The following is a 113,132-nucleotide window of genomic DNA, read 5'->3' on the forward strand; positions in this document are numbered from 1 at the left end:
CTGTTCGTGCCGCAAGCGCAGCTGAAGAAGCTGGTGTTCTCGATCCTCACCGATTCGAAGATGCCGGGCGAAGCGAAGTCAACCGACGGCTCGGCGCTGTTCCAGCTCTACCAGGCCTTCGCGACCCCGGACGAGACCGCGGGTTTCTCGGCAGCATTCGCCGACGGCATCGGCTGGGGCGATGCGAAGCAGCAGCTGTTCGATGTCGTCGAGCGCGAGATCGCGCCGATGCGCGAACGCTACGAAGATCTGATCGCGAAGCCGGGTGACATCGAGGACATCCTGCGTGACGGCGGCCAGCGCCTGCGCGAACGTTACGCGATTCCGTTGCTGCGCGAACTGCGCGACGCGGTCGGCCTGCGCAACCTCGGCAGCGCGGCGTCGATTCCATCCGATGCGCCTGCGTCCGCCAAGGCCGCGCCGCCGGCGTTCAAGCAGTACCGCGAAGCCGACGGGAAGTTCTATTTCAAGCTCGTCGACGGCGAACGCGTGCTGCTGCAGAGCGCGGCCTTCGATGCGCCGCGCGATGCGGGCCAGACGATCGCGCGCCTGCGCCGCGGTGAACTCGCGCTCGTTGACGCGCCGGCCACCCTCGGCGAGGGCGTCGACGCCGCCACCGTGCAGGCCGCCTTCGATGCGCTGGCCGCTGCCGATGCCGAGAAGGCCGCCTCGTGAACCCGACCATTGCGCAGAATCTCGCGCTGCTGCTGTTCCTCCCGTGGTTTCTGATTCTGGGCGTGCTGTTCTGGGTGTATCCGCGCCAGCCGCGCGGCGCGCGCCGGATCGTGTTCGATCTCGTCAGTCTCGCAGCGTCCGTCGTCGCATTCCTGATGTCGATCCACTGGGCGCACGCGGTCGCCGACCGCGGGCACGGCAGCATGTGGGCGCAGATCCTGGCGACGGCCCTGGGCTACGGCGTGTTTCTGGCGGTGCTCGGCACTGCATTCGCAGTGCGTAAGCGCGTATTGCGCCGCCGCGGCTGAGCGGCTCTGACCAAGGCCGTATCGGGCGCGCGCACCGCGCGCCCTAGACTGTCGGTTCTGTCCAACGGGAGACGCGCGATGCACGATCAACACGCGATCACGATCATCGACACCGGCTACGTCCGCCCCGGTCTGTGCGCGGCCTATCTCGTCGAGTCCGGCGGCCGCGCCGCGCTGATCGACTGCGGCACCGCGACCTGCGCGCAGACGGTGCTGGATGCGATCGACGCAGCCGGTGTAGCGCGCGACGCAGTCGACTGGCTGATGGTCACGCATGTGCATCTCGATCACGCCGGTGCAGCGGGCCCGCTAATCCGCGCGTTGCCGAACGCGAAGCTCGTCGTGCACCCGCGCGGCGCGCCGCACATGATCGATCCCACGAAACTCATCGCCGGTGCGAAGGCCGTCTACGGCGAAGCGATGTTCGAGCGCGATCACGCCGGCATGCTGCCGGTCGCCGAAGACCGTGTGGTCATCGCCGACGAAGGCCATGTCGTCGAACTCGCCGAGCGTCCGCTGCTGTGCATCGACACGCCCGGCCACGCGCTGCATCACTACAGCGTCTGGGACGCCGCGACGCGCAGCTGGTTCGCCGGCGATACGTTCGGCCTGTCGTATCGCGAACTCGATACCGCGAACGGCGCCTTCGTCCTACCGACGACCTCGCCGGTGCAGTTCGATCCCGAACAGATGCACACCTCGATCGACAAGCTACTCGCGAAGTCGCCGGTGTCGATCCGCATCGCGCATTACGGCGAAGTCACCGACTGCACGCGGCTTGCGGCCGATCTGCACGCGCAGATCGATGCGATGGTCGCGATCGCGCGCGATGCGCATGGGCATGCCGATCGCCACGAGCGCATCGTCGTCGGCCTGACGCGGCTCTATATCGGTCGCGCGCTCGCGCACGGCATTGAGAACGCGGATGCGCGCGTACAGGAAATCCTCGGCGGCGATATCGTCATCAACGCGCAGGGCCTCGGTGTGTGGTTGGACCGGCAAGCCCGCGCCGGCTGAGAACCTGTCCACGATCTTGCTGCGCTTGCCGGATGACGCGCGTGCGGTGCTCGCAATGCTCATGTACCCGCACGTACACTGCGCTTTCTGCGCTCCGCCACGCGCCATCCGGCTGCGCTCGCGACAGATCGTGAACAGGTTCTGAGACCGGTCGTCAGTCCCAGGTGCTGCGGTGCGGGCCCATCGGCGTGCGTTGCGGGCGCACGACGCAGAAGCGGTGCCCGCTCGGCGCCTGCATGACCCACCAGGTTTTCACCTGTTCGACGCGCACGGCGCCGAGCTGTTCCAGGCGCGCGACTTCGGCGTCGACGTCGTCGGCCTCGATGTCGAGATGGATGCGCGACGCGTGGTCGACCTTCTGCAGCATCAGCACCGGCTCGTCGTCGGCGGTGTCCAGCACCGCGTAGCGGCCGTCATCGTCTTCGGGTGGCAGCGGCTTGACCGGCTTGCGGAGCGCCTGGCGCCAGAATTCGACGTGCGGCGCGAGATCCTCGACTTGGCAGTCGAGTACGAACGTGGACAGGCGGCTGTGGTGCGGCATCTCCGATCCTCCGATGTGGATGCACCGGAGGATCGCGCGCTGATCGCACAGCCGATGTGATCAGGGCAGCAGCGGCTGGCCCAGATCGGCGAACAGCAGGTTCTGCGCCTTGCGCGCATTCGAGCGCGGCACCTTGGCGACCACGCCGGGATGCGTGAGCGCCAGATTGCCCTGCATCACCAGCGCATCGACGTGCACGTAGCTGCGCGTGGTGTAGCGGTCGCCATCGCGGTCCACTTCGAAGCGCATCGGCGCGGTCAGGAAGTTGACGCCCTTCTGGTAGACGCGGCGGCGGCCGTCATCGCTGCGCAGCTTGTAGCCGTTGGCGGACGCCCACGTGTCGATGCGTGCGAGCACATCGCCCTCTGCGTTGAACGTGCGCTCGTCCCAGGGGTTGTTCGCACTCTTCGCCCGGTTCGCGGTGAACACGAGTGCACCGAATCCAACCAGACCACCGACAATCGCCCAGACCATGATCGACATCGCGCCGCCTTTCTTTTTGATGAATGGGCGCGGACTGTAGACCGTGTGACGTGAGGGAGATGCTGGGGCGCACCCCAGCTTGCGCTCGATGCGCGGCATGCGGCAGGCGACGCGCCGGTCGATCAGCCTGCAAGCATTTGGCCACCGTCGACCGCGAGGACCTGCCCGGTGATCCATCGCGCCTGGTCCGAACACAGGAACAGGGCAGCGGCTGCGACATCCCCGGAGGCACCGAAGCCGCCGAACGGAATCGAATCGCGCACGCGGCTGTACAAGGCGGGATCTTCGATGGCGCGTGCAGCCCACAGGCCGCCGGGAAACTCGATCGATCCCGGCGCAAGCGCGTTGACGCGGATGCGCGCCGGTGCGAGTTCCGCGGCCAGCGTCACCGTGTAGTACGTCAGGGCCGCCTTCGCGGTGGAATAGGCGGTTGCGCGTGGCGTGGGTCGCAACGCGTTGATCGAGACGATGTTGAGGATCGCGGGGTGTTGGCTGTCGCGCAGATGCGGCAAGGCGGCGCGATTGCAGCGCACCGCAGCCATCAGGTCGACCTCGAAGCCGGCCCGCCAGGCATCGTCGTCGGTGCCATGGGCGAGTGTGGAGGCGTTGTTGACCACGATGTCGACCCCGCCGAGCGCCAGCGCCGCGGCCTCGACCCAGCCGGCAGGCGCATCCGCTTCGGCAAGATCGCAGCGGTGCGTGTGTACCCGGTTGCCATGGATCCCGAGTCGGGAGGCAGCATGGTCCAGTGCGTCTGCGCCGTGCGCAGATGGACACGGCGGCGCCGGCCTGCGCCAGTGCGTCCGCGATCGCCAGTCCGATGCCGCGGCTGCCGCCCGCGACGAGCGCGCGGCGCCCGTGGAGCGTGCCGGACGGCAGCTGATCCATTACGGCGCGGCGCTGGCGTCGGCGTCGCTGCCGCGCCCCGGCCCGACGTGCGTGCGGACTTCGAACAGTTCGGGGAAGAACGTCAACTCCAGCGCCTGCTTGAGGAAGCCCACGCCGCTCGAGCCGCCGGTGCCGCGCTTGAAGCCGATGATGCGCATCACCGTGCGCATGTGGCGGAAGCGCCACAACTGGAACTGGGATTCCAGATCCACCAGGTCCTCGCACAGCGAGTACTCGCGCCAGTGGCGTTCGGTGTCCTCGTAGATCGATTCGAACACCGGCACCAGCGTGGCATCGAAGGTGTGCGGCTGGCGCCAGTCGCGCTGCAGATGCCGGGGATCGACCGGATGGCCCCAGCGGGCGAGGTAGCACAGGAATTCGTCGTAGAGGCCGGGCGCGTCGAGCACGGTCTGCAGTGCCGCCTGACCGTCGGGTTCGTGGGCGAACACATCGAGCATCGCCGCGTTCTTGTTGCCGAGCAGGAACTCGACGGTGCGGTACTGCAAAGACTGGAAGCCCGACGAAGGACCCAACACGTCGCGGAATTCCATGTACTCGGCCGGCGTCATCGTCTCCAGCACCGACCACTGCTCGGTCAGCTGCCGCAGCACCTGCTTGCAGCGCGCCAGCACCTTGCGGCAGCGCCAGACCTCGTCGCGCTGCAGGTGGCCGATCGCCGCCGACAGCTCGTGGATCAGCAGCTTGAGCCACAGCTCCGAGACCTGGTGCTGTACGACGAACAGCATCTCGTCGTGGTGCGGCGGCTGCGACAGTGGCTGCTGCGCGGCCAGCAGCAGGTCCAGACGCAGATAACCGCCGTAGGTGATGCGGCCGGACAGGTCGCGGTGGATGCCGTCTTCGAGGGGGCGCTGGTTGCGGTCGATCGTCATCGGCGCAGGGTACCGCAGGCCCTCCGCTCCCGGGCGCGCTGACGCTGTACGGCCACAAGTGTCGGCAGGCGTCATGCAATCGCCATCCAACCCCGGCACAATCGGGCGTGGGGCGCTGTCGCCCGGGGACTCTTGGGGATTCACGCATGACTCGAACAACCAGCCGGCTGTTGTCGGCCTTGTTGCTGTGTGGCGGCGCAGGCGCCGCGCATGGCGAGGTCGTCATCAGCCAGGTCTACGGCGGTGGCGGCAACAGCGGTGCGACCTACCGCAGCGACTTCATCGAACTGCACAACAACGGCGACCTGCCGGTCGACGTGAGTGGCTGGACGGTGCAGTACGCATCGACCAGCGGCACGAGCTGGCAGCTCACCGCCCTCGAGGGGAGCATCGCGCCGGGCGCGTACTACCTCGTCAAGCAGGCCGATGGCAGCGGAGGCACCGTGGATCTGCCGGCGCCCGATGCCACCGGCACCATCGCCATGGCCGGCGGCAACGGCAAGGTGGCGCTCGTCGAGAGTGCCGCTGCGCTGAGCGGGTCGTGTCCGGCGGGCGTGCTCGACCTCGTCGGCTACGGCACCGCGAACTGTTTCGAAGGCGCCGCAGCGGCGCCTGCATTGACCAATACGACCGCAGCGATTCGCGCGGGCGAGGGGTGCACCGACAGCAACCACAACGCGGCCGATTTCACCGCGGGTCTGGCGGCGCCACGTAACAGCGCCAGCATTCCGAACATCTGCAGTGGTGGCGGCACGCGCTATCTGAGCATCACCGACACCAGTGGCGCCGAAGGCGACAGCGACACCACGCCGTTCTTCGTGACCGTGTCGCTGAACCAGCCGGCCGGCCCGGAGGGCGTGAGCTTCACCTACACGACCGCCGATGGCACGGCGACCGTCGCCGACAACGACTACATCGCGCGCTCGGGCACGATCAGTTTCGAAGAAGGCCAGCGCGAGCTGAGCCTGAGCGTCGACGTCGTCGGCGACGAGACCGTCGAGCCGGACGAGATCTTCTACATCAACCTCGGCGATGTGTCGGGCGCGGAAGTGGCGAAGGGCCAGGCCGTCGTCACGATCCTCAACGATGATGTGACCACGCTGCCGATCCATGCGATCCAGGGCAGCGGCGCGCGTTCGCCGGTCGAGGGCCAGCCGGTCGCGACCTCGGGCATCGTCACCGGTCGCAAGAACAACGGCTTCTTCATCCAGACGCCGGACGGCGAAGACGACGGCAATCCGGCGACATCGGAAGGTCTGTTCGTGTTCACCAGCAGCGCGCCGTCGGACGATGTCGCGGTCGGCAACAAGGTGCTGGTGCAGGGCACGGTGACCGAATACGTGCCGGCTGCCGATCCGCTGCAGCTGCCGCTGACCCAGATCACCAATGCATCGGTGGTCAAGTTGTCGGAAGGTCACGCGCTCCCCGCCGCGATCGTGCTCACCAACGACATGCCCAATGCCACCGGCGGTCTCGAGCAGCTGGAACATCTGGAAGGCATGCGCGTCACCGCGCCGAGCTTCACCGTCGTCGCGCCGACCACGGGCAACACCAATGAAGCGCAGGCGACCGGCAGCAGCAACGGCCGCTTCGCCGTCGTCGTCACCGGCACGGCGCGTCCGTTCCGCGAGCCGGGCATCCAGATTCCGGATCCCGATCCGCTGGGCAGCGTTGCGCCGAACATTCCGCGCTGGGACTACAACCCGGAACTGATCGCGGTCAACAGCAGCACGATCGGCGCACCGACGGCCGACCTCGCAGCCGGCTGCCGCATCACCGGTGGTTCGCTGACCGGTCCGCTCGACTACACCTTCCGCCGCTACACGATCTATCCGGAAGGCGCGCTCACCAGCGACTGCACGGGCGCCGGCGAGCCGCGTCCGTCGATGCTGCCGGGCCCCGACCACGTGACATTCGCGACCTACAATCTGCAGCGCTTCTTCGACACGGTGAACGACGCCAACAGCGGTCCGACGCTGACGCCGGCCGCGCTGGAGCGTCGCCTGTCGAAGGCCTCGATCGGCATCCGCGCGTATCTGCACACCCCGGACGTCGTCGGTGTCACCGAGGTCGAGAACCTGCCGGTGCTGACCACGCTCGCCAACCGCATCAACGCCGATGCGATTGCCGCAGGCCAGCCGGATCCTGCTTACGTCGCGTATCTGGAAGAAGGCTTCGACGTCGGCGGCATCGACGTCGGCTTCCTGGTCAAGACCGCATCGGTCGGCAGCGTCGCCCGCATCACGGTGAACACGGTGGTGCAGGAAGGTGGCGAAGAGGTGCTGGTCAATCCGAACGGTTCGACCAGCGTGCTCAACGACCGTCCGCCGCTGGTGCTCGACGCCGTGGCGCACTTCAGTGATGGCCGCAGCTATCCGTTCACCGCGATCGCCGTCCACCAGCGTTCGCTGAGCGGCATCGAAGCCGATACCGCCGGAAGCAACGGTTGGCTCACCGGCGGCCAGCGCGTGCGCGACAAGCGCCAGAAGCAGGCCGAGTATTTGGCCACGCTGATCGACGGCATGCAGAAGGACGATGCGACGCGACAGATCGTGGTGCTCGGCGATTTCAACGCGTTCGAGTTCAACGACGGCTACGTCGACGCGATGGGCACGGTCACCGGCCTGCCGTCGCCCGATGGCGAAACCGCGGTCGACAACGACGGCGCGGTGCTGATCGCACCGTCGCTGCTCAACATGACCCTGGAAGCGTCCGCTGAGGAGCGCTACTCGTTCGTGTTCGATTACCAGGCGCAGTCGCTCGACCACGTGCTGGTGAACCAGGCGCTGGTGGATTCGCCGCTGGTCGTGGGTCTCGACGTCAGCCACGCGCGCATCAATGCCGACTTCCCCGAAGTTGCGCGCAACGATGCGAACACGCCGACGCGTCTGTCCGATCACGATCCGACGGTGCTGCTGGTGCGTCTGCAGCCGTCGACGGTGGCCGATCTGGGCATCACGGTGGAAGCGGCGAATGCGGAAGTGTTCGCGGGCGACACGCTCGCGTTCACCGCGACGCTGGTCAACGCAGGTCCCGATGCCGCGCAGTTCCCGGGCTTCGGCGCGGCGCTGGATGCGGAACTCGACGATCTGCAGGTCACGCCGCCTGCCGACTGGAGCTGCGATGCGCCGGCCGTGGCTGATGGCAAGACCACGCTTTCGTGCAGCAGCGAGACGCTGGCGAATACAGCGCAGGCGGTATTCGCACTGTCGGCGGTCGCACCCGAGGCGCTGATCGACGAGACCGTGACGCTGACCGTCGCTGCAACCTCGCAGACGCAGGATCCGAATGCGGCCAATGACAGCGCCGTCGCAGCAGTGTCCATCGTCGAAGACCCGGCAACGGCTGCGCAGCCGCTGGTCAATGGCGTGCAGCTCGGCGGCATCGAAGGTGCAGCGGGCGAATCGCGCCTGTTCCGCATCGACGTGCCGGCCGGTGCGCGCAATCTGCGCATCCTCACGGCCGGCGGCACCGGTGACGTGTCGCTGTATGCGAGTCGCGACGTGCTGCCGACGGTCGGTGCGTGGCAGCTGCGTTCGCAGCGTCCGGGCAACAACGAGACGGTGACGCTCGCAGCGCCGCAGGCGGGCACGTGGTACGTGCGTGTGTTGGGCGAACGCGCCTTCGGTCGCCTGACGGTGCGGGCCAGCTACACGCCCTGATCGCGATTGCAGGTTTGACGAAAACCCCGGCCACGTGCCGGGGTTTTCCGTGCTGGGTCGGCGTGCGGGCACTCGCGGGGCCCCCGGCTGATAGGATGCCGGGTCGCATGCCAGCAGGGGAGCCCACCGCATGAATCAGCCCGTTTCCGAGACACTCGCGCCGCGCGGCGTGGTCGCCCGATTCCTCGACGCGGTCGAACGCGTCGGCAACAAGCTGCCGGATCCGGCGGTGTTGTTCCTGGGCCTGATGCTGCTGGTGTGGGTGATATCCGCGCTGCTGGCCAATGTCAGTTTTGCCGAGATCGATCCGCGCAGCGGCGATCCGCTGCAGATCCGCAACCTGCTCGCAGGCACCAGTTTCACGACCTTCATGGCGGACATGGTCCGCACCTTCGTGACCTTCGCGCCGCTGGGCGTGGTGCTGGTCGCGATGCTCGGCCTGGGCGTCGCCGAGCACACCGGTTTCATCAACGCGGCCTTGCGCGCGGTGCTCTCGGTGACGCCGAAAATGCTGCTGACGCCGATGCTGATCGCGGTCGGCATCTTCAGTCACGTCGCGGTGGACGCGGGCTACGTGCTGGTGATCCCGCTGGGCGCGGTGATCTTCTACGCCGCCGGGCGGCATCCGCTGGCCGGTATTGCGGCCGCATTCGCCGGCGTATCGGGCGGTTTTTCGGCAACCTTCATTCCGTCGAGTCTCGATCCGCTGCTGTCGGGCCTGACCCAGGAAGCGGCGAACCTGATCGACCCGTCGGTGATCATCAATCCGCTCAACAATTACTACTTCACCACCGCATCGACCGGCCTGATCGTGCTGGTCGGCTGGTTCCTGACGGATCGCGTGATCGAGCCGCGCCTGCGCAACACGGTGGTCGACGGCGATGCCAGCGACATGCCGACGATGGACGCGCTGACCGCGCGCGAGCGTCGTGGTCTGTGGATGGCGGTGCTGGCGATGGTGGTGGTAGCGGTCGGCGTTGCGGCCACTGCACTGGGCGCCGGCTCGGCCTGGCGCGCACCCGCGGATGCGGCCACGGGGGCAGGCGAACTGCTGGTGGCGAACGCGCCGCTGATGCAGTCGATCGTGCCGCTGATCTTCATCCTGTTCGTCGTGCCGGGCATCGTCTACGGCTACGCCTCGGGCGCGGTGAAATCGCACCGCGACATCATTGCCGGCATGAGCAAGGCGATGAGCGGCATGGGCTACTACATCGTCATGGCGTTCTTCGCCGCGCAGTTCATCTATGCCTTCGGCCAGAGCAACCTCGGCGCGCTGCTGGCGATCAAGGGCGCGAACGGTCTGCAGGCGCTCGGTCTGCCGACCGGCGTGACACTGGTCGGCATCGTGCTCCTGTCGGGTTTCGTCAATCTGCTGGTCGGCTCGGCATCGGCGAAGTGGGCGCTGATCGGCGCGATCATGGTGCCGATGCTGATGCAGCTGGGCATCTCGCCCGATCTCACTCAGGCTGCGTATCGCGTCGGCGACTCCAGCACCAACATCATCACGCCGCTGCTGCCGTACTTCCCGCTGATCGTGGTGTTCTGCCAGCGCTACGTGAAGTCCAGCGGCATCGGCACCCTGCTGGCGTTGATGCTGCCATTCTCGATCACGCTGCTGATCGTGTGGTCGGCGTTCCTGCTCGGCTTCTGGGCACTGGGCCTGCCGCTGGGCGTCGGCGCGAGCTACACCTACCCGGTCGGCTGAATAGGCGAACGCGTTGTGCGCCGCCGGCGCGACAGCAGGCGGCGGCGTTCCGGGAGTGGCAATGGTCACTTTCCATGTGGTCCGGGCGCCGCTAAGTTAGCGCGTCGCCCGGGCTGTCCCGGGGCATCGATCAACGTCAGGAGTCGCCCTACGTGTCAATGAATCCGTACGCCGCCGAGGAAAAGAAAACCATCCTCGGCCATCCGCGCGGCCTGTTCGTGCTGTTCTTCGCCGAAATGTGGGAGCGGTTCTCCTACTACGGCATGCGCGCGCTGCTGATCTTCTATCTCGTGCAGCACTGGATGTACTCGGATTCCGAGGCCTCGGTGATCTACGGTGCGTACACGGCGCTGGTGTACATCGCGCCGGTCGTGGGTGGCTATCTGGCCGATCGGTATCTGGGGCAGCGCAAAGCGGTGGTGTTCGGCGCCGTGCTGCTGACCTTCGGTCATTTCCTGATGGCGTTCGAAGGTGACGGCGGCCAGAGCGCGGCCGAGATCAACATCTTCTGGCTGGCGCTCGCCTTCATCATCGTCGGCTCGGGCTTCCTGAAGGCCAACATCTCGGTGATGGTCGGTCAGCTGTATCCGCGTACCGACATCCGTCGGGACCCGGCGTACACGATCTTCTACATGGGCATCAACCTCGGCGCGGCGATGGGCGCGTTGATCGCCGGCTATCTGGGCCAGACCTACGGCTGGGCCTACGGCTTCGGTGCGGCGGGTGTCGGCATGTTGCTGGGCCTGATCGTGTTCGTGCTCGGCAAGCCGCTGTTGATGGGTCGTGGCGAATCGAAGATGCCCGAGCGGCTCGCAGCGCCAGTCATGGGCATTCGCTTCGAATGGCTGTTGTATGTCCTCGGCGTGCTTGCGGTTGGCTTGGTCTGGTTCCTGATCCAGTACCAGAAGCTGGTCGGCGGCCTGCTGATGGGCACCGGCGCACTGCTGATGGGCTACGTGCTCTACACGGCCGTCTTCAAGCTGGATCGCGAGGCGCGCAACCGGATCTTCGCGGCTCTGATTCTCATCGTGGGTTCGATTCTGTTCTGGGCGCTGTTCGAACAGGCGGGCGCGTCGTTGAACCTCTACACCGACCGTTCGGTCGACCGTCATCTCTTCGGTTGGCCGGTGCCGGCCGCGATGTTCCAGGCGCTGAACTCGATCTACATCATCCTGCTCGCACCGCTGTTCGCGATGCTGTGGTTGTGGCTGGGACGTCGTGGCTGGGAGCCGTCGACGCCGCTGAAGTTCGCGCTCGCCGTGATCCAGGTGGGCCTGGGCTTCCTGGTGCTGGTCTGGGGCGCGCACAGCGCCGGTCCCGGACAGATGACCCCGGTCCTCTTCATCTTCCTGATCTACTTTATTCACACCACTGGCGAACTGTGCCTGTCTCCCGTCGGTCTGTCGGCGATGAACCGGCTCGCGCCCGCGCACATGGCGAGCTTGCTGATGGGTGCATGGTTCTTCGCATCGGCGACCGGCAACTTCGCTGCGGGCCTGATCTCTGCGGCGACGGGTGGAGAAGGCGCGGGCCCCGAGCGCGTGCTCGAGGTCTACTCGAACGTCGGCTGGCTGGCCGTCGGCGTCGGCGTGGCGATGATCTTCGTCGCACCGCTGATCCGTCGCCTGATGCATCTCGACACGCTCAAGGACGATGAGCCGTCGCTTGCGGGCCAGGACGGGATCGGGGAGCCGATCGCGGGTGGCACCAAGCTCGACCAGGAGCGCCGCCCCTAACAGGACGGCAGTTCCGACACGACAACAGCGCCCTCGGGCGCTGTTGTCGTTTGGGTCGAGCAATGCGCGCAGCGCGCGGACTCAGTCCTTCAGCGGTGCCTCGAGCTTGGCCATCATCGCGGCGAAGGTCGCGCGCTCAGTCTCGTCCAGCGGCGCCAGAACATTGCGCTGGTACTCCAGCGCCAGTGGCACGACGACGTCGTAGACCGCATAACCGGCCTCACTGAGTTCCAGCACCGAGCGGCGACGGTCGCTGTCGTGCATCTCGCGCTCGATCAGCGCGCGCTCAAGCAGACGAGCCACTGCGCGGCTCACCGCCACCTTGTCCATCGCCGTGCGCTCGGCGACGCCGTTCGCCGACAGGCCCGGGTAGCGCCCCAGCACCGCGATCACCCGCCATTCGGTCACGCTGATCCCGAAGCGCTCGCTGTAGATGTCGGCCAATCCGCGACTGATGCGGTTGGTCAGCACGCTCAGCCGGTACGGCAGGAACTGCTCGAGATCGAGGCGGTGATGTCCGTGGCCCTCATGCGCGTCAGCGGGGTCGGACAGGGCAGCAGGAGGGGCCGCGGCTTGGGTCATGGTGCGGTGCGCCTTGCAATTAGGTTGCATACGTAACTATAAGGGAAGGTCTGAAACCGCCCGTTCCCGGCCGGCCCCATCGCGACGGAGTATCCCATGAGCGCTCACGCACACACCGCACCCAATCTCGGCATGGAAGTGACCACGTTCGAGAACCCGATGGGCATCGACGGCTTCGAGTTCGTCGAGTTCGCCGCGCCTGCAGGCCAGGCGGATTTCATGCACACCTATTTCCGCAACATGGGCTTCACCGCGGTGCTCAAGCACAAGACGCGGGCGATCACCGTGTACCGGCAGGGCGGGGTGAACTTCCTGCTCAACGAAGACCCGGATTCCTTCGCCGCAGATTTCGCCAAGGCGCATGGCCCGTCCGCCTGCGGGTTCGCGATCCGCTTCAAGCAGCCGGCCGGCGATGTCTACGGCAAGGTGCTGGGCAATGGCGGCGAGGCGATCGGTGACCGTGAGTCGAGCAAGGCCGTCGACGCGCCTGTGGTCAAGGGCATCGGCGATTGCATGCTGTATCTGGTGGACCGCTACGGCGCGTCGGGTTCGATGTACGACGACTACGTCGCGATCGACGGCGCGGATCAGAACCCGACCGGGTTCGGCCTGACCTTCATCGACCACCTCACGCACAACCTCTACTTCGGCAACATGCAGAAGTGGTCGGATTATTACGAGAAGCTGTTCAACTTCCGCGAGATCCGCTACTTCGACATCAAGGGCACGAAGACCGGGCTGAAGTCGAAGGCGATGACGGCGCCGGACGGCGTCGTGCGCATTCCGCTCAACGAGTCGAACGATCCGAAGTCGCAGATCAACGAGTATCTCGACGCCTACAAGGGCGAGGGCATCCAGCACATCGCCTGCTTCACCGACGACATCTATGCGTCGATCGAGCAGATGCGTGAGAAGGGCATCGACTTCCTCGATACGCCGGAAACCTACTTCGACGTCATCGACCAGCGCATTCCGAACCACGGCGAAGACGTCGCGCGCCTGCAGCGCAACAAGATCCTGATCGACGCCGATCCGGAGACCAAGCAGCGCAAGCTGCTGCAGATCTTCACCAAGAATGCGTTCGGCCCGATCTTCTTCGAGATCATCCAGCGCAAGGGCAACGAGGGCTTCGGCGAAGGCAACTTCCAGGCGTTGTTCGAGAGCATCGAACGCGACCAGATGCAGCGCGGCGTGCTCTGAGTTCGACGACGCGTCAGGTCCCGCGTCGATAGAACGCGGGCGGGCGCAGGCGGTGGGTCTGCAGCCGTCATCTCCGAACGCGGGGATGCACGGCGGAACTTTCATTCGGGTGAAGCCATGAACGCATCGACGGACGACACGGTGACGGCGCTGCCGTTGGGCCATACGCAAGTGCGCGGCCCACGCGATTACATGTCCGGGTTCGGCAACGAATTCGCGACCGAGGCCGAGCCCGGCACGCTGCCGATCGGCAGGAATTCGCCGCAGCGCGTGGCGCATGGCCTGTACGCCGAACAGCTCTCGGGCACCGCGTTCACCGCGCCGCGCGGCGAGAACCGGCGCAGCTGGCTGTACCGCATCCGGCCCGCAGCGATGCACGGCACGTTCTCGCCGTTCCAGCAGCCGCGCTTCCATGACGGATTCGATCGTGGCCCGGTGCCGCCGGACCAGATGCGCTGGAGTCCGTTGCCGATCCCCGAGACGCCGGTCGATTTCGTCGACGGCCTGTTCTCGATGGCCGGCACCGGCGGACCCGGTGCGCACGAAGGTGTGGGCATCCATGTCTACGCCGCGAACGCGTCGATGACCGATCGCTTCTTCTACAGCGCCGACGGCGAATTGCTGATCGTGCCGCAGCAGGGACGTCTGGTGCTGGCGACCGAATTCGGTGTGCTCGAGGTCGAGCCGCAGGAGATCGCGGTGATCCCGCGCGGCGTGCGCTTCCGCGTCGAACTGCCCGATGGTCCGAGCCGCGGTTATGTCTGCGAGAACCAGGGCCACGCGCTGCGCTTGCCCGATCTCGGCCCGATCGGCGCGAACGGCTTGGCCAATCCGCGCGATTTCCTCGCGCCTGTGGCCGCTTACGAGGACATCGAAGGCGACTTCACCCTGATCGCCAAGTTCCAGGGCCATCTGTGGCAGGCGCCGATCGACCATTCGCCGCTCGACGTCGTCGGCTGGCATGGCAATTACGCGCCGTACAAATACGATCTGCGCCGCTTCAACGCGATCGGATCGATCAGCTTCGACCATCCCGATCCGAGCATCTTCACCGTGCTCACCTCGCCCAGCGATACGCCCGGCACGGCGAACATGGATTTCGCGATCTTTCCGCCGCGCTGGCTGGTGGCGCAGGACACGTTCCGTCCGCCGTGGTTCCACCGCAATGTCGCCAGCGAATTCATGGGTCTGGTGCACGGCCAGTACGACGCCAAGGCCGATGGCTTCTCGCCCGGTGCGTGCTCGCTGCACAACTGCATGAGCGGGCACGGTCCGGACGCGGCGACGTTCGGGAAAGCCAGCGCGGCCGATCTGTCGAAGCCCGACGTCATCAGCGGCACGATGGCCTTCATGTTCGAAACGCGCGCAGTGATCCGGCCGACGCGGCAGGCGCTCGACGCCGTGCACCGCCAGGGCGACTACCAGGATTGCTGGGCGGGCTTGCAGCGTAATTTCGCGCCGCCGCGCGGTTGAGCAATGCGCGGTGGCGTCAGGCCACCGCGTCGGCTTCGCCTTTGAGCACCAGCGCGGCCAGTGCCGGCAGGTGCGGTTCCGGCAGCACTTCCGCCACGCGTTCGCGCACGCGCGCCGCGTAACCGGGCCTGGTGAAAGCAGGCAGACCGGTAATCGCATCGAGGATCGCCGCCATCGTCGCGGTTTCGTCGGCGCTGGCGACCAGACGCATACGCAGTTCCAGCGCTGCCGGCGCGCGCTGCAGGTCGAGCATGCCCTGCACGTAGATGCGTGCCGCGCTCAGCGAGCGACGGCGCGTGGTCGCGGGCTGCGTCGATGCGGGCATGCCGACAGCGTCCGCAGGGACGGGTGCAGGCGTCGATGCCACTGCATCGAGTGCGTCCAGATAGCCGAGCGCCTGCAACTGCTGCAGGAGGGCAGGCGTGTCCGCGCCCAGCATGCGTGTGAGTTCGGCAGCGGTGCGATGTCCGTCGCACAGGATCAGTGCACGGCGCTGTCGCAGATCCAGGGAAACGCCGTGGGTAGCCAGCGCGTGGTGCGCGAGTTCGGTCTTGCGGGCGGGCACGGCGGACGACTTCCTGCGGCAGGGGTGCAGCATGGGCCGTCACGATGAAACGCCTATGACACCCGCTTTCACCCCCGGCCCACGTCGTGTTCACGCGGCCGCGCTAGTCTCGCGCCGGTCATCTTCCAAGGAGTTGTCGCATGCATTTCAATCGCGCCCTGCCGGCCATCGCCGTGCTGTCCCTTGCACTCGCCGCGTGCCAACGCGACGCACCGCCCGCCGATCCGGCAGCGCCTGCAGCGTCCGCGCCGGCCACGTCCGCTGCGTCCGCGCCGCAGCCGCAGGCCGGCGATCAGCCCGAGGCACACGTGCCGCCGGCCAATGCCATGGGTACGAACAGGCCCGAGGTCGTCGACGGCGTCGTGACGTTCCAGGGCTTCGGTCCTGCCGCGTTCGGCAGCGATGCCGAACAGGTGCGCATGGCCTGGGGCAATGATCTCGGCGATGCGACACCGTCGGAGCCGGGTGGCTGCTATTTCCTGACGCCGCCGCCGATGGGTACCGCGCCGTTCGACATCGGTTTCATGATCGAAGGCGACCGCTTCTCGCGCATCGATGTCGGCAACGATGGCTACACCGCGCCGGGCGGCGGCAAGGTCGGCATGGAACGCGCGGAGATCGAACGCCTGTATGCGGGACGCGTCGAAGCCTCCCCGCACAAATACGAAGCAGGCGCCCACACGCTGCGCGTGACCGATGCCGAGGGCGGCACGTCCGCGCTGGTGTTCGAGACCGACGCGGCCGGCAAGGTCACCGGCTGGCGGATTGGTGTGCCGCCGCAGGTCGACTACGTCGAACGCTGCGGCTGATGCGAGAGGACCCGGGCCGCATCGCGGCCCGGGTCATTTGCCCTCGGTCGGCGCCGGATCGTCGCGGTCGACCATGCGCTCGTCCGCATCCGGCGTACGCTCGGGATGTGGAGGACGGTCGTCCATCAGCGACAGCGCTGCACGCGACATCAGGTGCGCGCTGATCGGCGCGGTCAGGAACAGGAACACCGTGATCAGCAGTTCGCGCGGGTGGACGCCGCTGCCGTTGACCGCGTGATAGATGATCGACGCGAACAGGATGCAGCCCACGCCGAGCGTGCTGGCCTTGGCCGGCCCGTGCACGCGGCGGAAGAAGTCGGAGAGCTTCACCACGGCGACGCCGCCGAGCAGGGTGAAGAAGCAGCCGACGACCAGCAGGAAGACGATGATCACCTCGAAGACGATGCTCATTCGACGATGTCCCGGCGGATGACGTACTTGCTGAGTACCACGGTGCCGACGAAGCCGAGCATCGCGATGATCAGCGCGGCCTCGAAGTAGACCTCGGTGTCGAGCAGCATGCCGAACAGGATCAGCTGAGCGATGGCGCTGACATACAGCGTATCGAGGGCAAGGATGCGATCGGGCGACGTGGGCCCGCGCAGCAGTCGCCACAGGGCCATCAGCATGGCTAGGCCCACCGCGTGCATGCCGACGATGATGACGATGTCGATCATGGAAATATCTCCCGCAACGGCGCTTCGTAGCGCGTCTTGACCTCGGCGATGAGTGCTGCCGGATCGTCGGTGCTCAGGCAGTGCACCAGCAGGTGCTTGCGGTCCTCCGAGAGTTCGGCGGACACGGTGCCCGGGGTCAGCGTGATCACGCTGGTCAGCGCGGAGATGCCGTGGATGTTGGTCAGGTCCAGCGGGATCCACACGAACTGCGAGTTGAGCCGCGACTCGGGGCCGAGCACCTGCAGGGCCACGGTGATGTTGGCCACCAGGATGTCCCACAGCAGGCGGCCGATCAGGCGGAAGCCACCGCGCAGACGGCCCAGCTGCGCGAACTCGCGCTCCAGGCGCGCGGCGATCAGCGGCATCAGCCAGGCCAGCAGCAGGGCCATGACGACATTGCCGGGCCCGTAGTCTTCGGCCATCAGCAGCCAGAACAGGAAGACCGTCAGGCTTTGCGGGATCGAGGGCAGCAGACGACGTTTCATCGTGAGGGCTCCCGGAGCACGGGCGTTGCGTCGCGCAGGTGCTGGATGTAGTCGCCGGTCTGCAGCAACTGGCTGGCGGCCGCCTCGGTGTAGCGCAGCACCGGGCCGGCGAAGATCGTCAGCACGATGCCGTAACCGAGCAGCAGCACGACCGCGCCCAGTTCGCTGCGACGGATGGGCGGGGTCTCGACGTCCTCGGGCACCGGGTCGACGCGCCAGAACAGGCGGGTGCCGCTGCGCGACAGGCCGATCACCACCATCAGGCTGCTGCCGAGGATGGCCGCCCAGATCCAGCCGATCACCGCCTCGGGCACCGAGTTGAGCAGTTGCAGCTTGCCGATGAAGCCCGACAGCGGCGGCAGGCCGCTGGCCGAGACCGCCGCGATCAGGAACAGCATCGCCGGCACGGTCTTGCCGGGCATCGAGGCAATCGGGATCAGGAAGTCACCGGTGTTGCCGCGATGGCGCTGGATGATGTCGGCCAGCAGGAACAGCGCGGCCGTGACGAAGACGCTGTGCGGCAGGTAGTACAGCCCTGCCGAGATCGCGCCGGCATTGCCCAGCGAGAACGCCACGAACAGCGTGCCCGCCGACAGCAGCACGAGATAGGCCACGCCGATACGCAACCGCGGCGCGCCGACCACGCCCAGCGCGGCAAGCACCATCGTCGCCGCGCCCAGTGGCAACAGCCAGTCCCACGCGTAGTTCGCCAGCGGTCCCGCATCGGCGCCGAACATCAGCGTGTAGATGCGCAGCACGGCGTACAGGCCGACCTTGGTCATGATCGTAAACAGCGCGGCGACCGCGGCCGGCGCGCGCGCATACGCTTCCGGCAGCCACAGATACAGCGGCAGCAGCGCCGCCTTGGCGCAGAACACCAGCAGCAGCAGGCCTGCGCCGGCCTGCAACAGCAGCACATGCTCGGGCGGCGCGGCGGCAATGCGCGTCGCCATCTCGGCCATGTTGAGCGTGCCGAGCATCCCGTACAGCAGGCCCAGCGCCAGCAGGAACACGGTCGAAGCGGCGACGTTGAACACCACGTAATGCATGCCGGCCTTGATGCGCGCGCCGCGTCCGCCACTTAGCAGCAGGCCGTAGGACGCGATCAGCATGACCTCGAAGAACACGAACAGATTGAACAGATCGCCGGTCAGGAATGCACCGTTGAGACCGGCCAGCTGCATCTGGAACAGTGCATGGAAATGCAGCGCGCGCTTGTCCCAGCCAGCGGTGGCGTAGAGCAGGGTGGGGATGGCCAGCAGCGCGGTCGTCAGCACCATCATGGCCGACAGTCGGTCGACCATCAGCGCAATACCCAGGCGCGCCGGCCAATCGCCGAGCAGGTACACCACCAGGCCCTCGCGCTGGACCTGCAGCAGCAGCGCGATGCTGGCCACCAGCAACGCAGCGATGCCGACCCAGGCCCACAGGCGCAGGATCGACGTGCGGTGGCGGCGCTCGAGCAACAGCAGCAGTGCGCCAGTGACCAGCGGAATCAGCACGGGTGCGATCGTCAGATGATTCATCGCGGATCCCCCCGCTGGTCGTCGGGTTCCTGACCATCGACATGGTCGGTATGCAGGTCCGCGTGTTCGCGCATCGCCACCACCACCGCGATCGCCGTCATCGCGAACGCGATGACGATCGCCGTCAGCACCAGCGCCTGCGGCAGCGGATCGCTGTAATTGGCCAGGGTCTGGGTGACGCCGTCGCGCAGCACCGGCGGCTTGCCCACCACCGGCCGGCCAGCCGAGAAGATCAGCAGGTTGGTCGCGTACGAGAGCAGCGTCAGTCCGAGGATCACGTCGAATGTGCGTGCGCGCAGCAGCAGGTAGACGCCCGAAGCGGCGAGCACGCCGATGGCGCTTGCGATTGCGAATTCCATCAGCGCACTCCCTCGTCGACCTTGCGATGGCGGACCGTGCCCATCGTCGACAGCATTAACAACGTGCCGGCGAACACCACCACGTACACACCGGTATCGAAGACCAGCGCACTGGCGAGTGGCAGCAGGCCCACCAGCGGTAGCTCCAGATCGATGTGACCACTGGTCAGGAACGGCACGCCGAACCACCACGAACCGACGCCGCCGAGCACCGCGAGCAGCAGGCCGATCGCGATGCCGCGCAGGTAATCGAAGCCGAACGTCGCCTCGACCGCGCGCGCGCCCTGCAGCACGTACTTCACCAGCACGGGCACGGCGAATACGAGACCGGCGATGAAGCCGCCACCCGGTGCGTTGTGGCCACGCAGGAACAGGTAGATCGACACCGTCAGCACCAGCGGGAACAGCAGCTGGGTGAGATCAGCCGCGATGGGCAGCTGCACCGGCGGACCAGGCATCACTTCATCGGGTTTCAGGCGCGCCCAGCGCAGCAGCGCATGGACCACCAGCGCGGCCACACCGAACACGGTGATCTCGCCAAACGTATCGAACCCGCGGAAGTCGACCAGGATCACGTTGACCACGTTGCGGCCGTAGGCCTCGGGCAGCGAACGCACCAGCAGTTCGCTGGAGATCGTGTCGGCCGGCGTCAGCATCATCGCGTAGGCCAGGCAGGCGAGGCCGCCACCAGCCATGACCGAGATGCCGACATCACGCAGCTTGCGCAGCGGGCGTCGCGAGACTTTCGACTGCTTGGGCAGATAGTTCAGCGCCATCATCATCAGCGCGATCGTCACCATCTCGACCAGCAACTGGGTCAGTGCCAGGTCCGGCGCCGACAGATAGACGAAGACCAGACTGACTGCCAGACCCACGCCACCGATGACGATCAGCGCCGTCAGACGTTTGCCGTGGACGATCACCGTGCCGATGGTGGCCGATACCAGCAGCGCCCACAGGATCCAGCCCACGATGGGCATCAACTGCGGCGGGCCGGCCTGGGTCAGCATCGCGCCGAGGTTGCCCACCAGCGGCCAGCCGGCCACCAGCAGGCCCACCACCAGCAGGCCGAACAGGCTGCGCTGCAGGCTGCCGTTGGCCACGCGCTCGGTAAAGCGGCGGGCCAGCGCGAACAGCGCTTCGATATTGAGGTGGAACACGTTGCGGCCGATCGAACGCGACACCACCGCGTGGAAGTCCAGCAGCCAGCGCAAGCCGAAGTACAGCGCCACGCCGAATACCAGGCTGGCGATGCTCATCATCAGCGGCAGGTTGAAGCCGTGCCACACCGCGAGGCTGAACTCCGGCGCGGCGTCGCCGAGCGTGCCGCGCACCATCGTGTGCAACACCGGGCCGATGGTCAGCGCCGGAATCATGCCGACGATCACGCACAGGATGGCCAGCACGCCGACCGGAATCCGCATCCAGCGCGGCGGCTCGTGCGGCACCACGTCGAGCGCGCGCGGGCCCTTGCCGAAGAACGTGTCGTGCACGAACCGCAGGCTGTAGGCGATGCCGAAGATACCCGCCAGCAACGCCGCGACGCTGATCACCAGACGCATCGTGCCGTGGCCACCGATCTCCAGCGCTTCGGCAAAGAACATTTCCTTCGACAGGAAGCCGTTGAGTAACGGAATGCCGGCCATCGCCAACGACGCGACGATCGCCAGCGCGCTGGTCATCGGCATGTAGCGTCTGAGATTGCCCAGCCGGCGCATGTCGCGCGTGCCGGTCTCGTGGTCGATGATGCCCGCGGCCATGAACAGCGAGGCCTTGAATGTGGCGTGGTTGAGGATGTGGAACAGCGCCGCGACCACGGCCATGTCGGTCGACAGGCCGAACAGCAGCGTGATCAGGCCCAGGTGGGAAATCGTCGAATACGCCAGCAGGCCCTTGAGGTCGTGCTGGAAGATCGCGAACCACGCGCCGATCAGCAGCGTGGTCGCGCCGACGCCGCTGACCACATAGAAGAACAGGTCGGTGCCGGCCAGCGCCGGGTGCAGCCGCGCCAGCAGGAATACGCCGGCCTTCACCATCGTCGCGGAATGCAGATACGCCGAGACAGGTGTCGGCGCGGCCATCGCGTGCGGCAGCCAGAAGTGGAACGGGAACTGCGCGCTCTTGGTGAAGATGCCCAGCAGCACCAGACCCAGCGCCCACGGATACAGATGGCTGCCGCGGATCAGATCGCCCGAGGCCAGCACCACGTCGAGGTCGTAGCTGCCGACAATGCGGCCGATCAGCAACACGCCGCCGAGCAGCGCCAGACCGCCCATGCCGGTGATCGTCAGCGCCATGCGCGCGCCTTGGCGCGCGTCCTGACGGTGCGACCAGAAACCGATCAGCAGGAATGAACTGATCGAGGTCAGTTCCCAGAACACGGCCAGCAACAGCAGGTTGCCGGCAATCACCATGCCCAGCATCGCGCCCATGAAGAGCAGCAGATAGGTGAAGAAGCGGCGCGGACTGTCCTTGGCCGACAAGTAATAGTGGCCGTAGATCACCACCAGTCCGCCGATGCCCAGCACCATCGTCGCGAAGGTCCACGCCAGTCCATCCAGGCGCAGGCTGAAATCCAGCCCGGCTTCCGGGATCCAGGCGTACTGCGTTTTCAGGATCGTGCCGTCGAACACGTCGCCGGCCAACAGGCCCAAGATGCCCAGACCCAGCAACGGTACGAGGCCGGCCAGCCAGGCAGTAGTACGGCGTGACACATTCGCAGACAGCGCTACAACGAGCGCCAGCGCGAAGGGCAGGGCCAAGAGAAGTTCGAGCATCGGGCTCCTTGTGGAGGCAGGTCGGCCAGTCGGCCGGCGGGTCACGCAAGGGCCGAGCAGTCTAACCGATGCCTGTCGACGGCGCGTGCTCGCGGCTCGATATGCTATGTCCCATGACGTCGACTTCTACTCCTACACGCCCGCATGCGCGCCGTGCACTGGTCTTCGGTGCCAGCGGTGCGATCGGCGCCGCGCTGCTGGCGCGGCTGCTCGGGTCCGGCTGGGCAGTCGATGCGTTGTCGCGAACGGCGCGCCCCGAACAGTCCCGGGTGCGTTGGCACGTCGGTGCGTTCGACGCGACGCCCGCCACCCTGCCGGGGCAGGTCGATGCGATCTTCAGCTGCGGTCCGCTGGACCGGTTTTCGCTCTGGTATGCGAATGCGACGATCGATTGCCCGCGCATCGTCGCGTTCGGGTCGACCAGTGATGCGACCAAGCAGGCGGCAGCGGACGCCGGTGAGCGCGAGCTCGCGATGCGTTTGCGCACGTCCGGCGAGCGCGTGTTTGCCGCGGCACAGGCGCGTTGCGCGGCGGCGACGCTGCTGCGGCCCACGCTGGTCTATGGGAGTGGACGTGACCGGAACCTCAGCCTGATCGTCGCGCTGGCGCGGCGTAGCGGCGTGTTCGTGCTGCCGGCCGATGCGCGCGGTCGGCGCCAGCCGGTGCATGTCGAGGATCTCGCGACGGCGGCGCAGGCGGCTGTCGACGCGCCCGCCGCACATGGACGGGCCTTCGCATTACCGGGCGGGGAAACCCTCGACTACCGCACGATGGTCGCGCGCACGCTGGCCTGCCTGCAGCCCGCGCCGCGGCTGCTGGTGCTGCCGGGCGTGTTGTTCGATGCGGCGCTGTGGGTGGCGCATCGGGCCGGTCGCCTGCACGGTCTGCCGCCGGGCGCCGTGGCGCGCATGCGCGAGGATCTGGTGTTCGATGCCGCGCCTGCGCGGACGGCGTTCGGCTATGCGCCGCGGGCGTTCCGACCCGAACCCGCGATGTTCGGCGCCGACTGACGCGCGCTGGCGCGTCCGGATCTGATCACGGCCCCGCCATCGGTTCCTCGACCAGCTTGCGCGACTTCTGCAGCGCACGTAGCGAAACCACCAGCACACCACCGAGCACCATCGCCCCACCGATCCACAACCGCGGCCCTGGCCGGTCGCCCCAGAACGCGACGCCCAGACCGATTGCCATCACCGGTACCAGCAGCAGCCACGGCGTGACCATCGCGACCGGATAGCGCTGCATCAGCACGTAGTACAGGCCGTGGCCGAGCAGCGAGGACACGAACGCCGCGTAGACCGCGCCGCCCCAGCCGGCCCAACCGGCCTGGCCCAGCTGGTCGAAGCCGCCCGGCTCGAACAGCACGCTCAGCAGCAACAGCGGAAGCACGCTGAAGACCGCGGTCCAGCCCTGCATGTTCCACATGTCGACATTGCGCAGGCGCTTCATCAGCACCGTGCCGATCGCGAGCATCGCAGCCGATGCCAGCATCGTCAGCAGCGCGGCCGGATTGGCCAGCACCACCGGATCGAAGCCCAGCACCAGCACGCCGCAGAAGCTCACGCCGATCGCCAGACCCGTGCGCCAGGCGAAGCGCTCGCCCAGCACCGCCCAGGCCAGCAGCGCGGTCATCGGGATGTAGCTTTGCATGACGATCGCCGGCGACGACAGGTCGGTCGACAGTCGCAGCGCCAGGAAGCTCAGGCCGAAATGCAGCACGCCAATGCACAGGCACACCGCGATCAGCCGCGGCCATTGCCCGGGCGCCGGCGGCCGCAGCAGCCACACCAGCGGCAGCGCCAGCATCGCGAAGCGCACCGCTGTGAAGAGAAACGGGGGAATCTCGCGCAGCGCGTTGGCCGAGACGAGGAAGTTCAGCGCCCAGGCGATACAGACCACGAGGACAAGGACAAGATCGCGGGGCGACACGGCGGGCACCGGTGGGTGGGCGCGCAAGCATCGCACGTCCGCCAAGGTCGTCCGGGCGCGACGGTTGGTGCGCGCGCGTCAGTAGCGCCAGCCGAGCCTGCGATACAGCTTCGACAACACCCAGGCCGGGCCGATCAGCAGATACACCAGGTCGGTCAGGAAGCTGGGCTTCTGGCCTTCGATCTTGTGACCGACGAACTGGGCGATCCATGCGATCACGAACACCGCGATCGCCAGGAACAGCAGGTGTTGCGTGCCGAGCCACTGGTGCAGTGCCCAGGTCAACGCGCCCAGCAGCAGGAACACCGCGAGCATGCCGAAGCCGAGCGAACGCGACGCGCGCTGGTAGAAACGCCAGGCGCCGAACATCGCCAGGCCCGCCCAGATGCCGGGCTTGAAGAGCGTGCCGGTGGGGATGCACCACAACAACGCGATCACGCTCCACAGGATCGCCGGGACCGCGAACACGTGGATCCACTGGTTGGTGTCGCTGCGGTGATCGGCCGAGTAGCTGGCGAACCAGCGGTCGATCGCGCGCCGCTGTGTGCCGTCTTGAGCTGCGTCCATGTCCATCCGCCCCTCCCGAGGGTCTATCCGGTCGTGTCGGTGACTAGGGTACGCCTGCGATCGGCTGTCCGAAGCTCAGTGCGTTGCCGCTGGGGTCGACGATCCTGAAATCGCGCATGCCGTAGGGGCGGTCGCCGATCGGAACACGCACCTCCACCCCCGCGCACGTCAATGCGTCATACCACGCGTCGATATCCGACACGCTCAGATAGATCTGTGCGGCGCCCGGTGTGCTGGAGTCGGCGCGCTGGGTGAGCATGATCTCGACACCGTCGCGGCAGACCGAGGCGATGTGCGGGGGTTCGCCCCAGGACCAGGCCAGATCGAAGCCGAGTGTCCGCACGTAGAAATCCAGCGAGGCGGCCAGATCGTCCACCGTGAAAACGGGCGACACCGATTCGATCTGCATGGGCAGTCTGTCCAAGAGAAATGACAGCCTTCGAGCGGACCTGCAATGGAGCCCGCCGGAGCGGGCTCAGTCGACGGAGATGTCCGCCAGCTTCTGCAGCGCCTCGGCATAGCGCGCGCGGGTGCGCTCGATGACTTCGGCCGGCAGCGTCGGGCCGGGCGCGGTCTTGTCCCAGTCCGTGGTTTCCAGATAGTCGCGGACGATCTGCTTGTCGTAGCTCGGCGGGCTGGTGCCCACTTCGTACGCGTCGGCCGGCCAGTAGCGTGACGAATCCGGGGTCAGTACCTCGTCCATGACGTAGAGGCGACCGTCGGCATCGGTGCCGAACTCGAACTTGGTGTCGGCCAGGATGATGCCGCGCTCGGCGGCATAGGCGGCGGCGAACGTGTACAGACGCAGTGTGGCCTCGCGCACCTGCTCGGCGAGATCGGCGCCGATGATGCGGACCATCGTGTCGAAATCGATGTTCTCGTCGTGGTCGCCGACGGCGGCCTTGGTCGACGGGGTGAAGATCGGCTGGGGCAGGCGTTCGGCCTGGCGCAGGCCGTCGGGCAGGGCAATGCCGCTGACGCGACCGGTGCGCTGGTAGTCCTTCCAGCCGCTGCCGATCAGATAGCCGCGTGCGATCGCCTCGACCGGCACCGGCTTGAGCTTTCTGGTCACCACGGCGCGCTTGGCATACAGCGCAGGGTCGACGCCCTCGGGCAGCACGCTGGCGACGTCGATGCCGGTCAGGTGATTGGGCATCAACGCGGCGGTCTGTTCGAACCAGAAATTGCTGATCTGGCAGAGCATCTCGCCCTTGCCGGGAATCGGATCGGGCAGCACCACGTCGAACGCGCTCAGGCGGTCGGTCGCGACGATCAGCAAACGCTCGTCGCCGAGGTCGAATACGTCGCGGACCTTGCCGCGGTGACGCAGGTGGAGGCCGGGGAGGTTCGCTTCGAGCAGGGTCGTCGACACGGTTGACATTCCGGGTGGATCGCAAGCGGCCGGCAAGTGTAGTGCGAACCGCAGCGTGTTGCAGTGAGCCGCGCACGCCCCTACGACAGTCGAAGACAGCGCGGCCGGCTACACTGTCGACCATGCAACGCTGGTACGGAAAACTGCTGGGCTTCATCGCCGGATGGCTGCTGCTGCGCCACCCGGCCGGCGGCGTGATCGGCGCCGTCATCGGCCATGCCTTCGACGCCGGCTGGCTCGCGCCGCGTCGTTACAAGGACCATCAAGTGTTCGGACTCGGGCCGGAAGCGACGCGCGAAGAGATCGATCAGGCCTACCGCAAGCTGATCTCGCAGTACCACCCGGACCGTGTCGCTGGCGCTGCGCCGGAACTGCGCGCCCAGGCCGAGGCGCGCGCCGCCGAGCTCAACGCCGCCTACGACCGTCTGCGTCGCGGCCGCGACGGCCGCAAGACCCGCCGCTGACGCGTTTGCGCGTTCATCGCCGATCGCAGTGTCGCGCGATCGCAGCACACAAAAAAAGAAGCCGGCTTGCGCCGGCTTCTTCGTGTGGCAATCAATCAGGCGCGATGGATCAGAAGCGCCAGCTGACCGTGGCGCGCGCGGCGCCGTAGTCGAAGTCCTTGTCGCTGCGGCGCATATCGGTACCCGCCGGGTTGACGATCAGGAAGGGATTGGTCGCAGGCGCGGTGCCCGGACCCGTGCGCACGCGCTGGTCGTCGGCTTCCAGGCTCGTGAACAGGTATTCCAGACCGACCGAGACGTTCTCGCCGAGCTTGCGCTCATAGCCTACGCCGGCCTGCCAGCCGAAGCCGGAGGTGTCGCCGTTGGTGGTGAACGAGTTGGCGCCATTGCTGGTGGTGAACTCGTTGTCGATCTTGGCGTGCGCCATACCGCCAGTCAGGTAGACCAGGTTCGCCGAGTCGGCGCCGAACGCATAACCCGAACGCAGACGCAGGGCGGCCACGCGATCGACCTTGCGGAACATCGTGTAGTAGGCCGGCGTGGTGCTGAAAGCAGTCACGGCATCACGGACGTCATTCGCGCCGTATTCGCCGACGACGCCGAACACCCAGCTGCCCATCTGCCAGTCGTAACCGCCACGCACGCCATAGTCGGCGCCGCCCTTGTTCTCGGAGCAGCCGGCGGCTGGGGTTGCACCCTGGCCTGCGCCATTGCAGAACCCGGGCGAGAACGCGTCAGCGCCAGCGCCGGTGCGCACGGTGTCGCCGTACACGCGATCGAGATTGGTGTCGAAGACGAAGCGGTCGTCGCTGTTGTCTTCGGGGCTGTCCACGACGCCGCCGTACAGACCGACGTAGCCGCCGGTCCAGGTGTCGTCGGTGGACTGGGCAAATGCGGCGCCGGTGCTGGCGGCGAGCAGCGCGATGCTGGCGGATGCGGCGTGGATCATTTTCATGGGGTAGCTCTCCATTCTTGTTTTTGCCGGCCGAACTCTGTCGACACGGTGCGGGGCACGGTCACCGGGGGAAGTGGCCGCGCGAGAGTGATACGCAGGCGAGCGTGAATCGGGATGCATGCACGCATCAAAAAAATGAATGAATGCGCTCGCTCAATTCAGGCGGCCGCGTGCGCAGGCTGCGCGCTCCGGCAGGTCGATGGGTTCGCCGCCCCTTAGAATGTCGCCCTGCGGCCGTCAGGCCACGCCCACTTCACGACCTGGAATTGCACATGCAGCCCGCCGTCATCGCGCCATCGATCCTGTCCGCGAATTTCGCCCGCCTCGGCGAGGAGGTCGACAACGTGCTCGCCGCCGGCACCGACTGGGTGCACTTCGATGTCATGGACAACCATTACGTACCGAACCTGACGATCGGCCCGATGATCTGCGAGGCGCTGCGCAAGCACGGCGTGACCGCACCGATCGACGTGCACCTGATGGTCGAGCCGGTCGACCGCATCGTGCCCGACTTCGCGAAGGCCGGCGCGTCGCTGATCAGCTTCCATCCCGAAGCCAGCCGCCACGTGCACCGCACGATCCAGCTGATCAAGGCCGAGGGCTGCCAGGCCGGTCTGGTGCTCAATCCGGCGACGCCGATCGAAGTGCTGGACTACGTGCTCGAGGATCTCGACATGGTGCTGCTGATGTCGGTCAATCCCGGCTTCGGCGGCCAGGCGTTCATCCCTTCGACGCTCGACAAGCTGCGCCAGGTGCGCGCGCGCATCGACGCGATCGGCAAGCCGATCCGGCTCGAGATCGATGGCGGCGTCAAGCCCGACAACATCGGCGAGATCGCCGCGGCAGGCGCCGACACCTTCGTCGCCGGCTCGGCGATCTTCGGCAAGCCCGACTACCGCGCCGTGGTCGACGCGATGCGCGCCGAAATCACCCGCGCGACTTCGCTGCGCGCGTGAGCGCGGATATCGTCACCTGCGACCTTTGCGACGCGCACCCGGATGCGGTGCGCGTGCTCGATCTGCCGCTGCGCGATTTCGGTGGATGCATCGGGTTCGCAGGCATCGTCAGCACCGTGCTCGCGCTGGAAGACAACTCGCGCGTGCGTGAGGCGGTGGCGGAGCCCGGCGCGGGCCGCGTGCTGGTGATCAACGGCGGCGGTTCGACGCGCCGTTCGATGTTCGGCGACGTGCTGGCCGAGCAAGCGGTCGCCAACGGCTGGGCCGGTGTGGTGGTGCATGGCGCGATCCGCGACAGCGTCGCGATCGGTCAGCTCGATCTGGGCGTCAAGGCGCTGGGCACGGTGCCGCTGAAGACCGAGAAGCGCGGCCAGGGTGTGCGCGATGTGCCGGTCACGTTTGGCGGCGTGACGATCCGGCCCGGCGCCTGGCTGGCCGCGGATGCGGACGGCGTTTTGGTGGCGGATCAACCGCTGGTCTGAGGCGCAATCTGTGGGCGTGCGCTTCCGCACGATGGATTGGTGGGCAGGAAATCCTGGCCTCGTCCGGCCTCACCCCACCGTCCGCGTTGCGGTCGGCGCTCCCCGCTCCCGCACAGTCGCGGGAGCAGGGCCTGTGGCGCGTCCGCCGCGCGGAAGTGCCTTGCTGCACTGGAGGCTGTCCTGCCTCCGCCCGTCGTCCCTGATATGGCCTCCGATGCTCCCGGCTGACGGTGACCGGCTGATGACACGCGTGAGGGCCGGTTAACGGCGATGCGCCGGGCATCCGCTACGCTCCGCGCCACCGCCATCACCCGCACGACAGCCCGCATGCCCGCACCGCTTTGGCGCCTGATCCTCAATGGCAAATCCGCGGGCGACGAGGCCGTGCGCACCGCGGTCGCCGCACTCCGCGCGCGGGGCGTCCACATCGACGTGCGGGTGACGTGGGAGGCCGGCGATGCCGAGCGCTATGCCGCCGAGGCGCTGGACGAGTCGGTCGATACGATCGTCGCCGCGGGTGGCGATGGCACGCTCAATGCCGTGGTCTCGGTGTTGGCTGCGCAGTCCGCCGATGCGGACGCGTTGCCGTCGCTGGCGCTGCTGCCGCTGGGCACCGCGAACGACTTCGCGACCGCTGCCGAACTTCCAGACCTCCCGGAAGAGGCGCTGACCCTGGCACTCGACCGGCCGGCCGTGCCGATCGACGTGCTGCGCATCGAAACCGACGAAGGCGTGCACTGGTGCGCGAATCTCGGCTCCGGCGGCTTCGGTACGCAGGTCACCGTGGAGACGCATGCCGGGCTGAAGAAAGTACTCGGCGGACTCGCGTACTTCATCACCGGCCTGTCGCGTCTCGGCCGCATCGAGCCGCTGCAGGCGCGGATCACCGGGCCGGATTTCGCTTGGGCTGGCGATTTCATCGCACTGGGCATCGGCAACGGCCGTCAGGCCGGTGGCGGGCAGGCCTTGTGTCCCGATGCCTGCATCGACGATGGCCTGATCGACGTCACCATCGTCCCGGAGCTCGAGGGCGAACTGGTCAATACGCTGCGCACCGCACTGACCGAAGGCAAGGTCGCCGCGCTCGATCAGGTGGCCGTGCGCACGCAGCTGAGAGAACTGGTGGTCGAATCCGACACCCCACTGGTGCTCAACCTCGATGGCGAGCCCGCGAGCGCGCGGCGGTTCGCGATCACCTGCCAGCCCGGACGCCTGCGGTTGCACCTGCCGAAGGACTGCCCGCTGCTTGTGGCGTCGCCGCACCCGACCGTCTGAGGCTGTCGCGCGTTCGTGGCCGAGCCGCTACAGTAGCCGCCATGCACGCGTCTGCCCTCCCGCATTTCCGTTTGCCCGACGCCGGCTGGCGATGGTGGCGTACTGCCTCCATCGCCCCCGTTCGTCCGACTGTCCAGGAAATGCCGCGTGATCACGCACACCGAGTTCCAGCACTACGCCGCTGAAGGCCACACCCACGTTCCGGTGGTCCGCGAGGTCCTGAGCGACCTCGATACACCGCTCTCGGTCTATCTCAAGCTCGCTGACGGCCCGCACACCTATCTGTTCGAATCGGTGGAAGGTGGCGAACGCTTCGGCCGCTATTCGATCATTGGTCTGCCCGCAGAACGCGTGTACGCGTTCCACGGCCACACGCTGACGGTCCGCGAGCACGGCCAGGTCATCGAGACGCGCGAGGTCGAGGATCCGTTCGCCGAAGTCGAGCGTCTGCGCACCGCGCATTCGGTGCCGCAGATCGAAGGCTTGCCGGGTTTCACCGGCGGTCTGGTCGGCTGGTTCGGCTTCGAATGCATCGAGTACATCGAACCGCGTCTGCGCAGCGGTCAGCGTGCAGACGTGCGCGACGAGCTCGGTACGCCCGACATCCTGCTGATGCTGAGCACCGAGGTCGCGGTGTTCGACAACCTCAAAGGCCGCTTGTATCTCGTGGTCCACGCCGACACGCGTGAACCGCAGGCCTGGCTGCGCGCGAACCGCCGTCTCGATGCGCTGACGCATCGCCTGCGTCAGGGCGGCGCCGGGTATCCGGAAACGCTGCAGCCGGCTGCGCTCGACGAATCCGATTTCGTGTCCGGCTTCACCCGCGAGGGCTTCATCGAAGCCGTCGCGAAGACCAAGGAATTCATTGCCGCCGGCGACGCCTTCCAGGTCGTGCTGTCGCAACGCATGTCGGTGCCGTTCCAGGCGCGCCCGGTCGACGTCTATCGCGCGCTGCGCGCGCTGAATCCGTCGCCGTACATGTATTTCCTCGATGTCGGCGGCACCCAGGTCGTGGGTTCGTCGCCGGAAATCCTTGTGCGATTGAAGGACGGCGAAGTCACCGTGCGCCCGATCGCCGGCACGCGTCCGCGCGGCGAGACGCCGGCGCAGGATCAGGCGCTCGAGGCCGAACTGCTGGCCGATCCCAAAGAGCGCGCCGAGCATCTGATGCTGATCGACTTGGGCCGCAACGATGTCGGCCACGTCTCGAGCGCGGGCACGGTCGAGGTCGGCGAGCGCTTCGTCATCGAACGCTACAGCCACGTCATGCACATCGTCAGCGAAGTCACCGGCCGCCTGAAGGACGGATTGAGCTACGCCGACGTGCTGCGCGCGACGTTCCCCGCGGGCACCGTCAGCGGCGCGCCGAAAGTGCGCGCGCTGGAGATCATCCGCAGCCTCGAGCCGGTCAAGCGCAACGTCTATTCGGGCGCGGTCGGCTACATCGGCTGGCACGGCGACGCCGACACCGCGATCGCGATCCGCACTGCGGTGATTCAGGACGGCCGCCTCTACGTGCAGGCCGGTGCCGGCATCGTCTACGACTCGGATCCCGAAATGGAATGGGCCGAAACCATGAACAAGGGCCGCGCATTGTTCCGCGCGGTCGCGCAGGCGGCGAAGGGATTGTGATGCGACGCGCCGATTCTTCTTTCAACGCCCGATCTGCCGGAACCGCCCGATGCTGTTGATGATCGACAACTACGACAGCTTCACCTGGAACCTCGTGCAGTATCTGCAGACGCTGGGTGCCGAGGTGCGGGTGGAGCGCAACGACGCGTTGACCGTCGATGCGATCGCGAAACTCGCGCCCGAGCGCATCGTGATCTCGCCCGGCCCGTGTACGCCGAACGAAGCCGGCGTGTCGCTGGAGCTGATCGAACGCCTCGGAGCGACGACGCCGATCCTCGGCGTGTGTCTCGGTCACCAGGGCATCGGCCAGGCCTACGGCGGCAAGGTCATCCGCGCGCAGCGGATCATGCACGGCAAGACCTCGGCGATCCGCCATGAAGGCCTTGGTGTGTTCGCCGGCCTGCCGGACGGGTACGAGGCCACGCGCTACCACTCGCTGGTCGTCGAGCAGTCGTCGCTGCCGGACTGTCTCGAAGTCACTGCGTGGACCGAGAACGACGACGGCAGTCGCGAGGAAATCATGGGCCTGCGCCATCGCACGCATCCGGTCGAAGGCGTGCAGTTCCATCCCGAGTCGATCCTGACCGAGCATGGACATGCGCTGCTGAAGAATTTTCTCGAGCGCTGAAGCCTTCGACCGTCATCCCGGCGAACGCCGGGATCCAGCGACTTGAAGCCGGCACGGAAGACACTGGATCCCGGCGTTCGCCGGGATGACGCATCATCAAGATTCGCTGTTACGAACCATCGGTCTCCCCATGCCCATCACCCCCCACGAAGCCCTGCAACGCACCATCGAGCACCGCGAGATCTTCCGCGACGAGATGGTTGAACTGATGCGCCAGATCATGCGCGGCGAAGTGTCGCCGCTGATGACCGCGGCGATCCTGTCCGGTCTGCGGGTCAAGAAGGAAACCGTCGACGAGATCGCGGGCGCGGCGCAGGTGATGCGCGAGTTTGCGTTGCCGGTGCCGGTCGCCGATGCGGATCGCGCGCATCTTGTTGACATCGTCGGCACCGGCGGCGACGGCGCTCACACGTTCAACATCTCGACGGCGAGCATGTTCGTCGTCGCCGCGGCCGGCGCGAAGGTGGCCAAGCACGGCAACCGCAGCGTGTCGTCGAAATCAGGCAGCGCGGACGTGCTCGAAGCGCTCGGCGCGCGCATCGATCTGCAGCCGGATGACGTCGCGCGCTGCATCGCGGCGACCGGCATCGGCTTCATGTTCGCGCCAGTGCACCACCCGGCGATGCAGGCGGTCGCGCCGGTACGCCGCGAAATGGGCGTACGCACGATCTTTAATATTCTCGGTCCGCTGACCAATCCGGCCGGTGCGCCGAACATTCTGATGGGCGTCTTCCATCCCGATCTCGTCGGCATCCAGGTGCGCGTACTGCGCGAACTCGGCGCGCAGCGCGCGCTGGTGGTCTGGGGCCGCGACGGCATGGACGAGATCTCGCTGGGTGCCGGCACGCTGGTCGGCGAGTTGCGTGACGGCGAGGTGCGCGAATACGAGATCCACCCGGAGGATTTCGGCATCGCGATGGCCGCCAGCCGCAATCTGCGTGTCGAGAACGCCGACGAGTCGAAGGCGCTGGTGCGCCAGGCGCTCGACGGCACGGCTGGCCTGGCCCAGGACATCGTGTGTCTCAACGCGGGCGCAGCGCTGTACGTGGCCGGGGTGTCGGCGTCGATCGCGGAGGGCGTCGAGCGCGCACGCGCGACCGTGGCATCGGGCGCGGCGCTGCAGCGTCTTGAGGCCTTCGTCGCAGAAACGCAGTCGCCTGGCAGTTGAATCGCCGCGTTGCGGTTCCCTGCGCTACGACTGGGGGTTATGCTGAATAGGCCGCACGGATGCTGCCCCTCCGGTTGAAAAAGCGATCCCTGCATGCGTCATCCCGCATTACCCCGTCCGCCGTATCACGTCGCGATCCTCCGCTACCGCCGCAATGGCGAGGACCCGGCGGGCTACGACGAAGCGTTGCGCGACATTTTTGAAATGGTGCAGCTGCAGCCCGGGTTTCTCGGCATGGAATCGGTCGATGGTGCAGGCGGCGAAGGCGTCACCCTGAGCTACTGGACCGACGAGGCCTCGATTCGCGCCTGGCGTGCGCAGGACGGTCCGGGCGTGAGCCGCGAGAAGGACCGGCGCGGCTGGTACACGCACTACGCCTTGCAGATTGCGCGCGTCGAACGCGCCTACGAGTGGTCGCGCGCCGAGACCGACGGCGCGGACGCGCCGGAGACCGCGTTCTCCATCTGAAGGTCCTGCGCACCGTCGCCTGCGTTATCGTGGGCGGCCTTTCCAGACCGGCGCGCTGCGCTGGCCCATGGTGCAGATCTTGAACGACGTCCTGCAGCGCATCCTGGCGCGCAAACACGAAGAAGTCGCGGCACGTCGTGCCGCGTTGCCGCTGGCCGACATCGCCGCACGCGCCGCCGCTGCGCCGCCGGTGCGCGGCTTCGCGGCCGCGATCGAAGCGAAGATCGCCGCCGGCCAGGCCGCGGTGATCGCCGAAGTCAAGAAGGCCAGCCCCTCCCAAGGTGTGATCCGCGCCGACTTCCAGCCGGCCGAGATCGCGCGCAGCTACGCGGCCGGCGGCGCGGCCTGTCTGTCGGTGCTGACCGACATCGACTTCTTCCAGGGCGCGGACGACTACCTCGTCCAGGCGCGTGCCGCGTGCGCGTTGCCGGTGCTGCGCAAGGACTTCATCGTCGATCCCTGGCAGGTGTACGAGGCGCGTGCGCTCGGCGCGGACTGCGTGTTGTTGATCGTCGCCGCGCTCGACGACCGGCAGCTGGTCGAAATCGCCGAACTGGCGATGTCGATCGATCTCGACGTGCTGGTGGAGGTGCACGACATCGACGAACTCGAGCGCGCGCTGCAGGTGCCGGCGCCGCTGCTGGGGATCAACAACCGCAGCCTGCGCTCGTTCGAAGTCTCACTCGACACGACCTTGTCGTTGCAGAGTGCGGTGCCGCGTGATCGTCGTCTGGTGACCGAGAGCGGTATCCATACCGTCGCCGATGTCGCGCGCATGCGCGAGGCTGGTATCGATGCGTTTCTGGTCGGTGAAGCCTTCATGCGCGAACCCGATCCGGGCACCGCATTGCGCACGCTGTTCGCGATGCCGGGCGCGCCGACGGCCGACAGCCGCCCCGTGGCCGACATCTCGGCGATCGCCATCGCCGCGGCGACCACGCCGGCGCCGGTCGAGGCCGATACCGCAAGCGCCGACACCGGCACGCCGGTCGTCGCCCAGTTGCTCAAGGACACCGCCGCCAACGACACCGTGCGGACCGTGGTCTTCGATTTCGATCACACGCTCTACGACGGTGACTCGGGCACTGATCTGTTCCGCTGGCTGATCACCCGCAGCGTCTGGCGCACTGCGCTGGCGTGTCTGGCTGCGCCGGTGCTGGGGCCGATGATCGCGTGCCTGCCCACGCGCCGTTACGGCATTTCCGGGTTCGTGTGGATCGGCACCTTCGGCCTGCACAGCCGCGGCGTGCTGGACCGGTTGATCGACCGCTACGTCGCCGACAACGCCGCGCAGATCAAGCCCAAGCTGCTGTCGATCGCACTCGACGTCCTGCACGCGCATCGCGCCGCCGGCGACAACGTGGTCATCGCGACCGGCGCGCCGCCGGAACTCGCCCGCGCGATCCTGGCCTTTGTCGCGCACGAGTCGGTGCCGGTGATCGGCACTGTGGTGGGTCCGAAGTTCGGCGCGGTCGTCGCCACGCGCCATTGCCACGCCGAAGAGAAGATGCGCATGTTGCGCGAGCGCGGTTATGGTTCGATCGACATCGCGTATTCGGATTCCTCGGCAGACCTGCCGCTGCTCAAGGCCGCGAAGGCGCCGGTGGTGGTGAATCCGAAGCCAGCCAACGTCGACATGTTCCGCCGCGCGTTGCCGCCGGGTACGCCGGTGCTCAACTGGGGCTGCGCCGACCGCGGCGGCGATCCGATCGCCACGCCTTAGGAGGCCGGATCTGTGTAGGAGCGTGCTTGCGCGCGATGCTGCTTCCCGTTTTAGCCGCTTCGCGCGCAAGCGCGCTCCTACATCTCGGTAGACCCCATGCAGGACCGGAGGCTCGTGCCTCAGGCCAGCAGCGTGCGCCCGATCTGGTAGAGGCTGATCGCCATCACCAGCATGCCGACTGCAAGCAATACCCAGCGTTCGCGGACGTGTTTGACGAACAGCGCGGCCAGCGGCGCGGCGATCATGCCGCCGACCAGCAGGCCGAGGATCACGTCGATGTGCTGCAGGCCCATCGTCAGGAAGAAAGTCAACGAAATCGACACGGTGACCAGGAATTCAGCTGCATTGACGGTGCCGATCGTGGTGCGCGCCGTGCCGCCGCGGGCGAGCAGGGTGGACGTGGCCACCGGGCCCCAGCCGCCACCGCCGCTGGCATCAAGCAGGCCGGCGAAGAAGCCCAGCAGCGACACCCGGCGGACTTCCTGCTTCGGCCGCAGCCGGCCGGCCGCGCGCAGCAGGATCACGATCGACAGGATCAGCAGGTAGGCATAGATGAAAGGTCGGATCACGTCGCCGGGCAGTTGCGTCAGCACGTAGGCGCCGATCGCGCCGCCCGCCATGCCGGGCAGGGCCAGACGGTAGAACAAGCGCTTGTCGACGTTGCGCATCGCCAGATGCGAGGCGCCCGAGGCGCCGGTCGTGAACACTTCGGCGGTATGCACGCTCGCGCTGACCGCCGCCGGCGGCACGCCCATGCTCAGCAGCACCGAGGACGACACCAGCCCGAACGCCATGCCCAGCGCGCCGTCGACCAGCTGCGCGCCCAGGCCGACCAGCACGAAAAACAGGAATTGGTCACCGAGTTCCATGCCGCAGGCTCCGAAGGCCAGCGCAGTGTGCAGAGGATGCGTGACCGTGGCGTGTGGCCGCCAACTGCGCGCGGGTCAGGCGTCGCCGAGCCGCTTGATGAAACGCAGGGTGCCGTCGGAGAAACCGCAAGCTTTGTAGAAAGCGTGCGCATCGGCGCGCTGCGAACCGCTGACCAGTTCCAGCCGGGCCGCGCCGGCGAAACGCGCCCGGCGATCGGCTTCCTTGAGCAGTTCGCGGCCCAGTCCCTTGCCTTGCGAATCGCTGGTCACCACCAGCGCGGTGATGCGACAGGTCGTCGTGCCCAGCGGCAGGTAGTACATGAAGTCGAGAGCGATCAGTCCGCAGACCCGACCACCGCTGCGCGCGACCACCAGGGCCTGGCGGTCGTTGTCGGTGATCATGCGGATCCGCTCTCGGGCCTCGCGTTCGGTGCAGGGATAGCCCATCTCCGACAGCAGCGCAGCGACGTCGTCGGCATCGATCAACGATGCGCTGCGCAGGTCGGCGTCGGGCAGGTCGCCCCGCGGGCCGAAATGGCCGAGGCTCATGCGGAGCGTCCTAGCGGGTGCCGAACAGCACGATGGTCTTGCCGCGCGCGGTCAGCTTGTTCTCCACCTGCAGCTTCTTCAGCACGCGGCCGGCCATTTCGCGCGAACAGCCAACCAGCCGCGCGAGCTCCTGCCGCGAGATCCGCAGCTGGGTGCCTTGCGGATGGCTCATCGCCTCCGGCTCGCGGGTCAGATCGTGCAGGGTGCGGATGATGCGGTCGGTGACATCGAGGAATGCGAGGCGCCCGGCCTTGCGGCTGGTGTCGAGCAGGCGACGCGACAGCTGCGCGCCGATCGCGTACATGATCGAAGTCGCGTCATTGGCCAGGACGCCGTCGAACAGCTGGTACAGGCGTTCATAGCTGATTTCGGCCAGCTCGCACTGCGTGCGGGTGCGCAGGATCACCTCGCGCACGTCGGATTCGATGAACAAGCCCATTTCGCCGACGAGCTCGCCGGTGCCGAAGTAGCCGAGGATCAGTTCGCGACCGTCGTCTTCCTCGGTGATGATGCTGACCGAACCACTGACCACGTAGTACAGCGTGCCGGCCGGATCACCGGGACGGAACACTTCGCTGCGCGGCGGATAGCGGCGGCGGTGGCAGTGGGCAAGGAATCGCTCGATGGCTGCCGGCGTCGGCGCCATCGGGTGCGGTGGGCGAGGGGCATGGGGATTGATCAGGGCCACAGGTGTAGGGGTCATGGGCTTCGGATCGGGAGAATGTCGCAGAGTAGGCGCTCAGGCTGCCGGGGGCAAACCCGTGTGATCGGCGAGGTCGCGGCGCGCGGGTGCTTTGCCGCATAATCGTCGTTTCGCCCAACCCCCGAGGGTCGACCGCTGTGGTCAAACCGCTCCCGCGCCTGAAGCTCCAGGGTTTCAACAACCTGACCAAGGCCCTGTCGTTCAACATCTACGACGTGTGCTACGCCGCGTCTGAAGACGAGCGTCAGCGCTACATCGCGTACATCGACGAGGTCTACAACGCCGACAGGCTGACGCAGATCCTGACCGATGTGGCCGAGATCATCGGTGCGAACATCCTCAACGTCGCGCGCCAGGACTACGACCCGCAGGGTGCGTCGGTCACCATCCTCATTTCCGAGGAACCGGTGGTCGACCGCAAGGACGCGAAGGGCGTCATCTCCGACGCCGTCGTCGCGCACCTCGACAAGTCGCACATCACGGTGCACACGTATCCGGAAACCCATCCGGACAACGGCATCGCGACGTTCCGGGCCGACATCGACGTCGCCACCTGCGGCGTGATCTCGCCGCTGAAGGCGCTGAACTATCTGATCGAGAGCCTCGAGTCAGACATCGTGGTGATGGACTACCGCGTGCGCGGATTCACCCGTGACGTGAAGGGCCGCAAGCACTACATCGACCACAAGATCAATTCGATCCAGGATTACCTGGCGAAGAACATCAAGTCGCGTTACGACGCGCTCGATGTGAACGTCTACCAGGAGAATATCTTCCACACGAAGATGCACCTGAAGGAATTCGATCTCGACCAGTACCTGTTCGAAGAGAAGGCCCGCAATCTCTCGTTCAAGGAGCGCATGAAGATCGAAGCGCGCCTGCGTCGCGAGATCGAAGAGCTCTATCACGGTCGCAATCTGATCGACTGACGGGCGCACGCTGCCGGTCGACAAAAAAGGCCCTGCATTGCGGGGCCTTTTCCATTCGCGTGAGGGCTCAAGCCCTCACGTCTATCCCCTTGACGCCCTCACGGCTCTACAGCCGGTACGCCACCGCCTTCATCAGGCTCGACGCCGTCGCCATCAGCGACGGTACCGGCCACGGCAGCACGCGCGCGCCGGCCTGTTCGGCGTGTTCGGCGTGGCGCGCCTCGTCTTCCTTCATCTGCTTGAGGATGTCGCGGCTGCGCTGGTCGGCTTCCGGCAACGTCTGCAGATGCTCGTCGAGGTGCGCCTCGACCTGGCGCTCGGTCTCCACAACGAAGCCGAGATTCCAACCGTCGCCACGCAGACCGGCCACGACGCCGAGCGCATAACTGCCGCCGTACCACAGCGGGTTGAACACACTGGGGCGGCTGTCAAGTTCGCGCAGGCGCTGCGCGCACCAGGCCAGGTGATCGGTTTCTTCCTGCGCGGCGTCTAGCAGATGCGCACGCGTGTCGGCCTCACGGGCCACCGCGGCCTGGCCGAAGTACAGGCCCTGGGCGCAGACTTCGCCCACATGGTTGATCCGCATCAGGCCCGCGGCATGGCGGCGCTCGGCGGCGTTGAGCACCACATCGGGCGTCTCGACGGCGGGATTGGGGCGGGTGGCCGGCGGATTGCCGAACACCGTGTCGAGTGCGCGCTGGGTTTCGACCAGCAACTGGTCGAGGGGATTGAAGCGGGGCCGGGGGAGGGCCATCGGGTCGGGTTCCTGCAGCGCGGCAGATGGCCGCGTCGCGTATCATTCTCGGCCCTCGCTCCGTGCGGCGCCAGTTCCCGGCGGCGCACCGCCCCTGCAACTTGCGTGGCGATGGGCGGGCGGCTATCATTCCGCTTCTGTGTTGCACGCTTTACAACGCGAGGCGACGTTCCGCCGGCCACCGGCGTAACCAGCCCGACCAGTCACCCACCGAGTATTCCCATGAAGACCTTTATTGCCAAGAACGAGACCGTCCAGCGCGACTGGTACCTCGTCGACGCTTCCGGCAAGACCCTGGGCCGCCTGAGCGCGGAAATCGCCCACCGTCTGCGCGGCAAGCACAAGCCCGTCTACACCCCGCACGTCGACACCGGCGACTACATCATTGTGGTCAATGCCGAGAAGATCGCTGTGACCGGCAAGAAGATGACGGACAAGCTCTACCACCGTTTCACGGGCTACATCGGCAACCTGAAGACCGAAACCCTGGGCCAAGCGCTTGAGCGCCACCCGGAGCGCGTGATCGAGATCGCCGTCAAGGGCATGCTGCCGAAGAACACCCTCGGCCGCGCCATGTACCGCAAGCTCAAGGTCTACAAGGGTGCCGAGCACCCGCACGCCGCCCAGCAGCCGCAGCCCCTGGAACTCTAAGTCATGGCAATTACCCAGAATTACGGCACCGGCCGTCGCAAGTCCTCCGTCGCCCGCGTGTTCCTGCGCAAGGGCAGCGGCAAGATCACCGTCAACGACCGTCCGCTCGACGAGTTCTTCGGCCGTGAGACCGCGCGCATGATCGTGCGCCAGCCGCTCGAGCTGACCCAGAACACCGAGACGTTCGACATCCTGGTGACCACCACCGGTGGCGGCACGACCGGCCAGGCTGGTGCGATCCGTCTCGGCATCTCCCGCGCGCTGGTCGAGTACGACGAGACGCTGAAGATCGAGCTGCGCAAGGCGGGCTTCATGACCCGTGACGCACGTGAAGTCGAGCGCAAGAAGGTCGGCCTGCACAAGGCACGTCGCGCCACGCAGTTCTCGAAGCGCTGATCGCGCTTGGCCGGATCCGCGCGAATGCGTGGATCCGGCGTTCGCCGAAGCTTGCGGAGTACTGCGGTTTCGGCGTTACAATATGTTCATAGCCCCGTCGCCAAGCGGTAAGGCACCTGACTCTGACTCAGGCATTCGGAGGTTCGAATCCTTCCGGGGCTGCCACATCGAAAACAAAAAAGCCCGCCGAAACGCGGGCTTTTTTGTGTCTGTTGTCTTTGGCGAGCATGCATGCAGACCATGGCGTCACAGTACGAATTTCGCGTGCGGCGCTTTCGCGTGTACTCACGCGTGTCGATCGCATTCAAGACGTGCCGTTCGCAGGACGACTGCATTCCACGCCTGCGCACGGCGACACGATGCGCGCGCATCGATGCGGCTCTAGAATTCCGCGATGAACGCATTTCCGCCGCCGTATACCGCTCCCGATACCGTCGTCGACGCCTTGCGCACGCATGGCTGCGCGGTGCTCGCACCGTCGACGCTCGCCGCGTTATGCGGCGTGCGCATCAATGATCTGGAGGCGTGGCGCGCGGGGTGGGACGATCTGCCGCCCGATGCCTATCTCAAGGATGGCGGCCGCTATCGCCGACGTCGGCACGGCTGCTTCGTACAGCACGGGAACACGCTCACGCACGTCGCGCATCGCGCGCACTGGCAGTCCGAGGACTACAACGCCCTGCACGGCGGTATGCACCGCTGGTTCGAACCGCTGGCGCCGGCGCTCGCTGATGATCCCGCATGGGCGCGGCTCGTCGCCGGACTCGGCGGTGTGTTCGCGCAAGTGCGCGACGACGGCGACTGGCACGTCGAAGCGCATCAGTTCCGCATCGACACCACCGATGGCATCGGCCGGCCAACGCCCGAAGGCGCGCACCGCGATGGCGTGGATTTCGTCGCGGTCCTGCTGATCGGCCGAAGCGGCATCAAAGGCGGCGAAACGCGTGTGTTCGAGGCTGACGGACCGGCCGGTCAGCGCTTTACCCTGACCGAGCCTTGGGCGGTGCTGCTGCTCGACGACCATCGCGTGATCCACGAATCCACGCCGATCCAGCCGGCCGAAGACGCGGGTCACCGCGACACGCTGGTGCTGACCTATCGCGCGGGTGCGTTCCAGGGCGAAGACTGAACGCATCGCACGTCGCTGCGCGCGAGTTCGTTACAATCGCAACAGATAGCCGACGCCAACCGGAGTTGCCATGAAGCTGGGTTCTTTGAAGGAGGGCGGCCGCGACGGCACCCTGATCGTCGTGTCACGCGACCTGAGCCGCGCGGTGCGTGCCACCGGCATCGCCGCGACGCTGCAGCAGGCGCTCGACGATTGGTCGAACGCCGCGCCGCGCCTCAACGCGCTGTACGAATCGCTCAATGCCGGCGACGCCGATGGCGTGTTCGATGTCGACGTCGCGCGCCTCGCTGCGCCGCTGCCGCGCGCCTATGAATTCGTCGACGGCAGCGCCTACCTGCCGCACGTCGAGCGCGTGCGCCGCGCGCGTGGCGCCGAAGTGCCGGAGAGCTTCTACACCGATCCGTTGATGTACCAGGCGACCAGCGCCGGCTTCTACGGCCCGCGCGATACGGTCAAGGTGACCAGCGAAGACCACGGCATCGACCTCGAGGCCGAGATCGTCGTGATCACCGACGACGTGCCGATGGCGGTGACGCCGGCGCAGGCGGCGGGCCACATCCAACTGATCGGTCTGGTCAACGATGTGTCCTTGCGCAATCTGATTCCCGGCGAGCTTGCGAAGGGCTTCGGCTTCCTGCAGGCCAAGCCGCGCTCGGCGCTGAGCCCCGTGTTCGTGACACCGGACGAGCTGGGCGATGCCTGGCAAGACAACAAGCTGCACCTGCCGCTGCTCACGCACATCAACGGCGAATGGTTCGGCGCGCCGGAAGCCGGCGTCGACATGCAGTTCGATTTCTCGCAGCTGGTCGCGCACGCGGCGAAGACGCGCCCGCTGGTCGCCGGCACGATCGTCGGCTCGGGCACGATCGCCAACGAGGACACGTCGAGGGGCGCCTCGTGCTTTGCCGAGAAGCGCACCGTCGAAACCCTGGAGCAGGGCGCGCCGAAGACGCCGTTCATGGCGTTCGGCGACACCGTGCGCATCGAGATGCTCGATGCGGCGGGAGTGAGCATCTTCGGCGCGATCGAGCAGGTGATCGAACGCCAGGCGCTGCCGGAGTAACACCGATGACGGCCGCGCTGACGCTGCACACTTATTGGCGCTCCAGCGCGGCCTATCGCGTGCGCATCGCCTTGCATCTCAAGGGCCTGGCGTTCGATAGCGTGCCGGTGCATCTGGTGCAGGGCGGCGGCGAACAGCGCCTGCCGGCATTCGCCGCGCGCAACCCGCAGCGCCTGGTGCCGACGCTGCAGCACGGTGACGCGGTGCTGACCCAGTCGCTGGCGATCATCGAATACCTCGACGAAGCGTTTCCGGGCGTGCCGCTGCTGCCGCGCGACGCGCTGTCGCGTCAACGCGCCCGCGCGCTCGCACAACTGGTCGCCTGTGACATCCACCCGCTCGGCAACCTGCGCGTGCTGCAGTACCTCGAGCACGAACTGCAATTGCCGCCGGATGCGCGCACGCGCTGGGTCGCACGCTGGGTGCAGGATGGGTTGGTGGCGTTCGAGGCCTTGCTGCAGCAGCAGGGCGCCCGCGATTTCTGCGTCGGCGATGCGCCGACGATCGCCGATTGCGCGCTGGTGCCACAGCTCTACAACGCGCGTCGCTTCGGCATCGATCTGGCGCGGTATCCATTGATCTGCCGGATCGACACAGCGTGTGCCGCGTTGCCTGCATTCGAGGCAGCGGCGCCGGAACGACAGGCGGACGCGCCGCCCGCCTGATGTTCGTCAGTGGTCGGTGCCGAACACGTCCGCATAGGGGTCGTGGCTGCCGGACCCGCCTTCCGACAGGCGGAACTTGAGATCCAGGCCATCGCGGGAATCGGCGGCGCGCAGCGCGGTCTCGCGCTCGATCCGGCCTTCCTTGTAGAGGCGGAACAGGCACTTGTCGAAGGTTTCGACGCCGTCCTCCAGCGAATCCTCCATCGCCTGCTTGATCTCATGCACTTGGCCGCGGCGCAGCAGGTCGCGGATCATCGGGGTGTTGAGCAGGACTTCGGTCGCCGGCAGGCGGCGTCCATCGATGCCAGGCACCAGGCGCTGCGACACCACCGCGCGCAGGTTCAGCGCGAGGTTCATCAGCACGTTCTTGTGCGCGGCTTCAGGGAAGAAGTTGAGGATGCGCTCGATGGTCTGGTCGGCGTTGTTGGAGTGCAGCGTCGCCAGGCAGATATGGCCGGTCTCGGCGAAGGAAATCGCCGCCTCCATCGTCGTCGCGTCCAGGATCTCGCCGATCAGGATGACATCCGGTGCCTCGCGCATCGCGTTCTTGAGCGCGTTGTGGAAGGTCAGCGTATCCAGCCCGACCTCACGCTGGTTTACCAGCGATTTCTTGTGCCGGTGCAGGTATTCGATCGGATCCTCGATGGTGAGGATGTGCCCCGAGGTGCTGGCGTTGCGGTGGTCGATCATCGAGGCCAGCGTCGTCGACTTGCCCGAGCCGGTGGACCCGACGATCAGCACCAGGCCGCGCGGCGCCATGATGATGTCCTTGAGCACCTGCGGCAGCTGCAGCTCCTCGATGCTCGGGATGTTGCTGCGGATCGCACGGATGACCATGCCCGCTTCGCCGCGCTGCTTGAACACGTTGACGCGGAAGCGTCCGGCGTCCTGCAGCGAGTAGGCCATGTTGAGCTCGAAATCGCGTTCGAACTGCTGGATCTGGCTCTCGTCCATCAGCGAATACGCGATCTTGCGGACCATGCCGGGCGGCAGGCCTGTGCTGCCCAGCGGGTAGAGCTTGCCCTCGACCTTGATGTACACCGGCGCGCCGGTGCTCAGGAACATGTCGGACGCATTCTTATCGGTCATCAGCTTCAGGAAGTAGCCGATATCCATGTACGAACTCCCCTCTTGCGACCGGTCTGCGTTGCGCATCCGGTTGCGGCTGACCACAATGACCCGATCAAGCGTCCGGGCACGATTCCTCGATGAACACAAGCTTCGCATACATCCGTCCAATGCTGCAGGGCCTCGCGCTCGCAGGTGTGCTGGCACTTGCCGGCTGCGCGACCACGCCGCCGCCGACCGAGGAACTCGCGGCCGCGCAGCTGTCGGTCACGCGCGCAGGCGACGCTGACGCCGATCAATACGCGCCTTCCGATATCACCCAGGCGCGCCGCGCGCTCTCGCAGGCGCAGGCCGCGATGGGTATGGATCGCGCTGATGAAGCACGCACGCTGGCGCTGTCTGCCAGTGCGCTCGCCGATCTCGCCCACGCACGCGCCCGCCAGGCGGAAACCGAATCCGAGCTGGCCGCACGTCGGGCCGAGATCACCAACCTGCGCCAGCGGCTGCAGGTGGAGGAATGAGCACGATGCGATCGATGACGCCGTATGCGGTCGCGCTGGTACTGATGCTGCCGGTCGCCGCCAGTGCGCAGTCCGCACCGGAAGGTGAGGCCGCGCTTCTGCAGGAGCGGCTGCAGGCAATCGACAGTAATCCAGACACGGCCGGCACCGCTGCGTATGAGCGTCTGCGGGCGCGCCAGTCCCTGACGGCGCTCACCGCGGCCCGCAGCAGCCAGCGCGCGGCTGCGCTGCAGATTGCGCAGTGGCGCGTGGAGACGGCGGAGCTGGCCGCGCGCACCGAGGCCACGCGTCGCGAGTTGATCCAGCTTGAGCGTGAGCGCAGCGCACTGATCGTCGAAGCCAGCCGTGCAGACGCCGTGCGCGCCCGCCAGGAAGCCGAGCGCCTGCGCATCCAGGCCCAGATCCAGGCCGAGGAGGCCGCGCGCCTGCGCTTGGCAGCCGATGAAGAAAGCACCGCCCGCCAGCAAGCCGAAACCGTGCTGCAGGACGTGGCCAGCGGCGAGGCGGCCAAGCTGCGTGCTGCCCGCCAGCGCGACGCCGAATTGCGCCGTCGCGAAGCCGAGCTGCTGAAGAGTCTCGAGCAGCCCTGACCGGTGATGGCCGGCGTTGGCGGCCTCCCCGCGCACTGCCCTCCGTCGTGCGGCAGTGTGTCGTCTGACGAGCGATTGTTAGTTTTTCGTCAGGCTGAATCCAATTGAAATCAATCGCTTACGACGTTATCGGGCGAAGGGGCGCGTCGTGGCGCGGTTCTTCGAAGGTTGCGCTGTAAGCGTTTCCGTGGCGCGTGGCGATTCGGACGTGCAATCCGGTTTTTCGCCCTTGTAGGCCCCCGATCCGAGGAGTAGGGTCGATTGTCCGGGTGGCACTGATTTAGACCGCCACCCGGTTACCGAGACAGTCCGATGACCGAGATGATCCCCCACGAGGTCCCCGTATTCCGTCCACAGGACGGCAGCGGTGCCCTGATCGGATCGTCCGCCCCACGGTCCTGGATGCAGCCCACGTAGCGCCCCGCCCGTCGCCGGTCGGGGCGTTCGTATTTTCCAGTCAGGAGGATTCCATGTTCGAAGCGCAATCGCAGACCGAACTCGAAGAGATCATGAAAGGAAACATCGAGTTCCGGCAGCTCTACTTCCGGCACAAGGAGCTGGACAAGAAGGTGCTGAACGCAGAGCTCGGCGTGTTCGCCGTCGATGAGAGCACGCTCTCGCAGATGAAGCGCGAAAAGCTCGCGGCAAAGGATCGCCTGACCCAGATGTACGACCAGATGCAGAAACACTAGGTTCGTCTGTCGCGGGCGGTGGTGGCCATCCTCGTCGGTCGCCATCGCCCGCGAATGTTGTCCGCGGATGCGATAATCGCGATCTGTCTCGCTGCAACCCGGACCTGCAATGCCGATCGCCGACTCCGTTCTCGACCTGATCGCCGACACGCCCATCGTGCGTGCGCGCCGCCTCGATGCGGGACCCTGCGAACTCTATTTCAAGCTCGAGAGCCAGAATCCCGGCGGCTCCATCAAGGACCGCATCGGCCTGCGCATGATCGAAGCCGCCGAAGCGCGCGGCGACATCGCGCCCGGCGCCACGCTGGTCGAGGGCACTGCCGGCAATACCGGTATCGGTCTGGCGCTGGTGGCCCAGCAGAAGGGCTACAAGCTGATCCTCGTGGTCCCGGACAAGATGAGCCGGGAGAAGATCTTCAATCTCAAGGCGATGGGCGCCGAGGTCGTGCTGACCCGCTCCGACGTCGCCAAGGGCCACCCCGAGTACTACCAGGACCTCGCCGAGCGCATCGCGCGCGAGACGCCGGGCGCGTATTTCATCAACCAGTTCGGCAATCCCGACAACCCGGCCGCGCACGAGCACGGTACCGGCCCCGAGATCCTGCGGCAGATGAGTGAGGTGGGCGGGCTCGACGCGATCGTCTTCGGCTGCGGCAGCTCGGGCACGATGACCGGCCTGTCGCGCTGCTTCGCCAAGGACGCACCGAATGTCGAACTCGTGTTGGCCGATCCGGTCGGCTCGATCCTTGCCGAGTACATCAATGACGGCGTGCTCAACGACAAGTCGGGCAGCTGGATGGTGGAAGGCATCGGCGAGGATTTTCTGCCGGGCATTTCCGACTTCTCGCGGGTGAAGCAGGCCTACGCGATCAGCGACCAGGAAAGCTTCCTCGCCGCGCGCGAACTGCTGCGCACCGAGGGCATTCTCGGCGGCTCGTCGACCGGGACGCTGCTGGCCGCCGCGCTCAAGTATTGCCGCGCGCAGACCACGCCGAAGAAGGTGCTGGTGTTCGTCTGCGACACCGGCAACAAGTATCTGAGCAAGCTCTACAACGACTACTGGATGCTCGACAACGGCTTCCTGGAGCGCGAGCAGCACGGTGACCTGCGCGATCTGATCCTGCGCCCGTACTCGCGTCGCGACACGGTGGTGCTGCAGCCGACCGACCTGCTGGTCACGGCCTATCAGCGCATGAAGCTCTACGAGATCTCGCAGCTGCCGGTCATGGACGGCGACCGCATCGTCGGCATCCTCGATGAAAGCGACGTGCTGCTGCACGTCTACGGCGACGAAGCCCGCTTCCGCGAGCCGGTGTCGTCGGCGATGGTCAGCAAGCTCGACTTCCTCGACGTCAAATCCCCGGTCGAGGCCCTGCTGCCGGTGTTCGACCGCGGCCAGGTCGCGATCGTCACCGATGGCGACAAATTCCTGGGTCTGATCACCCGGATCGACCTGCTGAACTACCTGCGCCGCCGCGTGCAGTGACGCCTACGCGTTGATCGCCGCGGCTCTGAACCTGTCGTTCAGGGCTGCTGGCTAGAATCTCCCGTCCTTTCAGGAAGCTGTCATGTCCGAATCCAGTTCCAGGCATCGCGATTACGCGCTGGCCACCTTGGCCATCCATGCCGGGCAGTCGCCCGACCCGTCGACGGGCGCGGTGATGCCGCCTATCTACGCGACCTCGACCTACGCCCAGTCAAGCCCGGGCGAGCATCAGGGCTTCGAGTACTCGCGCACCCACAATCCGACGCGCTTCGCCTACGAGCGATGCGTGGCGGGACTGGAAGGCGGCACCCGCGGCTTCGCGTTCGCCTCTGGCATGGCCGCCACTGCGACCCTGCTCGAACTGCTCGACAGCGGCGACCACGTCATCGCGATGGACGACCTCTACGGCGGCAGCTACCGCCTCTTCGAGCGCGTGCGCACGCGCAGCGCGGGCCTGTCCTTCAGCTATGTGGACATGACCGACCCGTCGACGTTCGAAGCCGCGATCACCGACAAGACGAAGCTGGTCTGGATCGAGACCCCGACCAACCCGATGCTGAAGATCGTCGACATCCGGGCGATCGCGGACCTCGCACACAAGCGCGGCCTGATCGTCGTCGTCGACAACACCTTCGCCTCGCCGATCCTGCAGCGCCCGATCGAACACGGCGCCGACATCGTCATGCACTCGGCCACCAAGTACCTCAACGGCCACTCGGACATGGTCGGGGGCATGCTGGTGGTTGGCGACAATGCCGAGCTCGCCGAGCAACTGGCGTTCCTGCAGAACTCCGCCGGTGCCGTGCAGGGCCCGTTCGACAGCTTCCTCGCGCTGCGCGGTCTCAAGACCCTGCATCTGCGCATGAAGGCCCACTGCGAGAACGCGCAGGCCTTGGCGGAATACCTCGACGCGCACCCCGCCGTCGAGCAAGCAATCTACCCCGGCCTTGCCTCGCACCCGCAGCACGCACTCGCGAAGCGCCAGATGAACGGCTTCGGCGGCATTATCTCCGTCCGCATCAAGGGCGGTTTCGAGGCCGCGAAGCGCTTCTGCGAACGCACCGAACTGTTCACCCTTGCCGAATCGCTCGGTGGTGTTGAGAGCCTGGTCAATCATCCTGCAGTAATGACGCACGCGTCGGTGCCGGCTGAGCGACGTGCCGAGCTGGGGATGCATGATGATCTGGTGCGGTTGAGTGTGGGGGTGGAGGCTCTCAAGGATCTGATCTCCGACCTCGAGATGGGATTGCAGGCCTAATGAGCCCGATGACCTGCAGATCGGTATTTGCGCCATCGGCGCCGAGTGTCCTGCGATGAGGCTAATTGCGGACATGAAGTCCAGCTTCAAGGAGCGGGCGTTCTGGGCCTATGCCACTTGGCTTGAAGTGATTACTCGTTATCGCAGGACGCGCTTGGGCGTGCTGTGGATGTTCATGCCATCGCTGATGTATGTGCTGGGGCTGGGTTATCTGTACGCCCACATGATGGGCAAGAGTGCTGCCGAGTTCATCCCTCATCTGGGAATCGGTTACGTGTTATGGCGATTTGCAATCCAGGCAGTAATCGAGTCCGGGGATACATTTGTCGTGCATCAGGCATTTATCATGGATGGCAGGACGCGATTCACGGATTATGTCCTGAGAACATTGTCAAGATCCTTTCTTTATCTGATGGCGGGTCTTGCGGTCGTTGTCACGATTCTTCTGATTGATCCTCGCATCTCCAATCTGTTGATTCTCACATTGCTTGTAACCGTGCCGATCTATGTCGCCAATGTCCTTTGGATGTCGGTGATAGTTGCGTTGCTCGGTGGACGGGTGCGTGACACGAAGGAAGTCGTCTCCACTGGACTGATTTTTGGTTTTCTTCTGACCCCTATCCTGTGGGATGTCCAGATGGTCCCGCCTGAGTCGCTGAGGGGGGGCATCGTTCGATTCAACCCCTTCCTCCATCTCATCGAGTTCGTGCGCGCGCCGGTCTTGGGCAAGGACGTCGAAACACTAACTTTTTGGGTGGTTGGCGGTTTGACGATCGGAGGCTGGATGTTGGCCGCGTTTTTGTATCGTCGGTACGCCCGCTTCGTGCCCTTGTGGATCTAAGCCCGATGTCTGTCTACCTTCGTGCCAACCAGATAACGCTGCGCGTGCCTCATTTCGTCCAGTCTGCGAGTGGAGGGAGTACATGGGGTGGGGTGCTTTTCGGTGCTTCCGCTAGCAGGCCAAAGCGTGTGTTCCGCACCATTCTTCACGATGTCGATGTGCACGCGGAAGAAGGCGACCGGGTCGCATTGATCGGACGTAACGGCGCCGGGAAAAGCAGTCTTCTTCGTGTGTTGACCGGCGCGTACCCGCCGAGCAACGGCTGGCTGGATGTCCAGGGAAAGCGTCAAGCGCTTCTTAATGTTTCTTTGGGCTTCAATGACGATGCCACGGTAGAAGAGAACATATTGCTGCGTGGAACGGCCATGGGCATGCATATCGGGGAGATACGCGAGCATTCGCCCCGAATCTTGGAATTTGCCGGGTTGGAAGAGGCTTCGCAGCATAGGCTCAGAACACTCTCTGCAGGTCAGCGAATGCGTCTTGGATTCGCCATTTCCACGTCGTCCGAGCAGGACATCATGTTGCTGGACGAGTGGCTTGGTGCGGGAGACGCTCAGTTCATACGTAAAGCGCGGGCGCGGATGAACGGAAAAGTGAATGGAAGCAAAGTTGTCATCATCGCGACGCACAACCTCGAAATTGCCAGGCGCGTGTGCAACAAGGGAATCGTGCTGGAGAAAGGACGCGTCGTTTACTCGGGCGACGTAATCAGCGCCTTGACGGAATACAGGAACATCTGCAGATCGCAGGTGTGAGAATCGGATATGGCGTCGGCCGGTATGGTGGACCCGCAATGCTTTTCATTGGAGATTAAAATGCAGGAAGAAGCTTCGAAATCCGCGGGTTCGGTCAAAACCCTTTCGGTCATCGGGCTGGGGTATATCGGGCTTCCTACCGCCGCCATGTTCGCCTCGAGCGGCGTGGAAACGATCGGGGTCGATGTGAGTCGGCGCGCTGTAGATGCAGTCAATAGCGGCAGGGCGCACATCGAGGAGGGAAATCTCGACGAGTTAGTGGCGCGCTGCGTCCACTCCGGAAGCCTTCGGGCTGTTTCGGAGCCGGTGCCTGCTGACGCTTTCATAATCGCAGTTCCCACGCCGGTGGGGCATGACGACGCACGTTCTCCGGATGTCTCGTACGTACAGGCTGCCGGTCGCTCGATCGCACCTGTTCTGAAGAAAGGTGATCTGATCATCCTCGAGTCGACTTCGCCTGTCGGAACGACTGGAATGCTCGCGAGTTTGCTCGCGGAACTCCGTCCGGACCTGAAATTTCCACAGGCCGACGAGAATCCTGATATTCATTTGGCCTATTGTCCCGAGCGCATCATTCCAGGACGCATGCTCCAAGAACTGGTTGAGAACGATCGAATTATCGGCGGCATGACGCACGAGTGCTCGGAACGCGCCGCTCAGCTTTATCAGAGTTTCGTAAAGGGGGTTTGCCATCTGACCACCCACCGGGTCGCCGAGATGGTCAAACTGACAGAGAACTCCTTCCGCGATGTCAATATCGCCTTTGCCAACGAGCTGTCCATGATCTGTGATGATTTGGATATCGATGCTTGGAAAGTGATCGAGTTTGCGAACAGGCATCCGCGCGTTTCGATTCTTCAGCCGGGCGCGGGTGTCGGCGGTCATTGCATTGCAGTGGATCCTTGGTTCATCGTTGCGAGTGCTCCGAATCGGAGTCGCATCATTCGTACGGCTCGTGAGGTGAACGACGCGAAGCCCGAGTTCGTGATCGAGAAGATTGCGGCGGTGTTAGATGCGGAGCCGCAAGCGAAAGTGGCTTGCTTGGGACTGACATATAAGCCCGATGTTGATGATTTCCGCGAAAGTCCTGCCTTGGAAATCGCATCTGCTCTGACGCTCCGATACCCGGGTCGCGTGCTGTGTAGCGATCCGTTCTCCGAGGCGCTCCCGGAAACGGAGTCAGGCGCTCGCTCCCTTAACTTTACCGATGTCGACACTGCGCTTGCGCAGGCATCTGTGATCGCGGTCCTAGTCGGTCACAGCGCCTTCAGAAGCCTGCTGCTTCCGGAAGGCAAGCGTTTAGTCGATCCTGTCGGGTTCTGGGCTTGATCGGTTTTTAGTCGAGAAGCAAATGCATAACGAGCATACTAACTCTGCGCTCCCGAATTCACGAAGGTCTCCGGAGACGGACGCGGGTGCGCGCGAGCAACTTCAATGGTCTCATGGACGTATAACCCAGCTTCTGGACGAGTCGAGGCTAGCGCGTGAGGAAGCGGCGAATCTCAAGAATCAAGTGAGAAAGCTGACGGCTGAGCATCGGCGCCATGAGGAGCTGCTTGGCAAAGCGGAGCGGCTTGTCCGCGCGATGGAATCGGGAATCGGTGCTATGCGCCGTTCGACTTCTATGCAGCTGGGATATCTGCTCACGCATTCCGTCCGTTCGTTGAAAGGTGTTGTTGCTTTGCCGGCTCAGCTCGCCCGACTCGTGCGTGGTTTCAAGGCCGAAAAACAGAACCGGCCCGGAGCGGGCGATTTCGCAGTGCATGTACCACTGCCGCAACACTGGTTTCCTACGCCTCTGAGGCGAGAGTTGAAGGTCTTCTATGCCGCGTTAGACCCAAAACTGTCCACAGGGACAAATGAGCCTCGCGGAATTGGTGGGCCGTCGGCTGTCAGCTTTGAGAATCTGCCCGCTAAGCTCTCGGAACTTCGAGTGGCTGCTGTCATGGACGAGTTTACGTTCAGCGCTTATCGCGAATGTTGCGACGTGCTGCAGGTGACCCCCGAGGGATGGCGCAAGGAACTCGCAGAGTTCTCGCCGCATCTGTTCTTCATCGAGTCGGCTTGGGAGGGCAAGGGTTCGTCGTGGCAGCGGAAAGTGTCTGGATGTTCGGCAGAGCTGCAGGCGATCGTAAAATTCTTGCGTGCTCGAGGAGTTCCCGTTGTCTTCTGGAGCAAGGAAGACCCGGTGCATTTCAAAACGTTCCTGCCCACGGCGCGACTGGCGGACGTTGTCTTCACGACCGACATCGACTGCATTCCGCACTATCGCGCCGAACTAGGACACAGTCGCGTACATCTACTGCCGTTCGCGACACAGCCGACCGAGCACAATCCCATTGAGCGTTATGAGCGCAAGCGGATGTTCTGTTTTGCGGGGTCTTACTATGTCCGTTATCCCGTGAGGCAGAGAGACTTCTCTAGCCTAATTCAGGCGGCCGAGAAGCTCGGCGGTGTGGATATCTATGACCGAAACTTCGGGAAGGATCATCCAAATTTTGTTTTTCCTGAAGAGTTCCGGGCCAAGATTCTGGGCGGACTGGCATTCGATCAGATCGATCTCGCCTACAAAGGCTACGATTTCGGAATCAACATAAATACCGTCAAATATTCGCAGAGCATGTTTGCGAGGCGTGTCTTCGATCTGCTCGCCAGCAACACCACGACCATAAGCAACTACTCGCGCGGCGTCAGATTGATGTTCGGTGATCTTGTGATCTGCAGTGATGATGCATCTCGACTCGTGGAGGCGGCTGCACCCTTGGCATCGAATGAGACGCTCCGTCGGAAACACCGGCTTGCAGGGCTGAGAAAAGTGCTTCAAGAGCACACGTATCAGCATCGTCTGAGCTATGTGGCGGAAAACGTGTTCGGGCGGGCGTTGAGCCATCAAATACCGCACATCACCGTCCTGGCGCGCCCGTCCACGCAGGAAGAGCTGAAGTTGATTCTCGCCGCCTTCAAGCGCCAAGAGTGGCCCTCTAAGAACCTCGTATTGGTCCTTGCATCCGGACTGGAGCTTGCGAACGAATGGTCGCGGGAAATTACGGTCCTTTCCACTCATCAGGCCGAGTCGAGACGGGTCACTTCCCTTCCGAGAGTTGACGGCGGCCTGGGCGCTTTCCACCCTGATGACTACTACGCAACAACTTATCTGACCGACTTGGCGCTTGGCCTGTCCTTTAGCGCAGGCGCACCAGTCGGAAAGGCTTGTTATTACACTTATGTCGGGCAGAAACCGGAGCTCCGCGCCCAGGGCCTGCAGTACAGGCAAGGGGTCTCGGTATGCAGGCGGCGAAGCCTTTGCCCATCAGACGCGCTTGAAAGTGGGACAGTTGCCGAATGGCTGGATGGCTTGGACACAAGCATGGTCAGCGGCGCAGCCGTTTCTCTGGACGAGTTCAGCTACTGCGAGAACGCAACGGGGCTGCAGTCGCTCGAGACGGTGGACGACATCGTGCTGCGCGATAGAGGCTTGTCCATCGATCGTTTGCTTGGGATTGCGGACGCTGCTACTTCAGACGCGGCCGGTGTCGGAAGGGATGAATCTGCAGGTCTTTCCGGATTGAGCGGCGCGACAATCCATGCCGCGCTGCCGGACTCTATCAACCGATCAGTCTCCACCCGGCTGGAGGACGACTGCCTGATATTCGAGTCCGTACTGCCGGCGGGAAAGCATGCTTATGTCTACCTGGCCGTGCCTAGAACGCCGATGGAGATGCAGCTGAGTGATATCGGTCGGCTCCAACTGGTTTGCGATCGGCCCGAGCTCGTCGATCTCGTCGTAGTCTATCTGGATAAATGCGGTGAGAAAATATCTCACTCGATTCTGAAGTCGGGGATCAATCTCACAGTTTCCGTTCCCTCCGCTACAGCAGCGGTGCAACTCGGATTCAGAGTGCGCGGTGGGGGAGTATGCCGTGTCCGTCGGCTGGTTTTCGAGCACGTGCCGCTTGCTGTAGAGGCGATGGTGCCCCGTTCGCGATATCTGGTGCTCGTCAAGAACTATCCTTCCTATTCCGACCTCTACAAGCACGCGTTCATTCATAGACGTGTGATGGAGTATCGGAAGCAGGGTGTGGACGTCGATGTGTTCCGGATCGGTCACGAAGCACTCAGCTACAACGAGTTTGAAGGGGTTGATGTCGTCAGCGGACAGCCTGATCACCTCAGGGCTACTCTGCAGACGGGGCAGTACGACGCGGTGCTGGTTCACTTTCTCGATGAGAGGATGTGGGAGGTACTCCAGGAGTTCGTGGAACGCACGAAAATCTTCGTTTGGGCGCACGGCGCAGAGATTCAGTCTGCAAGTCGTCGTGAATTCGACAATGTCGACGAAGAATCGCGCAGGCGTGCTATTGCGTTTGGGGAGAAGCGCATGACGTTTTGGCGTCGACTGTTCTCGCAGCGACACCCAAATATGCACTATGTGTTCGTTTCTCAATGGTTCGCGGAGGATGTCTTCGACGACGTGGGTATCGAACTGCCTTCCGACTCGTATTCGGTTATCCACAACTACATTGATACCGATCTTTACAAGTACGTGGGCAAGGATTCAGAACAGCGGAAGCGTGTACTTTCAATTCGCCCTTACGAGAGCAGGAAGTATGCGAACGATCTTTCAGTCGCAGCTGTATTGAAATTGCGAGAGAAGCCGTTCTTCAACGAGCTCGAGTTCAGATTCATCGGCGACGGTCGTCTTTTCGAGGATACCGTCGCACCGCTTCAAGACCTGCCGAATGTGATTATCGAACGTCGCTTCCTGCAGCAGGGCGAGATCGCGGCGCTTCACAGGTCGTACGGGATCTTTCTGAATCCCACCAGGATGGACGCCCAAGGCGTTTCCCGTGACGAGGCCATGGCCTCCGGCCTTGTTCCGGTTACTACACGGTGTACAGCTATTCCAGAATTCGTGGATTCGCGATCCGGAATCCTCGTCGAACCTGAAGATGTGGATGGCCTAGCGGCCGCGCTCGAAGGACTTTATCGGGACCCGGCTCGCTTCTCTGCGATCTCGTTGGCCGCGGCACAGCGTGTCAGGGCTCAGAGTGGCGTCGAAGCGACCATTGCACGCGAGATCGCCATGTTCAGTCTCAATCCGCGATCCTTGGCCCAGTGACGGTATGTCAGAGACAGTTCCCGATCTTGCACTTGATTACGGTCCCTGGAGCGAGGCCCACACGAAGTGGCTCGGCCTGGATTCGTATCTGGAATCGCTGCAGGATGGACTTCGCGACGGCGTGCACAGCATTTCCGCTGGGTTTGCGCCTCTAGACATCTTGATAATCAACTCGCATGCGATGAGCGCGGGGCAGGCGGTTCTGCCCGTTTTCTTCGGTGCTGCAGTCAAGGATCGATCGAAAGGAAGGGCGCCATTCTTCTCGGGCGCGGGAATCGCGGGAAAACTCGGAGTCAGCGTACTCTGCATTGCCGATCCATCACTTGCGATCTCTGAGGACCTTGCGCTGGCCTGGTATGCAGGCAGCGAATTCAATGCTTGCCAGGAATCTATCGCAAAGCTTCTTGCCGGGGTTTCCGAGCGCCTCCGCATCGAGCTTCTGCTGGTGGGAGGATCTGGTGGCGGATTCGCGGCACTTCATTTCGGCGCGAGAGTCAGGGCTCCTTGCTCCGTATTGGTGTGGAACCCACAAACGAATTTCACGCTCTACTATCGATCAGCCGTTCTGAGGTATCTGAGGATTGCATATCCGTCTGAAATTTGGCCGGATGAGATCAGTCAAGCCGCGGTTGAAGCTGCTCTGAAGAAGATCGGGGTTGTGCATTCGGTCGTTCAAGATCACGCCGCTGGGCGACATCCCCGGAGGCTCATCTATCTTCAGAACGATGATGATGTATTCCACGTGACGAAGCATGCGCAGCCTTGGAGGCAGGCGCTCAACCTCTGCGAAAGCGACGCCGGGCTTTGGTGCTCTCCGGTCGATGATATTGCAATGGTGCAGATGGCCTGGGGCGCGGGACACTCTGCTCCCCCGCAGTCCATGCTGATCTCGTTGATTACGAGACTTTCGGATTTGCAGGAAACCGCGGAATCAGCCGTCACAGGGCTTTTGGCGAACGCGAAGCCAGCCACTTTTACGGATACGCCGAGCAACAGGGTTTTTATTCTCGGCAGTTGTGTCTCGCGGGACGTTTTCGACGATGATCGAGACGGCCCCCGCGTGGTTAACTATGTCGCTCGGAGTTCTCTAGCGTGTGCACTGCGTGAGCGAACGCCTCGCGTCGTTCCTGACTTTTCCTTTGTGCAGAGCAAATGGCAGCAAAGGATGATTGCTGCCGATCTGGGCAGAAAGTTGCCCGGTTATTTGGCAAGATCGGATTTCGACTTTCTACTGCTCGACTTGATCGACGAGCGTTTCAAGATTGGGTTCATAGATGACGAACCGGTCACCCTGTCGCCCGAGTTCAGAAGGGCTCGAGTCGATACGCCGATCAGCGGTGTCATGGCTCCTGGTCATCCGAAACGATGGCGACTTTGGGAAGAGGGCGTTGGTCGGTTGTTCGAACTGGTGGGTAACGACAAGATCGTGTTGAACCGTGTGTTCTTGGCGACTCGTACGCTGGGCGGCGAACCTTTAGAGGATCAAGATTCAATACTCGAAGAGAACTTGCGACTAGAGGAAATGTATCGTCATCTCGATGAAAAATTCGGGGTGAGGTCCGTTGACTATCCCGATCGCCTGTTCGTCGCTGACCCGAATCATCGTTGGGGGCTCGGGCCTTTTCACTATGGAGAGATGATGTATGAGCACACACGCGTTTCTCTGGAAAATATGTTAGGTGCTGCTCCCACAGACACCCCGCAACTGACCGTGTCTCCTCAGCAAGATAATCAAACTGACGAATCTCTCCTGGCTGTGTCTGAAGTTGAAAGTGGAGCTTCTGGCATTAAGTCAGAGAGCGCAGCCGCTCTGTCATTGTCCGGAAGCAATAGAATGAAGAGAGTCCTTGCCTTGCCTGCGTTGATCTTCGTGGTCGGCGTGCTGTGCCCGGTCATGGCCGCCTGGGTGCTTGCATTTGGCGTGAATGCAGGTGCCGTACTACTGCTCATCGCGGTCACTTCGTGTCTAATTGCGCTCATCCCGCTGGCGAACGTCGTCAAGGGTTGGGTGAGTGAGCTAGGAAGCAGATTGAGGGAAGTTCGGAGTTCCGTGAAGGACATCGAGTCCATCTGTCAGCGGATGGAGTCGGACCTGTGTGCCAATCGGCAGGCAATCTCCGGTCTGATCAATAGGCAGGCAATTCTGGAGCGATCACTTGCGGGCTTCAGTGGTGAAATCAAGCGGGCCGCTCGAAGTGGCGATACTGCACTGCAGAAGTCGGAACTTTCTCATGCACTCCTCTTGGAGCTCAAAACAGGATCGGCCAGAACGCACTCGGAGATCACGGACCTCATTCGGCGGGTCAAGATTTCGCACAATGTGATTGCCGGATTGAAGTCAGATCTCAGTGAAGCCGATTCGAAGTGGGAGGATGTACTACGCCGCACGAAGATCGCGTATCGAGCTTCCACGGAGTCAGCGGCCGAGCAGCTTGAAGCCACCGGTACGCTGCGCAGGCAGCTAGACGCCAAGATCTCGAGCGTGCGGAGAGACATCGAGCGCCTGCCCGGCGATAGTTATGCGTTTCGGCTCGCTGCAGAGAAGCTTGTGGGGGCTGACAGTCGAATGCCCCCGTTGGGCGACTGGGCGATCACGTCCCCAACGCTTACAGCGATGCTCGGCGAAGTCGCAAGGCGGCCGGCAATCGGCTCAATTGTGGAGTGCGGCTCGGGAACTTCTACGGTATGGCTGGGTTTGGCCTGCAAAGCTAGAGGTGAGGGGCATGTATTCGCGTTGGAGCACCTGCACGAGTTTGCGGATCGAACGCGGGCCGCAGTGGTCGATAATGGAATCTCTGATTGGGTCACTGTGATAGATGCCCCCCTTGGAGAGATTGAGGTTGAAGGCACCACTTACAGCTGGTACGACGTGAGCGCTCTGTCGGAAGTAGAGTCAATAGATATTCTTTTTGTGGATGGGCCACCGGCTTCAACTGGTCCTAGAGCTCGATACCCTGCATTTCCAGTTCTTGGCAGACGCCTTGCCGAAGGCGCCTGGGTCGTTCTTGACGACACGGTCCGCCAAGACGAGAAGGAGATCGCAGAAAGTTGGGTGTCAAGTTCTGCCGGACTCTCGTTCCACTCGAGTCTGGTGCTGCCGAAGTCCGTTGTGATGACGTTCTCGGCAGTGCGGTAGTTTTTTCTGTTCTATTGAATCTTGAGGAGTTCTTATGGCAAAGCGTTTGAAAATTGGTGGATCCTGCGCCTGCGTCGCATTGGCGCTGGTTCTGACTGCATGCGGCACAGATCCCGAACCGGCTGTTGTCGAACAGAGTGAGCCAGTCGAGAGCGCGCAAGCAGCCGAACCGGTTCGGCGTCCTGCGCAGGCTGTGTTGCTCGCAGGATATACGCCGTCGTTTCCGCATCGAATTAGGTCTCAGCGCGACGACGTGGCGGCGGACGGAAAGGTCACCCATGTCGTGGTGATGGAGTATCTGTCGGTTCCAGATAGCGAAATATCTTCGCTTCTGAGCGCTGACTTGGAAAAAACGCGTCTTCGTGTCCGCGGTCCTAACGACACGGAGGGGGGGGTTCGCTATGTCGCTCAGAGCTCTTCAATTGGCGTGATGAGATTCAATATCCACTTCGATCCAGACCTCAGCCTCGGTCCAGAAGCCGAGGGCACGATCGTTGTGTCATGGTCTGAAGCGGAGTAGTCCTTCGCTTTTCCTGTCCGGCAGGAATGGGCAGCAGGCTGCGTGGTTGGACCGGAACAACTCCAACCACGTTCCTGCCCCACCATCATCCGGCGTTCCAAGGCTCTGACAGGTCAGAACTCATTGCGCACGGGCAACGCGCTTCGCGGATGTGGAACGTCAGATCGCCCCCGGAGTTTTTAGCTGACATTAGACCTAGGGCAAGGGATCGAAGCACTTCCCAGAGGTCGTGCCAGCGCTGCCAGGAATGGAGCTGGTACTTCCGAGTTCCTCGGAGGCCCTTGCAGTCAAAAGCAAGCTGGAATCACCACCGTGTTCAATACGCGGAAAGTCTGGGGAAATAAATTTCCGTGAGTGATGCTCTGACCCACGAGTCTCTTTGGAGTGGCCGATGGTTCACGAGCATGAACTGGACTTCCGTGCATCCGCCTGGCTCCAGCGCGGCGGGAATTGCAACATCATGAAAATTCCCGTCATCCGGCAGCATGCGCGAGAAGACAAGTGAATCGCGCGCGATGACGCGTAGTTCAAACCTGCCTGTCGCCTGCAGATTGTCGTAAGGCATCACGTATCCGAAGCGGAGGTTGGTTCTATCGCCCTGTGCGCAGACTCGCTGGGTGGCAACGATGCGGCTGCGACCGCTTGTTACACCGCTTGCACCAAGGGTAAAGCCCAAGTCGCCGATACCGATCGAGCGGTTATTCCTGACCTTTCGATCCAGCTGTCGGGGCGAAGCACCCCGTAAGGGTTCCACACCCTCGCCGACGATGGAGAATCCGGAGATTACCCTGCCGTCTTGAGGCGTATAGCGAATATCGGTGACGAACCAGGCTGTAGCAGCTGCAATTAACGCAGTGGCGCTACCTACAACAAGCGTCGGCGCAAATGGTGGGGCACTAACAGAACCTTCAATCGATCCACGCGCGCGCCCCAGATGGGCTGCAATAACAAGAGGTGCGAAGAACCACACTGGAAATGCATAGCGAGGCTGGACTTCGCCGATTGTGACTAGGCCGCCGATGAGCACTCCCAGAAACGCGATAGAGAACGCGACAGTTAATGAGGAGGGCGATCGCAGCGAAGTTGGCAACGCTGAGAGAAATAGACCAGCGATCAATAATGCATAGAGCTTGTTGTAGGTTGTCAGAGTCTCAGCGAGCTTCGGCGCGCTGAGATTCAGTTCATTGTAGTAAAAGCCGTGTTGACTACCCAATAGCGCCAAACGACTAGTCTTGAAAGCGGCTCCCGAGACGCGGGCCATTGGCTGCTCGCTGAAATCCGATATGAACAGAGCCTTGGCGGTCTCTCGCTGCGCATCAGGTTGTTGTGGACGCAGGAAAGCGGTGCCAAACGCTTGGGCATACCGAAATGTTCCGTCTGAGTAACCGGGTGCGAGCGCGGCAGTGCGTACATTCGAAAGATACGCGTAGGACGGGTCTGTCGTGAGCACGCCTATCGACTTCAATCCCATGGTTCCGATCAGGAACGCAATTGACGCGCCAGCGAAGAGGCAGGCAAATCGCAAGCGGCAAGAGACTCGATTATTCTCAACAGTCCGCACTTTGACTGCGAGAATCAGAGCTGTAGTTCCCAACGCCACCAGTGCCACGAGTCCTAGCTCGCGCTGTACTTCAAGAAGAATTACTGGGATGCCAACAACTAAGCCCAGAGCGATCTGGCGTGGAGCGCTCTCGTAGCGCCTCTCGGAGACCAGTACGATTGACCAGAGGGTGAGTGCGGCGAAGAACAGGCCCCAGAGATCATGAGTCGGTATCTTGAGAGCGTACAGAGTCTCCGCGCCACCGATCCAGAGAACAGCGAATATCTGAGCAGACAGATGGCTCTGCGTGCGTCGCAATACGTCATAGCCAATCAGAAGAATTGAGACTAGGAGTAGCCCATTGACAATGGGGACAAGTATGGGCGCGTGCCCGAATAGATAAACAGCGGGCCAAAGGATCGGGAGGGTGCGTTGATGGATGATGCCATCGGCTGAAAAACGGTTCTGTTCCACCAACCGACCCACGGCGACCCACATGCGTTGGAAATCGCTGAGCCACGGCGCTTCGACGGCGTATCCATATATGCAGTAGAGGGCGACCGACGCCGCAACAGCCGTAGGTAGGAAAATCGAGGGCGCGAGTGGACGACCCCTGCGGAGGAGTGCTGCGACAGCCGCACATACCATCAGGATTGGGAGAAACGCCCACAGCAGTCCAGTTGCCAATCCGTGCCTCGCCACTCCTAGAAAAAGATCCTGTCCGTAGGCTAGCGCGGTACAAAGAAACAATGCGCCGCTAAATACCGCGATAGCGGTAAGCGCGCTCGATCGTGCGAGTGTTTCAGCGAAACCTGTAGCGGCGCGTGCGATCGGGCTGACAAAAATTTTCCGACTCAACATGGCAATCTCATTTGGGCGAAGATCCCGGGTCGCTTCGGTCGGATGCGCTCAGGGGGGGCGCGGATGTTCGGGTGACGATCCAGCGGGAGAAAACGTAGGTGAGCGGGAGCGTCGCAACTATCGTGACAAGTGGACCGGCCCACGCAGGAAGTCCCGCCTTTGAAACTGCCACGTAGACGATGACAGTCCCCAGCGCGAGCTGGATCAGATAAACCAGTGGAAACGCAACCAGTCCTCTGATGGTGGGACGCCGCTTGAACACGAACCAGCTGTTGATGAAATACGACCAGATCACGCCTGCGGCAAACGAGATCGGGTACGCGATGATGTACGCAAAAGACGCTTGGAGAAGCGCAAGATAAATGACGTATGAGAAAATCGTCGTTGATCCCCCTGCAACGAGGAATCTCGCAATCTCGAGGGCGCGGTGCTTCACTGCGGTGAATTCGTCAGCGATCTGAACTCTGCGTAGTCACGAATGTATTCATCGGCGTCATAGCCTTCAGAGGCGAACACGAGAAGGACGGCATCGGGTGAGTAACGGTACTGCGTTCCCCAGATCATTGGCGGCAGATGGATGCCAACTTCGGGCGAGTCGAGAACGAATTCCTCGCGGGAGTGGCCGTCATCAGCGAGTACGCGAACTGATCCCTTCGCGCAGATTAAAAACTGGTGGCAGCGACGGTGTGCATGCTCGCCGCGCGTCTCCTGTGTCGGTACGTCGAACACCATGAAGTAACGCTTTGGGGCGAACGGAAGATCCTTCTCGAATTCGCCCACGGTCAATGCGCCGCGAAGGTCCGAGAATCGAGGGAGCCGATGGAGTTGCGCCCTGGTAGCAGAGGACTGCGGCGCCCCGTCTACCTGAGTTTGCGACGCAGGGTAAGCATCGGAAGACAGACGGGATTCCGTGACATAGCCGGAAATTCGCGCAGGATTGCCGACAACGATCGCGTTCGGAGGAACAGAACGAGTGACGACTGCGCCGGCGCCTACCATTGCGCCACGCCCGATCGTAATGCCGGCAAGAATTGTGGCATTGGCGCCGATCGATGCGCCGTCCTCGACGAGAGTTTTCGCAAACTCTTCAGGATGCTGACGGCTGCGAGGAAACAGATCGTTGGTAAACGTCGCATTGGGGCCGACGAAGACATCGGCGCCGAGTCGGACGCCGTCCCATAGTTGTACTCCGCACTTGATTGTGCAGCGGTCTCCAACTACGACATCGTTTTCAATGAAAACGCCATCGCAAATATTGCATTCAGTTCCAATGCGGGCCCCTGGCAACACGTGGGCAAAAGCCCAGACGCGAGTCCCCGCACCGATGTTTTCGCTCTCGCACAACGCATTAGGATGAATGATCGCGGTCATGGATTATCCGTTACAAAATTTTCGTGGCTCTGAATGACGGCGAGTGGCCTCGCTTTAGTATTCTCGAATGCTCGCCAGGCGTACGTGCCCACCACGCCGAGACCCAGCGAGTTCAAAGCGCCAAAGAAGAGAATGGTCAACATGGTGCCTGCGTATCCCGGTACCGCAACGAGTCCGGAAAGTCTGGCGAGCAGAATGAGTACCGCCAGGAGCAATGCGAGCGCCATTGCAACCGCGCCGGAGCCGATAAGGAGCCTGACAGGCAAGTCGGTGAAGGCAAAGACACTGTCCGCCAGGTATCTGATTTTCTTGCTAAAGGTCCATGCACTTTTGCCATGCATTCGCTCGCGACGTGAATAACTCACAAATGCGCGCCTCCCGCCTAGCCAGAAGAGCTGGGCAAGCAAACTGGTGTTCGTTTCGCCTAGCATCAACAGCTTGTCCCGAAAAGCGGACGTGAGTGCGAATATGTCAACTCCGCCTCTTGGAATATCCGGCATTACCAGGGTCCGATAGATCGACCAGAATGCATTAGACGCGAGCTTCGAGAACGCTGGATCAACCCGCGACTCTCTGACTCCAAATGCGACATCGTGTTCACCATCGGCGAGAGTCCTTGCGAACTCAAGGACTAGCTCTGGAGGCTCCTGCAGATCGGCTGCCATGACCGCGATGATCTGTCCACGAGCTGCAGATAGCCCTGCTCGAATGGCGGCAAACGCACCGAAATTGCGCGACAGCGCAATCAGCTGCGCGTCGAAATTTTGCGACGGCAGGCGCTCGCGTAGGCGCTGAAAGCTCTGGTCAGGACTTCCGTCGACGACGAACACTGCTTCGATCGGCATCGGAAGGGACGTGGACAAAGACGAAATGCCAGCCAGAAGTGCATCGATGGACGCTTCATTCCGGTAGACAGGAACAACGATTGAAAGACCGGGTGTCAGAAGAGATTGCATGCGTTCGCCACCCGTTCCACCTCTCCATCTGTCAGTTCGGGGAAGCACGGCAAAGACAGCACGGTTGCTGCATCAAGCTCGGTCCTCGGTAAGTGCACTTCGTTGTAACGACCTTCGAGGCAAGGCTGTCGATGGTCAGGAAGCGGATAGTGCACGTCTGTTCCAATTCCATTCTCGGTGAGATGGGTTCTCAGTCGATCGCGTTCCTGGGAGCGGATCACGTACAGGTGCGCTACCGACGCATTCCCCACTGCCGGTGGAATTTCGATCGCAGCGTTCCGTATGCTCGCGCTGTAGAAATTGGCGATCTCTCGACGCCTCGCGTTCCAGCTGTCCAGGCGCGGCAGCATGACGCTCAACATTGCCGCCTGAAGCTCATCAAGACGGCTGTTACGGCCGCCGGAAAGTTCATTCCTGTACTTCTGCCCCCAGCCGTACTGGCGGAGTTGCCGTACCCGAAGCGCCACCTCCGCATCTCGCGTCACGACCGCTCCGCCATCTCCGAGTGCGCCCAGATTCTTGGTCGGGTAGAAACTGAAGCTGGCGACATCTCCAAAGCTCCCTGCGGCTTGGCCGGACGCATCGCGGGCACCATGAGCTTGGGCGCAGTCTTCCACCAGCGCCGCCCCGAAGGTGCGTGCGACCGCTGCGATAGACGCGATGTCCGCCAACTGGCCGTAGAGATGAGTTACGACGATCGCGCGGATGTGGCCGACTGCCAGGGCGTTCCGCAGCGCTGCCGAATCCATGGTCGAATTGTCGGAGACGTCGATGAACACCGGAACTGCACCGATTGCCAGCACTGCCGAGGTGCTGTACATGGCTGCATTCGCGATGACTGCGACCTGGTCGCCCTTCTGTACGCCTACGGCGCGAAGTGATAATTCGAGTGCGTCTGTGCCGTTTGCCACGCCAATGCAGTGGTCAACGCCGCAATACAGCGCGAACTGAGCTTCGAACGTCTCTACGTGGGGGCCGAGGACGTAGTAGCCGCTACGGATAACCTGATCAGAGACTGCAACGAGCTCCTCTTGCAACGGTTCGATATGACGCAGGAGCGAGTTGAGGGGAATCGTTGAAGACATTCTGTTCCGGTTCCTTGGGCGCATGCGCCTGTGAAGTATATGTGCGAAATGCGGGGCGCCTCGCGTAGCAATTCAATAACCACGAGGTGCTACGGCGGAAACATTGTCCTGACAGCCGTGCTGCGATGACCCCCGCCAAGGCGGGTTGATTCTAGGCGAAAACAGTACTTCGACCCGTGCAATAGGGGATAAGACCGTGTCCGGTGGTGCTGGCAAGAATGTCTGCAGAGCGCTAGCGGATACGGGAGATAAAGACTAAGACTTCCTGTGCGCTTTCGATGAAACCGCTTACCCGCCGATTGTCTCGGCGTTGGCGCTGCTTACAACGCTGGCAATGCGGGCCGACGCTTCGCCGTCTCCATAGGGGTTATGCGCTCGAGACATGCGTTCGTAAGCGGACGCGTCGTCCAGAAGCGAGTTCACGCTCGCTACGATGCGTTCCTGACTGGTGCCGACAAGCATCACCGTACCCGCATCAACCGCCTCGGGCCGCTCGGTCGTATCGCGCATGACCAGCACAGGCTTGCCAAGGGACGGCGCTTCCTCCTGAATCCCGCCCGAGTCGGTCACGATGATATGCGCACGCGACATCAGATACACGAACGGGAGATAGTCTTGGGGTTCGATCAGGTGCACATCAGACTGCGCGCCAAGAATCCTGTTGACCGGCTCCTGCACGTTTGGATTCAGATGAACTGGATAGACGACCTGCGTGTCGCCCCGCGCTGCGATTGCTTTGAGCGCATGGCATATCTGCTCGAAACCACCGCCAAAATTCTCACGACGATGCCCGGTGACGAGTACGAGCCGCTTGCGTGGATCCAGAAACGTAAAACGCGAAGCCAGCTGATCTTTAAGTGCGTTGTCACTACCAATCTTTTTGATCACGGCCAGCAATGCGTCGATAACCGTGTTGCCTGTGATGTGAATTCTCTCGGAAGCCACACCCTCCCCCAGCAGATTGTCCTTCGAACGACTGGTAGGCGCGAAGTGCAGTCTTGTCAGGGCGCCTGTTAGCTTTCGATTGGCTTCTTCAGGCCAGGGTGAATAAAGATTGCCCGTGCGAAGGCCTGCTTCGACGTGACCGATCGCCGTACGGTTGTAAAACGCCGCCATCGACGTTGCGAATGTCGTGGTGGTATCTCCATGCACGAGTACGATGTCGGGCTTGCGGCGTGCGATCACCTCATCCATGCCCTGCAGGATCCTCGACGTGAGGCCGGCGAGGGTCTGGCCTGGCTGCATCACATTGAGATCTTCATCGGGAACGATGCCGAACAGATCGAGGACCTGATCCAGCATCTGTCGATGCTGCGCAGTCACAGCGACGATCGTCTCAACGCCCGGCGTGGACTTGAGAGCTTCGACGACGGGCGCCATCTTGATGGCTTCGGGGCGGGTGCCGAACACCACCATCACGCGCTTGCTCATTCTTATAGTCTTCCCGTGAGATTAGAGAGAGGCGCGCGACGCGCGTCCCTTGGATGAAGGCGGGTGGTGCTTCAGAGCGCGGCTTCGAGCTCCGGTAGCAATTTGAACAGATCGCCTACCAGGCCGATGTCCGCGATCTCGAAGATCGGTGCATCGGCATCCTTGTTGATCGCGACAATCGTGCCCGCATCCTTGATGCCGGTCAGGTGCTGGATCGCGCCGGAGATGCCGATTGCGACGTAGAGCTCGGGCGCGATGATCTTGCCTGTCTGGCCGACCTGCAGTTCGTTTGGCACGTAACCGGCATCGACCGCGGCGCGCGAGGCGCCGACGGCCGCGCCGAGCTTGTCGGCGAAATCGAAGACGATCTTGAAGTTCTCTTCCGAGCCGACGCCGCGGCCGCCCGAGACGACACGCTTGGCGCTCTGCAGGTCGGGGCGGTCAGTGCTGCCTGCGGCGAGACCGATGAAGCGGGTGTGCGTTGGCAGTTCGGCATCGATGCTGCTCGTTTCCACCGTCGCGCTGCCGCCGCGTGCGGCTTCCTGCCAGGACGCCGTACGCACCGTGGCGACGACCGGATGCTCGGCCGGCGCTTCGACGGTGACGATGGCATTGCCCGCATAGATCGGACGCTTGAAGACGTGGCTACTCTCCACCGTCATCAGGTCGGAAATCTGGTTCACGCCCAGCAGCGCGGCGACGACCGGCAGCAGGTCCTTGCCGAATGTCGTCGACGGCGCGAAAACGTGGCTGTAGCCAGAAGCGAGCTTCGCGATCTGCGGGCCCAGCACCTGCGCGAGAGCATGCGCGTTGGCCGGATTGGCAACGGCGAGGACCTTCGACACGCCGGCAATCGCGGCGGCTTCGGCGGCGGCGCCGGCCGGATCGGCGGCGAATACCGCGACGTCGATGGAGTCGGGCGACAGCGCCTGCGCCGCAGCGACGGTCTTGGCGGTCGCGCTGGCGTTCAGGGTGCCGTCGAGGTGCTCGGCGATGACAAGGACTTTGGACATGGTGGCAGTTCTCCGAATACGTAGGGGAGTCGCGCTTCGCGTCGGCGCGCCCTCACCCAACCCTCTCCCGCGAGCGGGAGAGGGGGCTAGAAGCGTTACAGCAGGCCCTTGGCCTTGAGCGCAGCGACCAGTTCGGCCGCGTCCTTGACCATGACGCCCTTGCCGCGCTTGGTCGGCGCCTCGTAGTGCGTGGTCTTGAGTGTGTCGACCGACTCGACGCCAAGGTCGGCGAACGGGATCGATTCCATCGGCTTCGACTTCGCTTTCATGATGTCGGGCAGCTTGATGAAGCGAGGCTCGTTGAGGCGCAGGTCGGTCGTGACGACGGCCGGCAGGTCGACTTCAAGCGTCTCCAGGCCGGCGTCGACTTCGCGTGTGACCGTTGCCTTGCCGTCAGCGATCTCGACCTTCGAGGCGAAGGTCGCCTGCGGGCGGCCCCACAGCGTCGCCAGCATCTGACCGGTCTGGTTGGCGTCGTCGTCAATGGCCTGCTTGCCCAAGATCACCAGGTCCGGCTGTTCCTTCTCGACCAGCTTGAGCAGGGTGCGGGCGGCCGTCAGCGGCTGGATCGCCTGGTCACAGACCACGTGGATGGCGCGGTTCGCGCCCATGGCCAGACCGTTGCGCAGGTGCGCCTGGGCGTCGGCGGGCGCGATCGTCGCGACCACGACCTCCGTCGCGATGCCCTTGTCGCGCAGGCGCAGGGCTTCTTCCAGCGCGATTTCATCGAAGGGGTTGGCCGACAGCTTGACGCCATCGGTGACCACGCCGGACCCGTCCGGCTTGACCTGGATGCGGACGTTGTAGTCCACCACGCGCTTGTAGGCGACGAGGATCTTCATCGGTACGGCATTCCTTGTGCGTTGCGGATCACCCGGCCACGGCGGCTGGCGCGGGGTAATCCGTCGATTCTAACGGGGCGGCCTCCGGCGCGCGAACAGCAAGTTCCGCCATGCAAGCGTTCATGTTCATACCGAAATCGGCCGGGTGAGCCGTTATTCTTGGAACCTGGCCCTGAAACGGGCATTCTGATCGTCCACAGGAGTGAATGCGTGCCCACATGGCTCGTCACCGGCGGCGCCGGTTTCATCGGCGGCAATTTCGTACTCGAGGCCGTGCGTCGCGGCATCCGCGTGATAAATCTCGATGCCCTGACTTATGCAGGCAACCTGCAGACGCTGGCGTCGATCGAATCGAATCCGGACCACGTGTTCGTCCATGGCGACATCGGGGATCGCGATCTGGTCGCGGGGCTGCTGGCCGAGCACCAGCCCGATGCGGTACTGAATTTCGCCGCAGAGAGCCACGTCGACCGCTCGATCGACGGCCCGGCCGCGTTCATCGAAACCAACGTCGTCGGCACACTCGGTCTGCTCGAGTCGGTGCGCGACTACTGGAAGGCCTTGCCTGATGGCCGTCGCGAGGCATTTCGATTCCTGCATGTGTCGACCGACGAGGTCTACGGCACGCTTGGGGAGACCGGCAAGTTCTCCGAAACCACGCCCTACGCGCCGAACTCGCCGTATTCGGCGTCGAAGGCCGCGTCAGACCATCTGGTGCGTGCGTTCCACCACACCTACGGCCTGCCGGTGCTGACCACCAATTGCTCGAACAACTACGGGCCGTATCACTTCCCGGAAAAGCTCGTCCCGCTGGTGATCGCTAAGGCACTGGCCGGCGAGCCGCTGCCGGTCTACGGCGACGGCAAGCAGGTCCGCGACTGGCTGTTCGTCACCGACCACTGCGCCGCGATCCGCACGGTGCTCGAGAAGGGCCGCGTCGGCGAGACCTACAACGTCGGTGGCGATTCGGAGCGTCAGAACATCGAGGTGGTCGAGACGATCTGCCGCCTGCTCGACGCGCGCCGTCCGCGTGAGGATGGCCAGTCGCGCGCGACGCAGATCACCTATGTGACCGATCGTCCGGGCCACGACCGGCGCTATGCGATCGACGCTTCCAAGCTGCAGGGCGAACTCGGCTGGAAGCCCGAGCACACCTTCGAGAGCGGCATCGAGGCGACCGTCGACTGGTATCTCGACAACCAGGCCTGGGTGCAGCGCATCCTCGACGGCAGCTACCGTCTGGAACGCATGGGAGCGCAGGCATGACCGCGCGCAAGGGCATCATCCTCGCCGGCGGATCCGGCACGCGGCTGTATCCGATCACCAAGGGCGTCAGCAAGCAGCTGCTGCCGGTCTACGACAAGCCGATGATCTACTACCCGCTCAGCGTGCTGATGCTGGCGGGTATCCGTGAGGTGCTGATCATCAACACGCCACACGAGCAGGCGCTGTTCCAGACCCTGCTGGGCGACGGTTCGCAGTGGGGCATGGAAATCCAGTACGCCGTGCAGCCGAGCCCGGATGGTCTGGCGCAGGCGTATCTGATCGGCCGGGAGTTCGTAGGCGGCAAGCCGAGCTGTCTGGTGTTGGGGGACAACATCTTTCATGGACAAGGACTGACCGGGACACTTCGACGCGCCGACGCACGTACGGAAGGGGCCACGGTGTTCGGATATTGGGTCAACGACCCAGAGCGTTACGGCGTGGCCGCTTTTGATGCTGATGGCAAAGTCGTCGACATTGCAGAAAAACCCGAAGTGCCGAAGTCGAACTACGCTGTCACTGGCCTGTACTTCTACGATGGACGTGCCAGCGATTACGCGGCCCGACTCAAGCCGTCGTCACGCGGTGAGCTTGAGATCACGGATCTCAATCGCCTGTATCTCGAAGATGAAGCGCTCTTTCTCGAGCAGATGGGTCGCGGCTACGCGTGGTTGGATACGGGTACGCACCAGTCGTTACATGAAGCGGCCAACTTCATCGAAACGATCCAGTCGCGACAGGGACTTCAAGTATGCTGCCCTGAAGAGATCGCATATGGAGCTGGCTGGATAGATGGAGAGCAACTCGAACGACTCGCGACTCCGCTTTCAAAGAACGGTTACGGACGCTACCTGCTGGATCTGCTGAGGCGCGGAGCTATCCGATGAAGATTGTCGAAACCCGACTGGCGGGGTGCGTGATCATTGAACCTACTGTGTTCGGTGATCCCAGGGGCTTCTTCTTCGAATCTTGGAACGCGGAGCGGTTTGGTAAGGCTGGCTTACCTACCCATTTCGTGCAAAGCAACGTTTCTCATTCGACGAAAAACGTGCTCAGGGGCATGCACTATCAGTGGCCTCGGCCACAAGGAAAGCTAGTTAGCGTTCTCCAGGGGGAGGTGTTCGATGTCGCAGTCGACCTTCGTCGTGGTTCTCCGACGTTTGGGAAATGGGACGCGGCGGTGCTGAGCGCGAGCAACAAGCGGCAGATCTGGATCCCTGAGGGCTTTGCTCATGGATTCGCAGTGCTTTCAGAGGACGCCGTCTTTAGCTATTTGTGTACTGACGTTTACGTGAAAGAAGTCGATGCAGGCGTGCGGTGGAACGATCCCGCGATCGGGATTGAATGGCCGATCATGCACCCGCTGTTGTCAGTCAAAGACGAGCAGGCACCGCTTCTGTCGCAAATCGATCAGGGAAGGCTGCCGGTGTTCGTCGGGTGACCTCGCTCGTCTTCGGCGCCAACGGACAGTTGGGGCAGGAGCTGATGCGTGCGCTCGCACCGTTGTGTGATGTGCTCGGCACAACCCGGAGTGGCACGCTCGCCGACGGCCGATCGTGCCTGACCGCAGACTTTTTGGATCCGCACGCCGTGGTCGCGCTGCTCGATGCGACGCGGCCGATACGCGTGATCAATGCAGCTGCCTACACCGCAGTCGACAAGGCCGAAAGCGAGCCCGCGGCGGCGCAGGCCGCCAATGCAGAGACCCCAGGCGCGATCGCGCGCTGGTGTGCCGCGCACGCTGTACCGCTGGTGCATTACTCAACCGATTACATATTCGACGGCAGAGGTACGCGTCCGTATCGCCCTGACGACGCCACGGCGCCGCTTGGCGTCTACGGCGCCAGCAAGCTCGCGGGCGAGAACGCGATCCGTGCAGTGGGTGGCCGCCATCTGATCTTCCGTACCGCATGGGTCTATGCCGCGCACGGCCAGAACTTCCTGCGCACGATGCTGCGTGTCGGTGCCGAGCGCGACGTGTTGCGCGTGGTAGCCGACCAGATCGGCACCCCGACACCGGCGGCGCTGATTGCGGATGTCACCGCGCAGATCCTGCGTTCCGACGCTGAGGCTTCAGGGACTTGGCATCTGACGGCGACCGGCGAAACCAGCTGGCACGGATTCGCGCAGGCGATCTTCGAAAATGCGGTCGAGCGCGGCCTGATTGCGCGCGCGCCGACGGTCGAAGCGATCACCACGGCCGACTATCCGACGCCGGCACAGCGTCCTGCCTATTCGCGGCTGGACACCACGTCGCTGGAACAGGACTTTGGCATCACGTTGCCGGACTGGCAGGTCGCGCTGGATGGCGTGCTCGACACGTTGGTGGACGCGCAGCGCTGAGTCTGCGATGTACGTAGACATAAAAACGGCGCCCGCGGGCGCCGTTCTGCCTTGAAACGATTCGAGCAGATCAGGTACGCCCGTAGGTGTCCTCGAAACGCACGATGTCGTCCTCGCCCAGATAGCTGCCTGACTGCACTTCAATCAGCTCCAGCGGCACCTTGCCCGGATTCCGCAGTCGATGCGTCACGCCGAGCGGGATGTAGGTGCTCTGGTTCTCGCTCAGCAGCAGTATGTCGTCGCCACGCGTGACCTCGGCGGTGCCGTTGACGACGATCCAGTGTTCGGCGCGGTGATGGTGCATCTGCAGACTCAGCACGCCGCCCGGTTTGACCGTGATGCGTTTGACCTGATGACGCGGACCGTTGTCGATCGAGTCGTATGCGCCCCAAGGACGGTAGACCTTGCGATGCCAGGCTGCCTGCGGCAGCTCGCGTGACTTGAGTTCGGCGACCACATCCTTGACCTGCTGGATGCGGTCACTGCGTCCCACAAGGATCGCATCGGGCGTTTCCACGACGATGGTGTCTTCAAGCCCGATCATCGCGATCAGGCGTTCGCCGTAGGCATAGGTGTTGCGGCAATCGATCGACACGACCTCGCCATAATGTGCGTTGCCGTCCGCGTCTTGCGGCGACACCTCGCGCAGGCTCGCCCACGAACCCACGTCGCTCCAGCCGGCATCCAGCGGCATCACAACGGCAGCAGCGGTCTTTTCCATGACCGCGTAGTCGATCGAATCCGATGGACTCGCAGCGAATGCGTCCGCATCGAGACGGGTAAAATCCACGTCCTGGCGCGCGGCCGACCACGACGCGCGCACCGCCATCAGCATCGCCGGCGCATGGCGTTCGAGTTCGGCGAGATACGCGTCGGCGCGGAACAGGAACATGCCGCTGTTCCAGAAATGATTGCCGGATGCGACGTAAGCCTGGGCGTGCGCCAGATCCGGTTTCTCGACGAAGGCTTGGACGGGAACGGGGCCGCCACCCGTCCCGCTCACCGCCTTGATGTAGCCATAGCCGGTTTCCGGTCCACGCGGCACCACGCCAAACGTCACCAACTTGCCGGCCTCGGCTGCAGGCAGCGCGGCGCGCACCGCGGCGTGGAATGCCTCGGGGTTCTGCACGACATGGTCCGACGGCAGGACCAGCAGCACGGCATCCGGCGTATCGCGCAGCGCTTCCAGCGCGGCTGCGGCGATCGCCGGCGCGGTATTGCGACCGACCGGTTCGAGCACGATCGCCGCCGGTGTCGCGCCGACCTGCTGCAACTGCTCAGCGACAACGAAACGGTGCGCCTCGTTGGCGACGACGATCGGCCCGGCATCGCCGGCCAGTGGCGCTGCGCGCAACCAGGTCGCCTGCAGCATCGTATCCGTGCCGACCAGGGGCAGGAATTGCTTCGGGTACATCTCGCGCGACAGCGGCCACAGGCGCGTGCCTGAGCCGCCGGAGAGTAGAACCGGGACGATCGTAGACATAACAGGCCTCAAGCGGACAGCAGGTCGGACAGCTCGCGCGTGCGTGCGTCGAGCAGCGCACGGTCCGCGCGCGTTTCGATATTGAGCCGCAGCAGCGGTTCGGTGTTGGAGCTGCGCAGGTTGAAGCGCCAGTCGCCAAAATCGGCGCTGATGCCGTCGGTCCGGTCGATCTCCGGCGACTGCGCGGCGTAGTGCGCCATCACGCGATCGACCGCGACCTTCGCATCCGCGACGCGGAAGTTGATCTCGCCACTGCACGGGAACTTCTCGACGCGCGCGGAAACCAGATCGCCCAGCGAGCGACCACTGGTGGACACGAGTTCGGCGATCAGCAACCACGGAATCATCCCGGAGTCCGCATAGGCGAATTCGCGGAAGTAGTGGTGCGCGCTCATCTCGCCGCCGTAGACCGCGTCTTCAGCGCGCATCTTCTCCTTGATGAAGGCGTGGCCGCTCTTGCACAGCACCGGCACGCCGCCGGCGGCTTCGACCTGCTCGACCGTGTTCCAGACCAGGCGCGGATCGTGTACGACCTTGCCGCCCGGCTGCTTGGCGAGAATCGCCTCGGCCAGCAGGCCGACGAGGTAATAGCCTTCGATGAATGCACCGGTCTCATCGAAGAAGAAGCAGCGGTCGAAATCGCCGTCCCAGGCGATCCCGAAATCCGCGCCGTGTGCGCGCACCGCGTCGGCCGTGACCTGACGATTCTCCGGCAGCAGCGGGTTCGGGATGCCGTTCGGGAAATTACCGTCCGCCTCGTGGAACACGCGGACGAATTCAAAAGGCAGGTGGGGGGCGAGCAGGTCGACGATCGAGCCGGCCCCCCCGTTGCCGGCATTGACCACGAGCTTGAGCGGGCGCAGCGCCTTGGCCTCCACGTAACCGAGCAAATGATCGATATAGGCCGATTTGTCCGGCGCGGCGGTCTCAGTGCCCGGCGCGGCGACGGGCGCAGGCAGATCGCCAGCCTCCACCGCGTCGGAGATCGCGAACAGGCCGGTGTCAGAGCTGATCGGCCGCGCATGCTCTCGCACCAGCTTCATGCCGTTGTAATCCATCGGATTGTGGCTGGCGGTCACCATGACGCCGCCCGCCGCCCCGCGGTGGTCGACCTGGAAATACACCTCTTCCGTGCCGCCGACGCCGATATCGATGATCTCGCGCCCTTGGCTGCGCAGGCCTTCCGACAACGCCGCCTGCAGTTCCGGGCTGCTCAGGCGCACATCGCGTCCCAGCACGATCGCGCCTGGCGGCAGCTGACCGGCCAGTGCAATGCCGATGTCGCGGGCGAGGGCGGGATTGAGTTCGTCCGGCACGCGGCCTCGGAGGTCGTAGGCCTTGAAGGCGGGCAGGGGCATGGTCGCTCCATCGGTCGGGAGGTCCGATTCTAGCGGCTCCCGCGGAGCGGGCCGTTCGCGCTAATGCACCAAGGTCCAAGGCCGCGTACACGCGCAGCCGGTAGAATCGAAGTCCGTTGCGCCATGAGGATCACAATGAGCGAGCAGAGTTCCGCCGCGGGTCGACGCGGCAAGCAGTATCCCGATGCCGCGACGGCATTGGCCGACATCGTGGCCGATGGCCAGACATTCGCGGTCGGCGGCTTCGGCCTGTGCGGCATTCCCGAGGCACTGATCGCCGCGTTGCGCGATTCGGGCGTCAAGGACATCACCGCGATCTCCAACAACGCGGGCGTCGACGGCTTCGGTCTCGGCCAGCTGCTGGAGACCCGGCAGATCCGCAAGATGATTTCGTCCTACGTGGGCGAGAACAAGGAATTCGAACGGCAGTACCTCGGCGGTGAACTGGAACTCGAGTTCAATCCGCAGGGCACGCTGGCCGAGCGCCTGCGCGCCGGCGGCGCTGGCATTCCGGCGTTCTTCACCGCGACCGGTTACGGCACGATCGTGGCCGAGGGCAAGGAAACGCGCGAATTCGACGGCAAGCATTACGTTCTGGAAACCGCGCTCACCGCCGATGTCGCGCTGGTCAAGGCGTGGCAGGCCGATACGGCCGGCAACCTCGTGTTCCGCAAGACCGCGCGCAATTTCAATCCGGCCTGCGCGATGGCGGGCAAGGTCTGCGTGGTCGAAGTCGAGGAGCTGGTGGAGATCGGCGCGATCGATCCCGACCAGGTGCACCTGGCGGGCATCTACGTGGACCGCATCGTCGTCAACACGGCGCCCGAGAAGCGCATCGAGCAGCGCACCGTGCGAGGAGCAAAGTAATGGCCTGGACCCGCGATGAAATGGCCGCGCGCGCGGCGCGCGAACTCACCGACGGCGCCTACGTGAATCTTGGCATCGGTCTGCCGACCCTGGTGGCCAACCATATTCCGGACGGCATGGACGTCTGGCTGCAGAGCGAGAATGGCCTGCTCGGCATCGGCCCGTTCCCGACCGAAAGCGAGGTCGATGCCGACCTCATCAACGCCGGCAAGCAGACCGTGACCGCGCGCAAGGGTGCGAGCTACTTCGGCAGCCACGACTCGTTCGCGATGATCCGCGGCGGCCACATCGATCTCGCGATTCTCGGCGCAATGCAGGTCACCGGCAGCGGTGATCTCGCGAACTGGATGGTGCCCGGCAAGATGGTCAAGGGCATGGGCGGCGCGATGGATCTCGTCGCCGGCGTCAAGCGCGTGGTCGTGCTGATGGAGCACGTCGCGAAGGACGGCAGCCACAAGATCCTGCCCGAGTGCACGTTGCCGTTGACCGGCGTGGGTGTGGTCGACAGGATTATCACGGATCTCGCGGTGTTCGATGTGACCGCCGATGGTCTCGTGCTGGTCGAAGCGGCAGACGGCGTGGATGCCGCAGAGTTGAAGACCAAGACCGGCGTCGCATTCGCGAACGCGAACTGAGTTTCGCTTGAAGTGTGAGGTTGGCTGCGGGCATATCCCGCGGCCGTCTCATCCTCGCCCACTTCTTTCGTCGCGTCAGCGCGATTCCATCTGGGCTCCGCGAAGGCAGCAGCGAGATCGAGGAGTCCGGGTGGGCAGCGCCCAGGCTGAGACCGGGGCCACAGGATCCAGGGTTGAGGAACAGCGCTCTATTGATCGCTAATACGACCGAACTCCGTCAAGAATCAACTGCGGCTGATGTTCGTGACCTGCTGCGCAGCACGTGCGGCATGCTGTTGGAATGCCCCCATATGTTCGACATCGCTAATCTGCCCGACACCGATGTGCAGCTTGTCCCTCGCTGGATGCCCGCGGTCGAGGCCGATGCGTTGGTCGAGGTGTTGCAAGCTGATATCCCCTGGACTCGCCACCGTCTGCGCATCTTCGGGCGTGAGGTCGAGGCGCCGCGGCTCAGTTGCTGGATCGGCGACCCCAAAGCGGTGTATCGCTATTCCGGCACGCAGTTTGCGCCCGAGCCTTGGCCTGAGGCTTTGGTCGCGGTGTGCGATGCGGTCTCCCGCGCTGCGGGCGTCGGCTTCAACAGCGTGCTCGCCAATCTGTATCGCGATGGACAGGATGCGATGGGCTGGCACAGCGACGACGAGCGCGAGCTCGGTCCCGAGCCGGTGATTGGGTCCTTGAGCCTGGGTGCGACGCGACGGTTCGTGTTGAAGGCACGTGTGGCGGACGCGGAGGGACGATTCGCGCGGCATGTGCTGGAATTGGCGCACGGCAGCCTGCTGGTGATGCGCGGTGATACGCAGGCACGGTTCCGGCACGCGTTGCCGAGAACTGCGCGGCCCGTGGGGCCGCGGATCAATCTGACGTTCCGAAAAATCTTGCGTTGAGGCGCGCTGTGGCGGCCTAAGCTCCGAATCAGGCGAAGCGCCTGAGGGGACGTAACGCGGGTCGCACAGCGCACGCCGATCGGGGCGCTCCTTCAGTGACCCCGAATGAAAGACTCAGCGCCGCGGCGCAGTCGACACCGGTGGCCTGCGATCGTGCGTCACTTCGTGCGCGTTGCCCGACTCTAGAATCCAGCCGACCATCTCGCCGCTGATGCTCTGCAACGCGACCGAGAACGCATCGACCACCTGCGCGACTTCGGTGCTCGACGCCGGCTGCGCCGCGAGAAAGGTGCGCGAGTCGACCACGGTCTGGTCGATGTTGTGGATCAGTTTGACGTTGGCTTCGATCGTTGCCGCCGGCAGTACGTTGCCGTTGTAGTCGGCTTCGAACCGGCGCAGATCGATGACCAGCTTGTAGTCCGCGGTGATCCCCGCGCCCTGGCGCGCGACGGCGGGAATGTGGCCCGAGTCTTCGAGCGTGCGCAGCACGGTGTCCTGCAGCATGTCGGTGGGCGTCTTCGACCAGCTGGCACCACGGTAGACCTGCAGTTCCGCCGGGATCGGGCGCACCGCGATGCGGAAGCTGTCGATCATGCGCGCGGCGGTCGGCGGGCTCAGCATGAGCTGCCAGTCGGCGTAGGGCCATGCGGGATTCGCCTCGACGCGCGGATCGGGCGCGTAGATCGTCGAGCGGTCGCGATCGCCGCCACCGCCGCCCAGCAGCGAGCTGCAGCCGGCGAGCAGGGTGCCCAGCGCGAGTGCGATGGCCAGACGGGGCAGGGCGCGACGCGTGGAGGATGTGAGCGTGATCATTCGGGTTCGAATTCCTTCGGCGCGTCGCGGCCGAGCAGGTAGCGCGCGGGATTGGCGTCGAGACGGTCGCTGATGCGGCGCAGGTCGCGGACCAGCGAACGCAGTTCGCCCAGTGTCGGCCCAAGCTGCGACAGGCCGTCATTGGCGAAGCTGCTGATCGCCGCGCGGTTCTCGTTGAGAATGGTGTCAGCGCCGCCGGCCGCTGAATCCATACGCGCGAGGGTGCTCTCGAGGCTCGCGACGAGCGTCGGCAGCTTCTGCACCAGTTCGCGGTCGAAATTGGTCATCGCGCGATTGGTCGTGGTCAGCGTCTGCTCCAGCTGCTCGCTGGCGGTGCGCGCGTTGACGATGATCGCAGCCAGGTCTTCGCGCTGGCCGGCGACCGAACCGGTCATGCCTTCGATGTTTTCCAGCGTGTTGGAAATGCGCGTGACATTCTCTTCGCTGAGCACCTTGTCGAGGCGCTCGACCAGACGGTTCGCGGTGTCGGAAATGTTCTGCAGCGCCGAGGCTTCGGTCTGGATGATCGGCACGCGGTCATTGTCTTCCGAGACCAGCGGCGGTGCTTCGGGCGAGCCGCCAGTGAGCTGGATGATCGGCGAGCCGGTCAGGCTGGTCATCGACATCCGCGCGCGGGTATCGGTCTTGACCGGCGCATTGGCCTGCACGCGCAGCCGCGCGATGACCTGGCGCGGGTCCTGCGGCGCGAGCTGCAGAGTGTCGACCGTGCCGACGGCGATGCCGTTGTACTGCACGCTGCTGCCTTCGGTGAGGCCGGTCACGGGCTCGCGGAAGACGACGTCGAACTCGTTCCAGCTGCGATCGGACGAATATTTCGCCGCCCACAGAGCGAAGCCGAGCAGCGCGATCGACGCGATGAGCGTGAACGCGCCGATGAGGACGTAATTGGCTCTGGTTTCCATCAGTGGGCTCCCGGGGCGTTGGCCCTGGCGTCGCGTGCGGCACGGCCGCGCGGGCCGTGGAAATAATCCTGGATCCAGGGGTGGTCGATCTGTTCGATCTCCGCCACCGGGGCCACCGCGATCACCTGTTTGTCGGCCAGGACCGCGATGCGGTCACAAATAGCGTACAGGGTGTCGAGGTCGTGTGTGATCAGAAACACGGTCAGCCCCAGCGCTTGCTGCAGGGTGCGGATGAGCCGATCGAACGCGGCTGCGCCGATCGGATCAAGACCGGCCGTCGGTTCGTCGAGGAACAGCAGCGGCGGGTCGAGCGCCAGCGCTCGTGCCAGGCCCGCACGCTTGCGCATGCCGCCCGATAGTTCTGCCGGCAGTTTGTCGAGCGCGTTGGCCGGCAGGCCGGACAGTTTGACCTTCAGCAAGGCCAGTTCGTAGCGCAACGAGTCGCGCAGGTCCGGGTGATGTTCCTTCAGCGGCACCTGCACGTTCTCGCCGACCGTCAGCGACGAGAATAACGCGCCGTCCTGGAACAGCACGCCGGTGTTGCGTTCGATATGCCGGCGCTCTTCGACATCGCGCGACAGTGCATCGGCGCCCAGCACTTCGATCGTGCCGGCCTGCGGCGGACGCAGGCCGAGGATGCTGCGCATCAGCACCGACTTGCCGGTCCCCGAGCCACCGACCACGCCGAGAATTTCACCGCGGCGCACGTCGAGATCGAGGTTGTCGTGCACGGTCTGCGCGCCGAACTGGTTGACCAGCCCACGCACGCGAATCGCGATCTCGTCGCCGAGACCGTCCTGTGCATGCGCATCGCGGGTGGGCGTCTCGGACATGGTCACCATCCCACGTGCATGAACCAGATCGCGGCGAACGCGTCGAAGATGATCACCAGCGAGATCGTCTGCACCACGCTCGACGTGGTGCGCTCGCCCACCGACTGCGCCGTCCCCTTGACCTGCAGACCTTCGAGACAGCCGATCAGGCCGATCACCATCGCGAAGATCGGCGCCTTGGACATGCCGACGAAAAAGTGCCGGACGTTCATCGTTTCGTACATGCGCGCCATGTACGCCTGCGGCGGAATGTCGAGGCTGAAGGCGCCCACGGTCAGGCCGCCGACGAGGCCGGCGATCATCGCGACGAAGGTCAGCAGCGGCAGCATCACCATCAGTGCGACCACGCGCGGAATCACCAGCAGATCCACCGGGTCGAGCCCGAGCGTGCGGATCGCGTCCACTTCTTCGCGGCTCACCATTGCGCCGATCTGAGCGGTGAACGCACTGGCGGTCCGGCCGGCGAGCAGGATCGCGGTCAGCAGCACACCGAACTCGCGCAGGAACGCGATCGAGACCAGTTCCACGACGAAGATCGTCGCGCCGAATTCAGACAATACGGTCGAGCCGAGAAACGCGATCACCGCGCCGACCAGGAACGACAGCAACGCGACCAGCGGGACCGCGTCGAGGCCGACTTGTTCCATGTGGTGCACGGTCGAGGTGATCCGGAACCGCCGCGGCGACACCACGAGGCGGCCGAGCTTGAGCAGGGTTTCGCCGAGAAAGCTGACCAGCGCCACGACTTCGCGCCCGTTGTCGTGCATCGTCTCGCCCAGGCGCGCAAGCGCAGCCTGGAAGCCGTAGTCGCGTTTCTTCTTCGGCCGGTCGTCGGCGACGTCCTCGATCGCCTCGACCAGCGCGTGGTGGTCGTCGCGGAAGCGGAACGTCGAGAAATCCAGATCCCGCTTCTCGGCAAAGCGCAGCAGCTGCAGCACGCCGACCGAGTCCAGGCGATCCACGCCGCTGGCGTCCACCTCGCCCGAGGTGCCGTCCTGCGCGCGCAACACCTTCTCAATATCGCCTGCGTACGCCAGCGTCCAGTATCCGCGCAGCCGCAGCGACCCACCGTCACCGGTTTCGGCGCTGGGCGTGGCGTGTTGAGGGACGGTCATGCAGGCATCGGTCAGTCGAGGTGCAAACGCCGATGAGCATACCGAAATCCGGTGTGACGCCGCGCATCACGGCAGCGTGGCCTATCGGGCGCAGGGTGTGCGTGCGATCCTGTGCGAATGTCCGGCGCCACTCCGCTCACCACCGCCAGTTACGCCACGCGCATCGCCTTCGTGGTCGAACTTGCGGAGAATCTGCATGCCTATGGCACCACGGCGCAGCGCCTCGAAGGCGCGGTGATCGCGGTGACCCAGCAACTGGGGATCGACTGCGAACCATGGGTGAATCCGACCGGCATGGTGCTGTCGTTCAGCGATCCACTGCGGCCACCGGGCGACAGCGATACCACCCGCGTCATCCGCATGTCGCCGGGCGACGTGGATCTCTACAAGTTGTGCGAGACCGATCGCATCGCCGAGCAGGTCATGGCCGGCGAAATGGATCTGGCCGAGGGTTACGCCGCGTTGCGCGCACTCGACGAACGCCAGCCGCGCGCCTGGGGCAAAGCGCTGCAGGTCATGGGCTTCGCGATGGTCGCGATGGGCGTCGCCGGTCTGTGGCGGCTGCCCTGGGCCGACATCGCAACCGCCGGCACCATCGGATTGCTGATCGGTCTGCTCGACATGGTCACACGCAACGGTACGCGGTTGAAGGAAGCACATGAAGCGCTCGCCGGCATGCTGGCAGGCCTGGTCGCGATCCTGGTGTCGGCGTTCATCGCGCCGCTGAATCTCAATACCGTGGTCATCGCCTCTCTGATCGTGATGCTGCCGGGTATGGCGCTGACCAACGCGATCAACGAACTGACCAGCCAGCACCTGGTCTCGGGCACCGCGCGCTTCGCCGGTGCGATCACGACGGTGCTCAAGCTCACCATCGGCACGATCATCGCGCTCACGCTGATGCAGATGCTCGGGGTCACACCCAACGTGCGCGCGTTGCGTCCCCAACCCGACTGGGTGGAATGGTTGGCGCTGGCGACCGCGGCCGGTGCGTTCGCGATCCTGTTCCGGGCCGGGCGTCGCGACGTGTTGCTGGTGATGGCTGCCGCCGCATCGGGCTATCTCATTTCGCGCTGGGTGGGCGCGGCGCTCGGCCCGAACATCGGCCTGTTCGTCGCCGCACTGGTGACCACTGCCGCCGGCAACGGCTACGCGCGCTGGGCCAACCGTCCGGGTGCAGTGATCCGAGTGCCGGGCCTGATCATGCTGGTACCCGGCAGCAACAGCCTGCGCGGGCTGATGAATCTGGTGCAGCAGCAGGACATGGCCGCGGGTCAGGAAGCGGCGCTGGTCGTGATGAACATCGTGCTGGCGTTGATCGCTGGCCTGTTGTTCGGCAACGTGGTGTGGCCGGCGCGCAAGAATCTCTGAGGACCGTTTACGAAAACGCCCCCCATGCGGAGGGCGTCGTCGAAGCGCCGGTATGCGGCTTGCGCCGCCGCGATCACTTCTGGATCAGGAACTCTTCCAGCTTGCGGCCCTTCTTGGTGTGCGCGGCCAGCCACAGCGGCTGCTTGCCACGACCGGTCCAGGTCTCGGCCTTGTTGGCCGGGTTGCGGTACTTCGGCGCCACCTTGCCGAGCTTGCGGCCCTTGGTCGCGCTCTTGCGCGTCGCAGGCGCGGCCGCGGTCGATGCCGCGCGCGGTGCGCCGCCACCGAACAGTTCGGCGATGCTGTAGCCCTCGGCCGCGGCCAGGTCGGTCAGCTTCTTGCGAACGGCCGTCAGCGGCTTGCGCTTCTTGAGCGTCGTCTTGCGCTCCTTGGCCTGGGTGATCAGCGCGTCGAGCTGCTGGGGGGAAAATGCATTGAGGTCAAACGCCATTCGAGTCGGCTCCGGCTGATTATTGGGAATACCAGTCCATTGGCATGGGCGGCATCTTAATCCTGTTTATCCCGGGCCGACAAACACTGCGCATCCGGCTGCGCGGCCCGCTCGTGCAGGCCGCGTGAACATTCGGGATTATCCGGCGGTAAATACCGCCGGTTTAGCGCCGGAAACCCTCAGCCGCGGAGGCGCGAAAACAGCGCCTCGCGATCGAGATTCTCGGATTCGGTGGCATGGCGTGCGCGATATTCGAACGCGCCCGACTCCAGTCCACGTGCCGACACCACCACGCGATGCGGGATGCCGATCAGCTCGATGTCGCCGAACATCATGCCCGGGCGCAGGCCTCGGTCGTCGAGCACGGTTTCGAAACCGGCGGCGCCGAGTTCGCGATACAGCGCGTCCGCCGCTTCGGCCACGTGTGCCTCGTTCTTCGGGTTGATCACGCACACGACTACCTGCCACGGCGCCATCGCGACCGGCCACAGGATGCCGTTGGCGTCGTGGTTCTGTTCGATCGCCGCGGCGACGATGCGCGACACGCCGATGCCGTAGCAGCCCATGAAGGGCACGCTCGCCTTGCCGTTCGCGTCGAGCACCTTGAAGTTCATCGCCTCGGCGTACTTGCGGCCGAGCTGGAACACGTGGCCGACCTCGATGCCGCGCGCGACTTTCAGTTCGCCGCCGTCTTCGGCGCGATCGCCGGCGACGACGTCGCGGATATCGGCGACGACATCGGCCTCGGGCAGATCGCGGCCCCAGTTGACGCCGGCGATGTGGAAGCCGGTGGCGTTGGCGCCGACGACGAAATCGGCGAGTGCGGCGACTTCCAGGTCGGCGACCACGCGGATCGGCTTGGCGGCACCGATCGGTCCGAGGAAGCCCGGCGTGGCACCGAGGTGCGCGGCGATTTCCGCCTCGGTTGCCATGCGGTAATCGGCCAGGCCGTCAACCTTGGCGAGCTTGATCGCATTGACCGCGTGGTCACCGCGCACCAGCGCGAGCACGAAGATCTCGCCGGCCATCAGCGCGATCGATTTCGCGGTGCGGGCGAGCGGAATCTCGAGCAGGGTGGCGACGTCCTCGCAGGTCTTCTGCGTCGGCGTGTCGATCTTGCGCAGGTCTTCCGATGCCGCCGGGCGCGGCGCGGGCGCAGCGGCGCGCGCGGCTTCGACATTCGCGGCGTAGTCCGAACCGGTCGAGAACACCAGCGCGTCTTCGCCCGAGTCGGCGATCACATGGAATTCCTGCGAGGCGTCACCGCCGATCGCACCCGAATCGGCCTGCACCGAGCGGAACTCGAGACCGAGGCGGGTGAAGATGCGCGTATAGGCCGCATGCATGGTCTGGTACGACCTGGCCATGCCGGCCTCGTCGATGTCGAACGAGTACGCGTCCTTCATCAGGAACTCGCGCGCGCGCATCACGCCGAAACGCGGGCGAATCTCGTCGCGGAACTTGGTCTGGATCTGGTAGAAATTCACCGGCAGCTGCTTGTAGCTGGCCAGTTCGCTGCGCGCGAAATCGGTGATGACTTCCTCGTGCGTCGGGCCGAAGCAGTACCAGCTCTCCTTGCGGTCCTGCATCTTCAGCAACTGGCCGCCGAACTTCTCCCAGCGGCCGGTTTCTTCCCACAGCTCGCGCGGCTGCACGGCCGGCATCAGCAGTTCGATCGCGCCGGCAGCGTTCATTTCCTCGCGCACGATGCCTTCGACCTTGCGCAGCACGCGCAGGCCCAGCGGCGACCATATATAGAGACCCGCGCCCAGCTTGCGCAGCATGCCGCCCTTGAGCATCAGCTTGTGGCTGGTGACCTCGGCATCGGCGGGCGTTTCTTTCTCGGTGCGGAGATGGAACTGCGACAGGCGCATCGGCGGTTTCTGGCTGGGGAATAAGGGGGCGTATTGTGCCACGCGCGCCTCTGCATCCCGGTCCGGCAGGCATTCTGCGGTCGGCGTTGTAAGCCGTCATGCCCGCCGGATCAGCCGTCCTGCCTCCCAGCTGTTGCAGTTGCGCGCTTGCGCGCGATCAGCGTTCCTGCGGATACCTCAGATCCCGCGCGCGCAAGCGCGCGCCTGCGGACACCCTAGCGGCAGTAGGCGCGGACCGCAGCTTCCGACAGGGCGAGCTGGTCGGCGCGTTCGCTGCCGGCAAGTTCACGTGGCTTGCCGTCTGCGCCGAGCTGTTGCACCGCGCCTTCGCCCTTGAGCGCGGCGACGTTGGTCCGAGCGAGCTCGCACTGGGTGTTTCCGTCGCCGGCGCTTGCCGTCGTCGACGCGGCCGCAGGCGTGGCGACGGGCGCTGGCGTGAGCGGCGTCGACGAAGCGGCGCTGCCCTGGACCCTGCGCACTTCGAAGCGCGTGCCCGCGGGCGGCGGTGTCTGCGAGTAATGTGTGGTGCCGCTGGCGTCCTTCCAGCTGTAGACCTCGCTGGCGGCGAGTGGCGCGGCGGCGAGCAGCAGTGCAAGGGCGGTCACGAAAGTGCGGCGCATGGCGGTCCCCGGCAGGTGCTCGAATGTGGCGGCGATTGCAGCACTCCGGGGCCGCCGGCGCAACCGCTGTCGCCGGGCGGCCCGAAGCAGGCGCTACACTGCCCCGCATGAGCCAACCCGACCCGACCCCGCGCCGCGGCCGCGGCATCTATCTGCTGCCCAATCTGTTCACGACTGGCGGTCTGTTCGCGGGATTCTTCGCGATCATCGCCGCGTCGCAGGGCCGCTTCAGCGCTGCCTGCATCGCGATCTTCGTCGCCGCGGTGCTCGACGGTATCGATGGCCGGGTTGCACGCCTGACCAATACCCAGAGCGAGTTCGGCGTGCAGTACGACTCGCTGGCCGACCTGATCAGCTTCGGTCTGGCGCCGGCGCTGGTGATGTATCACTGGTCGCTGATGGCGATGCGTCTCGACGGCCCCACGCTGGGCAAGATCGGCTGGCTCGGCGCGTTTCTCTACGCCGCCTGCGCGGCGCTGCGTCTGGCGCGTTTCAACAGCCAGGTGGCGACGGTCGACAAGCGCTATTTCGTCGGCCTGGCGAGTCCGGCGGCTGCAGGCCTGATGGCGAGTTTCGTCTGGACCTGCCACGAACTCGATTTCACGGGTGACGCGCTGCGCTATGTCGCGCTCGCGGTCACCGTGGTCTGCGGTCTGCTGATGGTTAGCCGCATCCGCTACACCAGCTTCAAGGGCAGCGGCACCGGACCGAAGGCCGATCGCGTGCCGTTCGTGGCGCTGGTCGTCGCGGTCGGCCTGCTGATCGCGATGTGGGTCGATCCGCCTAAGACCCTGCTGATCGCCGCAGTGCTGTACGCACTCTCGGGTCCGACGCTGTGGCTGTGGCGGCGCCGCGGAGGCGCGGAGGCCGCCTCGTGACCTGGGATGCGCTGCAGATCGCGGCGCTCGATGCGCTGGGCCACGACCGCTATCGCGTGCAGGTGCCCGGGCAGGTGTTGCCGGACGATCCGCTGGTCGATCCCTTGTTGCGCGCCGCGGGCCTGAGTCGCGAAGGCGATGGCGCGTTCGCGTTCGTGCGCAGTCTCGGCGCGCTGTCGGACCTGCGCTCGGCATCGGCCAAGCGCGCGTTGTGGCCGCGCCTGCGCCAGTTGCGCCGCCATGGCGGCTGAGCCCGACACCCGGTCGAGGCCCGATGTCGCGGCTGCGGCCCGCGACTGGTCACTGCGCCCGATGCGCGCCACCGATGTCGATGCGGTCATGGAGATCGAACTGCGCGCCTACCCGTTTCCGTGGACGCGCGGCATTTTCGAAGACTGCCTGCGCGCGGCGTATCCGGCGTGGGTGCTGCATGTCGACCGGCGACTCGCCGGTTACGGTGTATTGAGCGTCGCGGCCGGCGAAGCGCACGTGCTCAACGTCTGCGTCGACCCGGCGCTGCAGGGCCGTGGCCACGGGCGCCGTCTGTTCCGCGCGCTGGTCGATCTCGCCCAGCAGCACGACGCGCAGCGCGTGTTTCTCGAGGTGCGACCGTCGAATCCGAATGCGGTCGCGCTGTATCACGACGAAGGTTTCAACGAAATCGGCCGGCGGCCGCGTTATTACCCCGCGCACAACGGCCGCGAGGACGCGATCGTCATGGCCCGCGAGCTGTTCGGCGCAGATTGACGCCCACCATCCGGCGCGCGCGGCGCGCCCCGACCGGAGATCCGCCATGGGCGAGCACACCCGCATCGACAACGAGAAACGCATCGCGCTACTGATCGATGCCGACAACGCGCCGGCAGCGAAGATCGACGTGATCCTGGCCGAGGTCGCGCGCCACGGCGTCGCCAACGTGCGCCGCGCCTACGGAAACTGGAAGAGCCCGCATCTCGGCAGCTGGGAGAAAGTGCTGCACGAATATGCGATCCGCCCGATCCAGCAGTTCGCCTACAGCACCGGCAAAAACGCGTCCGACATGGCGATGGTCATCGACGCGATGGATCTGATGTACGCGCGCAATCTCGACGGGTTTGCGATCGTCTCCAGCGATGCGGATTTCACTCCGCTGGTGATGCGCCTGCGCAACGACGGTTACGCGGTCTACGGCTTCGGACAGGAGAAAACGCCGACGCCGTTCGTCAAGGCGTGCTCGACGTTCCTGTATCTCGAAAAACTCCGCGCCGCCGACGAGGTCGACAGCGGCGGCACGACCAAGCCGCGCACCGGCGGTGAGCTGCAGGCCGATCGCGAACTCGTGCAGCTGCTGCGCAATGCAGTCTCCGCAGGCGCCGACGATGCCGGCTGGTCGCATCTGGGCGAAGTGGGCAGCCACGTGCGCAACCAGGGCTCGTTCGATGCGCGCAACTACGGCTATCGCAACCTCAGTGCGCTGATCGATGCGACGGGTCTGTTCGAGGTGCGGCGGGTCGGGCAGGCGGTCGAGATCCGCGAGAAGCCGAAGCAGCCGGCTGCGAAGCCTGCGTCACGTGCACGTGGCCGCCGCAAGCCAGCGGCGACCGACTGACGTCTTCACGCGACGGTCGACTCAGTAGAGATCGACCGGATCGACATCCAGCGACCAGCGCGCGCGGCGCGCTTCGGGCAGAGCGTAGATCAGCGGCAGCGCTGCATCGAGGATCGCGTGCAGGCGCGGGCGCTGATCGGTGGCGATCACCAATTGCGCGCGATACACGCCCGCGCGGCGCGGCATCGGTGCGACCACCGGGCCATCAATCAACAGCGTCGGCATGCCGGCAGCGTCGCGGCCGGCATGTGGCGCGAGCACGCGGCGCGCGGCCTGCAGGAATGCCATCGGCGGTTCGGCCTGCTGCGACTCGGCGCGCAGCAGTGCGAGCGGTGCGAACGGCGGAAATCCTGCAGCTTCGCGTTGCATCAGCTCTTCCGCGGCGAAGGCGTGATAACCACCCTGGATCAGTGTCAGCAGCAGCGGATGTTCGGGGTGGTGCGTCTGCAGCAGCACCTGGCCGGCTTTCTCGGCGCGGCCGGCGCGGCCGGCGACCTGGATCAGCAGTTGCGCGAGTTTCTCGCCAGCGCGGAAGTCGGCGGAGAACAGGCCTTCGTCGATGCCGACCACACAGACCAGGGTGAGATTGGGCAGGTCGTGACCCTTGGCCAGCATCTGCGTGCCGATCAGGATGCCCGGCTGACTGCCGAGTGTGCCGAGCAGGCCTTCGAGCGCGTCGCGTCGGCGCGTGCTGCCGCGGTCGATGCGCAGCACCGGCACATCGGCGAAGCGCGCGGCCAGCAGTTCCTCGATGCGTTCGGTGCCCACGCCCTGCGGCTGCAGACCGAGACTCGCGCAATCCGGACACGCCAGCGGCGCGCTCGCGCGGTGGCCGCAGTGATGGCATTGCAGGCGCCGGCCGCCGGCGTGCACGGTCATCGGATGCGGACGGTCGGGCGTGCTGCAGCGCGGGCAGTGCGCGCTCCAGCCGCAGTCGTGGCACAGCAGCACCGGCGCGTAGCCGCGGCGGTTCTTGAACACCAGCACCTGACCGCCGGCGGCGAGCGCAGCGGAGATCGCCGCGAACATCTCCGGCGACAGACCGGCCTCGAGCGGGCGCTTGCGCACATCGAGCACGCGCACCGTCGGCGGTTTCGCCGCGCCTGCGCGATGGGTCAGGCGCAGATGCGCGTAGCGTCCGGAGACAGCGTTCTGCAGCGATTCCAGCGACGGCGTCGCGCTGCCCAGCAGCACCGGTACATCGAGCGCCTTGGCGCGCACCAGGGCGAAGTCGCGCGCGTGGTAGCGGATGCCGTCCTGCTGCTTGTAGCTGCCGTCGTGTTCCTCATCGACGACGACGAGCCCGGCATCGGGCAACGGCACGAACACGGCCGAGCGCGTGCCGACGACGACGCGCGCCTCGCCCCGCGCCGCGGCGGCCCAGACTCGCGCGCGTTCGCCATCGCCCAGGCCCGAATGCAGCGCGTGCACCGGCACGCCGAGGCGGGCGCGGAAACGCGCCAGCGTCTGCGGGGTCAGGCCGATCTCCGGGACCAGCACCAGCGCCTGTCGTCCGCGCGCCAGGCAGCCGGCTATCGCCTGCAGGTAGACCTCGGTCTTGCCGCTGCCGGTCACGCCATCGAGCAGCAGCGCGGCGAAACCGGTGCACGCGGCGACCGCATCGACCGCCCGCTGCTGTTCGTCGTCCAGAGCGGGCCCGGGCTGCGGCGTGGGTGCCAGTTGCGAGGCCGGAATCGCAAAACGTTCAGCCAGCGCGCGGCCGGCCAGCGTGCGCGCGGCGGCGCGCCAGCCGTCCATCTCCAGATCCAGCGCGTCCTCGTCTCTGGGCGTTGGCGCGAGCAGGGCGGCCAGACGCTGCGGGCGGCCACCGGCCTTCAGTCCGGCCAGCGCGGTCTGGCCGGCTTCGGTCAGCCGCCAGGCCCAGGCGTGGGTGTCGGGCAGCGCTTCGCCGCGGCGCAGGGCGGCGGGCAGGGCCGTCGCCAGCACCTCGCCCAGCGGCGCATGGGTGTAGCGGGCCAGCCAGCGCAGCGAGGCGGCGAGCTCGCCGTGCAGTAGCGGGGCGTCATCGAGCCATTCGATCGCCTCGCGCAGCGCCTGCGCGGGATCGTCCGGCGCGCCGACCCCGGCGACGACGCCGATCAGTTCCCGCGGCCCGAACGGCACCCGCACCCGGCGACCGACATCGCCCGGCCCGACCGGCGCACCCGCTGGCGCACGGTAGTCGAACACGCGTGGCAGGGGCACCGGCAGGGCGACCTGAAGGACTGAGCAGGTGGCATTCGGATCGGGCACCTGCAAATTCTATCGACTCGATCGGGCGCGTCCCTCATTTGCGCGCATAACCTCGCTTGACTTGGACGTTGTGCCTGCAAGTGCCCGAAAGAAAAGGGATTGACGCTTATCCACACGATCTGTGGATAAGTCTGTGCATACCCGTCTCCGAATACGACGTTAAGCGGTATTCAGTGCGGTAAAAGACAGGTTGGACAAAAAAGTGCCATATGTATAATTATCATCAAAATCAAATGCTTGGCCGTGAAACATTGTTGTCATGCAGCATCGGCATGTGGTCATCTTCAGCTGGATGACAGGGTTGTGAACCCTGTGAACAACCACTTGGGCGCGTCGGCGCCTGTGGAACGTTTGCGCGGCGATCTGTCAAGGCTTGGGCCACGGCGGGGGATGGCTATGATGCGCGGTCGCACACGTCGGCCCCGATGACCACGCCTCCTCAGTCAGCTCCACCCGGAATGTCCTCCGCCGTCGCTGCGTTCCTGCGCGGGGTGGAGCGGCGCGCGGCCGCGTTCGCCCAGTGGCAGAGCGGCGATATCGAAACCGGTGACGCCGCGCTGGCCGCGGCGATGACCGATTTCGGCCAGCTGGCGACCAATACTCCGTTCCCCGACTGGCCGCGCCGGTTCTGGGCCCAGTTGCTGGCATCCCCGGCGCTGCGCGCGCCCGCCGTGCTGCCAGACGATGCCGATGGCCTGCCCGCACTGGCAGGGCTGTCCGGCGGTCCGCGGGTGACCGTGCTGCTGCGGATGGTGGCCGGCCTGCCCGAGCACGAAGCGGCCGCGGTCCTGGGCGTGACCCGGGCGACCTATCGGCTCGGCCTGCAGCGCGCCTTGCCGCACCGTGAGGATGGCAGCCCCGATCCCGACGCTTGGCGCCGTATCGCCGAGGCCGCGCAGGCGGCGATCCGCGCGCTGCCGCCTGATCGCCTCGCGCGGCTGGCGGGCCTGCGCGAGGCCGCGCTGCGTGGGCAGGTGCCGCCGCTTCGCAGGTTTCCCCTGCAGCGCGCAGTCGTCACGCCGCCGCAGGAAGAAGCGGCGCCGCCGTCGTCCCGGACCCGGGCGCGTTGGCTGTGGCCCGCGCAGGCGCTGGTGCTGGTCGCGATGCTTGCCGCATTGGCCTGGACCTGGCGCGATGCCTGGCGCGGCGGCGGTCTCGATGACGACACGACGATCCGGATCGAAGCGTTGCCGGACGCACAGGCGCCTGCATCCACCTACGACGACGAGATCGCCCTGCTCACCGCGCCCGACTTCGAACTGCTGACCGAATCGGACACCGCGCGCTGGCGCGAGGATCCTGCGTTCTACGCGTGGCTGTCCACGCAGATCGAGACGCCGACCGATGACACCCGCGACGCCCATCTCGACGATGCGCCGGAGCAGGCCGACGGCATGGAGACCACCGATGCCGATCTCTGAACGCGTTCTGGCGTGCGCGGGCGCCGCGTTGCTGTTGCTCGTCGCGCCGCTGGCGCAGGCTGCATTACCGGCCGCATTAAAGGCCGACGCCCTGCCGGCCGCGGAACGCGCGCAACTCGAGGCCCGCGCCGCGCGCCTGGCGCAGATGACGCCGGCCGATCGCGATGCACTCACTGCGCGTCTGGCGGCCTGGCAGATCCTGCCGCCCGGCGAGCGTGCACGCCGGCGGATCGCCTGGCAGGCAGCCGATGCCTTGCCGCATGCCGAGCGCATGCAGCTGCAGCAGGCGGCCGCGCACTTCGAGACGCTGCCCGAGCCCGAGCAGCGCGCACTGCGGCTGACCTTCGAACAGCTGGATCGGAGCCTGCGCCGTGGCTGGCTGCTGGGGCCGGTGCTCGGCGCCGACTGGCCGCGCCTGCATCCCTTGTTCTCGGCGATGCCCGAAGACCAGCGCGCCCCGGCGCTGCTCGCGCTGCGCGTGACCTCGCTGCAGGCACGTGACGACCTGGCCGCACTGGCGCAACGCACCCCGCCGCAGGAGCGCGACGCGCTGCGCGCGCAGTGGCTGGCGGTGCCGGCCGACACGCGCGATGCCTGGTTGCGTGCGCGGGTGTCCGGCACGCCCTGACGGCATATCGAGCGCGCAACTACAACGCGTATAGCGCGTAGCCCGCCATCGGAATCGCGACGCTGAGAAACAGCGCGAAATACGCCATGCCGATGATTGCGAACTTGACCAGCGTCCACGGCCACGACTGGCCGTAGACGCGCTTCTGCATCAGCAGCAGATAGACCGGCATCGCCCACAGCAGCAGGATCTGCGCGAAGCCGACGATGCCGGTCGACCATGCCGCGTGCGTCGCCAGCCACGGCAATGCGAGCGCGCCGCAGAGCACCAGCAGTAACGCCAGCATCAGCGCCGCATGGCTGTAGAGGCCGACGACGACGTGTTCGAGATACAGCCGGCCGCGGAACAGATACAGCAGCTTCAGCAGCACCGCGAACAGCGGCACCAGGATGAAGAGCGCTGTCGGCGCGACGCCGAACAGGGCGCGTACAAAGATCTGCGGATCGTTGTTGAACCGTTCGACGTTGCGCTCGATGCGTTCGCCGATCGGGCCGCCGATGGTCGGCGGGCCGGACGTCGGCATGTCGACATCTTCGGAAGGGGGCGCCGCCGCTGCCTGCGTGCCAACAGCTGCCGCACCGTCTGGAGGAACCGCATTGATGGCGGTCGGCGCCGCGCCGTCGGGGGCGAGTTCGGCAATCCGCGTGTCTGCCTGCGCGCGCACTTCCGCCGCGGCGATGTCCAGTTGCGGTGTCACGCCGGGCAAGGCGCCCACGGTGCGGCGGGTCTCGGCGACGCCGGCCAGCGCGTCGTCGCGCATCGTCCGCACCTCGTCAACGGTCCGCGCCTGCGCGAACTCGACGGCGACATCGTCGGTGCGCACCATCTGGCCCGGCTGGACATCCTGCATCGCGTCCTGGACCACGAACTTCGCGACGAAGAACGTCAGCAGCGTCAGGATCACGAACAGCCGCATCGGCGCGACGTAGCGCACGCGGTGGCCGCCGAGATAGCGGTTGGCAATACGGCCAGGAACGAACAGGTCGCGCAGTGTGCGGAAGATGCGGCCGTCGAGATGCCAGAACGATTCGAAGACTTCCTCCACCGCGTGGGCGACGTTGCGCACCGGGCTGTGCGTGGACTGGCCGCAGGCATGGCAGAAGTCGCCGTGCAACGACGTGCCGCAGTTCTCGCAGGCGGACGGGTGCGCGTCGTCGGACGGCAGCGGCGGCAGGGCAGCGTGTGACATGCGCGGACGGATTCCTGGCAAGGCCGCAGCGGCGCGGCCGCGGACACGGAAAAAAGGCGGGGCGTGGGCGCCGCGCGTGTCGCTCCCCTGCGCGGCGTGCCGGTAGAATGCGGTCCTTCGCGCCCCGGTGCCAGCGCACGCATCCGTCGTACGCGCGGCCGCAGTCGCAGAGCCGTTCCCATGTCTTCCGCAATCACGCCGCCGCCCTTCGGTCACGAGGTGCGGCGCACCGCCGTTCTGGCGGCCCCGCTGGTCGCCGGCCACGTCGCCACCGGCCTGATCGGCTTCGTCGATTCCGTCATCGCCGGGCACCACGGCACGGCCACGCTGGCGGGCGTCGCCGTGGGTACGGCGATCTTCTGGCTGCCGCTGATGGTGCCGATGGGCACGCTGATGGCGGTGCCGCCGTCGGTGTCGCAGCTCGACGGCGAAAACCGCCATGCCGAAGTCGGCCCCTTGTTCCGGCAGGCGCTGTGGCTGGCGGCGGGTCTTGGCCTGGCGCTGTTTGGGCTGCTGACGGCACTGGCTGCGGCGCTTGGGCCGTTCGGCATCGCGCCGGACATCGTGCCCGGCGCGACCGCGTTCCTGCACGGCATCCGTTGGGGCGTGCCGGCGCTGACGCTGTACTTCTGCATGCGCTATCTCAGCGACGGCCTGCACTGGACGCTGCCGACGATGGTGTTCGGCTTCGGCGGCCTCGCCGTGCTGGTGCCGATGGGCTATGCGCTCGCGTTCGGCTGGGGTCCGTTTCCCGAGGGCGGCGCCGGCGGCCTGGGCATCGCGTCCGCGATCATGATGTGGATGCAGTCGATCGCATTCGCGTTGTATCTGGCGCTCTCGAAACGCTTCGCGCGCTACCAGCTGTTCACCCGGTTCGATCCGCCGCGCTGGGCGGAGATCCGCGCGCTGCTGCGCACCGGTCTGCCGATCGGCGTGACGGTGACGATGGAAGGCAGCCTGTTCGTCGTGACCGCGCTGCTGATCGGCCGGCTCGGCGAGATCGAGGCGGCCGCGCACCAGATCGCGATCAACGTCGCGGCGCTGTGTTTCATGGTGCCGTTCGGCCTGGCCGAAGCGACCACGGTGCGCGTGGGCAATGCGATCGGGCGCGGCCTCGGCAGCGCCGGCGTGCGCCGCGCGGGCTTCGCCGGTCTGGCGCTGGTGCTGATGACGCAGACGGTCTCGGGCGTGCTGCTCCTGCTGGGGCACGACCACGTGGTGCGCATCTACACCGAGGACGCCGCGGTGGCCGCGCTCGCCGGCTCGCTGCTGCTCTACGCTGCCGCGTTCCAGTTTCCCGACGGCATCCAGGCGCTGTCGGCCGGCGCGCTGCGTGGGCTCAAGGACACGCGCGTGCCGATGTTCCTCGCCGCGGCCGCGTACTGGGGCGTGGGCATGGCCCTGGGCGCGACGCTCGGTCTGGGACTGGGCTGGGGGCCGAAGGGCATGTGGATCGGCCTGATCGCCGGGCTGACCGTTGCCGCCGTCCTGCTGGGCGCCCGTTTCCTGCGCAGCAGCCAGCGCGTGCCGGCGCTGTCCGCGGACCCCACGGCACAGTGACGACCGGCGCATGCATTGGCCTGCCGCGCCCGGTAGGCTGCGGCATGGGATGGTCCATGGCCGCGCCGCTGCCTGCGGCCGCGACCCGAATTTTCTTCTGATGGAGCTGTTTTCCGCATGAGTACTGTGCAGCCACGCGCGCCGCTGACGCGTTTCATTGTCGGCACCTGGGACGGGATGAATTTCATCCGCCGGTTGATCCTCAATTTTCTGTTCTTCGGCCTGCTGTTCCTGTTCGCACTGCTGGTGCTGATCGCGATCGTTGGCGGCGGTTCGCGGCAGTCGCCGCTGCTCGACCGCACCACGCTGGTCATCGCGCCCGAAGGCGCGCTGGTCGAGCAGTACAAGTCCGATCCCTTCATGCGCGCGCTGGCCGAGAACAGCGGCAGTGGGGTCGGCGAGGTGCAGCTGCGTGACATGCTGCGCGCGCTGGACGCGGCGAAGACCGATGACCGGATCGAACGCGTGCTGCTGCGCACCGATCGCATGACGTTCTCCGGTTACGCGTCGATGCGCGAAGTGGCTGAAGCCATCAGCGAGGTGCGCGCGGCCGGCAAGCAGGTCGTCGCGTTCGGCGAGTATTTCGGCCAGCAGCAGTATCTGCTCGCCGCGCAGGCCGACGAGGTCTACCTCGATCCCGAAGGCGGCATGATGCTCGAAGGCCTGGCCGGCTATCGCCAGTACTACCGCGAGGCGCTGGCCGACAAGCTCGGCGTCGACGTGCACCTGTTCAAGGTCGGCGAGTACAAGTCGGCGGCCGAGCCCTACATCCTCGACGGCGCGTCGCCGGAGTCGAAGGAAGCCGACCTGTACTGGATGAACGACATCTGGCAGCGGCACATCGCCGACGTCGCCAAGGTGCGCGGGACCACGCCCGAGGCGCTCAATGCCGGCGTCGACACGCTGCCGCAGGGCATCGCCGCGGCGCAGGGCGATCTGGCGCAGTACGCGCTGTCGCAGAAGTTCGTCGACGGCCTGAAGACGCGTGGCGAAGTCGAAGACCTGCTCATCGAGCGCGGCGTCGCCGACGAGGATGCCGAGGGCGGCTTCCGCCAGGTCTCGATGCGCGATTTCCTCGCGCACGTGTCGCCGGCCAGCTCGGCCGCGGACCGTCGCGACCAGGTCGCGGTGGTCGTCGCCGAAGGCGGCATCACCGGTGGCGAGCAGCCGCCGGGCACGATCGGTGGCGAGTCGACCTCGGCCCTGCTGCGCGAGGCACTCGACGACGAGCACGTGAAGTCGGTCGTGCTGCGCGTCGATTCGGGCGGCGGCGAAGTGTTCGCGTCCGAGCAGATCCGTCGCGAGGTCGACGCACTCAAGGCCGCCGGCAAGCCGGTGGTGGTGTCGATGGGCGACGTCGCCGCGTCGGGTGGTTACTGGATCAGCATGAACGCCGATCGCATCTATGCCGATGCGTCGACGATCACCGGTTCGATCGGCATCTTCGCGCTGGTGCCGACCTTCCCGCGCACGCTGGAAAAAATCGGCGTGCGCACCGACGGCGTCGGCACGACGCGCTTCGCGGGTGCGTTCGATCTGACCCGCGAGCTGCAGCCCGAAGCCGGCCAGGCGATCCAGGCGATCATCAATCGCGGATACGCGAACTTCATCGGCAAGGTCGGCGAGGCACGTGGCCGCAGCAGCGAAGAGATCGACACCGTCGCGCGGGGTCGCGTGTGGAGCGGCACCCAGGCGCTCGATCGTGGCCTGGTCGACGAACTCGGCGGTCTGCGCACCGCGATCGCCAAGGCCGCCGAACTCGGTGGGCTGGAAGAGGGCAAGTGGCGCACGCGTTACGTCGAGAAGACCGCCACGCCGTTCGGCCGCTTCCTGACCGGTTTCGTCAGCGGTCGTCTCGGCGGCGCGCTGGTCGGTCACAGCGACATCGCCCGTGGCCTGCTGGCGCGTGTGGTGCCGCGCGCCGAACAGGATCTGCAGTTGCTCGAAAGCGTGATCACCCCGCAGCCGGGCCGCCCGGTCAAGGCGGTCGCGTATTGCTTCTGCGAACTCTGAGTCCGCGCAGTTCCTGAAACAAAAACGGCCCGCCATTGGCGGGCCGTTTCTTTTGCTGGATCCCGATTGCGATCAGCGGCGCACGTCGAGCCGACCGCTGTCGACGAGCGCGGTTACGTCGCGCTCGCTCACCAGATTGAAGTCGCCCGGCACGCTGTGTTTGAGCCGCGCCGCCGCGAGACCGAACGCGAGCGTGCGCGCATCGTCCAGGCCCGACAGCACGCCATGCAGCACGCCGGCAGCGAAGGCATCGCCGCCGCCGATCCGGTCGACGATGCCGTCGACGGGCAGCGCATCGATCTGCTGCACGCTGCCATCGCGACGTACCAGCAACGCACCGAGTGCGTGGCGGTCGACGCTGTGCACCGTGCGCTGCGTGCACGCGATGCGCTGCAAATGCGGGAACGCGGCGAAGGCGCGTGCACACGCCTGCAGGGTACGTTCGGCGCTGGCGTGTTCGCCGGTTTCGGCCGCATCCGCGCCGAGCACAAGGTCGATGTCGCGATGATCGATGAAGGCGATGTCGGCCTCGGCCAGCAGGCCGCGAAGCAAAGGTGCCGGCGTGTCGTTCCAGGTGGCCCACAGCTTCGGACGGAAGTTGCCGTCGAACGAAACCGTGGTGCCTTGGGCGCGGGCGGCGCGGACCGCGGCCAGTGCCGCGTCGGCCGCATTCGGACCGACCGCCGGCGTGACGCCCGAGACATGCAGGCAATCGATGCCATCGAGCAGCGCCGGCCAGTCGTAGATGCCTGGCGCAGCACGCGCGAACGCCGAATCCGCGCGGTCGTAGACCACATCGCTGGGCCGCATGCCGGCACCCGCGGCGAAGAAGTACAGCCCCATGCGTCCGGGCGTGCGGATGACCCGCGAGACATCCACGCCGTGCCGGCGCAGTTCGCCCAGCGCGCCATCCCCCAGCGCATTCGCGGCGACCGTGCCGGCCAGCGCGGTCTCATGACCGAAACGCGCGAGTGACACCGCGACGTTGGTTTCGGCGCCACCGACGTGCACATCCAGCTGCCGTGATTGCAGCAGGAATTCGCGCCCCGGAGCGCCCAGGCGGAGCAACAGTTCGCCAAAACAGAGAATGCGTTTGCCCATCGCGGCAGTGCCTTTCGATCGGGCCCGGTGGGGAGCGGGCGGAGGTGGATGTGGCGGCGCAACATGCTTTGCAGAATCGCCTCTGCTAGCGTTTGACCCGCGGTGTCATTCCGGCACCGATGAACACCATAACAAGCGCGTCCATGCAGTCAAGACGCGCCGAGACCGCTTCGCACCCTGGGAGGGGAACGACATGACGCAGTTGTTCGGTACAAAAAAGACACCGGTTACCTTGCTGGCCGCGGGGATTGCGCTCGCGCTGCAGGCGGTGGCCATGCCCGCGTTCGCGCAGACTGCCGCGACCGCCGACGATGGCGTCGAAGAGACCGCCACGTCCGATGACGCCACACAGCTGGAAGTCGTGCGCGTCGTCGGCTATCGCGCCAGCGTCGAGAGGGCGCTCGACATCAAGCGCGGCGAAGCCGGCGTGGTCGATGCGATTGTCGCCGAGGACATCGGCAAGTTCCCCGATCTCAACCTCGCCGAATCGCTGCAGCGCATTCCGGGCGTGGTGATCACGCGCGATGCGGGCGAAGGCCGTGCGATTTCGGTGCGCGGCCTCGGCCCGGATTTCACCCGCGTGCGCATCAATGGCATGGAGGCCCTGACGACCGTTGGTGCGTCCGACCAGAGCGGCGGCTCGAACCGGGGTCGCGGATTCGACTTCAACGTCTTCGCGTCCGACCTGTTCTCGCAGCTGATCGTACGCAAGACCGCATCGGCCGAAGTCGAGGAAGGCTCGCTCGGCGCGACCGTCGATCTGCGCACCGCGCGCCCGTTCGACTACGACGGCCTGACCGTCGTCGCCAGCGGCCAGGCGAGCTACAGCGAGATGGCGGAGAAGGCCGATCCGCGAGTCGCTGGCTTGATCGCCAATACATGGGCCGACGGCAAGTTCGGCGCGCTGGTATCGGTCGCCTACAGCGAGCGACAGGCGCTTGAAGAAGGGTCGGGTAGCGGCCGCTGGGCCAATGGCCCGAGCAATGGCGGCTTCAGCCCTGACTCGCCATTTACGCCGGCGTTGTCCGCCGACACGTTCCATCCCCGCTTTCCCCGCTACACGTTGATGGAGCACGAGCAGAAGCGCACCGGCGTCACTGCGTCGCTGCAGTTCAAGCCGACCGATCGTCTGGAGTTCTCGCTCGATGGTCTGTACTCGAAGATCGACGCGGTGCGCGACGAGAAGTATATCGAAGCGATTTCCTTCAGCCGCAGCGGCGCGGGCAAGCCGGAGACGATCGTGCGCGATGGCGTCGTGGATAGCGACGGCGCCCTGGTCTACGGAGAATTCGACAACGTCGACATTCGATCCGAAAACCGCCATGACGAATGGAATACGGTGTTCACGCAGCTGACGCTCGACGGCAAGTTCGACGTCACCGACGATTTCACGCTTTCCGGCAAGGTCGGCACGTCGCGCTCGAAGCACGAGAATCCGATTCAGACGACGATCATCATGGACAAGGCCAACGTCGACGGGTACAGCTACGATTACCGCGGCGACCGCTACAAGCCTGTCCTGAACTATGGCATCGACCCGAACGATCCCACTGGCTGGACGCTGGCTGAAATCCGCATACGCCCCCAGTACGTCGAGAACGAGTTCGATACTGCGCAGCTCGACTTCAACTGGAACATCAGCCCCGGTTTCCGTCTGAAGGGTGGTGTGCAGGCCAAGGACTACACGTTCTCGACCAGAGAATTGCGTCGATCGACCGAGAGTCTCACCGGGGTTCCGACATTCGCCGACGGCAGCTATATCGTGCCGGTCGACCTGACCAGTCAGGCCAATCTCAGCGGCATCGATGGCTCGCCCGGTTCGTGGGTGATTCCGAGCTACGACCGCATCGCGGAGTTCTTCGACATCTACAGCAACGCAGGCGCGTTTGCGGTCAACGAACGTGCACTCAACAGCCGTAGCGTCGAGGAAGAGGATCGCGGCGTCTATCTGCAGGGCGAGTTCTCCACCGACCTCGGCTCAATTCCCTTTTCCGGTAACTTCGGCGTGCGCTACGTGGAGACAAAGCAGACGTCGACCGGTACCGCGACCGCCAGCGGCAGCCCCGTGGTCTCGACCGTGTCGCGGACGTACAGCGATACGCTGCCGTCGATGAATCTCGTGGCCGAAGTGAGCCCGGATTTCCTTGTGCGCCTCGGCGCAGCCAAAGTGATGTCGCGGCCCGGTCTCGGCTTCCTGACGCCGGGTGTCACGGTCAACGTCAGCGGTGGTGCGCGTACCGTCAGCGGCGGCAATCCGACATTGGATCCGATTCGCGCCGACACCGTGGACCTCGGTTTCGAGTGGTACTTCGACGAAGGATCGATGCTCGGCCTGGGTCTGTTCTGGAAGGATATCGAGACCTTCGTGCAGACCACGCGTGAGGTGCGCAGCTACGCGTCCAGCGGTCTGCCGGCGAGCCTGCTCGAGGGTACCGGTGCGACGGTCAACGACGACTTCGTCTTCAGCGTGCCGCTCAACACGCCCGGTGGCGAACTGAAGGGCTTCGAAGCGAACTACACCCAGCCCTTCAGCTTCCTCTCGGGCGCGTGGAGCAACTTCGGCGTGCAGCTCAACTACACGTACGTGGATTCGCAGATCCAGTACGTGCTGCCGTCGGGCGCCAGCTCGCTGGAAACCGACCTGGTCGGTCTCTCCAAGCACTCGTGGAACGCGACGCTGTACTACGAGGGGGCCGCGTTCTCGGGCCGTATCTCGGCCACCAACCGTGACGACTACCTGTTGCAGGTCCCCGGTACCGAGCAGGGCTTCAACGAAGATGTGCACGGCCAGAACGGCACCACCGTGCTCGACGCTTCGCTGCGCTACAAGATCAGCGAGCAGATCGAGTTGAGTCTGGAAGGCATCAACCTGACCAACGAGCCGTCGGAATCGTGGGTCGGTGCGAACTCGCGTCTGCCGCTCGATTACAGCGAGACCGGCCGCCAGTATCTGCTGGGTCTGCGCTACAAGTTCTGATCGCAAGGACAGCCAGACAGAAGGCCGGGCGATCCAAGCCCGGCCTTTTTTTTATGCGCGGCGTCGCGTCGCCGGACCGATCGGAATGCAGCGAGATCGCAGACGGCGTGTTGCGTTGCACGATGTCGGAGGCGCGCTCCACTGCTAAGTTCAAGCCCGGGATGACCAGCGGTGTCATTTGATGAGTGAGGCTCGGTGAATCGTTTCGAGGCTGCGTACCGCCATCCGCCATCCGCCGTCTGCACGGTTGCGCGCCGCGCGGCCGTCTGCGTGACGAGTGCCTAGTTTCCGCGCGCTGGCGCGGCGCATCCGTTTTAAAGGCGTCGGCTGTTGCCGGCGCGTCGCTGTCGAGGAGACCGAGTGTTGAACCAGATGTCGAAGCGAGTTCTGGCCGTTGCCTGCGCGTTGGGCCTGTCTGCCGCCGTCGATGCGGACGACACGCCCCGCCTGTTGTTCCACGTGTCGGCCGACCAGGATTTCGTCGCCGATACCGCGGCCGGTGATCCGGTGCCGAACTTCAAGGACAAGGTGCGCCTGGTCGATGACGGAGTGCGGGGCCGCGCGATTGAATGGGACGACGATGGCGTGCTGTCGTGGAACGCGCCCGGAAATATCGACGCCGCGCGCGGCACGTTGAGCTTCTTCTGGCGGTCGCGCGATCCGGTCGGTGAGGCGCCGTTCGTGATCTTCCGCGTCGGCTATGCAGACCATTCCAGCTGGGACATGGCCTGGCTGCGCATCGACTGGAACGGCGAGGGCTTCGATGCGTTCGTGACCGATGCGAATCTGTCGCGCACGCGCGTGTCGTTCAAGATGGACACCGCGCCCGCCGCCGATGCGTGGACGCATGTGGCCTTCGCCTGGGACGAGACGATCGGCGTGCGCCTGTACATCGATGGTCGCGAGGTCGCGCGCGAAGACCGCCCGGCGAATGCACAGGCCGGCTTCGACTACGACGCAGGGCTGGACCAGTTCGGCCTCGCCGCGCGCATTCTCGCGCCGCACCAGGTGCAGAGCCGCTACAACTTCCTGCGCGGCAGCGATTTCGACGACATCCGCGTGCACGACCGCATGCTCGATGCCGGCGGCGTGCAGGCCGTGCGCGGTTTCCGCGCGCCGACGGCCGCGGTTGCGCCGAACGACCGCCACGCCGCGTGGCTGTTCCGGCACGGCTGGGAGAACGGCGCCGCGCCGCCGGTGCTCGAGACGCCAGTGACGACGATCCGCAAGGTCGAGTTCGCCGACACCAAGGATCTGAAGCAGTGGATGTGGAAGGCCACCGACGGCATCGCCGAGACCACTTGGCCGGGCGTCTACAACCGCTCGCGGCTGCGCGGGCGCAACGACTACTTCCAGCTGCCCGACTGGGACACCTACGTCGACGGCGGCAAGGCGCTGGATCTCACCCTGCCCGACGAACCCTTCAACCGCATCGAACTGCGCGGCGCCGCGTACGGCGAAGCGACCTACGGGGCCGATGCCGACACGCAGCAGCCGTTGTTCTCGCGGCACCAGGGCGGGGTGCGCAGCGTCGATGATTTCGAGACCCGGCAGGGCGGGCATCTGCGCTTCGCCAATACCGCGCAGGAAACCCCGATCCAGGAAATCTGGGCGTATCACGTGAGCGATGCCGCCGAGCCCGCAGGTTCGGTCAAGCAGGCCTACACGATCCGCAGCAATGCCGAGATCGACTACACCAACCTGGCCGATCTGCGTGCGTTCATCGAGGGCCGTTACGCACCCGAGGAGCGCAGCACGGTGCTCGCGCTGCCGGGCCGCGCGGCGTTCCGCGAACGGACGACACCGGGGGTTCGCGAGGCCAAGCAGCCGGTCGTGCACGTGCTGATTCCGTCGGGCATCGGCAATGCGCCGGCCGCGCAGCCGCTGATCCGCAGCTGGGCGCACAGCTGGGAAAACATGTACGACGGGCTCGACGGCATCGCCATCGACATTCCCGCCCTGGACCTGCCGGCGACGCACAGCGTGGACGGTGCGGCCGCGATCCCGCTCAACATCCGCATCAAGGATCCGATCTGGCCGGCGCGCGACATGATCGACGTGTCGGTCTCGGTGACGCCGGGCGAGAAGCGCACGCTGTGGCTGGACATGCGCGACCGCATCCTGACCAAGGACAGCCTGTGGATCAGCATCGCTTCGGCCGCGCCAGGCTTCGATGCGGCCGCGCTCGACGGCGCCGAAGTGCGCATGGTCTACAAGCCGCGCGACGAGGCCATTGCCGAGCACATCGCCGACCGCTTCAACCAGGTCCGTGACAACTGGGGCTTCCTGGTCGAGGAACACACCACGTCGAAGCGCCAGCGCCTGTATGCCCGCGCATTCGCCGACATCAGCGATCTGCTGCGGGTGGATCCGGGCCACGAGCTGGGCCGCCGCTACTGGAACTACATGAGCTACAACAGCCAGGGACTGCCGCCGTTCGAGCAGCCCGAAGCGCCCGAAGGCGTCCCGCTGTGGGCGTTCCGTCAGCTCGAGGATCTCAAGGCCGTGCGCCGCTTCATCGAATGGTGGATCGACGAGCGCCAGGTCGAGTTCGGCGATTTCGGTGGCGGCATCTCCGACGACAGCGATCTGTCGCAGCAGTGGCCGGGCCTGGCATTGATGGGCGTGATCCCGGACAAGCTCAACGCTTCGATCACCGCGCTCGCCGACGCGGCCTACGCGAACGACATGTTCGCCGGCGGCCTGTCGAAGATCGAAACCGACGAGCTGCACGCCTACGAGGAAGGCATCAACACCAACAGCGCGATGGCGCTGCTCAACTGGGGCGATCCGTTGACGATGACGCGCCTGATGGAGACCGTGCGCGATCTCGACGAGAAGATCGTGCTGCGCAACCCGCAGGGCCACGTGCTGTTCTCGAGCAACTGGTTCGGCGGCCACAAGGTCTATCGCGAGCCACGCTGGCAATGGCAGAAGCCGTACTCGTTCCCGGTGCTGCATCCGGCATTCCTGCTCGGCGTGTTCAACGCCGATCCGACCAGCCGCGCGATGATCACCGGTCTCGCGGATGGCTATCTCGCCCACGCCTACACCGATGCGAAGGGTGCCTGGCAGTTGCCGAACGAGATCAACTGGGCGACCGGCGAGCGCCGCGGCGGCGATCTGTTCGACGGCTCCGGCGGCGCCGACACCATGCACCTGTACTGGGCCGCGTGGCGCTGGACCGGTGACGAGAAGTACCTGCAGCCGCTGCAATACCGCGTGGACCGCAGCGGACCGGCGGGTCTGTCGAATCTGGCCGAGAACTACGTCGACTTGCTCGGCAAGCGCGAGGACTGGGGCACGCGCCTGCAGCAGTCGGCCGACACCGGCGACACCGGCGTGCAGAGCGTGTTCGCCTGGCAGCAGACCGGCAACAAGGCGTATCTCGAAGCCCTGCATGCCGACGGCATCCAGGCCAAGGCGATGCGCGAGTACATGAACACCGAAGGCCACTGGTGGTCGGATCGCGTCGAGGCGCCGAGCGAGTTCCTGCAGCGCGCCCGTCTCGGTGGTCTCGCGCTGAAACGCAACACCACGTATCCGGGCCACACGGTGAGCTGGCGCTTCGACGACGATGCGCAAGCCGAGCAGGTCGCACTGCTGGTGTCCGCGCCGTCGCGCGAAGCGTTCAAGGTGATCGCGCACAACACCGGCGCGCGCACCGCGAAGGCGGCGATGACCGGCTGGAACGTGGCGCCCGGCCGCTGGCGCATCACCAGCGGTGTGGACCGCAACGGCGACGAGACCATCGACGGTCGTGCGCAGGCGCGCGAAGTGACGCTTGAGTCGAGCGCGTCAGTGGACCTGTCGTTCGCGTCCGGCCAGACCCAGGTGTTCGAGTTCGAGTTGCTCGAAGCCGGCACGCCGGTCGCGATGCGCGCCGACATCGGCATCGGTCGCGGCGACGTGCGCGTCGTCGATGGCGCGGTCGAGGTGACCGTGCACAGCCTCGGCCATATCGATGCGCCGGGCGGCGTCGCGATCCTCGAAGACGCGCGGGGCCGCGAGCTCGCGCGTGCAGGCATTCCCGCACTCGACGCGCCGCGTGACCTGCAGCCGCGCAACGCGACGCTGCGTCTGGAACACGCGGCCGGCGTCGATCCGCGCGGTGGACGCGTACGCATCGCGCTGCCGGGTGACGGCGAGGAAGTGACGCGACTCAACAACGTTGTCGAGGTGCGTTGAGGCGACTGGCTCCCGCGATTCGCTTCAGGCTTTGGTAGGAGCGCGCTCACGCGCGCGCGCGATGGGGCGTTGTCCGGACGACCCCGTTCGCGCGCCCAGTGCGCTCCTATACGCGGACTAGTCGGTCATGCGGAGCTCGCGCGATACACGCGGCATCGAGATCGGTGGCGGGCATCGCAGCCGTTGCCAGGCTGTGGCAGGCGCGCGCGCGACGGGAATTGGGACGACCCCGTTCGCGCGCCAGCGCGCTCCTGCAGGCGAGCGAAGATATTCCGGATTCAGCGCACGAACGGCTCGATCGTGCGGATGCTGCCGTCGGCTTCGTGGACCAGCTCGGCAACCTTCGCGCTGCGCAGGTGGGTGCGGTTCGACAGTTCGGTGTCGTGATAGAAAAGCTGCCAGCGGCCATCGACCTCGATGATCGAGTGATGTGTGGTCCAGCCCTGCACTGGCGCGAGCACGACGCCGCGGTAGGTAAACGGACCGTAGGGCGAATCGCCGGTCGCGTAGGCGATGGTGTGGGTGTCGCCGGTCGAATAGGTGAAGTAGTAGCGACCGGCGTACGTGTGCAGCCACGCCGCCTCGAAGAAACGCCGGTCGAGATCGCCGCCACGCAGCGGCGCGCCGGTGTCGTCGACCAGTTGCACGTCGCGCGGCGTCTCGGCGAAGGACAGCAGATCGTCGGACAGTCGCGCCACGCGTGGCATCAGCGCCGGTGCATCGGGCTGCTGCAGGTCGGTCGTGCCCACGGACGCGTCGTAGGTGCCGGAGGCCCAACGCTGCAGCTGGCCGCCGTGGATGCCGCCGAAGTAGAGGTAGCGCGTGCCGTCGTCATCGGCGAAGACCGCAGGATCGATGCTGTAGCTGCCGGGAATCGGCGCGGGCTGCGCGGTGAACGGTCCTTCCGGTCGATCGCCCACGGCGACGCCGATGCGGAAAATGCCGTCCGCGTCCTTTGCCGGAAAATAGAGGTAGTAGCGCCCGTCGCGTTCGGTCGCGTCCGGCGCCCACAGCTGCATCGACGCCCACGGCACGTCTTCGAGCCGCAATCCCGGCGTATGCACAGTGACCGGTGCGCCGATGCCCGCCATCGACAGCACGCGGTAATCACGCATCACGAACGCGTTGCCCGGCTCGCCGTCGCGCGGAGGCTCATCGACATCATGCGAGCCATACACGTAAATGCGCCCGTCGAAGACATGCGCCGATGGGTCGGCAATGAAGGGCGCGCGCACGAGGGGTGCGTGGCGGAATGCAGGCGACGACGCGTTCGGATCCACGGCGGGCATCGTCGCGCACCCTGCGAGCAGGGTGGCCGCGACAATCGCGGGGACGGCATTGCGTCGGGTCATTGCGTACCTCGTTGCACGAATGGCGCCTGCTGGTAGAGGCGACGCTCACCGCCGCGGGGGTCATCCTCGAGGCGTGGCGCGGCATCGAACACCATCGTTTCGCGTGCCGGCATCGAGTACGGCGTCCACGCGGGTATCCCAGCATGATTGGGATCGCCACTGCGCGCAAAGGCCAGCAATGCGCCGCGCATCGTCGCCGCGACCGCGCGTGCGTCGTTGCCGTCGCCGGTCTTGGCGCCGGGGACGCCGGTGTTGCCGAACACCAGCGGAATGTCGAGAGTGTGGAACGCGCGCAGGCGTGCGCCTGCGTCGGTGCGCGGATACCAGTCGAGCTGGTAGGCCCAGGTGTTGTGCCCCTGCTGGGCGCGCATTTCGAGCTCCTCCACCGCGCCACGCCACGAGCGCCCGGCAGTGGTCGCGGCGAAAAAGACCTCAGACGGCGTGTAGCCCGGATATAGGCGTCGGTACTCGGCAACGACGACCGCCGGGTCCAGATCGACGAACTGCTGCGTGCGCAGCTTCGCGGGCAACGCATCCCATGTCAGCGTGAAATTGTCCGGGTCGTTGCCGAGAAACGCGCGTGTCTCGTCGCGCGTGTTGCCGATCACCATCGGGATGCCAGCCGACTGCGGCGGTGCGTCGGGCCAGAACGGATGGCGCGGCAGATTCACGGTGTCGACGACAGGCCCCAGATACAGCGCGCTGTCTTCGACGCGCGACGGATCGCGCGCGCGCTGGGCATCGAGCAGCGCCTGCATCGGCAGCGTGCGCAGCCGCTCGAGGTCGCCGGGCGCAATGCCGAGCGCATCGAGAAAGATCTGCGCGCGCTGCGTGGCTGCGCGCGGCCCGGCGGCGGTGACCTGCTGGCCACTCATCGTCCAGGCGCGATGGAACAGCCCGCGCGCGGCCGGCATCGCCATCAGCGTCGCGATTTTCGCGCCACCGCCGGACTGGCCGAATACGGTGACGTTGCCGGCATCGCCGCCGAACTCGGACGCATGCATGCGCACCCATTCCAGCGCCTGCACCAGATCCACCTGGCCGACGTTGCCCGCGTGCGCGAATGAAGCGTCGCCGAGATCGCGCAGATGCAGATACCCGAACGCGTTGAGCCGATGGTTCACGGTGATCACTACGACATCGCCGCTGCGGCACAGCGCGCCGCCGTCATAGAGCGGATCGCTGCCCGAGCCGGCATTGAACGCGCCGCCGTGGATGTAGACCAGCACCGGGCGCTTCGCGCCATCGCGCAGCGCGGGCGTCCAGACGTTGAGACGCAGGCAGTCCTCGCTGCCGGGGCCGTCGCTGCCGCGCTGCGGCGCGGACGGGCCGTACTCGAAGGCATCGCGCACGCCGCGCCAGGGGGTTTCCCGCAGCGCCGGCAGCCAGCGTCGCCTCGCGGTATCGGCGCCGTAGGGCACGCCGCGGAACACATGCACACCGCGCTCGACGTTGCCGCCGATTCTGCCGCCGCGCACGCGCGCGACGGTGGTGCGGGACGAGGTCTCGGCGGCGAATGCGCCAGGCAATGCGGTCAGAGCTGCGACGCCGGCACTGACGCGCAACCAGTGGCGGCGGCCGGGATCGGTGGGGATGTCCGTCATGGGGGTGCGGTCTGTTCCTGGATCCAGTCGAGGGCGAGTTGCGGCCAGCGGGCGAGGGCGCCCGTCGCGCCACGCGTGCCGAAGCCGTGTCCGCCGTGCGGAAACACGTGCAGCGAGGCCGGCACGCCGGCGCGCAAGGCGGCGGCATGCATCGCCAATGCATTGCCGACCGGCACGACGTCGTCGTCCTGCGCGTGCAGCAGGAACAACGGCGGCGTGTGGCCGTCGACATGCTGGTCGGGCGAGTAACGCTCGAGTGCGATCTCCTGCGATAGCACGCTCGCAGTCAGCACGCGTGTGCGCGAGCCGGCATGCGCCAGCGGCGTGTGCATCGAGATCACCGGGTATACAAGCAACGCGAAATCAGGGCGCAGCGAGTGTGCATCCGCCGCATCGACGGCGGTGTAGACCGCGTCGAGTGTCGTCGCCAGTCGCGCCGCGACGTGGCCGCCAGCGGAAAAGCCCATGACGCCCACGCGTGCCGGATCGATGCCGAATTCCGATGCGCGCGCGCGGATCAGGCGCATCGCGCGTTGCGCGTCTGCCAGTGGCGCGTCGGCGCCCTCGACATGCGCGCGGTCCGGCAGGCGATAGCGCAGCACGAACAGGGTGATGCCGGCCGCGTCGACGAAGGCCGGCACCAGCGCGGTGCCTTCCTTGTCGAGCACGATGCGCGCGTAGCCGCCGCCGGGCGTCACCAGCAGGGCGGTGCCGTTCGGGCGCGCGGGTGCGTAGACGGCGAGATAAGGCGCGCGTACATCTTCGATGATGCGGTCGGGCACCGCGGGATCATCGCTGCGCTCGGTGATGCGGCCTGCCGGCGCGTCGTCTGCGCTGTCCCACAGGACGATGTTCGGCACCGCATCGTCGCGTGCAGGTGCAGCATGGGCGGCTGCACCCAGTACGAGCAGAAAACTGCACAAAAGCGCCGTAAACCCGCGTTCCCGCATCGCAACCGCTCCCTCTTCCAACCGCGTCTTCGTATTTTTGCCGCAGTGCACATTGAAGATGACACCGGTTTACCATACAAGACACCCCCAGGCACCGCGATCTGCGGTGCAGCAAACGGACACAGGCCAGGAGCAACCCGCTTGAACAACGTCTCCGCGCATCCGTCGACGTCGAATCCGACGCCGAGCGACGCCACCCGCGGCATCGTCGACGCCTTTCTCGACGCGCGCCGGACCGGGCAGTCGCTGCCCGGCTTCCCCGGCGACATCCCTGAGGACCTCGTTGCCGCATACGCCGTACAGGACGCTGCGATTGCGCAGTGGCCTGAAACGCTGGTCGGCTGGAAGGTCGGCTACATCGCGCCGGAAAAGCGCGATGCCTCCGGCGACGAGCGTCTGCTGGGACCTGTGTTCCGCAACCGTCTGCAGCAGGCTGCAGAGGCCACCGAATTCCACGTCTTCGCAGGCGGCTTCGGTGCGATCGAGGCCGAATTTGTGCTGCGGCTCGACGCTGATGCACCGGTGGACAAGATCGACTGGACGCCGGACGAGGCCGCCACAGTGCCGGCGACACTGTTCATCGGCCTGGAGGTCGCCAGCAGCCCGCTGGCCACGATCAACCAGCTCGGCCCGCGCGTCGTGGTGTCGGACTTCGGCAACAACAACGGACTCGTGGTCGGCGGCGAAATCACCGACTGGACGACACTCGACGAGACCACGCTGACCGCCGAGAGCTGGATCGACGATACGCGCGTCGGCACCGGCGGCGCGACCACGTTGCCCGGCGGTCTGCGCGCGGCATTTGCGTTCGCCCTGTCGCGCTCGGCGCGTCGCGGGCGTCCACTGAAAGCCGGCGAGCTGATCGCGACCGGCAATGCCACCGGCATCCACGACATCCTGCCGGGCCAGCGCGCCCGCGTGGTGTTCGCAGGTTACGGCGAACTGGCGCTGACGGCGCGCGCCGCGACGCCGCAAGCGGAGGAGGGCAAGGCATGACGACGCGGCGCGCATTTCTCGCCGGACTCGGTGCGGCCTGTGCGGCGCCCTTGCTGCCGTCCGTGTTGCGTGCCGACGAGGCGAGCGTGGTGCTGACCGCCACCGATGTCCACGTCGCCAACTACCCCACCGTCGAGGCGGTCAAGTGGATCGGCGAGACGATGGCGCGCGAGACGGGTGGACGCGTGCGCCTGCGGCAGTACCACTCCGGCCAGCTCGGCCGCGAGGCAGAGGCGATCGACATGGCGCGCTACGGCGCGATCGACATGACCCGCGTCTATGCCGGCGCACTGAACAATGCATTCCCGTTGACCACGGCGCTGTGTCTGCCGTACGCGTTCGACTCGGTCGCCCACATGCGGCATGCGCTCGATAGCGGCGTGGCGCAGAGCGTGCTCGACGGATTCGCTACGCGCGATCTCGTCGGCCTGGCGGTTTACGACAGCGGCGCGCGCTGCTTCTACAACACGCGCCATCCGATCGTGACGCCCAAGGACCTGCACGGTCTGAAGCTGCGCGTCGCCTCCTCCGACATGTTCATCGACCTGGTGCGTCTGCTGGGCGCGAATCCGACGCCGATGTCGCTGGGCGACACGTTCTCCGGAATGGAGACGCACATGATCGACGGCGCCGAGAACAACATGCGCAGCTTCCATTCCAGCCGCCATTTCGAAGCCGCGCATTACTGGTCGCAGAGTGAGCATTCGTATGCGCCGGACATCCTGCTGATCTCGCGCCGGTCGCTGGACGCCTTGCGTCCGGGCGATCGCGATCTCCTGATCGATACCGCGCGGGCGTCGGTGCCGGTGATGCGCCATTTGTGGGACGCATCCGAAGGCGCGGCCCGCCAGTCGGTTGCCGACTACGGCATCGAGTTCAACGATGTCGACATGGACGCCTTCCGCGCCGCGGCGCAACCGATCCGCGACCGCTACCTGCAGCAGCCGGACCTGCAGGCTCTCTACCGTCGCATTCGCGACCTCGCCTGATTCGACAGAATCCGACACGGGAATCCACGATGTCCGAAGACACGACCCTCGCGCCCGAAGACGCGCCGAAACGCGCGCTCGATCGCCTGGCCGACGCCGTCATCGCCATTGCCGCCACCGCCCTGTTCGGGCTGGTGATCGTGCAGGGCTGGCAGGTGTTCGCTCGCTATGTGATCAATGATTCACCGAGCTGGACCGAGCCGGTGACCCTGCTGCTGCTGGCGACCGCCATGAGCCTCGGGGCCGCAGCCGGTGTGCACACCAGGCGGCACTTCGGGTTCTTTCTGCTGCAGGAACACATGCGGCCGACGATCCGCAAGCTGGTGGATTTGCTGATCCCGCTGGTGATCATCGCGATCGGCGCGGTCATCGCGTACTGGGGCGCAGTGCTGTTGTTCGACGGCATGCATATCAAGGCGGCCGGGGCGGCCATGCCGCAGAGCATCAATTATCTGCCGTTGTCGCTCGGGGGTGCGCTGATGGTGGTGTTCGCACTCGATCAATTCATGGGCGTGCTGCGCACCGCGCCGTCCGGGGAGACGCACTGATATGGCCATCGCGCTTCTGTTTATTGTGTTCGCAGTCCTGCTGATGCTCGGCGTGCCGGTGGCGTTCGCGCTCGCCGCCGCCGCGCTGGCAACGTTGCTGTATCTCGATCTGCCATCGATCGTGCTGGTACAGCAGGTGTCGGCCGGTATCGGCACCGCCTCGCTGATCGCGATTCCGCTCTTCATCTTCGCCGGCGAGATCATGATGCGCGGCGGCATTTCCGAGCGACTCATCTCGCTGGCGTCGTCGCTGGTCGGGCGCATGCGCGGCGGCCTGGGCCAGGTGTCTATCCTGTCGTCGCTGTTCTTCGGTGGTGTGTCGGGCTCGGCGATCGCGGACGTCTCCGCGGTCGGTGGCACGATGATTCCGCAGATGGTCAAGCGCGGCTACGACCGCGACTTCGCGGTCAACGTCAGCATCACCGCGGCGCTGGTCGCGCTACTGGTGCCGCCCTCGCACAACCTGATCCTGTATACCGCGGCGGCCGGTGGCGGCCTGTCGATCGCCGACCTGTTCGCGGCCGGCATCATGCCCGCGCTGCTGATGACGGCGGCGCTGATGGTGACCGGGTATCTGGTCGCGCGGCAGCGTGGTTACGGCGTGGAGATCTTTCCGGGCTGGCGCGCAGTGCTGGTGCGGCTGGTGTCGGCACTGCCCGGTCTCGGCCTGGTCGCGCTGATCTTCGTCGGCATCCGCATGGGCATTTTCACCGCGGTCGAAAGCGCGGCGGTGGCCGTGGTCTACGCGCTGCTGGTGACGATCGTGCTCTACCGCCAGCTCAAGCTGCGCGAGTTCAGGGAGACGATCGTCCACGCGGCGCGCAGCACGGGCGTGATCCTGTTCGTCATCGCCACCGCGTCGGTGTTCGGCTGGCTGCTGGCGTATCTGCAGGTCCCGTCTGCCGCCGTGGACTTCCTGCAGTCGTTCGCACACAGCAAACTCGCCGTGTTGCTGATGATCATCATCGTGCTGCTGTTGCTCGGCACATTCATGGATCTCGCGCCACTGATCCTGATCTGCACACCGATCTTCCTGCCGGTCGCACGCGCCTACGGCATCGATCCGATCCACTTTGGCCTGGTGCTGGTCCTCGCCGGCGGCCTGGGTCTGGTGACGCCGCCGGTGGGCTCGGTGCTGTTCATCGGTACCGCCATCGGCAAGATCACCGTCGTCGAGAGCATGCGCACGATCTGGCCGTTCTGGCTGGCGGGCTTTGCCGTGTTGCTGCTCGTGGCGTTGTTCCCGGGGATGTCGCTGTGGTTGCCGGGGGTGTTGCGCGCCTGATTG

The 113,132-nt window shown here is 65.3% G+C and carries 102 protein-coding genes, 1 tRNA gene and 2 pseudogenes (1 of these 105 only partly in view); 60 read left to right on the forward strand and 45 right to left on the reverse strand.

What is annotated here, in order from left to right:
• The 3 genes from ACZ9YD_RS16170 to ACZ9YD_RS16180 form a co-directional block, all read left to right on the forward strand.
• Positions 1–675, forward strand: the 3' portion of a protein-coding gene (locus tag ACZ9YD_RS16170) for a tryptophan--tRNA ligase (protein ID WP_465076299.1). Its footprint begins 645 nt before the window's first position; the window shows 675 of its 1,320 coding nt (coding positions 646–1,320); the start codon falls outside the window, past its left edge; the stop codon is at positions 673–675.
• Complete coding sequence (locus ACZ9YD_RS16175) at positions 672–983, forward strand: hypothetical protein (RefSeq protein WP_465076300.1); 312 nt, start codon at positions 672–674, stop codon at positions 981–983. Before ACZ9YD_RS16170 ends, ACZ9YD_RS16175 begins: the two co-directional genes overlap by 4 nt.
• 78 nt (positions 984–1,061) lie before the next feature.
• Positions 1,062–2,000, forward strand: a complete 939-nt coding sequence (locus tag ACZ9YD_RS16180; RefSeq protein ID WP_465076301.1) for an MBL fold metallo-hydrolase — start codon at positions 1,062–1,064, stop codon at positions 1,998–2,000.
• 154 nt (positions 2,001–2,154) lie between these two features.
• On the opposite strand, the gene ACZ9YD_RS16185 is transcribed toward ACZ9YD_RS16180, so the two are convergent.
• From ACZ9YD_RS16185 to ACZ9YD_RS16200, 4 genes and pseudogenes are all read right to left on the reverse strand, one after another.
• Positions 2,155–2,541, reverse strand: coding sequence for a VOC family protein (locus ACZ9YD_RS16185; RefSeq protein WP_465076302.1), 387 nt, complete (start codon positions 2,539–2,541; stop codon positions 2,155–2,157).
• A 60-nt stretch (positions 2,542–2,601) separates the two neighbouring features.
• Entirely contained in the window at positions 2,602–3,024 is a 423-nt protein-coding gene (locus ACZ9YD_RS16190; RefSeq protein WP_232150450.1) for a hypothetical protein, read from the reverse strand.
• Between the two features lie 122 nt (positions 3,025–3,146).
• Positions 3,147–3,912, reverse strand: a pseudogene (locus tag ACZ9YD_RS16195) (SDR family NAD(P)-dependent oxidoreductase).
• Positions 3,912–4,802: a tryptophan 2,3-dioxygenase gene (locus ACZ9YD_RS16200; RefSeq protein WP_465076303.1), complete on the reverse strand. Its 891-nt coding sequence runs from the start codon at positions 4,800–4,802 to the stop codon at positions 3,912–3,914. Before ACZ9YD_RS16200 ends, ACZ9YD_RS16195 begins: the two are co-directional and overlap by 1 nt.
• Before the next feature lie 146 nt (positions 4,803–4,948).
• Here ACZ9YD_RS16200 and ACZ9YD_RS16205 point away from each other — a divergent pair, with 146 nt between their 5' ends.
• The 3 genes from ACZ9YD_RS16205 to ACZ9YD_RS16215 all read left to right on the forward strand — a co-directional run bounded on the left by ACZ9YD_RS16205 (position 4,949) and on the right by ACZ9YD_RS16215 (position 11,905).
• The gene (locus ACZ9YD_RS16205; protein ID WP_465076304.1) at positions 4,949–8,464 is read left to right on the forward strand and encodes a Calx-beta domain-containing protein; all 3,516 of its coding nucleotides are present in this window, start codon (positions 4,949–4,951) and stop codon (positions 8,462–8,464) included.
• A 130-nt stretch (positions 8,465–8,594) separates the two neighbouring features.
• Entirely contained in the window at positions 8,595–10,169 is a 1,575-nt protein-coding gene (locus ACZ9YD_RS16210; RefSeq protein WP_465076305.1) for an AbgT family transporter, read from the forward strand.
• 158 nt (positions 10,170–10,327) lie between these two features.
• Complete coding sequence (locus ACZ9YD_RS16215) at positions 10,328–11,905, forward strand: peptide MFS transporter (RefSeq protein ID WP_465076432.1); 1,578 nt, start codon at positions 10,328–10,330, stop codon at positions 11,903–11,905.
• Between the two features lie 81 nt (positions 11,906–11,986).
• On the opposite strand, the gene ACZ9YD_RS16220 is transcribed toward ACZ9YD_RS16215, so the two are convergent.
• The gene (locus tag ACZ9YD_RS16220) at positions 11,987–12,487 is read right to left on the reverse strand and encodes a MarR family winged helix-turn-helix transcriptional regulator (protein WP_465076306.1); all 501 of its coding nucleotides are present in this window, start codon (positions 12,485–12,487) and stop codon (positions 11,987–11,989) included.
• A 132-nt stretch (positions 12,488–12,619) separates the two neighbouring features.
• Between ACZ9YD_RS16220 and hppD the strand changes: the two genes are divergently transcribed.
• Together hppD and hmgA are read left to right on the forward strand one after the other, a co-directional pair.
• Complete coding sequence (gene hppD, locus ACZ9YD_RS16225; protein ID WP_465076433.1) at positions 12,620–13,687, forward strand: 4-hydroxyphenylpyruvate dioxygenase; 1,068 nt, start codon at positions 12,620–12,622, stop codon at positions 13,685–13,687.
• A 192-nt stretch (positions 13,688–13,879) separates the two neighbouring features.
• A complete protein-coding gene (hmgA, locus tag ACZ9YD_RS16230) occupies positions 13,880–15,160 on the forward strand; it encodes a homogentisate 1,2-dioxygenase (RefSeq protein ID WP_465076434.1) in 1,281 nt (426 codons plus the stop codon).
• Between the two features lie 16 nt (positions 15,161–15,176).
• Here the strand turns inward: hmgA and ACZ9YD_RS16235 are convergent, their stop codons facing one another.
• Positions 15,177–15,725: a hypothetical protein gene (locus ACZ9YD_RS16235; protein WP_465076307.1), complete on the reverse strand. Its 549-nt coding sequence runs from the start codon at positions 15,723–15,725 to the stop codon at positions 15,177–15,179.
• Positions 15,726–15,865: 140 nt separating this feature from the next.
• On the opposite strand from ACZ9YD_RS16235, the gene ACZ9YD_RS16240 reads away from it, so the two are divergent.
• A complete protein-coding gene (locus ACZ9YD_RS16240) occupies positions 15,866–16,534 on the forward strand; it encodes a lectin (protein WP_465076308.1) in 669 nt (222 codons plus the stop codon).
• A gap of 33 nt (positions 16,535–16,567) precedes the next feature.
• Here ACZ9YD_RS16240 and ACZ9YD_RS16245 read toward each other — a convergent pair whose 3' ends face one another.
• From ACZ9YD_RS16245 to ACZ9YD_RS16270, 6 genes are read right to left on the reverse strand one after another with little or no spacing between them, the layout of a single operon-like run.
• Positions 16,568–16,945 carry a Na+/H+ antiporter subunit G gene (locus ACZ9YD_RS16245; RefSeq protein WP_465076309.1) on the reverse strand — a complete coding sequence of 126 codons (378 nt, stop codon included), beginning with the start codon at positions 16,943–16,945 and terminating at the stop codon, positions 16,568–16,570.
• Positions 16,942–17,211 carry a K+/H+ antiporter subunit F gene (locus ACZ9YD_RS16250; protein ID WP_465076310.1) on the reverse strand — a complete coding sequence of 90 codons (270 nt, stop codon included), beginning with the start codon at positions 17,209–17,211 and terminating at the stop codon, positions 16,942–16,944. Before ACZ9YD_RS16250 ends, ACZ9YD_RS16245 begins: the two co-directional genes overlap by 4 nt.
• Positions 17,208–17,696 carry a Na+/H+ antiporter subunit E gene (locus tag ACZ9YD_RS16255; protein WP_465076311.1) on the reverse strand — a complete coding sequence of 163 codons (489 nt, stop codon included), beginning with the start codon at positions 17,694–17,696 and terminating at the stop codon, positions 17,208–17,210. The genes ACZ9YD_RS16250 and ACZ9YD_RS16255 overlap by 4 nt, the downstream gene beginning before the upstream one ends.
• Positions 17,693–19,222 (reverse strand): monovalent cation/H+ antiporter subunit D, encoded by a 1,530-nt coding sequence (locus ACZ9YD_RS16260; RefSeq protein WP_465076313.1) that lies wholly within the window; start codon positions 19,220–19,222, stop codon positions 17,693–17,695. Before ACZ9YD_RS16260 ends, ACZ9YD_RS16255 begins: the two co-directional genes overlap by 4 nt.
• The gene (locus ACZ9YD_RS16265) at positions 19,219–19,581 is read right to left on the reverse strand and encodes a Na+/H+ antiporter subunit C (protein ID WP_465076314.1); all 363 of its coding nucleotides are present in this window, start codon (positions 19,579–19,581) and stop codon (positions 19,219–19,221) included. Before ACZ9YD_RS16265 ends, ACZ9YD_RS16260 begins: the two co-directional genes overlap by 4 nt.
• A complete protein-coding gene (locus tag ACZ9YD_RS16270) occupies positions 19,581–22,358 on the reverse strand; it encodes a monovalent cation/H+ antiporter subunit A (RefSeq protein WP_465076315.1) in 2,778 nt (925 codons plus the stop codon). The genes ACZ9YD_RS16265 and ACZ9YD_RS16270 overlap by 1 nt, the downstream gene beginning before the upstream one ends.
• A gap of 113 nt (positions 22,359–22,471) precedes the next feature.
• On the opposite strand from ACZ9YD_RS16270, the gene ACZ9YD_RS16275 reads away from it, so the two are divergent.
• A complete protein-coding gene (locus ACZ9YD_RS16275; protein WP_465076316.1) occupies positions 22,472–23,368 on the forward strand; it encodes an NAD-dependent epimerase/dehydratase family protein in 897 nt (298 codons plus the stop codon).
• Between the two features lie 25 nt (positions 23,369–23,393).
• Here ACZ9YD_RS16275 and ACZ9YD_RS16280 read toward each other — a convergent pair whose 3' ends face one another.
• The 4 genes from ACZ9YD_RS16280 to ACZ9YD_RS16295 all read right to left on the reverse strand — a co-directional run bounded on the left by ACZ9YD_RS16280 (position 23,394) and on the right by ACZ9YD_RS16295 (position 26,226).
• Entirely contained in the window at positions 23,394–24,287 is an 894-nt protein-coding gene (locus ACZ9YD_RS16280; RefSeq protein ID WP_465076317.1) for a DMT family transporter, read from the reverse strand.
• 78 nt (positions 24,288–24,365) lie between these two features.
• Positions 24,366–24,854, reverse strand: coding sequence for an Mpo1 family 2-hydroxy fatty acid dioxygenase (locus tag ACZ9YD_RS16285; RefSeq protein WP_465076318.1), 489 nt, complete (start codon positions 24,852–24,854; stop codon positions 24,366–24,368).
• Between the two features lie 43 nt (positions 24,855–24,897).
• Positions 24,898–25,263, reverse strand: coding sequence for a bleomycin resistance protein (locus ACZ9YD_RS16290; protein WP_465076319.1), 366 nt, complete (start codon positions 25,261–25,263; stop codon positions 24,898–24,900).
• Between the two features lie 66 nt (positions 25,264–25,329).
• Entirely contained in the window at positions 25,330–26,226 is an 897-nt protein-coding gene (locus ACZ9YD_RS16295) for a phosphoribosylaminoimidazolesuccinocarboxamide synthase (protein WP_465076320.1), read from the reverse strand.
• A gap of 122 nt (positions 26,227–26,348) precedes the next feature.
• Between ACZ9YD_RS16295 and ACZ9YD_RS16300 the strand changes: the two genes are divergently transcribed.
• Positions 26,349–26,690 (forward strand): J domain-containing protein, encoded by a 342-nt coding sequence (locus ACZ9YD_RS16300; RefSeq protein ID WP_465076321.1) that lies wholly within the window; start codon positions 26,349–26,351, stop codon positions 26,688–26,690.
• Positions 26,691–26,799: 109 nt separating this feature from the next.
• Here the strand turns inward: ACZ9YD_RS16300 and ACZ9YD_RS16305 are convergent, their stop codons facing one another.
• Positions 26,800–27,645: an outer membrane protein gene (locus ACZ9YD_RS16305; RefSeq protein ID WP_465076322.1), complete on the reverse strand. Its 846-nt coding sequence runs from the start codon at positions 27,643–27,645 to the stop codon at positions 26,800–26,802.
• 272 nt (positions 27,646–27,917) lie between these two features.
• On the opposite strand from ACZ9YD_RS16305, the gene rpe reads away from it, so the two are divergent.
• The 9 genes and pseudogenes from rpe to ACZ9YD_RS16350 all read left to right on the forward strand — a co-directional run bounded on the left by rpe (position 27,918) and on the right by ACZ9YD_RS16350 (position 35,977).
• Positions 27,918–28,601: a ribulose-phosphate 3-epimerase gene (rpe, locus tag ACZ9YD_RS16310; RefSeq protein WP_465076323.1), complete on the forward strand. Its 684-nt coding sequence runs from the start codon at positions 27,918–27,920 to the stop codon at positions 28,599–28,601.
• Positions 28,598–29,083 carry a ribonuclease E activity regulator RraA gene (rraA, locus tag ACZ9YD_RS16315; RefSeq protein ID WP_465076324.1) on the forward strand — a complete coding sequence of 162 codons (486 nt, stop codon included), beginning with the start codon at positions 28,598–28,600 and terminating at the stop codon, positions 29,081–29,083. Before rpe ends, rraA begins: the two co-directional genes overlap by 4 nt.
• Positions 29,084–29,410: 327 nt before the next feature.
• Positions 29,411–30,358: a lipid kinase YegS gene (gene yegS, locus ACZ9YD_RS16320; protein WP_465076325.1), complete on the forward strand. Its 948-nt coding sequence runs from the start codon at positions 29,411–29,413 to the stop codon at positions 30,356–30,358.
• Positions 30,359–30,505: 147 nt separating this feature from the next.
• Positions 30,506–31,990, forward strand: a complete 1,485-nt coding sequence (gene trpE / locus ACZ9YD_RS16325) for an anthranilate synthase component I (protein WP_465076326.1) — start codon at positions 30,506–30,508, stop codon at positions 31,988–31,990.
• A gap of 49 nt (positions 31,991–32,039) precedes the next feature.
• Positions 32,040–32,618, forward strand: a complete 579-nt coding sequence (locus tag ACZ9YD_RS16330) for an anthranilate synthase component II (RefSeq protein WP_465076327.1) — start codon at positions 32,040–32,042, stop codon at positions 32,616–32,618.
• A 130-nt stretch (positions 32,619–32,748) separates the two neighbouring features.
• Complete coding sequence (trpD, locus tag ACZ9YD_RS16335; protein ID WP_465076328.1) at positions 32,749–33,786, forward strand: anthranilate phosphoribosyltransferase; 1,038 nt, start codon at positions 32,749–32,751, stop codon at positions 33,784–33,786.
• 93 nt (positions 33,787–33,879) lie between these two features.
• The gene (locus tag ACZ9YD_RS16340) at positions 33,880–34,254 is read left to right on the forward strand and encodes an antibiotic biosynthesis monooxygenase family protein (RefSeq protein WP_465076329.1); all 375 of its coding nucleotides are present in this window, start codon (positions 33,880–33,882) and stop codon (positions 34,252–34,254) included.
• Between the two features lie 79 nt (positions 34,255–34,333).
• Positions 34,334–35,116, forward strand: a pseudogene (gene trpC, locus ACZ9YD_RS16345) (indole-3-glycerol phosphate synthase TrpC); the annotation flags it as partial.
• 138 nt (positions 35,117–35,254) lie between these two features.
• Complete coding sequence (locus ACZ9YD_RS16350) at positions 35,255–35,977, forward strand: haloacid dehalogenase-like hydrolase (protein ID WP_465076435.1); 723 nt, start codon at positions 35,255–35,257, stop codon at positions 35,975–35,977.
• 119 nt (positions 35,978–36,096) lie between these two features.
• Here ACZ9YD_RS16350 and ACZ9YD_RS16355 read toward each other — a convergent pair whose 3' ends face one another.
• From ACZ9YD_RS16355 to crp, 3 genes are all read right to left on the reverse strand, one after another.
• On the reverse strand, positions 36,097–36,846 hold the full coding sequence (locus tag ACZ9YD_RS16355; protein ID WP_465076330.1) for a sulfite exporter TauE/SafE family protein: 750 nt from the start codon (positions 36,844–36,846) through the stop codon (positions 36,097–36,099).
• Between the two features lie 75 nt (positions 36,847–36,921).
• Positions 36,922–37,395 carry a GNAT family N-acetyltransferase gene (locus tag ACZ9YD_RS16360; protein WP_465076331.1) on the reverse strand — a complete coding sequence of 158 codons (474 nt, stop codon included), beginning with the start codon at positions 37,393–37,395 and terminating at the stop codon, positions 36,922–36,924.
• Between the two features lie 10 nt (positions 37,396–37,405).
• Complete coding sequence (gene crp, locus ACZ9YD_RS16365; RefSeq protein ID WP_232137970.1) at positions 37,406–38,041, reverse strand: cAMP-activated global transcriptional regulator CRP; 636 nt, start codon at positions 38,039–38,041, stop codon at positions 37,406–37,408.
• A gap of 194 nt (positions 38,042–38,235) precedes the next feature.
• Here crp and speD point away from each other — a divergent pair, with 194 nt between their 5' ends.
• Positions 38,236–39,027 (forward strand): adenosylmethionine decarboxylase, encoded by a 792-nt coding sequence (gene speD / locus ACZ9YD_RS16370; RefSeq protein ID WP_232137969.1) that lies wholly within the window; start codon positions 38,236–38,238, stop codon positions 39,025–39,027.
• A gap of 106 nt (positions 39,028–39,133) precedes the next feature.
• On the opposite strand, the gene coq7 is transcribed toward speD, so the two are convergent.
• Positions 39,134–39,781 (reverse strand): 2-polyprenyl-3-methyl-6-methoxy-1,4-benzoquinone monooxygenase, encoded by a 648-nt coding sequence (gene coq7, locus ACZ9YD_RS16375; RefSeq protein WP_465076332.1) that lies wholly within the window; start codon positions 39,779–39,781, stop codon positions 39,134–39,136.
• Between the two features lie 222 nt (positions 39,782–40,003).
• Here coq7 and rplM point away from each other — a divergent pair, with 222 nt between their 5' ends.
• From rplM to maiA, 6 genes are all read left to right on the forward strand, one after another.
• Positions 40,004–40,432 (forward strand): 50S ribosomal protein L13, encoded by a 429-nt coding sequence (rplM, locus tag ACZ9YD_RS16380; protein WP_159677749.1) that lies wholly within the window; start codon positions 40,004–40,006, stop codon positions 40,430–40,432.
• A 3-nt stretch (positions 40,433–40,435) separates the two neighbouring features.
• Positions 40,436–40,828 (forward strand): 30S ribosomal protein S9, encoded by a 393-nt coding sequence (gene rpsI / locus ACZ9YD_RS16385; RefSeq protein ID WP_159677751.1) that lies wholly within the window; start codon positions 40,436–40,438, stop codon positions 40,826–40,828.
• Positions 40,829–40,918: 90 nt separating this feature from the next.
• Positions 40,919–40,993, forward strand: a tRNA-Gln gene (locus ACZ9YD_RS16390).
• Between the two features lie 229 nt (positions 40,994–41,222).
• Positions 41,223–41,957 carry a 2OG-Fe dioxygenase family protein gene (locus tag ACZ9YD_RS16395; RefSeq protein WP_465076333.1) on the forward strand — a complete coding sequence of 245 codons (735 nt, stop codon included), beginning with the start codon at positions 41,223–41,225 and terminating at the stop codon, positions 41,955–41,957.
• A 70-nt stretch (positions 41,958–42,027) separates the two neighbouring features.
• Complete coding sequence (locus ACZ9YD_RS16400; protein WP_465076334.1) at positions 42,028–43,020, forward strand: fumarylacetoacetate hydrolase family protein; 993 nt, start codon at positions 42,028–42,030, stop codon at positions 43,018–43,020.
• A gap of 5 nt (positions 43,021–43,025) precedes the next feature.
• A complete protein-coding gene (maiA, locus tag ACZ9YD_RS16405; protein WP_465076335.1) occupies positions 43,026–43,685 on the forward strand; it encodes a maleylacetoacetate isomerase in 660 nt (219 codons plus the stop codon).
• A 6-nt stretch (positions 43,686–43,691) separates the two neighbouring features.
• On the opposite strand, the gene ACZ9YD_RS16410 is transcribed toward maiA, so the two are convergent.
• Positions 43,692–44,801 (reverse strand): PilT/PilU family type 4a pilus ATPase, encoded by a 1,110-nt coding sequence (locus ACZ9YD_RS16410; protein WP_465076336.1) that lies wholly within the window; start codon positions 44,799–44,801, stop codon positions 43,692–43,694.
• A gap of 92 nt (positions 44,802–44,893) precedes the next feature.
• Here ACZ9YD_RS16410 and ACZ9YD_RS16415 point away from each other — a divergent pair, with 92 nt between their 5' ends.
• The 11 genes from ACZ9YD_RS16415 (at position 44,894) to ACZ9YD_RS16465 (ending at position 59,674) form a co-directional block, all read left to right on the forward strand.
• Complete coding sequence (locus ACZ9YD_RS16415; protein WP_465076337.1) at positions 44,894–45,274, forward strand: DUF4398 domain-containing protein; 381 nt, start codon at positions 44,894–44,896, stop codon at positions 45,272–45,274.
• Positions 45,271–45,864, forward strand: a complete 594-nt coding sequence (locus ACZ9YD_RS16420) for a hypothetical protein (protein ID WP_465076338.1) — start codon at positions 45,271–45,273, stop codon at positions 45,862–45,864. The genes ACZ9YD_RS16415 and ACZ9YD_RS16420 overlap by 4 nt, the downstream gene beginning before the upstream one ends.
• A gap of 470 nt (positions 45,865–46,334) precedes the next feature.
• Positions 46,335–46,556, forward strand: a complete 222-nt coding sequence (locus tag ACZ9YD_RS16425) for a YdcH family protein (RefSeq protein WP_465076339.1) — start codon at positions 46,335–46,337, stop codon at positions 46,554–46,556.
• A gap of 109 nt (positions 46,557–46,665) precedes the next feature.
• The gene (locus ACZ9YD_RS16430) at positions 46,666–48,042 is read left to right on the forward strand and encodes a pyridoxal-phosphate dependent enzyme (protein WP_465076340.1); all 1,377 of its coding nucleotides are present in this window, start codon (positions 46,666–46,668) and stop codon (positions 48,040–48,042) included.
• Positions 48,043–48,124: 82 nt separating this feature from the next.
• Entirely contained in the window at positions 48,125–49,300 is a 1,176-nt protein-coding gene (locus ACZ9YD_RS16435) for a cystathionine gamma-synthase (protein ID WP_465076341.1), read from the forward strand.
• Between the two features lie 73 nt (positions 49,301–49,373).
• Complete coding sequence (locus ACZ9YD_RS16440; RefSeq protein ID WP_465076342.1) at positions 49,374–50,141, forward strand: ABC transporter permease; 768 nt, start codon at positions 49,374–49,376, stop codon at positions 50,139–50,141.
• A 5-nt stretch (positions 50,142–50,146) separates the two neighbouring features.
• Positions 50,147–50,899, forward strand: a complete 753-nt coding sequence (locus tag ACZ9YD_RS16445; protein ID WP_465076343.1) for an ABC transporter ATP-binding protein — start codon at positions 50,147–50,149, stop codon at positions 50,897–50,899.
• A 60-nt stretch (positions 50,900–50,959) separates the two neighbouring features.
• Entirely contained in the window at positions 50,960–52,228 is a 1,269-nt protein-coding gene (gene wecC / locus ACZ9YD_RS16450) for a UDP-N-acetyl-D-mannosamine dehydrogenase (RefSeq protein WP_465076344.1), read from the forward strand.
• Between the two features lie 184 nt (positions 52,229–52,412).
• On the forward strand, positions 52,413–56,018 hold the full coding sequence (locus ACZ9YD_RS16455; RefSeq protein WP_465076346.1) for a glycosyltransferase family protein: 3,606 nt from the start codon (positions 52,413–52,415) through the stop codon (positions 56,016–56,018).
• Positions 56,019–56,022: 4 nt separating this feature from the next.
• Positions 56,023–59,154, forward strand: a complete 3,132-nt coding sequence (locus ACZ9YD_RS16460; RefSeq protein WP_465076347.1) for a DUF6270 domain-containing protein — start codon at positions 56,023–56,025, stop codon at positions 59,152–59,154.
• A gap of 34 nt (positions 59,155–59,188) precedes the next feature.
• The gene (locus tag ACZ9YD_RS16465; RefSeq protein WP_465076348.1) at positions 59,189–59,674 is read left to right on the forward strand and encodes a hypothetical protein; all 486 of its coding nucleotides are present in this window, start codon (positions 59,189–59,191) and stop codon (positions 59,672–59,674) included.
• Positions 59,675–59,990: 316 nt separating this feature from the next.
• On the opposite strand, the gene ACZ9YD_RS16470 is transcribed toward ACZ9YD_RS16465, so the two are convergent.
• The 8 genes from ACZ9YD_RS16470 to ACZ9YD_RS16505 form a co-directional block, all read right to left on the reverse strand.
• Positions 59,991–61,688, reverse strand: a complete 1,698-nt coding sequence (locus ACZ9YD_RS16470; RefSeq protein ID WP_465076349.1) for a hypothetical protein — start codon at positions 61,686–61,688, stop codon at positions 59,991–59,993.
• Between the two features lie 394 nt (positions 61,689–62,082).
• Positions 62,083–62,511 carry a GtrA family protein gene (locus ACZ9YD_RS16475; RefSeq protein ID WP_465076350.1) on the reverse strand — a complete coding sequence of 143 codons (429 nt, stop codon included), beginning with the start codon at positions 62,509–62,511 and terminating at the stop codon, positions 62,083–62,085.
• A complete protein-coding gene (locus ACZ9YD_RS16480) occupies positions 62,508–63,446 on the reverse strand; it encodes a WxcM-like domain-containing protein (protein WP_465076351.1) in 939 nt (312 codons plus the stop codon). The genes ACZ9YD_RS16475 and ACZ9YD_RS16480 overlap by 4 nt, the downstream gene beginning before the upstream one ends.
• Positions 63,443–64,402: a glycosyltransferase family 2 protein gene (locus ACZ9YD_RS16485; protein ID WP_465076352.1), complete on the reverse strand. Its 960-nt coding sequence runs from the start codon at positions 64,400–64,402 to the stop codon at positions 63,443–63,445. Before ACZ9YD_RS16485 ends, ACZ9YD_RS16480 begins: the two co-directional genes overlap by 4 nt.
• Complete coding sequence (locus ACZ9YD_RS16490) at positions 64,387–65,487, reverse strand: DegT/DnrJ/EryC1/StrS family aminotransferase (RefSeq protein WP_465076353.1); 1,101 nt, start codon at positions 65,485–65,487, stop codon at positions 64,387–64,389. Before ACZ9YD_RS16490 ends, ACZ9YD_RS16485 begins: the two co-directional genes overlap by 16 nt.
• A gap of 288 nt (positions 65,488–65,775) precedes the next feature.
• The gene (gene wecB, locus ACZ9YD_RS16495) at positions 65,776–66,918 is read right to left on the reverse strand and encodes a non-hydrolyzing UDP-N-acetylglucosamine 2-epimerase (RefSeq protein ID WP_465076354.1); all 1,143 of its coding nucleotides are present in this window, start codon (positions 66,916–66,918) and stop codon (positions 65,776–65,778) included.
• 71 nt (positions 66,919–66,989) lie between these two features.
• Positions 66,990–67,931: an electron transfer flavoprotein subunit alpha/FixB family protein gene (locus ACZ9YD_RS16500; protein ID WP_465076355.1), complete on the reverse strand. Its 942-nt coding sequence runs from the start codon at positions 67,929–67,931 to the stop codon at positions 66,990–66,992.
• A gap of 95 nt (positions 67,932–68,026) precedes the next feature.
• Entirely contained in the window at positions 68,027–68,773 is a 747-nt protein-coding gene (locus ACZ9YD_RS16505) for an electron transfer flavoprotein subunit beta/FixA family protein (RefSeq protein WP_232137934.1), read from the reverse strand.
• Positions 68,774–68,983: 210 nt separating this feature from the next.
• On the opposite strand from ACZ9YD_RS16505, the gene rfbB reads away from it, so the two are divergent.
• The 4 genes from rfbB to rfbD are packed head-to-tail and all read left to right on the forward strand — an operon-like array spanning position 68,984 to position 72,379.
• Positions 68,984–70,039 carry a dTDP-glucose 4,6-dehydratase gene (rfbB, locus tag ACZ9YD_RS16510; RefSeq protein ID WP_465076356.1) on the forward strand — a complete coding sequence of 352 codons (1,056 nt, stop codon included), beginning with the start codon at positions 68,984–68,986 and terminating at the stop codon, positions 70,037–70,039.
• Positions 70,036–70,923: a glucose-1-phosphate thymidylyltransferase RfbA gene (gene rfbA, locus ACZ9YD_RS16515; RefSeq protein WP_465076358.1), complete on the forward strand. Its 888-nt coding sequence runs from the start codon at positions 70,036–70,038 to the stop codon at positions 70,921–70,923. Before rfbB ends, rfbA begins: the two co-directional genes overlap by 4 nt.
• Positions 70,920–71,477 (forward strand): dTDP-4-dehydrorhamnose 3,5-epimerase, encoded by a 558-nt coding sequence (rfbC, locus tag ACZ9YD_RS16520; RefSeq protein WP_465076360.1) that lies wholly within the window; start codon positions 70,920–70,922, stop codon positions 71,475–71,477. The genes rfbA and rfbC overlap by 4 nt, the downstream gene beginning before the upstream one ends.
• Entirely contained in the window at positions 71,474–72,379 is a 906-nt protein-coding gene (rfbD, locus tag ACZ9YD_RS16525) for a dTDP-4-dehydrorhamnose reductase (protein ID WP_465076436.1), read from the forward strand. The genes rfbC and rfbD overlap by 4 nt, the downstream gene beginning before the upstream one ends.
• Before the next feature lie 70 nt (positions 72,380–72,449).
• On the opposite strand, the gene ACZ9YD_RS16530 is transcribed toward rfbD, so the two are convergent.
• Both ACZ9YD_RS16530 and ACZ9YD_RS16535 read right to left on the reverse strand, forming a co-directional pair.
• Positions 72,450–73,862 (reverse strand): mannose-1-phosphate guanylyltransferase/mannose-6-phosphate isomerase, encoded by a 1,413-nt coding sequence (locus ACZ9YD_RS16530; RefSeq protein ID WP_465076362.1) that lies wholly within the window; start codon positions 73,860–73,862, stop codon positions 72,450–72,452.
• An 8-nt stretch (positions 73,863–73,870) separates the two neighbouring features.
• Entirely contained in the window at positions 73,871–75,220 is a 1,350-nt protein-coding gene (locus tag ACZ9YD_RS16535) for a phosphohexomutase domain-containing protein (protein ID WP_465076363.1), read from the reverse strand.
• Positions 75,221–75,343: 123 nt separating this feature from the next.
• Between ACZ9YD_RS16535 and ACZ9YD_RS16540 the strand changes: the two genes are divergently transcribed.
• The 3 genes from ACZ9YD_RS16540 (at position 75,344) to ACZ9YD_RS16550 (ending at position 77,609) form a co-directional block, all read left to right on the forward strand.
• Complete coding sequence (locus tag ACZ9YD_RS16540; RefSeq protein WP_465076364.1) at positions 75,344–76,087, forward strand: CoA transferase subunit A; 744 nt, start codon at positions 75,344–75,346, stop codon at positions 76,085–76,087.
• Positions 76,087–76,722 (forward strand): CoA transferase subunit B, encoded by a 636-nt coding sequence (locus ACZ9YD_RS16545; RefSeq protein ID WP_465076365.1) that lies wholly within the window; start codon positions 76,087–76,089, stop codon positions 76,720–76,722. Before ACZ9YD_RS16540 ends, ACZ9YD_RS16545 begins: the two co-directional genes overlap by 1 nt.
• 290 nt (positions 76,723–77,012) lie before the next feature.
• Entirely contained in the window at positions 77,013–77,609 is a 597-nt protein-coding gene (locus tag ACZ9YD_RS16550; protein ID WP_465076367.1) for an alpha-ketoglutarate-dependent dioxygenase AlkB family protein, read from the forward strand.
• A gap of 114 nt (positions 77,610–77,723) precedes the next feature.
• Here ACZ9YD_RS16550 and ACZ9YD_RS16555 read toward each other — a convergent pair whose 3' ends face one another.
• From ACZ9YD_RS16555 to ACZ9YD_RS16570, 4 genes are read right to left on the reverse strand one after another with little or no spacing between them, the layout of a single operon-like run.
• A complete protein-coding gene (locus ACZ9YD_RS16555) occupies positions 77,724–78,422 on the reverse strand; it encodes an ABC-type transport auxiliary lipoprotein family protein (RefSeq protein WP_465076368.1) in 699 nt (232 codons plus the stop codon).
• Positions 78,419–79,345, reverse strand: a complete 927-nt coding sequence (locus ACZ9YD_RS16560) for an MlaD family protein (RefSeq protein WP_465076369.1) — start codon at positions 79,343–79,345, stop codon at positions 78,419–78,421. Before ACZ9YD_RS16560 ends, ACZ9YD_RS16555 begins: the two co-directional genes overlap by 4 nt.
• A complete protein-coding gene (locus tag ACZ9YD_RS16565) occupies positions 79,345–80,178 on the reverse strand; it encodes an ABC transporter ATP-binding protein (protein ID WP_465076371.1) in 834 nt (277 codons plus the stop codon). Before ACZ9YD_RS16565 ends, ACZ9YD_RS16560 begins: the two co-directional genes overlap by 1 nt.
• Positions 80,179–80,180: 2 nt before the next feature.
• Positions 80,181–81,293 carry an ABC transporter permease gene (locus ACZ9YD_RS16570; RefSeq protein WP_465076373.1) on the reverse strand — a complete coding sequence of 371 codons (1,113 nt, stop codon included), beginning with the start codon at positions 81,291–81,293 and terminating at the stop codon, positions 80,181–80,183.
• 117 nt (positions 81,294–81,410) lie between these two features.
• Between ACZ9YD_RS16570 and ACZ9YD_RS16575 the strand changes: the two genes are divergently transcribed.
• Complete coding sequence (locus ACZ9YD_RS16575; RefSeq protein WP_465076374.1) at positions 81,411–82,664, forward strand: threonine/serine exporter family protein; 1,254 nt, start codon at positions 81,411–81,413, stop codon at positions 82,662–82,664.
• Between the two features lie 73 nt (positions 82,665–82,737).
• On the opposite strand, the gene ACZ9YD_RS16580 is transcribed toward ACZ9YD_RS16575, so the two are convergent.
• The 3 genes from ACZ9YD_RS16580 to ACZ9YD_RS16590 all read right to left on the reverse strand — a co-directional run bounded on the left by ACZ9YD_RS16580 (position 82,738) and on the right by ACZ9YD_RS16590 (position 85,609).
• Positions 82,738–83,115: an H-NS histone family protein gene (locus ACZ9YD_RS16580; protein ID WP_232150380.1), complete on the reverse strand. Its 378-nt coding sequence runs from the start codon at positions 83,113–83,115 to the stop codon at positions 82,738–82,740.
• A gap of 179 nt (positions 83,116–83,294) precedes the next feature.
• Complete coding sequence (locus ACZ9YD_RS16585; protein ID WP_465076375.1) at positions 83,295–84,989, reverse strand: proline--tRNA ligase; 1,695 nt, start codon at positions 84,987–84,989, stop codon at positions 83,295–83,297.
• A 215-nt stretch (positions 84,990–85,204) separates the two neighbouring features.
• The gene (locus ACZ9YD_RS16590) at positions 85,205–85,609 is read right to left on the reverse strand and encodes a DUF4124 domain-containing protein (RefSeq protein ID WP_465076376.1); all 405 of its coding nucleotides are present in this window, start codon (positions 85,607–85,609) and stop codon (positions 85,205–85,207) included.
• A gap of 107 nt (positions 85,610–85,716) precedes the next feature.
• Between ACZ9YD_RS16590 and pssA the strand changes: the two genes are divergently transcribed.
• From pssA to ACZ9YD_RS16610, 4 genes are read left to right on the forward strand one after another with little or no spacing between them, the layout of a single operon-like run.
• The gene (gene pssA / locus ACZ9YD_RS16595) at positions 85,717–86,487 is read left to right on the forward strand and encodes a CDP-diacylglycerol--serine O-phosphatidyltransferase (RefSeq protein WP_465076377.1); all 771 of its coding nucleotides are present in this window, start codon (positions 85,717–85,719) and stop codon (positions 86,485–86,487) included.
• Positions 86,484–86,738: a hypothetical protein gene (locus tag ACZ9YD_RS16600; protein WP_465076378.1), complete on the forward strand. Its 255-nt coding sequence runs from the start codon at positions 86,484–86,486 to the stop codon at positions 86,736–86,738. Before pssA ends, ACZ9YD_RS16600 begins: the two co-directional genes overlap by 4 nt.
• Positions 86,728–87,234 carry a ribosomal protein S18-alanine N-acetyltransferase gene (rimI, locus tag ACZ9YD_RS16605; RefSeq protein ID WP_465076379.1) on the forward strand — a complete coding sequence of 169 codons (507 nt, stop codon included), beginning with the start codon at positions 86,728–86,730 and terminating at the stop codon, positions 87,232–87,234. The genes ACZ9YD_RS16600 and rimI overlap by 11 nt, the downstream gene beginning before the upstream one ends.
• A gap of 46 nt (positions 87,235–87,280) precedes the next feature.
• The gene (locus tag ACZ9YD_RS16610) at positions 87,281–88,075 is read left to right on the forward strand and encodes an NYN domain-containing protein (RefSeq protein WP_465076380.1); all 795 of its coding nucleotides are present in this window, start codon (positions 87,281–87,283) and stop codon (positions 88,073–88,075) included.
• A 21-nt stretch (positions 88,076–88,096) separates the two neighbouring features.
• Here the strand turns inward: ACZ9YD_RS16610 and ACZ9YD_RS16615 are convergent, their stop codons facing one another.
• Positions 88,097–90,328, reverse strand: coding sequence for a primosomal protein N' (locus tag ACZ9YD_RS16615; protein WP_465076381.1), 2,232 nt, complete (start codon positions 90,326–90,328; stop codon positions 88,097–88,099).
• Positions 90,329–90,786: 458 nt separating this feature from the next.
• Here ACZ9YD_RS16615 and ACZ9YD_RS16620 point away from each other — a divergent pair, with 458 nt between their 5' ends.
• Together ACZ9YD_RS16620 and ACZ9YD_RS16625 are read left to right on the forward strand one after the other, a co-directional pair.
• Positions 90,787–91,749: a hypothetical protein gene (locus tag ACZ9YD_RS16620; protein ID WP_465076382.1), complete on the forward strand. Its 963-nt coding sequence runs from the start codon at positions 90,787–90,789 to the stop codon at positions 91,747–91,749.
• The gene (locus ACZ9YD_RS16625) at positions 91,736–92,377 is read left to right on the forward strand and encodes a DUF3106 domain-containing protein (protein WP_465076383.1); all 642 of its coding nucleotides are present in this window, start codon (positions 91,736–91,738) and stop codon (positions 92,375–92,377) included. Before ACZ9YD_RS16620 ends, ACZ9YD_RS16625 begins: the two co-directional genes overlap by 14 nt.
• Before the next feature lie 19 nt (positions 92,378–92,396).
• On the opposite strand, the gene ACZ9YD_RS16630 is transcribed toward ACZ9YD_RS16625, so the two are convergent.
• Positions 92,397–93,566, reverse strand: a complete 1,170-nt coding sequence (locus ACZ9YD_RS16630; RefSeq protein WP_465076384.1) for a DUF3667 domain-containing protein — start codon at positions 93,564–93,566, stop codon at positions 92,397–92,399.
• A 180-nt stretch (positions 93,567–93,746) separates the two neighbouring features.
• On the opposite strand from ACZ9YD_RS16630, the gene ACZ9YD_RS16635 reads away from it, so the two are divergent.
• Both ACZ9YD_RS16635 and sppA read left to right on the forward strand, forming a co-directional pair.
• On the forward strand, positions 93,747–95,126 hold the full coding sequence (locus tag ACZ9YD_RS16635; RefSeq protein WP_465076385.1) for an MATE family efflux transporter: 1,380 nt from the start codon (positions 93,747–93,749) through the stop codon (positions 95,124–95,126).
• A gap of 117 nt (positions 95,127–95,243) precedes the next feature.
• Positions 95,244–97,139, forward strand: coding sequence for a signal peptide peptidase SppA (sppA, locus tag ACZ9YD_RS16640; protein ID WP_465076386.1), 1,896 nt, complete (start codon positions 95,244–95,246; stop codon positions 97,137–97,139).
• Positions 97,140–97,211: 72 nt separating this feature from the next.
• Here the strand turns inward: sppA and ACZ9YD_RS16645 are convergent, their stop codons facing one another.
• Positions 97,212–98,240: a sugar kinase gene (locus ACZ9YD_RS16645; RefSeq protein ID WP_465076387.1), complete on the reverse strand. Its 1,029-nt coding sequence runs from the start codon at positions 98,238–98,240 to the stop codon at positions 97,212–97,214.
• Between the two features lie 193 nt (positions 98,241–98,433).
• Between ACZ9YD_RS16645 and ACZ9YD_RS16650 the strand changes: the two genes are divergently transcribed.
• Together ACZ9YD_RS16650 and ACZ9YD_RS16655 are read left to right on the forward strand one after the other, a co-directional pair.
• Positions 98,434–101,217 (forward strand): TonB-dependent receptor, encoded by a 2,784-nt coding sequence (locus tag ACZ9YD_RS16650; RefSeq protein ID WP_465076388.1) that lies wholly within the window; start codon positions 98,434–98,436, stop codon positions 101,215–101,217.
• 372 nt (positions 101,218–101,589) lie between these two features.
• Positions 101,590–105,405: a LamG-like jellyroll fold domain-containing protein gene (locus ACZ9YD_RS16655; protein ID WP_465076389.1), complete on the forward strand. Its 3,816-nt coding sequence runs from the start codon at positions 101,590–101,592 to the stop codon at positions 105,403–105,405.
• A 278-nt stretch (positions 105,406–105,683) separates the two neighbouring features.
• On the opposite strand, the gene ACZ9YD_RS16660 is transcribed toward ACZ9YD_RS16655, so the two are convergent.
• The 3 genes from ACZ9YD_RS16660 to ACZ9YD_RS16670 are packed head-to-tail and all read right to left on the reverse strand — an operon-like array spanning position 105,684 to position 109,311.
• The gene (locus tag ACZ9YD_RS16660) at positions 105,684–106,694 is read right to left on the reverse strand and encodes a glycoside hydrolase family 43 protein (RefSeq protein WP_465076437.1); all 1,011 of its coding nucleotides are present in this window, start codon (positions 106,692–106,694) and stop codon (positions 105,684–105,686) included.
• A 59-nt stretch (positions 106,695–106,753) separates the two neighbouring features.
• Positions 106,754–108,361, reverse strand: a complete 1,608-nt coding sequence (locus ACZ9YD_RS16665; RefSeq protein WP_465076390.1) for a carboxylesterase/lipase family protein — start codon at positions 108,359–108,361, stop codon at positions 106,754–106,756.
• A complete protein-coding gene (locus ACZ9YD_RS16670; protein WP_465076391.1) occupies positions 108,358–109,311 on the reverse strand; it encodes an alpha/beta hydrolase in 954 nt (317 codons plus the stop codon). Before ACZ9YD_RS16670 ends, ACZ9YD_RS16665 begins: the two co-directional genes overlap by 4 nt.
• 141 nt (positions 109,312–109,452) lie before the next feature.
• On the opposite strand from ACZ9YD_RS16670, the gene ACZ9YD_RS16675 reads away from it, so the two are divergent.
• From ACZ9YD_RS16675 to ACZ9YD_RS16690, 4 genes are read left to right on the forward strand one after another with little or no spacing between them, the layout of a single operon-like run.
• Positions 109,453–110,307: a 2-keto-4-pentenoate hydratase gene (locus tag ACZ9YD_RS16675; RefSeq protein ID WP_465076392.1), complete on the forward strand. Its 855-nt coding sequence runs from the start codon at positions 109,453–109,455 to the stop codon at positions 110,305–110,307.
• Positions 110,304–111,296, forward strand: a complete 993-nt coding sequence (locus ACZ9YD_RS16680) for a TRAP transporter substrate-binding protein (RefSeq protein ID WP_465076393.1) — start codon at positions 110,304–110,306, stop codon at positions 111,294–111,296. Before ACZ9YD_RS16675 ends, ACZ9YD_RS16680 begins: the two co-directional genes overlap by 4 nt.
• A gap of 29 nt (positions 111,297–111,325) precedes the next feature.
• The gene (locus tag ACZ9YD_RS16685) at positions 111,326–111,844 is read left to right on the forward strand and encodes a TRAP transporter small permease (RefSeq protein WP_465076394.1); all 519 of its coding nucleotides are present in this window, start codon (positions 111,326–111,328) and stop codon (positions 111,842–111,844) included.
• Position 111,845: 1 nt separating this feature from the next.
• Positions 111,846–113,129, forward strand: a complete 1,284-nt coding sequence (locus ACZ9YD_RS16690) for a TRAP transporter large permease (protein WP_465076395.1) — start codon at positions 111,846–111,848, stop codon at positions 113,127–113,129.
• The last annotated feature ends 3 nt before the right edge of the window (positions 113,130–113,132 follow it).

This window comes from Luteimonas sp. AC640a (assembly GCF_979256585.1).

What these genes read in the sequence shown, in the direction of transcription:
- ACZ9YD_RS16445 (WP_465076343.1), top strand. Translation starts at nt 50,147, where the DNA reads ATGTCTGTCTACCTTCGTGCCAACCAGATAACGCTGCGCGTGCCTCAT.
- rfbC (WP_465076360.1), top strand. Translation starts at nt 70,920, where the DNA reads ATGAAGATTGTCGAAACCCGACTGGCGGGGTGCGTGATCATTGAACCT.
- ACZ9YD_RS16585 (WP_465076375.1), bottom strand. Translation starts at nt 84,989, where the DNA reads ATGCGCCTGTCGCAGTTCCATCTCCGCACCGAGAAAGAAACGCCCGCC.
- ACZ9YD_RS16535 (WP_465076363.1), bottom strand. Translation starts at nt 75,220, where the DNA reads ATGCCCCTGCCCGCCTTCAAGGCCTACGACCTCCGAGGCCGCGTGCCG.
- hppD (WP_465076433.1), top strand. Translation starts at nt 12,620, where the DNA reads ATGGAAGTGACCACGTTCGAGAACCCGATGGGCATCGACGGCTTCGAG.
- ACZ9YD_RS16205 (WP_465076304.1), top strand. Translation starts at nt 4,949, where the DNA reads ATGACTCGAACAACCAGCCGGCTGTTGTCGGCCTTGTTGCTGTGTGGC.
- wecB (WP_465076354.1), bottom strand. Translation starts at nt 66,918, where the DNA reads ATGAGCAAGCGCGTGATGGTGGTGTTCGGCACCCGCCCCGAAGCCATC.
- ACZ9YD_RS16485 (WP_465076352.1), bottom strand. Translation starts at nt 64,402, where the DNA reads ATGCAATCTCTTCTGACACCCGGTCTTTCAATCGTTGTTCCTGTCTAC.
- yegS (WP_465076325.1), top strand. Translation starts at nt 29,411, where the DNA reads ATGCCCGCACCGCTTTGGCGCCTGATCCTCAATGGCAAATCCGCGGGC.
- ACZ9YD_RS16265 (WP_465076314.1), bottom strand. Translation starts at nt 19,581, where the DNA reads ATGGAATTCGCAATCGCAAGCGCCATCGGCGTGCTCGCCGCTTCGGGC.
- ACZ9YD_RS16590 (WP_465076376.1), bottom strand. Translation starts at nt 85,609, where the DNA reads ATGCGCCGCACTTTCGTGACCGCCCTTGCACTGCTGCTCGCCGCCGCG.
- sppA (WP_465076386.1), top strand. Translation starts at nt 95,244, where the DNA reads ATGAGTACTGTGCAGCCACGCGCGCCGCTGACGCGTTTCATTGTCGGC.
- pssA (WP_465076377.1), top strand. Translation starts at nt 85,717, where the DNA reads ATGAGCCAACCCGACCCGACCCCGCGCCGCGGCCGCGGCATCTATCTG.
- ACZ9YD_RS16300 (WP_465076321.1), top strand. Translation starts at nt 26,349, where the DNA reads ATGCAACGCTGGTACGGAAAACTGCTGGGCTTCATCGCCGGATGGCTG.
- ACZ9YD_RS16400 (WP_465076334.1), top strand. Translation starts at nt 42,028, where the DNA reads ATGAAGCTGGGTTCTTTGAAGGAGGGCGGCCGCGACGGCACCCTGATC.
- hmgA (WP_465076434.1), top strand. Translation starts at nt 13,880, where the DNA reads ATGTCCGGGTTCGGCAACGAATTCGCGACCGAGGCCGAGCCCGGCACG.
- ACZ9YD_RS16270 (WP_465076315.1), bottom strand. Translation starts at nt 22,358, where the DNA reads ATGCTCGAACTTCTCTTGGCCCTGCCCTTCGCGCTGGCGCTCGTTGTA.
- rplM (WP_159677749.1), top strand. Translation starts at nt 40,004, where the DNA reads ATGAAGACCTTTATTGCCAAGAACGAGACCGTCCAGCGCGACTGGTAC.
- ACZ9YD_RS16340 (WP_465076329.1), top strand. Translation starts at nt 33,880, where the DNA reads ATGCGTCATCCCGCATTACCCCGTCCGCCGTATCACGTCGCGATCCTC.
- ACZ9YD_RS16645 (WP_465076387.1), bottom strand. Translation starts at nt 98,240, where the DNA reads ATGGGCAAACGCATTCTCTGTTTTGGCGAACTGTTGCTCCGCCTGGGC.
- ACZ9YD_RS16240 (WP_465076308.1), top strand. Translation starts at nt 15,866, where the DNA reads ATGCATTTCAATCGCGCCCTGCCGGCCATCGCCGTGCTGTCCCTTGCA.
- ACZ9YD_RS16415 (WP_465076337.1), top strand. Translation starts at nt 44,894, where the DNA reads ATGAACACAAGCTTCGCATACATCCGTCCAATGCTGCAGGGCCTCGCG.
- ACZ9YD_RS16555 (WP_465076368.1), bottom strand. Translation starts at nt 78,422, where the DNA reads ATGATCACGCTCACATCCTCCACGCGTCGCGCCCTGCCCCGTCTGGCC.
- coq7 (WP_465076332.1), bottom strand. Translation starts at nt 39,781, where the DNA reads ATGGCCCTCCCCCGGCCCCGCTTCAATCCCCTCGACCAGTTGCTGGTC.
- ACZ9YD_RS16575 (WP_465076374.1), top strand. Translation starts at nt 81,411, where the DNA reads ATGTCCGGCGCCACTCCGCTCACCACCGCCAGTTACGCCACGCGCATC.
- ACZ9YD_RS16565 (WP_465076371.1), bottom strand. Translation starts at nt 80,178, where the DNA reads ATGTCCGAGACGCCCACCCGCGATGCGCATGCACAGGACGGTCTCGGC.
- ACZ9YD_RS16245 (WP_465076309.1), bottom strand. Translation starts at nt 16,945, where the DNA reads ATGAGCATCGTCTTCGAGGTGATCATCGTCTTCCTGCTGGTCGTCGGC.
- ACZ9YD_RS16540 (WP_465076364.1), top strand. Translation starts at nt 75,344, where the DNA reads ATGAGGATCACAATGAGCGAGCAGAGTTCCGCCGCGGGTCGACGCGGC.
- ACZ9YD_RS16200 (WP_465076303.1), bottom strand. Translation starts at nt 4,802, where the DNA reads ATGACGATCGACCGCAACCAGCGCCCCCTCGAAGACGGCATCCACCGC.
- ACZ9YD_RS16360 (WP_465076331.1), bottom strand. Translation starts at nt 37,395, where the DNA reads ATGAGCCTCGGCCATTTCGGCCCGCGGGGCGACCTGCCCGACGCCGAC.
- ACZ9YD_RS16275 (WP_465076316.1), top strand. Translation starts at nt 22,472, where the DNA reads ATGACGTCGACTTCTACTCCTACACGCCCGCATGCGCGCCGTGCACTG.
- ACZ9YD_RS16505 (WP_232137934.1), bottom strand. Translation starts at nt 68,773, where the DNA reads ATGAAGATCCTCGTCGCCTACAAGCGCGTGGTGGACTACAACGTCCGC.
- ACZ9YD_RS16220 (WP_465076306.1), bottom strand. Translation starts at nt 12,487, where the DNA reads ATGACCCAAGCCGCGGCCCCTCCTGCTGCCCTGTCCGACCCCGCTGAC.
- ACZ9YD_RS16210 (WP_465076305.1), top strand. Translation starts at nt 8,595, where the DNA reads ATGAATCAGCCCGTTTCCGAGACACTCGCGCCGCGCGGCGTGGTCGCC.
- ACZ9YD_RS16395 (WP_465076333.1), top strand. Translation starts at nt 41,223, where the DNA reads ATGAACGCATTTCCGCCGCCGTATACCGCTCCCGATACCGTCGTCGAC.
- ACZ9YD_RS16330 (WP_465076327.1), top strand. Translation starts at nt 32,040, where the DNA reads ATGCTGTTGATGATCGACAACTACGACAGCTTCACCTGGAACCTCGTG.
- ACZ9YD_RS16560 (WP_465076369.1), bottom strand. Translation starts at nt 79,345, where the DNA reads ATGGAAACCAGAGCCAATTACGTCCTCATCGGCGCGTTCACGCTCATC.
- crp (WP_232137970.1), bottom strand. Translation starts at nt 38,041, where the DNA reads ATGGCGCCGACGCCGGCAGCCATCGAGCGATTCCTTGCCCACTGCCAC.
- ACZ9YD_RS16690 (WP_465076395.1), top strand. Translation starts at nt 111,846, where the DNA reads ATGGCCATCGCGCTTCTGTTTATTGTGTTCGCAGTCCTGCTGATGCTC.
- ACZ9YD_RS16680 (WP_465076393.1), top strand. Translation starts at nt 110,304, where the DNA reads ATGACGACGCGGCGCGCATTTCTCGCCGGACTCGGTGCGGCCTGTGCG.
- maiA (WP_465076335.1), top strand. Translation starts at nt 43,026, where the DNA reads ATGACGGCCGCGCTGACGCTGCACACTTATTGGCGCTCCAGCGCGGCC.
- ACZ9YD_RS16260 (WP_465076313.1), bottom strand. Translation starts at nt 19,222, where the DNA reads ATGAATCATCTGACGATCGCACCCGTGCTGATTCCGCTGGTCACTGGC.
- rimI (WP_465076379.1), top strand. Translation starts at nt 86,728, where the DNA reads ATGGCGGCTGAGCCCGACACCCGGTCGAGGCCCGATGTCGCGGCTGCG.
- ACZ9YD_RS16490 (WP_465076353.1), bottom strand. Translation starts at nt 65,487, where the DNA reads ATGTCTTCAACGATTCCCCTCAACTCGCTCCTGCGTCATATCGAACCG.
- ACZ9YD_RS16190 (WP_232150450.1), bottom strand. Translation starts at nt 3,024, where the DNA reads ATGTCGATCATGGTCTGGGCGATTGTCGGTGGTCTGGTTGGATTCGGT.
- ACZ9YD_RS16500 (WP_465076355.1), bottom strand. Translation starts at nt 67,931, where the DNA reads ATGTCCAAAGTCCTTGTCATCGCCGAGCACCTCGACGGCACCCTGAAC.
- rpsI (WP_159677751.1), top strand. Translation starts at nt 40,436, where the DNA reads ATGGCAATTACCCAGAATTACGGCACCGGCCGTCGCAAGTCCTCCGTC.
- ACZ9YD_RS16620 (WP_465076382.1), top strand. Translation starts at nt 90,787, where the DNA reads ATGTCCTCCGCCGTCGCTGCGTTCCTGCGCGGGGTGGAGCGGCGCGCG.
- ACZ9YD_RS16185 (WP_465076302.1), bottom strand. Translation starts at nt 2,541, where the DNA reads ATGCCGCACCACAGCCGCCTGTCCACGTTCGTACTCGACTGCCAAGTC.
- ACZ9YD_RS16440 (WP_465076342.1), top strand. Translation starts at nt 49,374, where the DNA reads ATGAAGTCCAGCTTCAAGGAGCGGGCGTTCTGGGCCTATGCCACTTGG.
- ACZ9YD_RS16420 (WP_465076338.1), top strand. Translation starts at nt 45,271, where the DNA reads ATGAGCACGATGCGATCGATGACGCCGTATGCGGTCGCGCTGGTACTG.
- rpe (WP_465076323.1), top strand. Translation starts at nt 27,918, where the DNA reads ATGCAGCCCGCCGTCATCGCGCCATCGATCCTGTCCGCGAATTTCGCC.
- ACZ9YD_RS16650 (WP_465076388.1), top strand. Translation starts at nt 98,434, where the DNA reads ATGACGCAGTTGTTCGGTACAAAAAAGACACCGGTTACCTTGCTGGCC.
- ACZ9YD_RS16465 (WP_465076348.1), top strand. Translation starts at nt 59,189, where the DNA reads ATGGCAAAGCGTTTGAAAATTGGTGGATCCTGCGCCTGCGTCGCATTG.
- ACZ9YD_RS16545 (WP_465076365.1), top strand. Translation starts at nt 76,087, where the DNA reads ATGGCCTGGACCCGCGATGAAATGGCCGCGCGCGCGGCGCGCGAACTC.
- ACZ9YD_RS16285 (WP_465076318.1), bottom strand. Translation starts at nt 24,854, where the DNA reads ATGGACGCAGCTCAAGACGGCACACAGCGGCGCGCGATCGACCGCTGG.
- ACZ9YD_RS16655 (WP_465076389.1), top strand. Translation starts at nt 101,590, where the DNA reads ATGTCGAAGCGAGTTCTGGCCGTTGCCTGCGCGTTGGGCCTGTCTGCC.
- ACZ9YD_RS16660 (WP_465076437.1), bottom strand. Translation starts at nt 106,694, where the DNA reads ATGCCCGCCGTGGATCCGAACGCGTCGTCGCCTGCATTCCGCCACGCA.
- ACZ9YD_RS16635 (WP_465076385.1), top strand. Translation starts at nt 93,747, where the DNA reads ATGTCTTCCGCAATCACGCCGCCGCCCTTCGGTCACGAGGTGCGGCGC.
- ACZ9YD_RS16355 (WP_465076330.1), bottom strand. Translation starts at nt 36,846, where the DNA reads ATGGAACTCGGTGACCAATTCCTGTTTTTCGTGCTGGTCGGCCTGGGC.
- ACZ9YD_RS16435 (WP_465076341.1), top strand. Translation starts at nt 48,125, where the DNA reads ATGTCCGAATCCAGTTCCAGGCATCGCGATTACGCGCTGGCCACCTTG.
- ACZ9YD_RS16625 (WP_465076383.1), top strand. Translation starts at nt 91,736, where the DNA reads ATGCCGATCTCTGAACGCGTTCTGGCGTGCGCGGGCGCCGCGTTGCTG.
- wecC (WP_465076344.1), top strand. Translation starts at nt 50,960, where the DNA reads ATGCAGGAAGAAGCTTCGAAATCCGCGGGTTCGGTCAAAACCCTTTCG.
- ACZ9YD_RS16255 (WP_465076311.1), bottom strand. Translation starts at nt 17,696, where the DNA reads ATGAAACGTCGTCTGCTGCCCTCGATCCCGCAAAGCCTGACGGTCTTC.
- ACZ9YD_RS16550 (WP_465076367.1), top strand. Translation starts at nt 77,013, where the DNA reads ATGTTCGACATCGCTAATCTGCCCGACACCGATGTGCAGCTTGTCCCT.
- ACZ9YD_RS16665 (WP_465076390.1), bottom strand. Translation starts at nt 108,361, where the DNA reads ATGACGGACATCCCCACCGATCCCGGCCGCCGCCACTGGTTGCGCGTC.
- ACZ9YD_RS16580 (WP_232150380.1), bottom strand. Translation starts at nt 83,115, where the DNA reads ATGGCGTTTGACCTCAATGCATTTTCCCCCCAGCAGCTCGACGCGCTG.
- ACZ9YD_RS16305 (WP_465076322.1), bottom strand. Translation starts at nt 27,645, where the DNA reads ATGAAAATGATCCACGCCGCATCCGCCAGCATCGCGCTGCTCGCCGCC.
- ACZ9YD_RS16460 (WP_465076347.1), top strand. Translation starts at nt 56,023, where the DNA reads ATGTCAGAGACAGTTCCCGATCTTGCACTTGATTACGGTCCCTGGAGC.
- ACZ9YD_RS16215 (WP_465076432.1), top strand. Translation starts at nt 10,328, where the DNA reads ATGAATCCGTACGCCGCCGAGGAAAAGAAAACCATCCTCGGCCATCCG.
- trpD (WP_465076328.1), top strand. Translation starts at nt 32,749, where the DNA reads ATGCCCATCACCCCCCACGAAGCCCTGCAACGCACCATCGAGCACCGC.
- ACZ9YD_RS16180 (WP_465076301.1), top strand. Translation starts at nt 1,062, where the DNA reads ATGCACGATCAACACGCGATCACGATCATCGACACCGGCTACGTCCGC.
- ACZ9YD_RS16630 (WP_465076384.1), bottom strand. Translation starts at nt 93,566, where the DNA reads ATGTCACACGCTGCCCTGCCGCCGCTGCCGTCCGACGACGCGCACCCG.
- ACZ9YD_RS16610 (WP_465076380.1), top strand. Translation starts at nt 87,281, where the DNA reads ATGGGCGAGCACACCCGCATCGACAACGAGAAACGCATCGCGCTACTG.
- ACZ9YD_RS16250 (WP_465076310.1), bottom strand. Translation starts at nt 17,211, where the DNA reads ATGATCGACATCGTCATCATCGTCGGCATGCACGCGGTGGGCCTAGCC.
- ACZ9YD_RS16530 (WP_465076362.1), bottom strand. Translation starts at nt 73,862, where the DNA reads ATGTCTACGATCGTCCCGGTTCTACTCTCCGGCGGCTCAGGCACGCGC.
- rfbA (WP_465076358.1), top strand. Translation starts at nt 70,036, where the DNA reads ATGACCGCGCGCAAGGGCATCATCCTCGCCGGCGGATCCGGCACGCGG.
- ACZ9YD_RS16425 (WP_465076339.1), top strand. Translation starts at nt 46,335, where the DNA reads ATGTTCGAAGCGCAATCGCAGACCGAACTCGAAGAGATCATGAAAGGA.
- ACZ9YD_RS16670 (WP_465076391.1), bottom strand. Translation starts at nt 109,311, where the DNA reads ATGCGGGAACGCGGGTTTACGGCGCTTTTGTGCAGTTTTCTGCTCGTA.
- ACZ9YD_RS16430 (WP_465076340.1), top strand. Translation starts at nt 46,666, where the DNA reads ATGCCGATCGCCGACTCCGTTCTCGACCTGATCGCCGACACGCCCATC.
- ACZ9YD_RS16570 (WP_465076373.1), bottom strand. Translation starts at nt 81,293, where the DNA reads ATGACCGTCCCTCAACACGCCACGCCCAGCGCCGAAACCGGTGACGGT.
- ACZ9YD_RS16685 (WP_465076394.1), top strand. Translation starts at nt 111,326, where the DNA reads ATGTCCGAAGACACGACCCTCGCGCCCGAAGACGCGCCGAAACGCGCG.
- ACZ9YD_RS16480 (WP_465076351.1), bottom strand. Translation starts at nt 63,446, where the DNA reads ATGACCGCGATCATTCATCCTAATGCGTTGTGCGAGAGCGAAAACATC.
- ACZ9YD_RS16290 (WP_465076319.1), bottom strand. Translation starts at nt 25,263, where the DNA reads ATGCAGATCGAATCGGTGTCGCCCGTTTTCACGGTGGACGATCTGGCC.
- ACZ9YD_RS16410 (WP_465076336.1), bottom strand. Translation starts at nt 44,801, where the DNA reads ATGGATATCGGCTACTTCCTGAAGCTGATGACCGATAAGAATGCGTCC.